Here is a 115343-nt window from a genome sequence, read left to right on the forward strand (position 1 = left end):
CGAAAAACAAAGCGGGGAGGCCTGTCGGCCTCCCCGCTTCCTTATATAGAGAACGCTAAACCGTCACTCTGCTTTAAGGGTAACCCGCGCGAAGGACTTTTTGCCCGCCTGGCACACATGAGTGGCCCCCACGACAAACATGAAGTCACGCTCGACCACAGCACCATCAACCTTGACCGCACCACCGGCGAGCAAATCACGCGCCTGCGCCGAGTTTTTTACCAGGCCTGCCCGGTTCAACACGGCAGCAATCGGCAAGTCTTCAGCCGCAACAACCTCAACCTCCGGCAAATCCTCAGGCAGCTCGCCATCCTTCATGCGGTTACCCGCAGCACGATGGGCATTGGCTGCCGCCTCCTGACCATGGAAGCGCGCCACGATCTCTTCGGCTAGCTTGATCTTGATGTCACGCGGATTCGCGCCATTGGCTACATCAGCACGGAACTGCTCGATCTCCTCCATCGAACGGAAGCTCAGCAGCTCGAAGTAGCGCCACATCAGCGTGTCCGGAATCGACACCAACTTGCTGTACATCACACCAGGAGCTTCCTGGATACCGACATAATTGCCCAGCGACTTCGACATCTTCTTCACGCCATCGAGCCCTTCGAGCAACGGCATGGTGACGATGTTCTGCGCTTCTTGGCCGTAAGCACGCTGCAGCTCGCGCCCCATCAGCAGGTTGAACTTCTGATCGGTACCGCCGAGCTCGACATCCGCTTTCAGCGCCACGGAGTCATACCCCTGCACCAGCGGGTACAGGAACTCATGGATGGCGATTGGCTGATTGGTGGTGTAGCGCTTATCGAAGTCGTCGCGCTCGAGCATGCGCGCAACCGTATACTGCGAAGCCAGGCGAATGAAGTCGGCCGGAGATAGCGAGTCCATCCAGGTGGAGTTGAACGCGACCTCGGTCTTGGCCGGGTCGAGAATCTTGAACACCTGCTGTTTATAAGTCTCGGCGTTCTCCAACACCTGCTCGCGGGTCAGCGGCGGACGCGTGGCGCTTTTGCCGCTCGGATCACCGATCATGCCGGTGAAGTCACCGATCAAGAAGATAACCTGGTGACCCAGCTCCTGGAACTGGCGCAGCTTGTTGATCAGCACCGTATGCCCCAGGTGCAGGTCAGGCGCGGTAGGGTCGAAGCCCGCCTTGATGCGCAGTGGTTGGCCGCGCTTGAGCTTCTCCACCAGTTCAGACTCGACCAATACCTCTTCCGCACCGCGCTTGATAAGCGCCAGCTGCTCTTCAACCGACTTCATAGACAGACCCGCAAGGCTCAGATTCAAGGGGAGCCAACCATACAAGATCGGCCATCAAATACAAGTTTCGCAACGGAATGTGACCCGAACGGCGTGACGCAACGTCTACGCGCCCTTGCGTGAGATTGGATTTGGTTATATTTTATACAGTTATTTCATCTTCATCATGTCATTCATCTTTTCCATTTCACCTTTTTCAAAGTCACCTCACCTATGACCAACGAAACGCCTAAAGCGCCGCCGCTTTATCCGAAAAGCCATCTGTTGGCCGCCAGCGGAATCGCCGCGCTTCTCAGCCTGGCCTTGCTGGTGTTCCCTTCCAGCGAAGTGGAAGCCAAGAAAACCACCCTGAGCCTCGAACTGGAAAGCCCGGCCGACCAGCTCAAGGACGAATCTCGCACGGCACCCTTGGTGCAATCCGGCCAGGACAACGATTCCCCCTTCGCCCAGATCGAAGGCGATCCATCCGAGGCAGCCGGATCCGACAACCAGCCTACCGCCGTCGCCAAGCAGGACGACAAAGCCCCCGGCCACCGCGAGGTCGTCGTGGCCCGGGGTGATACGCTCTCGACCCTGTTCAATAAGGTCGGGCTGCCGGCCAACGTCGTTCACGACGTCCTGGCTAGTAACAAGCAAGCCAAGCAGTTCAGCCAGCTCAAGCATGGCCAGGTCCTTCAGTTCGAGCTGGACAAGGACGGCCAACTGGCCAGCCTGCACAGCAAAGTCAGCAACCTCGAAACCATCCGCCTGACCCGCACCGACAAAGGCTACAACTTCGATCGCGAAGTCAGTAAGCCGGTGGTGCGTACTGCATACGCACACGGCGTCATCAAGAGCTCGCTGTCGGCCTCCGCCCAGCGCGCTGGCCTGTCCCATAGCATGACCATGGAGATGGCACGCATCCTGGGCTACGACATCGACTTCGCCCAGGACATCCGCCCAGGCGATGAATTCGATGTGGTGTACGAGCAGAAGATCATGGACGGCAAGGTGGTCGGCACCGGCAGCATTCTCTCCGCACGCTTTACCAATCGCGGCAAGACTTACACCGCCGTGCGTTACACCAACAAGCAAGGCAACACCAATTACTACACCGCAGACGGCAACAGCCTGCGCAAGGCCTTCATCCGCACCCCGGTGGACTTTGCCCGCATCAGCTCGCGCTTCTCGGCTGGCCGCAAGCACCCGATCCTCAACAAGATCCGCGCCCATAAAGGCGTCGACTACGCCGCCCCACGCGGCACGCCCATCAAGGCAGCAGGCGATGGCCGAATCGAACTGGCCGGCCGTCGCGGTGGCTACGGTAATACCGTGATCATTGCCCACGGCAACTCATACAAGACCCTCTACGGCCACATGCAGGGCTTCGCCAAGGGCATCAAGACCGGCAGCATGGTCAAGCAGGGCCAGGTGATCGGCTATATCGGCACCACCGGCCTGTCTACCGGGCCACACCTGCACTACGAGTTCCAGGTCAATGGCGTGCATGTCGACCCCCTGAGCCAGAAGGTGCCGATGGCAGATCCAATCGCCAAGGCCGAGCGCGTACGCTTCAACCAGCAGAGCCAACCACTGATCGCACGCATGGATCAGGAAAAGGCCAGCCTGCTCGCCGCGAACAAGCGCTGACCCCATGGCGTACTACCTGGGGGTGATGTCCGGTACCAGCCTCGACGGCCTGGACATCGCCCTGATCGAACAACGCGAGCAGCCCCACCTGCTCGCCACCCACTACATCCCCATGCCCGCCGACCTGCGCCAGGACCTGCTCGCCCTGTGCGCCAGTGGCCCTGACGAGATCGCCCGCGCAGCCTTGGCCGAGAACCGCTGGGCCAGCCTTGCGGCGCAAGGTATCCATCACCTGTTGACAAACCACGGCCTCGCGGCAGACGCGGTGCGTGCCATCGGCAGCCATGGCCAGACCATTCGCCACGAACCGGCTCGCGGCTTCACGGTACAGATCGGCAACCCGGCCCTGCTGGCAGAGCTGACCGGGATTAGCGTGGTGGCTGATTTTCGCCGCCGCGACGTGGCTGCCGGCGGCCAGGGCGCCCCTTTGGTCCCGGCCTTCCACGAAGCGTTGTTCGGGCATCTAGGGCAACGCCTGGCGATCTTGAACGTGGGCGGTTTCAGCAACCTCAGCCTGATCGAACGCCATCGCCCGGTACACGGCTTCGACTGTGGGCCAGGCAACGTGCTGCTCGACGCCTGGATCGAGCGCAAGCGCGGCCAGGTATACGATGCCGACGGCGCCTGGGCGGCCAGCGGCTCGGTGCAAGCACCGCTGCTCAGCGCACTGCTGAGCGACCCATTCTTCGCAGGCTCAGGCCCCAAAAGCACAGGCCGTGAAGTGTTCAACCTGACCTGGCTGGACGCTCACCTCACCCGCCTGCCGTGCTACCGCGACGAAGATGTGCAAGCCACCCTGCTGGAACTGACCGCACGCAGCATCGTCGAGTCGTTGTGTCAGGCCCAGCGTGACACCGAAGCACTACTGGTATGCGGTGGCGGCGCGCGCAACGGTGCGCTGATGAATCGCCTTGGGCAGCTGCTACCAACTGCCAAGGTCGCCAGCACTGCCGCCCACGGCATTGATCCAGACTGGGTGGAAGCCATGGCCTTCGCGTGGCTGGCGCACTGCTGCCTTGAGGGGGTACCCGCCAACCGTCCGAGCGTGACTGCCGCCAAAGGCCTGCGCGTGCTGGGCGCCATCTACCCGGCGTAGTCAATCCACAGAATGCAAAACGCCGCGCAATAGCGCGGCGTTTTGCATTGCCCGACAGCGATCAGATCGAGAACGAAGAGCCGCACCCGCAGGTGGTGGTGGCGTTCGGGTTCTTGATCACGAAGCGCGAGCCTTCCAAGCCTTCCTGGTAGTCCACCTCGGCACCGGCCAAGTACTGGAAGCTCATCGGATCGACCACCAGCGCCACGCCTTCGCGCTCGACGATGGTGTCGTCTTCAGCGACGTCTTCATCGAAAGTGAAGCCGTACTGAAAGCCCGAGCAACCGCCGCCGGTCACGAATACACGCAGCTTCAGACGATCGTTACCCTCTTCGCTGACCAGGGTCTTCACCTTGTTTGCAGCGCCAGGTGTGAACTCCAAAGCCGTGGGGGTGAAGGTTTCGACGCTCATGTTGACTCTCCCGGCGCACTGCCGCCATAAAACTCGATGGGGCGTATTATCCGCTTGTCCGAGAAAATCGGTCAACAATATGAAAGCGGCAAGTGACCAGCTACAAGCTGCAAGCCAAACGCGTCATGCTTGCTTGCCGCTTGTAGCGTGCAGCGAGTCGCTGCTTCAGGGCAGAAGGCCGGCGTGGCTCAGCCCCATGCGTTCGTCCAGACCAAACAGGATGTTCAGGTTCTGTACTGCCTGGCCCGACGCGCCCTTGACCAGGTTGTCGATAACCGACAGCACCACCACCAAGTCACCGCCCTGTGGCCGGTGAACGGCGATACGGCAAACGTTGGCGCCACGCACGCTACGGGTTTCCGGGTGACTACCAGCTGGCATCACGTCGACGAACGGTTCATTGGCGTAGCGCTTCTCGAACAGCGCCTGTAGGTCGACCGATGTATCGGCGACGGTGGCGTACAGCGTGGCGTGGATGCCACGGATCATCGGCGTGAGGTGCGGCACGAAAGTCAGGCCAACATCCTTGCCGGCAGCCTGGCGCAGGCCTTGGCTGATCTCCGGCAGGTGGCGGTGGCCTTTGACCGCATAGGCCTTCATGCTTTCTCCCGCTTCACAGAACAGCGACCCCACCGCAGCGCCACGGCCTGCGCCGCTCACACCTGACTTGCAGTCGGCGATCAGGCGCGCTGGGTCGGCCAGCCCAGCCTCCAGCAGAGGCAGGAAGCCCAGTTGAGTCGCGGTCGGATAGCAACCCGGCACGGCGATCAGACGCGCCTGGCGAATTTTCTCGCGGTTCACTTCGGGCAAGCCATAGACTGCATCGGCCAGCAGCTCCGGCGCACCATGCGGCTGACCGTACCACTTGCCCCACTCCACCGCGTCCTGCAAGCGGAAGTCGGCAGACAAGTCGATAACCTTGGTACCGGCGGCCAGCAGCTCTCCGGCCAAGGCATGGGCGACACCGTGCGGAGTGGCAAAGAACACCACGTCACAGGCGCCCAGGGTCTTGCTGTCCGGCACGCTGAAGCACAGGCCGTCATAGTGGCCGCGCAGGTTCGGGTACATGTCGGCAACCGCCACGCCCGCTTCAGAACGCGAGGTGATGACCGCCACTTCGGCCTGTGGGTGCTGCGCCAACAGACGCAACAGTTCGACACCGGTGTACCCCGTGCCGCCGACGATACCGACCTTGATCATAACGCTTGCCCCTTATCAACGAGCCGACTGGAAAGCGCACGATAATAGGGGCGCGAGACGCCTGTAACAACTCTTCGCATGACCCTTCGGCGCTTGGCCACTACTATTCGGACGACCGTGAAAACCTGAAGGAACCGTTCATGCTTTATCTATGGATCAAGGCGCTGCACATCGTCAGCGTGGTGTGCTGGTTCGCCGGCCTCTTCTACTTGCCTCGCCTGTTCGTTTATCACGCCCAGAGCCAGGACAGCATCAGCCAGGAGCGCTTCATCACCATGGAGCGCAAGCTCTACCGCGGCATCATGAACCCGGCGATGATCGCCACCTACGTGTTCGGCGGCTGGATGCTCTACCTCAATCCCGGCTGGTTGAGCCAAGGCTGGCTGCACGCCAAGCTCACCCTGGTGGTGCTGCTGACCGGTTACCATCACATCTGCGGCGCCCAGCGCAAGCGCTTCGCCGCTGGCACCAATACCCGCAGCCACGTCTACTACCGCTGGTTCAACGAAGTACCGGTACTTTTGTTGCTGGGCATTGCGATTCTGGTGGTGGTCAAACCATTCTGAGGTCGCCCGGCCACTCAGAGGCGTTACGCCATGCCCTTGCCTGCCGCGTTCAAGCAACGTCGCAGGCCGGGCTGTTCGAACGCCATGGCCTGGCGTACGAAACGCGCTGAATGACGCCAGCCCGCTGCGCTGTAACGCCTTGTAGCAAAACCGCCAGCCTGTACACTAGGCGCCCCTCTCGCAGCCTGGAGCCCTGCATGACCCGTTACGCCATGATCACTGGAGCTTCCAGCGGCCTGGGCCTGGCCCTGGCGGAAGCCCTGGCACGGCGCGGGCGCAACCTGATCCTGGTGGCACGCCAGCGGGAGACGCTGGAGCCAGTGGCCATCGAACTCACCCAGCGCTTTGGCGTTGAGGTGCTGTTGCGTGCCTGCGACCTCAGCCAGCCGCTACGTCTGTCAGGCTTCGTACTCGAACTCGAAGAGGGCGAGCGGCGCATCGACCTGCTGGTCAACTGCGCCGGTCAACGCACCTACGGCCCTTTCCTGGCCCACGAGTGGGCCGACGAGCAGGACCTGCTTGAGGTCAACATCCTGGCAATGAGCCGGCTGTGCCACGCCATCGGCAACCTGATGGCCGTGCAAGGCGGTGGGCAAATCCTCAATGTCGCAGGCCTCGCGGGGGTCGCGCCAGGTCCGTGGATGGCAGCCTACGCCGCCAGCAAGGCATACGTGCTCAGCTTCAGCGAGGCCCTGCGCGAAGAGCTGCGACGCACTGGGATCAAGGTCTCGGTACTGTGCCCAGGACCGGTACGCTCCTCGCGCCGTCGCATCCCACGCCTGGACAACAGCAGCCCAAGCCCCGAAGAGATCGCGCTGTATACCGTGCGCGCGCTGGACAAGAACCAGACACTGATCCTGCCCGGTCGCCGCAACCGCTGGCTGGCCTTCGCGCCGCGCCTGTTGCCGCGCTGGCTCGCGCGCAAACTGGCGGGTGTAATCCACCGCCGCTACTGCCCGGTTGACGTGCAATAGCACTGGGCGAGCGGCACCCGGCTCAGTACACTCGGGGCCACACTCACCCTGGAGCACGTGCTGTGGACGATCTATTCCTGAAAATCATCAACCGGGAAATCCCGGCGGATATCCTCTACGAAGACGACCAGATCCTGGCCTTCAAGGATATCGCCCCAGCGGCGCCGGTTCATTTCCTGGTCATCCCCAAGAAGCACATCCCGACCCTCAACGACTTGACCGAAGCCGACAAGGCCCTGGCCGGCCACATCTTGTTCACCGCACAGCGCCTGGCCGTGGAACAGGGCTGCGAAGAAGGCTTCCGCGTGGTCATGAACTGCAACCCCAAGGGCGGCCAGACCGTCTACCACATCCATATGCACGTGCTTGGCCAACGCCAGATGAACTGGCCACCGGGCTGACCCAAGGCAAGCCCTCCCCTGGGCTTTGAGGTAGACTGTCGGGCATCACTTCAGCGGAGGTGCCCGATGGCTACCGAACGTCACTACTCGCCGCTCGACCGCTTGTTGCTGCAGGCCGATACCGCCATGCGCACCTTGCTGCCTTTCAGCGGCCAACCGTCTCGCCCGTCGCCGGCGATCATCCAGCCCGAAGCCGCGCTCGACGAACAGCAGACCCGCCATATTGCCGGCCTGATGCGCATCAACCATACCGGTGAAGTCTGTGCTCAGGCGCTGTACCAAGGTCAAGCCCTGACCGCCAAGTTGCCCCAGGTGCGCAAGGCCATGGAGCACGCGGCCGAAGAAGAAATCGACCACCTCGCCTGGTGCGAGCAGCGCATTCGCCAACTCAACAGCCACCCCAGCGTACTCAACCCGCTGTTCTACGGCATGTCGTTCGGCATTGGCGCGCTCGCCGGCCTGGTCAGCGACAAGGTCAGCCTGGGCTTCGTCGCCGCCACTGAGCATCAGGTGTGCAAGCACCTGGACGAACACCTGGAGCAGATCCCCGAGAACGACAGCAAGTCGCGGGCAATTCTCGAACAGATGCGCGTGGACGAAGAACACCACGCCGAATCCGCCCTCGAAGCTGGCGGCTACCGCTTCCCCGCCCCAGTACGCTTCGGCATGAGCCTGCTGGCCAAGGTCATGACCAAGAGCACCTACCGTATCTGAGGCGCCCGGCATGCAACGCTTCGATGCCAAGGACCTGGCACGCGCGGTAAGCGCCGGTGTACTGCAACCGGGCCAAGACCGCGCACTACTGGAGTTCCTGGGCCAGCAACCGCAAGCAGGCGGCAGCTTCCAGCTTGCCCATGTGGCCTTTTACTTCGGTGCTCTGCTGATCATGGGCGCCATGGGCTGGCTGCTGACCCTGGCCTGGATGAGCATCGGCGATATCGCCTTGCTGGCCGTTGCCCTGCTCTACATCGTAGGTATAACCCTCTACGCCAAGTCCCTGCACCGGCGCCAGCAGCCGGTTGCCGCCGGTGTACTGGCCGCTGTGGCGGTAAGCATCGTTCCGCTGGCAGTGTTCGCCGTGCAACGCCTGGTCGGCTGGTGGCCGCAGGAAGATGCTCAAAACGATTATCACCGGTACTACACTTATGTGCAGGGCGGCTGGCTGCTCATGGAAGCTGCCACCGTGGTGGCCGGCTTGCTGATGCTGCGCCTGATCCCCTTCCCGTTCATCGTGATGCCCATTGCCGTGGCCCTGTGGTTCATGTCCATGGACCTCAGCGAATGGATCTACGGAGACCTGCTCAGTTGGACGCAGCGACGCACGGTATCGCTGTGGTTCGGCCTGGGCCTGCTGCTGGTGTTCATAGCCGTGGATGGCCGAACCGAACGCGACTATGCATTCTGGGGCTACGTCGCCGGACTGGCCGCCTTTTGGGGCGGGCTGACCCTGATAGACAGCGCCAGCCAATGGAACAAGTTGTTCTACTGCCTGATCAACCTGGGCCTGATGGCCTTGGCCGTGCTCTTGCGCCGACCGCTGTTCATGGTGTTCGGCGCCATGGGGGTAGCCGCCTACCTAGGGTATCTGTCCTACGAGGTATTCGCCGACTCCCTACTGTTCCCACTGCTAGTGACGCTGAGCGGGCTGGGAGTGATCGGGCTGGGGTTGCTGTACCAGAAACGACGTGAGCAGTTCAGCCAGTCAATGCGTAGGAAGTTGCCGCAATGGTTGCAGCAAGCCTTGCCGGCATTGCGCCATTAAGGCCGCCCTCACGTCAGCGCGGGGCGGGCCCGCGCTGACGGATGCTGTCTCAACTCAGCTCGACGATCTCGTAACCGTGGGTGATTTCAACCCCGGCGCGCTCGAGCATGATCGACGCCGAGCAGTACTTCTCGGCCGATAGCTCCACCGCCCGCTTCACCTGAGCCTCTTTCAAGGCGCGGCCTTTGACCACGAAATTCATGTGGATCTTGGTGAACACCTTGGGGTCTTCACTGGCGCGCTCAGCCTCCAGGAACGCTTCGCAGCTTTCCACCGCTTGGCGGGACTTCTTCAGGATGCTGACCACGTCGAAGCTGCTGCAGCCACCCAGGCCGAGCAGGAGCATTTCCATCGGACGCACGCCAAGGTTGCGGCCCCCGGCTTCGGGCGGCCCATCCATGACCACCACGTGGCCGCTCCCCGACTCGCCGAGGAACATCGCTTCACCGGCCCACTGGATGCGTGCCTTCATCTATCTGGACTCCAAATTTCGTAAAAGGGTGTCAGCTTAGACCTTGCGAGGCCGTCGGAAAAGCTCAAGAGGATGCGCTTTTATGCCGATACCGTGGGAACTGTCTGATAAGCTGGCGCCAAACGACTGGCACATGTCGCCAGACAGCCTCAATCAAGCCCATGCGTGGCATCGAACAGGATTTCGTGATGGTGTCCCCAGTCCTTCTCCCCGCCAAGATCAAGAACATCGACAAGCTCTTGGCCCACTGCCAACGCCGTCGCTATGCCGCCAAACACAACATCATCTGCGCCGGCGACCGGGCGGAGACGTTGTCGTTCATCCTCAAGGGCTCGGTAACCATCCTGATCGAAGACGACGAAGGCCATGAAATGATCATCGCCTACCTCAACAGCGGCGACTTCTTCGGCGAACTGGCCCTGTTCGAGCCGGCAGGCCAGGACAATCAGCGCAGCGCCTGGGTGCGTGCCAAAACCGAATGCGAAGTGGCCGAGATCAGCTACGACAAGTTCCGCGAACTCAGCCGCCAGGACCCAGACATCCTATACGCCCTGGGCAGCCAGATGGCCCAGCGCCTGCGCAATACTACCCGCAAGGTAGGCGACTTGGCCTTTTTCGATGTGACCGGGCGTGTCGCTCGCTGCCTGCTCGACCTGTGCAAGCAGCCGGATGCCATGACCCACCCTGACGGCATGCAGATCAAGATCACCCGCCAAGAGATCGGGCGCATCGTCGGTTGTTCACGCGAGATGGTCGGCCGCGTCCTCAAGGACCTCGAAGAACGCAGCCTGGTGCACGTCAAGGGCAAGACCATGGTGGTCTACGGTACCCGTTAATCGCTCGGCAGAGCCGCGATCACCTGTGCATACGCCTGCGACAGGCGCTCGAACCAAGGTACCTCAGGGGCCACTTCATGCAGCGCGATATGGCTGTCGGCCCGGCAGCGTTGCTCCAGCCCACAGCACACGTTGAAATGATTAACCGCTGCCACCATTGACTCGCGTTCGTTGTCCAACAGCAGCGCGCCATGCACCAACACGACCGGACGCTTGCCCCCCAGACCTTGGCGCCAGCGCTGGGCCGTGCCGACCAGCTTGCGGCCATTGAGGTTGACGTTGTAGCGACCATCGCAGAAGGCGCCGTCGATTTCCCCCACCGACGCCACCCCGCCCCACTCGCGCAGCACGTCGCACAAAGGTAGGCACAGCCGCTCGTAGGCATTCTCGATACGCCCGTGATCGCCCTCGCTGCGCGGTGCGACATACACCAGCGCCACGTTCACCGTCGAATGCGATTGTGGCACCGGCTCACCGCCAGTTTCGCGCAACAGCACCGGCCAACCGGCGATGGCCAGTTCCGCGCAAGCGGCCTCGAAGTTCTCCAACCGGCTCATGCGCCGGGGCATGACCAGCGCATGGTCGGTGGGCCGCCAGAACAACACGCCGGCTTCGCGCTCGCCGCGACACACGGCAGCCAGCAGTTCCTGTTCGGCATGCAGGCCCTGTTCGACGGTCAGGGACAGGGGTTGATCGGTCATTGATCCACCTTTGATGTAATGCTTGACGGCCCGTTCGCGGGCAAGCCCGCTCCCACAGAGGCCGCGCAGACATGAAAAAGCCGGCAACGCCGGCTTCGGTTCGATCAGTCCAGTGCCTGAACAGTCTTCTTCACCTGTTCAGGAAAGAACAACCGCTGCAACTCCAGGCCCGGTTGCTCGGCACGCATGAACGCCTCGCCGACCAGGAACGAGTAGACCTCGTTGATTTCCATCAGCTCGACGTCGGCACGGTTGAGGATGCCACTCTCCGTAATCGCCAACCGATCGCGAGGGATGCGCGGCAGCAGGTCGAGGGTGGTTTCCAGACTGACGTCGAACGTGTGCAGGTTGCGGTTGTTGACACCGACCAACGGCGTATCGAGGGTCTTGAGCGCACGCTCCAGCTCGTCGCCGTCGTGTACTTCCACCAGCACGTCGAGGCCGACGTCCTTGGCAGTAGCGGCCAGTTCGGCCATTTTCACGTCATCCAGCGCCGAGACGATCAGCAACACACAGTCGGCGCCCAAGGCACGGGCCTCGACGATTTGGTAGGGGTCGACCATAAAGTCCTTGCGGATCACCGGCAACGAGACCGCACTGCGAGCCTGCTGCAAGTACTCGTCGGCACCCTGGAAGTAGTCGACATCGGTGAGCACCGACAGGCACGTGGCACCGCCTTTCTCGTAGCTGACCGCGATCTCGGCCGGCACGAAGTTCTCACGGATCACGCCCTTGCTCGGCGAGGCCTTCTTGATTTCAGCGATCACCGCCGGTTTCTTGCGCTTGGCCTGCTCGATCAGCGCGTTGGCAAAACCACGCGGGGCGTCGGCGGCCTTGGCCAGACCCTCGAGTTCGGCGAGGCTGACACGCGCGCTTCGCTCGGCCACTTCCTGGAACTTGCGGGCAATGATCCTTTCCAGCACCGTCGGGACACTCATGCTTCGTTCTCCACCTTGAATACCGCAGTAAAGGCGCCAAGCTCCTGCAGTTTTTCCCAGGCGAGCCCGGTGTGCAGCACATCATGGGCCAGTTCTACACCCTGGGCCAGGGTCATGGCATGGTCAGCAGCATAAAGCGCCGCGCCGGCATTGAGCACGATCATTTCGGCGGCCTTCTGACCATTCTCGGTCTTGCGCCGGCCCAAGGCATCGCGGATCAACTCCAGCGAAGCCTGTGGACCTTCCACCGCCAGGCCATGCAGGCTCTGGCTCTTCATACCGAGGTCTTCGGGCTCGACCCAGTATTCAGTGATCTGGTCATTCTTCAGCTCGGCGACGAAGGTCGGCGCCGCCAGGCTGAATTCGTCCAGGCCATCCTTGGAATGCACCACCAGCACATGCTTGCTGCCCAGGCGTTGCAGCACCTCGGCCAACGGACGGCACAGAGCCTGGGTGAAAACGCCGACGACCTGGTGTTTCACGCCTGCCGGATTCGTAAGCGGGCCGAGCATGTTGAACAAGGTACGCAAGCTCAGGTCGCGACGGGGGCCTGCGGCATGCTTCATGGCACTGTGGTGGGTCTGGGCGAACATGAAACCGATTCCCAGGCTGTCGATGCAGCGAGCCACTTGCACCGGAGTCAGGTTCAGGTAGATACCGGCCGCTTCCAACAGATCGGCGCTGCCACTCTTGCCCGACACCGCGCGGTTGCCATGCTTGGCCACGGTGCAGCCCGCAGCGGCCAGCACGAAGGACGAGGCGGTGGAGACGTTGAAGATGTTGGCGCCATCACCACCAGTGCCGACGATGTCGACCACACCATCCAGGCTCTTGAGTTCGACCTTGTCAGCCAGCTCACGCATCACCGACACCGCACCGACAATCTCATCGATGCTCTCGCTCTTCATGCGCATGCCCATGAGGAAAGCGCCGATCTGCGCTTCGCTGCATTGGCCGGTCATGATCTGGCGCATCACATCGCGCATTTCCTCGGTGGTCAGGTCCAAGTGGCCGACGATACGGCTTAACGCAGTTTTGATATCCATGATCATTCCTTAACGGCGGCCGCCGGTCTGCTTGAGGAAATTGGCGAACAGCTCGTGGCCCTGCTCGGTAAGGATGGACTCGGGGTGGAACTGCACCCCTTCGATGTTCAGGGTCTTGTGACGCAGGCCCATGATCTCGTCGACCGAGCCATCGGCATGCGCGGTCCAGGCGGTCACTTCCAGGCAGTCTGGAAGGGTGTCGCGCTTGACCACCAGCGAGTGGTAGCGGGTCACGGTCAGCGGATTGTTCAGGCCTTCGAACACGCCCAGGTCGCGATGCACGACCGGACTGGTCTTGCCGTGCATCACCTGGCGGGCTCGCACCACATCACCGCCGAAAGCCTGGCCGATGGACTGATGCCCCAGGCACACGCCAAGAATCGGCAGCTTGCCGGCAAAGTGCAGAATCGCCTCGATGGACACACCGGCTTCGCTGGGTGTGCAAGGGCCAGGGGAGACCACGATGCGCTCGGGGTTGAGAGCTTCGATCTGGGCGATGGTCATCTCGTCGTTGCGGATGACCTTGACCTCTGCACCCAGCTCGCCGAGGTACTGCACGACGTTGTAGGTGAAGGAATCGTAGTTGTCGATCATCAGTAGCATGTGGAACGAACCTCTTGAATACGGGGGACTCCGGGGGCGTCTTGGCTCCCGGGCTCATTGACCACAGCCTGATCAGCCCTTGGACGTCTGCTCGGCAAGGGCCACCGCGCGGAACATCGCACGGCGCTTGTTGATGGTTTCTTCCCACTCCAGTGCCGGCACCGAGTCGGCAACGATGCCACCGCCCGCCTGCACATGCAGCTCGCCGTCCTTGATCACGGCGGTGCGAATGGCAATGGCCGTATCCATGTTGCCGTTCCAGGCGAAGTACCCAACGGCCCCGCCGTAGACACCACGCTTTACCGGTTCCAGTTCATCGATGATTTCCATCGCGCGGATCTTCGGCGCCCCCGACAGGGTCCCGGCCGGCAGGATCGCCCGCAAAGCGTCCATCGCGGTCAGCCCTTCGCGTAGCTGGCCGGTAACGTTGGAGACGATGTGCATCACGTTGGAATAGCGTTCGATCACCATCTTCTCAGTCAGGCGTACGCTGCCGGTAGCCGAGACCCGGCCAACGTCGTTGCGGCCCAGGTCGATCAGCATCAGGTGCTCGGCGATTTCCTTGTCATCGGACAGCAGGTCGTCTTCCAAGGCGCGGTCGGCCTCTTCGCTGGCTCCGCGTGGACGGGTACCGGCAATGGGGCGCACGGTGACCAGATTGTCCTCGACCCGCACCAGCACTTCCGGCGAGCTGCCGACCACGTGGAAGTCACCGAAGTTGAAGAAGTACATGTAAGGCGTCGGATTGAAGCAGCGCAAGGCGCGGTACAGGTCGATGGGCGCCGCCGAGAAGTCGATGGACATACGCTGCGACGGCACGACCTGCATGCAGTCGCCGGCCAGGATGTATTCCTTGATGCGCCCGACGGCGTTTTCGTAATCCTCGCGGGTGTAGCTGGAGCGGAACGCAGGCTCAGCCGCTGGCGGGCCGCCGAGGTCCAGGCCGCGACGTGGGGTGATCGGCTGGCGCAGTTTCTCCAGCAGCCCCTGCAACTGCGCCTGCCCCTGCTCGAAGGCCTGCGCGTCGCTCGGGTCGACCAGCACGATGGCGTGCATCTTGCCGGCCAGGTTGTCGAACACCACCACCGCATCAGACACCATCAGCAGGATGTCAGGCACCCCCAGCGGATCCGGGTTGGGGCTCGCGCCCAGGCGCTTTTCCACATACCGCACGCAGTCATAGCCGAAGTAGCCGACCAGGCCACCGTTGAAACGCGGCAGCCCCGGAATATCGGCGACCTTGTAGCGATCCTTGAACGCCTCGACGAAAGCCAGCGGATCCTCGACCTCGAGGCTTTCCACCTCGACGCCGTCTTGCAGAATGCTGACGTGGTAACCGTGCACCCGCAGCACGGTGCGCGACGGTAGGCCGATCATCGAATAACGGCCCCACTTCTCGCCGCCCTGCACGGATTCAAGCAGGTACGAGTTGGGCTGGTCGGCAAGCTTGAGGTAGATCGACAACGGCGTGTCGAAGTCGGCCAGGGTTTCACAGGCCAGGGGAATGCGGTTATAGCCGGCAGCGGCCAGGCGCAGGAATTCTTCGCGGGTCATGGGTAGCCTCGTGGCAAGCAGCAATGGGGTCGGGCAAGCGGACGGTCCGGCAGGCGCCGGCGAGCAAAAGTCAGGCGCGCCAGCGCCAACGGGCCAGAGCCTTGATGACTTTCATCCAGAATTTGCCGGTAACCACCACGTCGTTGTCTCTGCTGTGCGGGGCTTGAAGGTCCGCCAACGTTATCCCAGTGTCGGTGACTAAGCAACCAGGCAGCAGCAGGCGCAGGTCACTGAGCACGAGGTTAGGATCTTCTTCATCGATCGGACGGCCATGGTTGTAGCCATAGCTCAGGCCAACGCACTGCACCCCGGCAGCCTTGGCCGCCAGCACATCGCTGCGCGAGTCGCCAACAAACAGCGCCTGCGAGGGCAAAACGCCTGCCATCTTCATCACGAACAGCAGCGCGGCTGGGTCGGGCTTTTTCTGTGGAAGGGTGTCGCCGCCGATGATCCAGCGGAAGTAACGGCCGATTTTCATCTGGTCGAGCAATGGCGCCACGAAGCGCTCGGGCTTGTTGGTGATCAACGCCATCTCCACGCCCTGCTTGCTCAGCCAGCGCAGGGTGTCGCGTACACCTGGGTAGACCACCGTCAGCTCATGGCTTTCGGCGTAGGCCTCCATGAACAGCGCCAGCGCGTGTTCCGCCAGCGCGTCATCCACCGCTTCGTGCTCGATGCCGCCAGCCAGCGCCCGGCGCACAAGCACCTGGGCGCCATTACCGACCCATTGGCGCACGGCTTCGAGCCCGGCAGGCGGGCGCCCGAGTTCGAGCAGCATGCGGTCGACAGCAGCAGCCAGGTCGGGAACAGAGTCGATCAACGTGCCATCCAGATCGAACATCACCAACTTGGGCAGCGTCCCCGGGAACAGCTGCTCGAAGCCGCTCATGGGCGTGCCAGGGCCAATTCGGCACGCATCTTGTCGATCACCTGCTTGTAGTCCGGGGCGTTGAAGATCGCCGAGCCGGCCACGAAGGTATCGGCACCGGCGGCAGCGATCTCGCGGATGTTGTTGACGTTGACCCCGCCGTCGATTTCCAGACGGATGTCACGGCCGCTGGCATCGATCAGCGCGCGGGCTTCGCGCAGCTTGTCGAGGGTGCCAGGGATGAATTTCTGGCCGCCAAAGCCTGGGTTGACGCTCATCAACAGCACCATGTCGATCTTGTCCATCACATACTTCAGTGCGTCCAGGCTGGTGGCCGGGTTGAACACTAGGCCGGCCTTGCAGCCGCCGTCCTTGATCAGTTGCAGCGAGCGGTCGATGTGCTGCGACGCTTCCGGGTGGAAGGTGATGTAGGTGGCGCCGGCTTCGATGAAGTCGCCGATGATGCGGTCGACCGGGCTGACCATCAGGTGCACGTCGATCGCGGCGGTCACGCCGTACTTGCGCAGCGCGCTGCAAACCATCGGGCCGATGGTCAGGTTGGGCACGTAATGGTTGTCCATGACATCGAAGTGGACGATGTCGGCCCCGGCGGCCAGAACCTTGTCGACGTCCTCGCCCAGGCGAGCGAAATCGGCGGAGAGAATGGAGGGGGCAATAGCGTAGGGCTGCATGGCGCACCTGTTGGCAGAATCACGGTGGCGCGCATTGTAACTCAGGGAAGCGGATCGGGGCTGATTGGTATCAAGGCTGTGCGGCAGCGCCCAGAATCTTTATGTTCGACCGGTGTTTGCCTCTTCGCGGGCAAGCCCGCTCCCACAGGTACAGCGCTCGCAGATCCTGTGGGAGCGGGCTTGCCCGCGAAGAGGCCAGCGTAGACAACCGAAGATCAGGCGGGCTGCTGGGTGCGCAGTTTCTCGCTGCGCCCACGCAGCCACTCCAGGGTCAGCAGCAGCACCACCGAGAATGCGATCAGCAAGGTAGCCGCCGCCGCGATGGTCGGGCTCAGGTTCTCGCGGATACCACTGAACATCTGGCGTGGCAGCGTGGCTTGCTCGGGGCCGGCGAGGAACAGGGTCACGACCACTTCATCGAACGACGTGGCGAAGGCGAACAGCGCCCCGGAGATCACCCCAGGCGCAATCAACGGCAGGGTCACCCGACGGAAGGTCAGCAACGGCGACGCGCCCAGGCTGGCGGCAGCGCGCACCAGATTGTGGTTGAAACCCTGCAAGGTGGCCGACACCGTGATGATGACAAATGGCACACCAAGCACCGCATGCACCAGGATCAGCGACAGGAAGCTATTGCCCAGCCCCAGCGGAGCGAAGAACAGGTAGCTGGCCACGCCAATGATCACCACCGGCACCACCATGGGCGAAATCACCAGCGCCATCACCAGCGACTTGCCGGGGAAATCGCCCCGGGTCAGGCCAATCGAGGCCAAGGTGCCAAACACCATGGCCAGCACCGTGGCCGCCGGGGCGACGATGATGCTGTTCTTCAGCGCTCGCATCCACTCGGCCGAGGCGAAGAAATCGTGGTACCACTGCAACGAGAAGCCTTGCAGCGGGTATACCAGGAAACTCCCGCTGTTGAAGGAGAGCGGCACGATCACCAGCACCGGCAGCACCAGGAACAGCAGGATCAGGCCGCAGAGGATGCGCAGGGTGTAGAACCACACCCGTTCTACGGGCGACATGTAGGGGCTCAGCATGACAAGGCTCCTCAGCTCAGGCGCAGGCGGCTGGCGCCGACCAGCCAGCTATAGATCAGGTACAACAGCACGGTCGCCAGCAGCAACAGCCCGCCCAGTGCGGTGGCCATGCCCCAGTTGATGCTGGTATTGGTGTAGAAGGCAACGAAGTAGCTGACCATCTGGTCGTTCGGGCTGCCCAGCAGTGCTGGGGTGATGTAGTAGCCGATGGCCAGGATGAACACCAGCAGGCAGCCGGCGCCCACGCCTGCGTATGTCTGCGGGAAGTACACCCGCCAGAAGCTCGCGAACGGGTGGCAGCCCAGGGAGATCGCCGCACGCATGTAGCTGGGCGAGATCCCCTTCATCACGCTGTACAGCGGCAGGATCATGAATGGCAGCAGGATGTGCACCATCGAGATGTACACCCCGGTGCGGTTGAACACCAACTCCAGAGGCTGATCGATGATGCCCATCGCCAGCAGTGCGCTGTTGATCAGCCCGCCAGACTGCAACAGCACGATCCACGCCGCCACCCGCACCAGGATCGAGGTCCAGAACGGCAACAGCACCAGGATCATCAGCAGGTTGCTCTGCCGGGTCGGCAGGTTGGCCAGCAGGTACGCCAGGGGGTAGGCCAGCACCAGGCAGATCACGGTAATCACCACCCCCATCCACAAGGTACGGGCGAAGATGTCAAGGTAGATGGCCTGGTCGGGCGTAGTCTTGGCCAGCTCACCGAGATCGTCGATGCGGTGATCGACGGCCGCCAACAGGTAGAACGGCGTGACGCTGCTGGTGTTGCGGCGAATCGCCTGCCAGTAGGCCGGATCGCCCCAACGCTCATCGAGGGTCTGCAAGGCATCTTTATAAGAAGCGGGCTGCTCTTTGAATGGCAGTGCCCGCGCGGTCTTGGCCAGCAGGCTGCGATAGCCGGCCAGCTCCATGTTCAGGCGCTTGGACAGGTCGCCCAGGGTCTGGTTCTTGCGCGATTCGGCCAGGTCCTCGCTCAAGGCCTTGTAGACCTCCTCGCCAGGCAGGCTCTTGCCATCCCACTGTGTCACCGCCTCGACAGTGCGCGGCAGGCCGGCGACCACCTCGGGGTTGCCGACGCTCTTGTACAGCAGCGCCGCGATCGGCACCAGGAACACCAGCAACAGGAACAGCGCCAACGGCGCGATCAACGCCTGGGCCTTCCAGCGGTTGACCCGCTCGGCATGCTTGAGGCGCTGCTTGAGGCTTTTACCTGCGCCGTCGTTGAGGGGCACTGCGATAGCCATGGCGTACTCCGGGAAAACAGGGGTGGGGCGGTCGCCGGCAAGCCGGCTTTCGTGGAACAGATCACAACGCTTGGATACAACTCGGACGTGTAGGAGCGGCCTTGTGCCGCGATAGGGCCGCATGGCGGCCCCGGGGATCTTGCATGAAGCCGAAATCCTGGGGCCGCTGCGCGCCCCGAACGCGGCACAAGGCCGCTCCTACATGACACGCGACCAACCCGCGCTGGCGTGCCAGCGCATGGTCCGCCGCAAACCGCTTACTTCTTCGCCGCCCAGGCGTTGAAGCGTTGCTCCAGCTGTTCGCTGTTATCGGACCAGAAGGCCACGTCGATCTGCACCTGGTTGGCGATGTTTTCAGGCGTGGTCGGCATGTCCTTCTTCACAGCATCGGACAGCAGCGAGATAGCCTTGGAGTTGGCCGGACCGTAAGCGATGTTCTCGGAGTAGATCTTCTGCTGCTCGGGCTGCACGGTGTAGGCGATGAACTTCTTCGCCTCATCGGCATTCTTCGCGCCTTTCGGGATGGCCCAGGCGTCGAAGTCGTAGATGCCACCGTTCCACACCACCTTGAGGTTGCTCTCTTTCTGCACTGCGGCGATGCGGCCGTTGTAGGCCGAACTCATGACCACGTCACCCGAGGCCAGGTACTGCGGCGGCTGGGCGCCGGCTTCCCACCACTGGATGTTCGGCTTGAGTTCGTCGAGCTTCTTGAAGGCGCGGTCCACACCTTTCTTGGTACTCAGCACCTGGTACACATCCTTCGGCGCCACGCCGTCGGCCATCAGGGCGAATTCCAGGGTGTACTTGGCGCCCTTGCGCAGGCCGCGCTTGCCTGGGAATTTCTTGGTGTCCCAGAAATCAGCCCAGCTGGTAGGCGCGGTCTTGAGCTTGTCGGCGTTGTAGGCCAGCACCGTGGACCACACGAAGAAGCCCACGCCGCACGGCTGGATGGCGCCCTTGACGTAGTCGCCCGGATTGCCGAACTGGGCCGGGTCAAGCTCCTCGAACATGCCCTCGTCACAGCCGCGTGCCAGCTCTGGCGATTCGACTTCCACCAGGTTCCAGGACACGCTGTTGGTGTCGACCATGGCCTTGACCTTGGCCATTTCACCGTTGTACTCACCGGCCACGATCTTGCCTTTGCCGGCCTTCTCCCATGGCTCGTAGAACGCCTTGACCTGGGCTGCCTTGTTGGCACCACCGAACGACACCACGGTGAGGTCTGCTGCCAGGGTCTGGCCTGCGGCGAAGATGCCGAGGGCCAGGGCGGTCAGTTTCAACTGCTTGCGCATTATTATTCTCTCCACAGTACAGGGTTGGTGAAGCAATCGATCAATGGGCTTCGGCAATCGGATCGAGCGCGCGGGCGTGCTCCACCTCCCAGCCCAGCGGTACCACATCGCCCACGGCCAGGGCCGGGTCGAGCTCGGCGATCGGCTGTTTCACGAAGAAATCAGCCTTGCCGCAGACTTCCAGGCGCACCCGCACGTGGTCGCCCAGGTAAATGAATTCGGCCACCCGGCCCGAGAAACGATTGACGCAATTTTCGCTGTGCCCGTTCAGGCGTACCCGCTCAGGGCGAATCGACAGGGTCACCGCCTCGCCGGCCTGACCGACGTTCACCGCCAGCGCCTCGACCCGCTCGCCACGCGCCAGTTGCACCTGGCAACGCTTGCCGTCGCTGGCCAGCAGGGTGCCATTGAGGCGGTTGTTCTCACCGATGAAGTTGGCGACGAAGGTGTTGCAGGGCTCTTCGTAGAGGGTGCGCGGATCGGCGATCTGCTGGATCTGGCCTTGGTGGAACACCGCCACCCGGTCGGACATGGTCAGCGCCTCACCCTGATCGTGGGTCACGTACACCACGGTCACCCCGAGGCGCTGGTGGATGTGCTTGATCTCCATCTGCATGTGTTCGCGCAGTTGCTTGTCGAGCGCACCGAGCGGCTCGTCCATCAGCACCAGTTGCGGCTCGAACACCAGTGCCCGCGCCAGCGCCACGCGCTGTTGCTGGCCACCGGAGAGCTGGCCGGGGTAGCGCTTGGCGAAGCTGTCGAGCTGGACCATGTTGAGCACGCGCTTGACCCGCTCGCTGATGTCGGTCTTGCTCAGGTTACGCACGGTCAAGGGAAAGGCGAGGTTCTCGGCAACGGTCATGTGCGGGAACAACGCATAGTTCTGGAACACCATGCCGATGTCGCGCTTGTGCGGCGGCACGTTGTTGATCGAGCGCCCAGCCAGCTGGATTTCGCCGGCGGTGGGGGTTTCGAAGCCGGCCAGCATCATCAGGCTGGTGGTCTTGCCCGAGCCGGAGGGGCCGAGCAGGGTGAGAAACTCGCCCTTGCGAATGTCCAGGTTGAGGTCTTTGACGATCAGCGATTCGCCGTCGTAGCTCTTCTGCACACCACGGAAGCTGACCAGCGTCTCGTTCGAATTCGCCTCGCTCATGCCCTGCACCTTCTTGTTGGAATGACTGCGTAGGCAACAGCGTAGAAGAGTGGCAAGGGAACGGAAATCGGCGGTACTGAGAGAATGCCATCATCCGGTTGGAAGAGTCGCTGTAGGGCAATCCCTATACGAGTGGCGTTTTCAGAACGGACGCCGATTCCTGTGGGAGCGGGCTTGCCCGCGAATAGGCCGGTGCAGCCACCGAGATCAGCAGGTCAGGCCCTTTCGCGGGCAAGCCCGCTCCCACAGGGGCCTCGCAGTGCATGGTCGCAACCAGAACACTCACACCAGCTTGTGCTCCATGGCGTACTTCACCAGCTCGGCCAGCGAGTTCACCTTGAGCTTCTGCATCAGCCGCGCCTTGTGGGTGCTGATGGTCTTGTTCGACAGCGCCAATTGCTGGGCGATGTCGTTGACATTAGCGCCCTGGGCCAGGCGCTCGAACACCGAAAACTCCCGCTCCGACAGCAGGGTGTGCAGAGGGCGGGTCTCGGTCAGGCCCACCTCGAAGACCATGCGATCGGCCAGGGCCGGATCGATGTAGCGCCCGCCCCCGGCCACCCGACGGATAGCCGTGAGCAGCAGCGCAGGGTCGCTGTCCTTGGTGGCATAGCCTGCCGCGCCGGCCTTCAGCGCCCGTGCGGCCATCTGCGCCTCGTCGTGCATCGACAGCATCAGGATCGCCGGCGGGTTGCTCAGCGCACGAATACGGGGGATCGCCTCCAGGCCATTGACCCCCGGCATGGAGATATCCAGCAGCACCACTTCGCACGGGGTATGGCGCAATGTATCGAGCAACTGCTCACCATTGCCGGCCTCCCCCGCCACCTGCATGTCCTTGGCCAGGCCGATCAATTGCTTGATACCTTCACGGACGATGGTGTGGTCTTCGGCCACCAACACTCGAATCACGCTTGTCTCTCCTGGGTCAATGGAATCGCCACGCTCAAACTCGTGCCCTCGCCCGGCTCGCTGTCCAACGTCATGCAGCCACCCAGCATCAATACCCGCTCGCGCATGCCCACCAGGCCGAAGGATGCAGGCCGCGCTGCATCGACAGCAAAACCTGCGCCATCGTCAATAACCGTCATGCGCAATTGCCGGCCCTCATGCACCAGCTCGATTTGCACCGTATGCGCCTGGGCGTGGCGCATGACGTTGGTCAGTGCCTCCTGAAGAATGCGGAACAGCCCCGTGGCCTTGGCATCGCTCAAGGGTGGCAGATTCTCGGGCACCTGCACCAGACACGGAATCTGCGTACGCGCCTCGAAACGCCGTGCCTGCCACTCGATAGCCGAGGCGATACCCGCGTCGAGGATAGGCGGACGCAACGCCGTGGCCACATCGCGCACCAGTTGGAACAGTTGGCCAATCAGGCGCTTCATGCTGGCCAGGCGTTCGTTGAGCCCGACATCGAGTTCGGCATAGGCCAGCTCGCACATCGACACTTCAAGCTTGAGCACGGTCAGCATCTGCCCCAACTCATCGTGCACTTCACGGGCAATGCGCGCCTTTTCTTCCTCGCGCACGCTTTCAAGGTGCGCCGACAGCTCGCGCAACTGCTCTTGGGAAGCAGCCAGAGCCAACTCGGCCTGCTTGCCTTGGGTGATGTCCCACACCACACCGTCCCACACCACGCGGCCATCGGCCAAGCGGCGGGTGGTCGCCTTGATGTCGGCCCAGCGCTGCTCGCCTTCGCGGGTGAGGATGCGCCCTTGCCACGCCCAGTCCTGCTCAGCGGCCAGAGCGATGTCCTGCACCCGATGGTAATCGGCGCGATCCTGCGGGTGAACCACGTTACGCAGGCCCATGTCCGGGTGTTGCAACGCCGCCGGGCTATACCCTACCAGCGCTTCGCTGCCTTCGCTGATATAGGGAAATTCCAGCTCACCCGCACGGGGATCGCGCTCCAGGCGGAACACCAATCCCGGCACGTTGCCGGCAATCCCTTTGAGCCGCGCCTCGCTCTCGCGCAGCGCAGCCAAGGCGCGGCGGCGTTCGGTGACATCGGTGAGGAACACCACCAGGTACTCGGCATCGCGAAAGCGCAGGAACGACAGCGACAGGTCCACCGGCAACACGCTGCCATCGGCGCAGCGGCACTGGCTTTCAAACTGTAGATCTCCCCCTTCACCGGAGCGGGCGCGCTTCCACAGCTCAAGCCAGCGGTCCATGCTCAGGCTCGGTTCGATGTCGATCAGCGGCCGTTCGAGCAAGGCGCGGTCGGCGAACCCAAGCATGCGTTCGGCCGCATGGTTGGCGTAGCGCACATGGCTGTCCCAATTGACCCAGAGAATACCGACAGTGCTCTGGTCGATGGAAAATTGGCTCAAGCGCAGCGCCTCTTCACGCACCTGCCGCTCGACCAGACTCTCGCGCGCCGCCAGTAGCGCGCGCTCGAGTACACGCTGCTGGCGGCGCTGCCACACCCAGGCGGCCAAGGCGCAGAGCAGCAGCAAGCCGAACAGCAGGGCCAGGTTCTGCCAGAACCCGGGCGACTCGGAAAACCGTGGGTACTTGGGCTGCAACCAGCGGTGGTGCAACTGCTCCAGGGTTTTCGCCGGCATCGCTTGCAACCCGCGCTCGAGGACCTCGGCCAGTTGCGGCCAATCGCGGCGTGAGCCGACCCGCAGCAACTGCGGCAAGCCAATGTCGCCCACCACCGCCAGATCGCCGAACTCGCTTTCGCGGGACAGGCGGCCGAGCTGCGCCTCATCCAGCACGGCAAAGCTGGCCTGGCCGCCGAGCACCAGTTGCAGTGCCTCACGCTCGTTCGGCACCCCCTGCACATTCAGGTTGCTGTAGTTACCGAGCAGGTATTCGGCCAATCGGGACGGCATGCGCACGGCTACGCGGTCAGCAGCGGTGAGCTTTTCCAGCTCGACCGCCACCGCCCCGCTGCGCATCCCCACCACCAACTGCGGAACCCGCATGTACGGGTCGCTGAACAGCCAGTAGCGCAGGCTGGCCGGGGTCTGCGCAAGGCCTGGGGCAAAGTCGATCTGGCCGGCTTGCAGCGCCTGCTCAAGGGCGGCCTCGTCGGCAAAACCGCGCCAGGTCAGGTCGAGCCGCAGGCGTTGGGCCAAGTCATTGACCAACTCCACGTTGGCGCCGTAGAACTGCTGCAGGCGGCGGTCGAACTGGGCATACGGCGCCTGCAAAACCAGCCCCACACGCAGGTTGCGGTGGCCATCAAGCCACTGCTGCTGCGCCGGCTCCAGCACCACGCCGACCGGTACCTGCGCACTCGCCAAGGCGATCAAGGGCAGGCACAACCAGCCGATAACCCACAGGCAACGCACTCGCTTCATCTCGACCCTCGTCTTGGCAAGGATGGCCGCGTGGCGTGGCCGTCGCGGACAAATACTATTAGGCTGCCGGTATCTCTATGGCCCTGGACCGATCCATGTTCACACTTTATCGCACGACGCTGGCAATGATCTGCCTCGCCTCGCTCCTACCCCTGGCCTCCCAGGCAGCCGACGCCTCAGCCCCCGATGCCGCCACCCAGGCACCAGCGCCGGTCGCTCGTGCGCCGCTGCCCGAGCGCAGCCAGGACGATGCTGCGGCCCTGGAGCGGCGCGTGCCAAAGGCCGAACAGCAAATGCTCGAAGCTGCTGGCGAAGCTTTCCTGGCCTTGTGGAAGCCGGCCAATGACAGCGACCCCAAGGGCGCTGTGATTATCGTCCCCGGCGCCGGCGAGAATGCCGACTGGCCGACCACCGTCGGCCCGTTGCGCCGCGGCTTCCCGGATGCTGGCTGGCACACCCTGAGCGTGAGCCTGCCGGATCTGCTGGCCGAGCGCCCACAGGCGCGAGTCGACGCCACACCCGCCGCTGCCGCTGAAGCGCCGAAGGGCGAGTCGGCCCCGGCCAAGGATACGCCAGCAGACGCCAACGCGAATGTCGCCCAGGCCACCGCGCCCGACGCCGACGCCGCCGAGGCCACCGACGCGGTCGAGGCTGACGCGCACAACGACGAAGCCGACGCCGAGCGCATCTTCGCCCGCCTGGATGCGGCGGTGGCGTACGCCCAGCAACAGAAAGCGCGCAGCATCGTGCTGCTGGGCAACGGCAGTGGCGCCTACTGGGCCGCTCGCTACCTCAGCGACAAGCGGCCACCGCAAGTACAAAAGCTGGTGATGGTCGCCGCCCAGACCCCGGCGCGGGTAGAACATGACCTGCTAAGCCTGACCCCGACCCTGAAAGTCCCCACCGCCGACTTCTACTACGCCAGCCGTGTACAGGACAGCCAGGCCGCCCAACAGCGCCTGCAGGCCAGCAAGCGGCAGAAGGACAGCCAGTATCGCCAAGTGGCGCTGATTGCCATGCCGGGCAACAAGCCAGCCGAGCAGGAACAGTTGCTGCGCCGGGTGCGCGGGTGGTTGTCGCCGCAGCCAGAGTAAACCCCGGCCACCGCAACGCTGGCGCGTTTGTCGATCAGTGTGCCGGGGCGCACGCCAGTGGGCGTGCGAAACCCGCGATGGCGATCAAAGCCCGCGCCGTTTACGCACCATCGCATAGGCCTGGTGCAACTCGCGGGTCAGCTCGGTCGCCTCGCGCACCCTTGCCTCGCTGGCGCCGCTGCCCACCAGCTTGTCTGGATGGTGCTTGCTGATAAGCCGCCGATAGGCTTGCTTGACCTGGCCGGCTTCGCTGTCCGGCTCCAGCCCCAACAACCGTAGTGCCGCGGCGTAGGTCATGTTGCCGCCCTCGGACGCAGCCTTGCGCGGCTCATACTCCAACGACAAGGCTTGTACCTGGTTGCGACTGAGCCCCAACTGCTCGCCCCATCCCAACAGCAGGTCACGCTCATGCCGCCCGGCCTTGCCATCGGCCCAGACCATCCGCCAGCAAGCACGCAAGGTGCCCTCGGCGGCATGCGGCTGTTGGCTGATACGCCGCAGGTGCGAACCCAAGCGGTCCTTGCCCGCCTTGCCACGGTTGAACGCCGCAATCGCCCGCCGACGCGCAGGCTCGGTCAGGTCCAGACGCGTCATTTCAAGACGCGCCTGCTGAATGTGCCCCTCGAGCACCCGGCCATCGCTCTTGGCCAGACGCCCAAGCAGCACGAACAGCAATTCATCGTCACGCAACGCCGGGCGCCCACCCAGACGCTCGCGCAGGTCATCCCAGCCCTGCAAACGCAAGCGCCGGTCCATCGCCTGGCCCAGCAACGCCCCGAGCAACGCGCCGGGGATGCTGGCCACCGCGAAACCGGCACCGGCGCCAATCACTGTGCTCGGCCACCACATATCAGGCACGCTCGCCGATCAGGCGCTCGACATCCGCCAGACGCTCCAGCGTACCGACATCGACCCACTGGCCAGCAAAGCGCTCGCCACTGACCCGGCCTTCGGCCATGGCCTTGCGCAACAGCGGCGCCAGCTTGAAGGCGCCAGCCTCGCAGCCTTCGAACAGCGCCGGATGCAGCACGGAGATACCACTGAACGTCAGGGTGCCCGGTGCATCATCGCCATCCACCACGCGCTCGCCCAGCAGGCGGAAGTCACCCCGGCCGTGGTGGCCAGGATTGTCCACCAGCACCACATGCGCCAGGCCTTGCAGCGGCTTGCGCAGGGCCGCGAAATCGTAGTCGGTCCAGATATCGCCGTTGACCAACAAGAAAGGTGCATCGCCCAGCAACGGCAACGCCTTGAAGATGCCGCCGCCGGTTTCCAAAGGCTCGCCTTCCGGCGAATAGCAGATGCTCAGGCCAAAGCGCTGGCCATCGCCCAGGTGCGCCTCGATCTGCTGCCCGAGCCAGGCGTGGTTGATCACCACCTCGGTGAAGCCGGCCTTGGCCAGGGCCTGCAGGTGGTACTCGATCAACGGTTTGCCGGCAGCAGGCACCAGTGGTTTAGGCGTATGCAGCGTCAGCGGACGCATGCGCTCGCCCTTGCCGGCAGCCAGAATCATCGCCTTCATGGGCGCGCCTCGGCAGTGAGCTGGGCGATCAGCTCGCCCAGTTCGGCAAGCTCGGGGCGCCGACCGATCACTTCATCTATATAGGCGAAGAAACGCGGCACATCGGCCAGGTAGCGCGGCTTGCCATCGCGATGGCAAATCCGCGCGAAGATACCGATCACCTTCAAGTGACGCTGCACACCCATCAGGTCGCTAGCGCGGTGGAATGCCTCGAAGTCAGCCTGCACCGGGATGCCGGCAGCCTTGGCCTTGTGCCAATAGTCGCGCAACCAGCCCTCCACCCGGGGTTGCGGCCAGCTAAGGAACGCGTCCTTGAACAGGCAGGTGATGTCGTAGGTGACCGGACCATAGACCGCATCCTGGAAATCCAGTACGCCTGGGTTGGGCGCGCTCTGCATCAGGTTGCGTGGCATGTAGTCGCGGTGCACCAGGACCTTGGGCTGAGCCAGGGCGCTGTCGATCAGCACTTGGCTGACGCGCTGCCAGCTGGCCTTCTGCGCCTCGCTCAGGCTCAGCCCCAGCTCGCGCCCCACATACCACTCCGGGAACAGCTCGACCTCGCGGCGCAGCAACGCGTCATCGTAGCTCGGCAGCGGTGCGCGCATGGGCAGGCGCTGGAACTTGATCAAGGCGTCGATGGCATCGGCGAACAGCCCATCGGCGTTGCCTACGTCGATCACATCGAGGTAGGTCTGGCGCCCCATGTCGCTCAGCAACAGGAAGCCGCGCTCCAGGTCTTGGGCATGGATCAACGGTACGTGCACCGCGGCCCCAGCCAGCAGATGATCGATCTCGACGAACGGACGGCAGTTTTCCTGCGGCGGTGGCGCGTCCATGATCACGAAGCTATGGCCGGCGCCCTCCCAGCGGAAGTAGCGGCGGAAACTGGCATCGCTGCTGGCGGCGGTCAGGCTGCCCTCTGGCACTTCGCCCCAGCCGTGGGTGCGGAACAGGTTCGCGAGCTGCTCGGCGAGCCAGGCGGTCAGTTGTTGCAGACGTACATCGTGGTCAGGCATTACAAGGGTCTCCGACGGCCCTAGCCGTCAAGCGGGTCATGCTTTATTATCCAGCATCTTTTTCAGACCATCGAGAGGCGTGCGGCCCCCACACGCGGGCAGATGGCACGCAGGAAGCCCGGACTAATAAGATGGCATTGAATTCCCCCGCGTTTCGTAGAAAGTTTCCATTGCTGGTGACTGGCGGCCTGCTGGCGCTGCAACCGCTGGCCTCGTCGTATGTGGTCGCAGCCGAGCAGTTCGACTGCCAAGTGTCCGCCGCCGGCGGCTGGGACTGCAAGCCCAAGACCGCCAACAACCTGCCGCCACGCCCGGTGCACGCCGGTGCAGCCGCGCCCAGCGCCGATGCGCCAGTGGCGCAGGGCGAGGCCGCCGAGGCTACAGCCGACAAGCCGGTGCTGGTCACCGAGAGCAAAGGCCGTGGCCTGAAGTCGCGCAGCGAAGACTACAGCCACCTCGACTGGGTCCCGCGCGACAAGCTCACCCCTGCACAGCTGGCCGAGACGGGCCCGTACTGCGGCGGTGCCTACATCGAGCCGGCGCGCCCAGGCATGAACGACTCCACCCCCAAGGACGAGTCGCCGACCTACATCAACGCCAAGGTGTCCAAGTACCAGCAAGAGCAGCAGATCGCTACGCTCGCCGGTGACGTGGTCATGCGCCAGGGCAGCCTGCAGGCCGAAGCCGACGAGGCGAACCTCTACCAGACCGAAAACCGCGGTGAGCTCAAGGGCAACGTCAAGATCCGCGACAACGGCACGCTGGTGGTCGGTGACCAGGCACAGCTGCAGCTCGACACCGGCGAAGCCCGAGTCGACAACGCCGAATACGTGATGCACAAGTCGCACATCCGCGGCAACGCGCTGTACGCCAAACGTAGCGAAAACGCCATCATCCGCCTCAAGGACGGTACCTATACCACCTGTGAGCCGGGCAGCAACGCATGGCAGCTCAAGGGCAACAACATCACCCTGAACCCGGCCACCGGGTTCGGCACGGCGACCAACGTCACCCTGCGGGTCAAGGATATTCCGGTGCTGTACACGCCGTATATCTACTTCCCCATCGACGATCGTCGCCAGTCCGGCTTCCTGCCGCCGTCGTTCAGCTCCAGCAGCGACACCGGCTTCATGCTGGTCACCCCGTACTACTTCAACCTGGCACCGAACTACGATGCCACGTTGTATCCCCGCTACATGGCCAAGCGCGGCATGTTGATGGAAGGCGAGTTCCGCTACCTGACCAAGTCCAGTGAAGGTCAGTTCGGCGGCGCGTTCCTCAACGACGAAAACAAGGATCGTGAACTCCAGACGGACTACAAGAAAGACCGCTGGATGATCAACTGGCAGCACAAAGGCGGCCTGGACGAGCGCCTGACGACTGAGGTCGACTACACCGACATCAGCGACCCGTTCTACTTCCAGGACCTCGAAACCGACCAGATCGGCGTAGAGTCGACCACCGTGGTCAACCAACAGGGCGCGCTCACCTACCGTGGCGACAGCTACACCGCTCGCCTGAACGTACACGCGTACGAAATGGCGACCCTGTCGCAGATCACACCGTACGATCGACTGCCGCAGATTACCTTCAACGGTACGCTGCCCTATAACCCGAACGGTTTCAAATTCGACTATGAAACTGAGGCCGTGCGTTTCGAGCGTAACCTTAAGAACGACTTCGTTCTCAATGAGGACGGCCTACCCGACACCACCGCTGGTGCTGCCGGTCGCCGCCTCGATGAAAACGTCAGGGGCCTGGCACGCGCCAACGGCACCCGCTTGAACTTCGAACCGGCCATCAGCCTGCCAATGCAGGCCAGTTATGGCTACGTTACCCCCAAACTGAAGTACGCCTACACCCACTACGACCTCGACCTGGACAGCCAGGGCAAGGCCCAGGCACTGGTGCAATCGGCCAACCCTGCCTATGGCAACTACAACGGTTCGATCAACCGCGACATCCCGATCTTCAGCGTCGACAGCGGCCTGTATTTCGACCGCAACACCCAGCTGTTCGGCAAGAACATGCGCCAGACCCTCGAACCGCGACTGTTCTACCTCTATGTCCCGTACGAGGACCAGAAGGACATCCCGGTGTTCGACACCGGCGAATCGCTGTTCAACTACAACTCGCTGTTCCGCGACAACCGCTTCAGCGGCTCCGACCGGATTGGCGACGAAAACAAGCTGTCGCTGGGCGTAACCACCCGCTGGCTTGAAGATGACGGTTTCCAGCGCCAGCGCTTCAGCATCGGCCAGGCCTACTACTTCAAGGATCGCAAGGTCCAACTGCCAGGCATCAATTATCGCGACCGGTCGGACAGTCAGTCGGATGTCTCGCCGTATGCGATGGAATACGAGTACGCCTTCAACCGCGACTGGCGCTTCAATTCGGACTTCAACTGGGACCCGGACAGCAGCAGCACGCGCTCGGCGAGCGCGATGTTCCACTACCAGCCTGAAGACAACCCGAACAAGGTGGTCAACCTCGGTTATCGCTACCGCAACGACACCATCAACTATGACTCGTTGACCGGTACCTGGCGTGTAGGCGGCGGCGACTATGGCACGCCGGGCAGCGCCAACTACATCAAGGACTACTACAAGATCCAGCAGCATGACTTCTCGGTCATCTGGCCGATCGTCCCACAATGGAACGCCATCGCCCGCTGGCAGCACGACTACAACCGCAACCGTACCCTGGAAGCCTTCGGTGGCTTCGAGTACGACAACTGCTGCTGGAAGCTGCGCCTGATCAACCGCTATTGGATCGACTACGACGACTTCAGCCAGTCCGCCGCCGCCAACGAAAAAGGCGACCACGGCATCTTCCTGCAAATCGTGCTCAAAGGCCTCGGCGGCGTTGTGGGCAACAAGGTCGAGTCGTTCCTGGACCAAGGCATTCAAGGTTATCGTACACGTGAAGACCAAGCTTATTGATCGTCTGCGCCCGCTGATGCTGGGCGCTGTACTCCTGAGTGGCGCGGCGCATGCTGCGGTACAACCCCTGGACCGCGTCGCGGCCATCGTCGACAACGACGTGGTCATGCAAAGCCAACTGGACCAGCGTATCCGCGAAGTCCAGCAGACCATCGCCAAGCGCGGTGGTGGCGTACCTCCGGCCAGCGCGCTCGAGCAACAAGTGCTCGAGCGCCTGATCGTCGAGAACCTGCAATTGCAGATCGGCGAACGTTCCGGTATTCGCATCACCGACGAAGAGCTGAACCAGGCCATCGGCACCATCGCCCAGCGCAATGGCATGTCGCTTGAGCAGTTCCGCGCGGCCTTGGCCCATGACGGCCTGTCGTTCAACGACGCCCGTGAACAGGTCAAGCGCGAGATGATCATCAGCCGCGTGCGCCAGCGCCGCGTGGCCGAGCGCATCCAGGTGTCGGAACAGGAAGTGAAGAACTTCCTCAACTCCGACCTGGGCAAGATGCAGATGTCGGAAGAGTACCGCTTGGCCAACATTCTCATCCCGACCCCGGAAGCAGCCAGCTCGGACGACATTCAGAAGGCAGCCCGCCAGGTCGGCGACGTCTACCAGCAGCTCAAGCAGGGTGCGGACTTCGGCCAATTGGCCATTGCCCGCTCGGCCAGCGAGAACGCCCTGGAAGGCGGCGAGATGGGCTGGCGTAAAGCCGGCCAACTGCCACCTGACTTCGCCAAGATGCTCAGCAGCATGGCCGTCGGCGACATCACCCAGCCAATTCGCATCCCCAACGGCTTCATCATCCTCAAGCTCGAGGAGAAGCGCGGTGGCAGCGAGAGCGTACTGCGCGACGAAGTACACGTGCGCCACATCCTGATCAAACCCAGCGAAGTGCGCAGCGAAGCCGCCACCCGGCAACTGGCCGAGAAGATCTACGAGCGGATCAACGACGGCGAAGACTTTGCCACCTTGGCGAAAAGTTTCTCCGAAGATCCAGGCTCGGCCCTCAACGGTGGCGATCTCAACTGGGTCGACCCGAACAGCCTGGTACCGGAGTTCCGCGAGCAGATGGCCAACGCCCAGCAAGGCGTGGTGACCAAGCCGTTCCAGACCCAGTACGGCTGGCACGTGCTCGAAGTGCTGGGCCGCCGCGCCACCGACAGCACCGAGCAAGCGCGTGAACAGCAAGCCATGAGCGTGCTGCGCAACCGCAAGTACGACGAAGAGCTACAGACCTGGCTGCGCCAGATCCGTGACGAAGCGTACGTTGAAATCAAGCTGCCTGGCGCCGCCCAGGCCGCCCAGTGAAGCCCCTGCGCTTCGCCGTCACACCCGGCGAACCGGCCGGCATAGGCCCTGACCTGTGCCTGCTGCTCGCCGCCGAGGCCCAGCCCCACCCCTTGATCGCCATCACCAGCCGTGACCTGCTCGCCGAGCGGGCCACCCAGCTGGGGCTGGCTGTCGAGCTGCTCAGCGTCACCCCGGATACCCTACCCACGCAGCCGGCACAGGCCGGACAGCTGTATGTCTGGGATACCCCGCTGGCAACCCCAGTGCAGGCCGGGCAGCTGGACAAGGCCAACGCCGCGTTCGTCCTCGAGACGCTCACCCGCGCGGGCAACGGCTGCCTGAACGGCGACTTCGCCGGGATGATCACCGCCCCCGTGCACAAGGGTGTGATCAACGAGAGCGGTATCGCCTTCTCCGGGCATACCGAGTTTCTCGCCGACCTCACCCACACCGCGCAGGTGGTGATGATGCTGGCCACCCGCGGCCTGCGCGTGGCCTTGGTCACCACTCACCTGCCACTGCGCGATATCGCCGACGCCATCACGCCGGAGCGCCTGGAACGGGTCACCCGTATCCTGCACGCCGACATGCGCGACAAGTTCGGCATCGCACACCCTCGCATCCTGGTCTGCGGGCTCAACCCGCATGCCGGAGAAGGCGGCCACCTGGGCCGCGAAGAAATCGACATCATCGAGCCAGCACTGCAACGCTTGCGCGCCGAAGGCATGGACCTGCGCGGCCCATTGCCGGCCGATACCTTGTTTACCCCCAAATATCTGGAGCACTGCGACGCGGTGCTGGCGATGTACCATGACCAAGGTCTGCCCGTCCTCAAGTACAAGGGCTTTGGCGCTGCGGTCAACGTGACGCTGGGCCTGCCGATCATCCGCACCTCGGTCGACCACGGCACCGCCCTGGACCTGGCCGGGACCGGCAAGGTCGATACAGGCAGCCTGCGCGTCGCCCTGGAAACCGCCTACCAGATGGCCGAGAACCGACCATGACCGAGCACTACCAACACCGGGCGCGCAAGCGCTTCGGCCAGAACTTCCTGCACGACGCCGGGATCATCGACCGCATCCTGCGGGCCATCCACGCCAAGGCCGGCGAACACCTGCTGGAAATCGGTCCGGGCCAAGGCGCCCTGACCGAAGGCCTGTTAGGCAGTGGCGCACAATTGGACGTGGTAGAGCTGGACAAAGACCTGGTGCCGATCCTGCAGCACAAGTTCGCCGGGCGCGATAACTTCCGCCTGCACCAGGGCGACGCCCTGAAGTTCGACTTCAACCAGTTGGGCGTGCCGCAGCGCAGCCTCAAGGTGGTCGGCAACCTGCCTTACAACATCTCCACGCCGCTGATCTTCCACCTGCTCGATCACGCCAACCTGATCCGCGACATGCACTTCATGCTGCAAAAGGAAGTGGTCGAGCGCATGGCCGCAGGCCCAGGCGGCGGCGACTGGGGTCGCCTGTCGATCATGGTCCAGTACCACTGCCGCGTGGAGCACCTGTTCAATGTCGGCCCGGGAGCCTTCAACCCACCGCCGAAGGTCGACTCGGCCATCGTGCGTCTGGTGCCGCATGAGGTGCTGCCGTACCCGGCGAAAAACCCGAAGCTGCTCGAGCATGTGGTACGCGAAGCGTTCAACCAGCGTCGCAAGACCCTGCGCAACACCCTCAAAGGCCTGCTCGACAGCCAGGCTATCGAAGCAGCTGGAGTCGACGGCAGCCTGCGCCCCGAACAGCTCGACCTGGCCGCCTTCGTGCGCCTGGCCGACCAACTGGCCGATCAGCAAGCCTGACCCGCACCGCGCAGCGCAAGCCCACCGCCGTGGGTGGGTTGCCCTGCGATCAGCCATGACTGGCCCTCCCCCCCGCCAATGGCCTAGACTGCGTTATTGCGTCAGTTCGCCCAAGGCCCTTGCATGTCCGACCCCCGCTACCAAATCGACGTCAGCGTCGTGACCCGTTATCTCAAAGACCAGTCCGACCCCGAAAGCAACCGTTTCGCCTTCGCCTACACCATCACGGTGCAGAACAATGGCACCCTCAAAGCCAAACTGATGTCGCGCCACTGGCGCATCACCAATGGCGACGGTGAGGTCGAAGAGGTGCGTGGGGCCGGCGTGATCGGCCAGCAGCCGCTGATCGAGCCTGGCCAAAGCCACACCTACAGCAGCGGCGCGGTCATCAGTACCCGCGTCGGCACCATGCAGGGCAGTTACCAAATGTTCGCCGAGGACGGCAAGCGCTTCGACGCGACCATCGCACCGTTTCGTCTAGCCGTGCCTGGGGCGCTGCACTGATGGCTACCTACGCGGTCGGCGACCTGCAAGGCTGCCTGCAGCCGCTCAAGTGCCTGCTCGAACGCGTGCGCTTCGACCCCGCCGTCGATCGCCTGTGGCTGGTGGGCGACTTGGTCAACCGGGGCCCCGAGTCGCTCGAAACCCTGCGTTACCTGTATTCCATTCGCCAGTCCTTGGTGTGCGTACTGGGCAACCACGACCTGCACCTGCTGGCGGCCTGGCACAATATCGAGCGCCTTAAGAAAAGCGACACCCTGCGCGAGATCATCGAAGCCCCGGATGCCGACCAGCTGTTCGATTGGCTGCGCCAGCAAAAGCTGCTGCATTACGACGAGACCCGTGGAATCGCCATGGCGCATGCCGGCATTCCGCCGCAATGGACCCTCGGCAAAGCCTTGGAGCTGGCGGCGGAAGTCGAGCAGGTGCTGCGCGACGACAACCGCCTCAAGCCCTACCTCGACGGCATGTATGGCAACGAGCCAAACAAGTGGAGCAAGGACCTTACCGGCGTGGAACGCCTGCGGGTGATCACCAACTACTTCACCCGCATGCGCTTCTGCACTGCCACCGGCAAGCTCGACCTCAAGAGTAAGGAAGGCCTGGACAGCGCACCGAAAGGCTACAAGCCCTGGTTCGAACACCCCGAGCGCCGCTCGCGGCATGTGAAGATCATCTTCGGCCACTGGGCCGCCCTCGAAGGCCGCGTCCAGGTGCCCGGGGTGATCGCCCTCGACACCGGCTGCGTGTGGGGCGGTGCGATGACCCTGTACAACGTCGACAGCGGCCAATACCACCGCTGCGACTGCACCCGCGAGGGCACCCCTCGCCCCCCGGCACAACCGACTGGCCCACTGACCAGCCCTGAAGGAACCGCACCATGAGCGAATTCAAGCGCATTTCCCCCGAGCAGGCCCTGGACCTGCGTGCAAAAGGCGCGGTGGTGGTCGATATTCGCGACCCGCAAGCCTATGCCGCCGGCCACATCACCGGCTCCACTCACCTGGACAACCACTCGGTAGCCGACTTCATCCGCGGCGCGGACCTCGATGCGCCGACGCTGGTGGTCTGTTACCACGGCAATTCCAGCCAGAGCGCAGCGGCCTACCTCGCCGGCCAGGGCTTCTCCGACGTCTACAGCGTCGATGGCGGCTTCGAGCTGTGGCGCGCCACCTACCCGGCCGAAACCGCCCAAGGCCAAGCCGAATAAATTTTTCATTTTCACTGCAGCCCGCGTTCCGCGCGGGCTCGCGACCAACCAGACGAACGGTCGCAAGGGTCTTCTTTCCCTCCCTACCCTTGACCTTGCTCAGAACCAACTACTCTTAAGTTCAGGCCATCCAAAAAGGGGAGAGCCGGTACACCGGCGTGCGGGTCATCGGTAGCGCTTCAGGGTGTTCTGGGGGGTATACAGCAATCGGGCCATCCCGCTTGCATGCCAGCATCAGCTGACTGATCCGGCGTCGTCTCCACGTATCGAGCGAGGTGACGTCATGAGCATTTTTAGCCACTTCCAACAACGCTTCGAGTCCACGCGTCAGGAAGAACTTTCGCTGCAGGAGTACCTCGAGCTGTGCAAAGAGGATCGCAGTGCCTATGCCTCGGCGGCCGAACGGCTGTTGCTGGCCATCGGCGAACCAGAGCTGATCGACACCTCTACCAACTCCAGGCTGTCGCGAATCTTCTCCAACAAGGTGATTCGTCGCTACCCGGCCTTTGCCGACTTCCACGGGATGGAAGAGTGCATCGACCAAATCGTGTCCTACTTCCGCCATGCAGCCCAAGGCCTGGAAGAAAAGAAACAGATCCTCTATCTGCTGGGCCCGGTCGGCGGCGGCAAGTCGTCGTTGGCCGAAAAACTCAAGCAATTGATGGAAAGGGTGCCCTTCTACGCCATCAAGGGCTCCCCAGTCTTCGAATCACCACTCGGGCTGTTCAACGCCACTGAAGACGGGGCGATCCTCGAAGAGGAATACGGCATCTCGCGGCGCTACCTCAACACCATCATGTCGCCCTGGGCGACCAAGCGTCTGCAAGAGTTCGGCGGCGATATCAGCAAGTTCCGGGTGGTCAAGCTCTACCCCTCCATCCTCAACCAGATCGCCATTGCCAAGACCGAGCCGGGCGATGAGAACAACCAAGACATCTCGGCCCTGGTGGGCAAGGTGGATATCCGCAAGCTCGAGGAGTTCCCACAGAACGACGCCGATGCCTACAGCTATTCGGGCGCACTGTGCCGGGCCAACCAGGGCCTGATGGAATTCGTCGAGATGTTCAAGGCACCGATCAAGGTACTGCACCCGCTGCTCACCGCCACGCAGGAAGGCAACTACAACAGCACCGAAGGCCTGGGCGCGATTCCTTATTCAGGCATTCTGCTGGCCCACTCCAACGAATCGGAATGGCACACCTTCCGCAACAACAAGAACAACGAAGCGTTCATCGATCGGATCTACATCGTCAAGGTACCGTACTGCCTGCGTGTCAGCGACGAGATCAAGATTTACGACAAGCTGCTGATCAACAGCTCCCTGGCCAAGGCCCATTGCGCCCCTGACACCCTCAAGATGCTCGCCCAGTTCACCGTACTGTCGCGCTTGAAAGAGCCGGACAACTCGAACATCTACTCGAAGATGCGGGTGTATGACGGCGAGAACCTCAAGGACACCGACCCGAAAGCCAAGTCGATCCAGGAGTACCGCGATGCGGCTGGCGTCGACGAAGGCATGAATGGCCTGTCGACTCGCTTCGCCTTCAAGATCCTCTCCAAGGTGTTCAACTTCGACCCGCACGAAGTAGCGGCCAACCCGGTGCACCTGCTGTACGTGCTGGAGCAGCAGATCGAGCAGGAGCAGTTCCCCGCCGAGGTGCGCGAGCGTTACCTGCGCTACCTGAAAGAGTACCTGGCACCGCGTTACATCGAGTTCATCGGCAAGGAGATTCAGACCGCGTACCTGGAGTCCTACAGCGAGTACGGCCAGAACATCTTCGACCGCTACGTGCTGTACGCCGACTTCTGGATCCAGGACCAGGAATACCGCGACCCGGAAACCGGCGAAATCCTCAACCGCATCGCCCTCAACGAGGAGCTGGAGAAGATCGAGAAACCGGCCGGCATCAGCAATCCGAAGGATTTCCGCAACGAGATCGTCAACTTCGTGCTGCGCGCCCGGGCCAACAACAACGGCAAGAACCCCAGCTGGCTGAGTTACGAGAAGCTGCGGGTGGTGATCGAGAAGAAAATGTTCTCCAACACCGAGGACCTGCTGCCGGTCATCAGCTTCAACGCCAAGGCCAGCAAGGAGGATCAACAGAAGCACAACGACTTCGTCACCCGGATGGTCGAGCGTGGCTACACCGACAAGCAGGTGCGCCTGCTCTCGGAATGGTACCTGCGAGTCAGGAAATCGCAATAAAGCGGCAAGCGACAAGCCGCACGCTGCAAGCTGCACAGCGCCGCGCGCGAGCCCGGCGCCACAGCTTGCAGCGGCGCTGGTTGCTCTTTCTTGCAGCTTGAAGCTTGTGGCTTGCAGCTGTACCCAGCTACCGGAGGGCCCATGAGCTACGTTATCGACCGACGCCTGAACGGCAAGAACAAGAGCACGGTCAATCGCCAGCGCTTCCTGCGGCGGTACCGTGAGCACATCAAGAAAGCTGTCGAAGAAGCCGTGAGCCGGCGCTCGATCATGGACATGGAGCACGGCGAACAGATCAGCATTCCGGGTCGCGACATCGACGAGCCGGTGCTGCACCATGGCCGTGGCGGCAAGCAGACCATCGTGCACCCCGGCAACAAGGAGTTCACTGCCGGCGAACACATCGCCCGCCCACAAGGCGGCGGCGGAGGTGGCGGACGCGGCAAAGCCGGCAACTCCGGCGAAGGCATGGACGACTTCGTGTTCCAGATCACCCAGGAAGAATTCCTCGAGTTCATGTTCGAGGACCTGGAGCTGCCCAACCTGGTCAAGCGCCACCTGACCGGCGCCGACACCTTCAAGACCGTTCGTGCCGGCATCGCCAACGAGGGCAACCCCTCGCGCATCAACATCGTGCGCACGCTGCGCTCAGCCCATGCCCGGCGCATTGCCCTGACCGGCAGCAGCCGCGCCCTGCTGCGCGAAGCGCAAAAGGAACTGGAGCGCCTGCGCGTCGAAGAGCCGGACAACTTCACCGATATCCAGGACACCGAAGCCGAGATCGAACGTCTCAAGGCGCGCATCAATCGCCTGCCGTTCCTCGACACCTTCGACCTCAAGTACAACCTGCTGGTCAAGCAGCCCAACCCCAGTTCCAAGGCGGTGATGTTCTGCCTGATGGACGTGTCTGGCTCGATGACCCAGGCCACCAAGGACATCGCCAAGCGCTTTTTCATCCTGCTGTACCTGTTCCTCAAGCGGAACTACGACCGCATCGAGGTGGTGTTCATTCGCCACCACACCAGCGCCCGCGAAGTGGACGAGGAGGAGTTCTTCTACTCCCGCGAAACCGGCGGCACCATCGTCTCCAGCGCGCTCAAGCTGATGCAGGAGATCATGGCCGAGCGCTACCCGGCCAGCGACTGGAACATCTACGCCGCCCAGGCTTCCGACGGCGACAACTGGAACGACGACTCGCCCATCTGCCGCGACATCCTCGCCAAGCAGATCATGCCGCACGTGCAGTACTACACTTACGTCGAGATCACCCCGCGCGAACACCAGGCGCTGTGGTACGAGTACGAACGCATCGGCGAAGCCTTCCCCGACACCTTCGCCCAGCAGCAGTTGGTATCGGCCGGTGATATCTATCCGGTCTTCCGTGAACTCTTCCAGCGCAGGTTAGCCACATGACCGCCAGGACACAGAGACGCCAACCTATTTCCGTGGGCTCGGAATGGACGTTCGAGCTGATCCAGACCTACGACCGCGAAATCAGCCGGCTGGCTGCGCGCTACGCGCTGGATACCTATCCCAACCAGATCGAGGTGATCACCGCCGAGCAAATGATGGACGCATATGCCTCGGTGGGCATGCCGCTGGGCTATCACCACTGGTCCTACGGCAAGCAGTTCCTCAGCACCGAGAAATCCTACAGCCGCGGCCAGATGGGCCTGGCCTACGAGATCGTGATCAACTCCGATCCGTGCATCGCCTACCTGATGGAAGAAAATACCATGTGCATGCAGGCACTGGTGATTGCCCACGCCTGCTATGGCCACAACAGCTTTTTCAAGGGCAACTACCTGTTCCGCACCTGGACCGACGCCAGCTCGATCATCGACTACCTGGTGTTCGCCAAGCAGTACATCGCCCAGTGCGAGGAACGCCACGGCATCGACGCCGTCGAGGATCTGATCGACTCCTGCCACGCCCTGATGAACTACGGCGTGGACCGCTACAAGCGTCCTTACCCGATTTCCGCCGAGGAGGAACGCCGGCGCCAGAAAGAACGCGAGGAACACCTGCAACGGCAGATCAACGACCTGTGGCGCACCATCCCCAAGGGTGCGGAAAAGGCCGGCGAGAAAGACGACGCGCGCTTCCCGGCCGAACCACAGGAAAACATCCTGTACTTCATCGAAAAGCACGCTCCGCTTCTGGAACCCTGGCAGCGCGAGGTGGTGCGTATCGTGCGCAAGATTGCGCAGTACTTCTATCCACAGCGCCAGACCCAGGTCATGAACGAAGGCTGGGCCACCTTCTGGCACTACACCCTGATGAACGACCTGTATGACGAAGGCCTGATCACCGACGGCTTCATGATGGAGTTTCTCCAGTCACACACCAGCGTGGTGTTCCAGCCGGGCTTCGACAGCCCTTACTACAGCGGCATCAACCCCTATGCGCTGGGGTTCGCCATGTATACCGACATCCGCCGCATGTGCGAAAACCCAACCGATGAGGATCGCCACTGGTTCCCCGAGATTGCTGGCAGCGATTGGCTTTCTACCATCAAGTTCGCCATGAGTAGCTTCAAGGACGAGAGTTTCATCCTGCAGTACCTGTCGCCCAAGGTGATGCGCGACCTGAAGCTGTTCAGCATCCTAGACGACGATCAGCGCGACGACCTGCTGGTGCCCGCGATCCACGACGAAGATGGCTACCGTACCATTCGCGAACAACTGGCCGCCCAGTACAACCTGGGCAACCGTGAACCCAACGTACAGATCTGGAGCATCGACCGGCGCGGCGACCGCTCCCTCACCCTTCGCCACCAACAGCACAACCGCAAGCCGCTGGGCGACTCGACCGAGGAGGTGCTCAAGCACCTGCACCGTCTGTGGGGCTTCGACATCCACCTGGAAACCGTACAAGGCGATCAGGTGGTCAAGACCCATCACATGCCACCGCGCAGCGAGCATGGCGAGGCCAGCGACTACGGGCGTATGGACTTGGCCGTAGTGCATCACCTCTAGGGCAAGCCTTCTCCATTACTGCCGACAAGGTATCCTGTCGGCAGTAATGGAGGTTCAACATGCAGATCTACAAGGTTGGCGGCGCCGTGCGCGACCGCCTGCTCGGCCGCGCGGTCAGCGATATCGACTGGCTAGTGGTCGGCGCCACCGTCGAGCAGATGCAGGCCAAGGGCTTTCGCCCGGTGGGCGCTGATTTTCCGGTTTTTCTCCACCCGCGTACGGGCGAGGAATACGCCCTCGCCCGTACCGAACGCAAAAGCGGGCGCGGGTACGGCGGTTTCACGTTCCATGCCAGCCCTGATGTCACCCTCGAACAAGACCTTATCCGCCGCGACCTGACCATCAATGCCATGGCCGAGGACGAGCACGGCCAGCTGTACGATCCCTATCAGGGCAAGGCCGACCTGGAAAGCCGCATTCTGCGCCACGTTTCACCGGCGTTCGCCGAAGATCCCTTGCGTGTACTGCGCGTCGCCCGCTTCGCCGCACGCTACGCCCCGCTGGGTTTCCACGTGGCTGACGACACCCTCGCCCTCATGCGCCAGATCAGTGAATCAGGCGAGTTGCAGGCACTGACCGCCGAACGCAGTTGGAAGGAGATCGAGCGGGCACTGCTGGAAAGCGAGCCCCAGGTCTTTTTCGAGGTGCTGGAGCGCTGCGGCGCCTTGCACGAACTCATGCCCGAACTGGAGCACAGCCTCGAATCACTGGCGACGCTACAACAGGCCGCCCAGCAACAGCAGCCGCTGGCAGTACGCTGGGCGTGCTTGCTGCGCGAGCTGGAACCTGCGGCGATCAAGGCGCTCAACCAGCGTTTCAAGGCGCCGCGCGAATGCCAGGAGCTGGCGGTGCTGGTGGGTGAGTTTGCCGAGAAGGCTGACAGTGCACTGTCACTGACACCTGTTGAGCTACTGGAGATGCTGCAGAAATTCGATGTGTATCGGCGGCCGCAGCGCTTTGAGGACTTTATCGCCGCATGCGAGGCGGCAGCGCTGGGGCATGGCCAACCCGGTTATCCACAGGCTGAGTACCTGCGCGGGGCTTCGGCAGCGGCGCGCAACGTGGATGTGCAGCCGTTGGTACGGGCCGGGCTCACCGGCCAAGCCCTGGGTGAGGCGCTCAAAGGTGAGCGACTGAGCGCGCTCAAGGCTTACAGAATAGGCTGACGCTACCAGCCTCTTCGCGGGCTTGCCCGCGAATAGGCTGGTACAGGCTCACATCGGGGTCAGTTGCAACCCACGCCATTCGAACGGCACCGGCGCCAGCACCTGCTCGATGCGCGCCTCTTGCCACAACTGCGCCATCGACTTGCCCACCTCCGGGTGCACCAGCTCGGGCGCCAGCAGCGACAGCGGCCAGAGTACGAAGGCGTTCTTCAGTATCTCGGCGCGTGGCAACACCAGCCCGTTGAATGTGCCATGTAGCTCGTCATACATCAGCACGTCGATATCCAATGGCAAGCCTTTGCGCTCAGGCGCATAGCGACCATTGTCAGCCTCGATGAACTTGAGCCGGCGATCGAGTTCCAGCAAGGGCAAGTCGGTCTTGCCACACACCACCAGGTTGAGGAACGGCCCACTCTTGATCCCCACCGGCTGGCTTTCGAATACCGTGGAACAGTGCATGTCGCTCAACATGCCCGCCAGGGCATCGAGGCCCGCGCACAGGTGCCGCTCGCGGTCGATATTGCTGCCCAGCCCGAGGTAAACCGTACTCAGAGACATCCGCGCTCGATCTCCACGCCTACACCACCACGGGCCGCCGGCACAGCGCCCGGCTTGGTCAGCTTCAAGCGCACCCAAGGAATGTCGAACTCGGCCATCAGCACGGCCACCAAACGCTCGGCGAAGGTCTCGACCAACTCGAAGCGGGCCTGCTCGGCAAAGGCCTGGATCCGCGCCGACACGCTGGCATAGTCCAGCGCCAGGGCCAGGTCGTCACCGGCCGCTGCCGGGCGGTTGTCCCAGGCGAAACTCAGGTCCAGGCGCAGGCACTGGCGAATATCCCGCTCCCAGTCATAGGCACCGATGACGGTATCGACTTCCAGGCCTTCGATGAACACTCTGTCCAAGCACTTCTCTCCACAGCACGACAAGGGCGACGGGCGCCGTTAGAATCAGGGCGTCCTCGCCCGGAATAGTTAGCATGTTTTGGTCACTGGCGCTGCTTGCCTACCTGCTTGGCTCTGTGTCCTTCGCCATCGTCCTGAGCCGCCTCAATGGCAGCCCCGACCCACGCTCCTGTGGCTCGGGCAACGCGGGCGCGACCAACATGCTGCGTCTGGCAGGCCGCAAACTGGCGATCCTCACCCTGCTCGGCGATCTGTGCAAGGGCCTGTTGCCCGTGCTGCTGGCACGCCTGGCCGGGCTCGACCTGCAAGCGCAAGCCTGGGTCGGGGTTTGCGCGGTACTGGGCCACCTGTTCCCGCTGTACTTCCGCTTCCAGGGCGGCAAGGGCGTCGCCACCGCCGCCGGCATGCTCATGGCGTTGTATTTCCCGGCAGCGCTGCTGGCCATCGGCGCATGGCTGCTGACCTTCTGGCTGACCCGCACCAGCTCGCTGGCGGCGCTGATCGCCACGCCCCTGATCCTGCCTCTGCTGGCCTGGCGCGAGCCTGCGGCCCTGCTGCCGATGAGCGTACTGACGGTCATGATCGTCTGGCGTCACCGCAGCAACCTACGTGACCTGTTCGCCGGGCGCGAACGGCATTTCTGACACGCCGCGCCTGCACCCACTGACTTTCAGACCGGCGGCAACTGCTCCATCGGCCAGCGTGCCTGCACGCTGATTGCCAAGTCTTGTTGCTGTCCGGCCAACAGGCGCTGGCAGCCGGCATAAGCGATCATCGCGCCGTTGTCGGTGCAAAAACGCGGGCGGGCGTAATAAACATTGCCCTTGATACTGTCCAGCATCGCCTCGAGCGAGGTACGCAGGGCCTGATTGGCACTCACCCCACCGGCAATGACCAAGCGCTTGAGGCCGGTCTGCTTGAGGGCGCGCTTGCACTTGAAGGTGAGAGTCTCCACCACGGCCTGTTGGAAGGCCAGCGACACGTCGCAACGGGTTTGTTCGTTGTCGTCTCCGGCATCGCGGCACTGCTGCCAGGTGTTCAAGGCAAAGGTCTTGAGACCACTGAAGCTGAACTGCAAACCTGGACGGTCGCACATCGGACGTGGGAACACGAAGCGCCCCGGCGTACCCTGCTCGGCCAAACGGGCGATCTCGGGGCCGCCCGGATAATTGAGCCCGATCAGCTTGGCGGTCTTGTCGAAGGCCTCGCCAGCGGCATCGTCCAGGCTCTCGCCGAGCAACTCATAGCGACCGATACCATCGACACGCACCAGCTGGGTGTGCCCACCGGAGACCAACAAAGCGACGAACGGAAACGCTGGCGGCTGCTCTTCGAGCATCGGTGCCAGCAAATGGCCTTCCATATGGTGCACGCCAATGGCCGGAATATCCCAGGCGAACGCCAGGGCCTGGGCGCACGAGGCCCCCACCAGCAGCGCACCGACCAGGCCAGGACCTGCGGTGTAGGCGATGGCGTCGATATCGGCAGCGACGCGGTCGGCCTCCTGCAACACCTGGCGGATCAGCGGCAGCATGCGCTTGACGTGATCGCGCGAGGCAAGCTCCGGCACCACGCCGCCATAGACGCGGTGCAGGTCGATTTGACTGAACAGCGCATCGGCCAACAGGCCGCGTTCACTGTCGTATAATGCGACACCGGTTTCGTCGCAGGATGTTTCTAATCCCAGTACTAGCATGGGTCCGTGCCTTGTGGAGGCTGAATTCGAAGGCGCGCATGATAGTCCCCGTACCCTGTGCCGACCAGCGGTTTTCGATCAGAGGCTTTGCATTCCGGCCAGCTAAGGGTTAACATCCGCAACCCTTGAAAACCGACGTTCTCCAGCACACCTTATGTTTTGCCAGGAGCACGTCTACCCCGGTAATGAATTAAGGTAGCCCTGGATGCCAGCCGTCAAAGTTAAAGAGAACGAACCCTTCGACGTAGCTCTGCGTCGTTTCAAGCGCTCCTGCGAAAAAGCCGGTGTACTGGCTGAAGTTCGTAGCCGCGAGTTTTACGAGAAGCCGACCGCCGAGCGTAAGCGCAAAGCCGCTGCCGCTGTTAAGCGTCACGCCAAGAAAGTTCAGCGCGAACAGCGCCGCGCCGTTCGTCTGTACTAATACAGACGTTCTTCGCAAAGCTTCTGCCAAGCCCGGCCTCGTGCCGGGTTGATGGTAGCGGTTGCTTCAAGCCCTAGGCCATGCGCCTTGGGTGCCCCGGCAAAAGCCATGGGCAATCTGCAACAACGCGTCAGAACTGGTCTTTGACCAGGCGTGCACGTCCTTTCTGACGAGCCATTCGTGGCTGGTGACGAGCACACACCCTCTCCTGCAAAACCCCACGCCAAACCCGCGCACAAGCGTTTAGACTTGCCAGTTGCCAGATGACGAGGCTGCCATGGCCGGGCTGATTCCCCAAAGTTTCATCGATGATCTTCTGAACCGCACCGACATCGTCGATGTGGTGAGTTCGCGCGTCCAACTCAAGAAGACCGGCAAGAATCTCTCCGCCTGCTGCCCGTTCCACAAGGAAAAATCCCCTTCCTTCACCGTCAGCCCCGACAAGCAGTTCTACTACTGCTTCGGTTGCGGTGCCGGTGGCAACGCACTCGGCTTCATCATGGACCACGACAACCTGGATTTTCCCCAGGCCGTCGAGGAACTGGCCCGAGCCGCCGGCATGGAAGTGCCCCGCGAGGAGGGCAGGCGTGGACAAAAGCCCCGACAGCCGGTCGATTCGCCCCTATACCCGCTGCTCGAAGCCGCCACTGAGTTCTACCGCCAGGCCCTGCGCAGCCATCCGACCCGCAAAGCCGCGGTGGCGTACCTCAAGGGCCGCGGGCTGTCGGGGGAAATCGCCCGCGACTTCAGCCTGGGTTTCGCCCCACCCGGCTGGGACAACCTGCTCAAGCACCTGGGCGCCGATAGCCTGCAACAGAAGGTGATGATCGACGCCGGACTGCTGATCGAGAACGCCGAAAGCGGCAAGCGCTATGACCGCTTCCGCGACCGGGTGATGTTCCCTATCCGCGACAGCCGCGGCCGGGTGATCGCCTTCGGCGGTCGGGTACTGGGCGACGACAAGCCCAAGTACCTGAACTCCCCGGAAACCCCGGTATTCCACAAAGGCCAGGAGCTGTACGGCCTGTACGAGGCGCGCAAGCACAACCGCAACCTCGACGAGATCATCGTGGTCGAGGGCTACATGGACGTGATCGCCCTGGCCCAACAGGGCCTGCGCAATGCCGTGGCCACCCTCGGCACGGCCACCAGCGAGGAGCACCTCAAGCGACTGTTTCGCGTGGTGCCCAGCGTGCTGTTCTGTTTCGACGGCGACCAGGCCGGCCGCAAGGCCGCCTGGCGCGCCCTGGAATCGACGCTGTCGAGCCTGCAAGACGGACGCCGCGCGCGCTTTCTGTTCCTGCCCGAAGGCGAGGACCCGGACAGCCTCGTACGCGCCGAAGGCACCGACGCCTTCCTGGCACGCATCAACCAGCACGCACAGCCCCTGGCGGACTACTTCTTCGAGCAACTGAGCAGCGAGGCCGATCCGCGCTCGCTCGAAGGCAAGGCACACATGGCAACCCTCGCGGCGCCGCTGATCGAGCAAGTACCTGGCGCCAATCTGCGCCAGTTGATGCGCAACCGCCTGCGAGAAATTACCGGGCTCGATCCACAGCAGGTGGAGCAACTGGCGCAAAAGGCGCCAGCCAGCAACAGCGTACCGAACTACGACCCTGGCTACGACTATGACGCCATGGCCAGCTACGCGCCAGACTACGGCGATATGCAGCACATGCCCGACTACGCCCCGGCGAGCCAGGAGCAACCGGCCTGGACACCCCACAAAGGCGGCGGCAAGAAGTCGTGGGATGGCAAGCCGTGGGACAAGAAAGGCGGTAAGCCCTGGCGCCGCGATGGCCAGCGCGACGAAGTCCCACCGCGGGTGCCGGCGCCGGTGGAGCCGCCGACCCTGTCAGCGCTGCGCACCCTGCTGCACCACCCGCTGCTGGCCGGCAAGGTCGACGACGCAAGTCATTTTGCCGACGAAGAGCAGCTCTACAGCCAGTTGCTGGTGGCCCTGATCGAGGCCGCACAGAAGAATCCTAAGCTAAGCTCAATGCAGCTGATCGCACGCTGGCACGGAACCGAGCAAGGCCGCTTGCTGCGGGCGCTGGCCGAAAAGGAATGGCTGATCGATGCCGACAACCTTGAACAACAGTTTTTCGACACTATAACTAGCTTGACCGCCCGCCAGCGCGAGCGAAGCCTGGAACAATTGCTGAGGAAATCGCGTCAAAGCGAGTTGAGCACAGAGGAAAAATCCCAGCTGCTCGCCCTACTCAGTCGGAATGTTCCCGCACAAAACCCGACCTCATCTGGCGCGTGAGGTCCATGCTCGGGTATAATCCTCGGCTTGTTTTTTGCCCGCCAAGACCTTCAGTGGATAGGGTGTTATGTCCGGAAAAGCGCAACAGCAATCTCGTATCAAAGAGTTGATCACCCGCGGTCGTGAGCAGGGCTACCTGACTTACGCGGAGGTCAACGACCACCTGCCTGAGGATATTTCAGATCCGGAACAGGTGGAAGACATCATCCGCATGATCAACGACATGGGGATCAACGTATTCGAGAGTGCTCCGGATGCGGATGCCCTGTTGTTGGCGGAAGCCGACACCGACGAAGCCGCAGCCGAAGAAGCCGCAGCCGCGTTGGCTGCAGTCGAAACCGATATCGGCCGCACGACCGACCCTGTGCGCATGTACATGCGCGAAATGGGTACCGTCGAGCTGCTGACCCGCGAAGGCGAAATCGAAATCGCCAAGCGTATCGAGGAAGGCATTCGTGAAGTCATGGGCGCTATCGCCCACTTCCCGGGCACCGTCGACCACATCCTCGGCGAATACGACCGCGTCACCACCGAAGGTGGCCGCCTCTCCGACGTCCTCAGCGGTTACATCGATCCTGACGACAACATCGCCGCGCCGACCGAAGAGGTGCCGATCCCAGGCGCCAAGGCCGCTGCCGCGAAGGAAGAAGAGGACGAGGAAGAAGAGAGCGAAGAGAGCAGCGACGACGAGGAAGAGACCGAGAGCGGTCCGGACCCGGAAGTTGCCCGTCAGCGCTTCGGCGCCGTCGCCGACCAGCTCGCGATTACCCTCAAGGTATTGAAGAAGCACGGTCGCAGCCACGCCGACAGCATCGCAGCGATGCAGGCACTGGCCGACCTGTTCATGCCGATCAAGCTGGTACCCAAGCAGTTCGATGCGCTGGTAGAGCGCGTGCGCGGTGCTCTGGACCGCCTGCGCCAGCAAGAGCGTGCGATCATGCAGCTGTGCGTGCGTGACGCGCGTATGCCGCGTGCCGACTTCCTGCGCCTGTTCCCGAGCAACGAGACCGACCAGACCTGGTCCGGCGACCTCGCCAAGCGCAACACCAAATGGGCTGCCGCCCTGGGTGAGAAAGACGCCGCGATCGTCGCATGCCAGCAGAAACTGATCGACCTTGAGACCGAAACCGGCCTGACCGTCGCCGAGATCAAGGAAATCAACCGTCGCATGTCGATCGGCGAGGCCAAGGCCCGCCGCGCCAAGAAAGAAATGGTCGAGGCGAACCTGCGTCTGGTGATTTCCATCGCCAAGAAGTACACCAACCGTGGCCTGCAGTTCCTCGACCTGATTCAGGAAGGCAACATCGGTCTGATGAAGGCGGTGGACAAGTTCGAATACCGTCGTGGCTACAAGTTCTCGACCTACGCTACCTGGTGGATTCGCCAGGCGATAACCCGCTCGATTGCCGACCAGGCGCGCACCATCCGAATTCCGGTGCACATGATCGAGACCATCAACAAGCTCAACCGCATTTCCCGCCAGATGTTGCAGGAAATGGGTCGTGAACCGACCCCGGAAGAGCTGGGTGAGCGCATGGAGATGCCTGAGGACAAGATCCGCAAGGTCCTGAAGATCGCCAAAGAGCCGATCTCCATGGAAACCCCGATCGGTGACGACGAAGATTCGCACCTGGGCGACTTCATCGAGGACTCCACCATGCAGTCCCCTATCGATGTGGCCACGGTCGAAAGCCTCAAGGAAGCGACCCGTGACGTGCTCTCGGGCCTGACCGCACGCGAAGCCAAAGTGCTGCGCATGCGTTTCGGTATCGACATGAACACCGACCACACCCTCGAAGAGGTCGGCAAGCAGTTCGACGTGACCCGCGAGCGGATCCGTCAGATCGAAGCCAAGGCGCTGCGCAAGCTGCGCCACCCGACGCGAAGCGAGCACCTACGCTCGTTCCTCGACGAGTGATGAACAACCCCGGCACACGCCGGGGTTTTTTTATCCGCAAAAAGGTCGCGTACAGGGCCTACCCGGCCCGCCTGCCCGTCTACACTCGACGTCAGACCCCCTGATTCGAGAGGCCGTTATGCCCCTGATGCCGGCCCTTCTGTTGGTGTTCCTGTGCCTGTGGAACACAACGGCCGGCGCGCTTGCCCTGACTGACGAGGAAAAAGCCTGGCTCGGTGCCCATCCGCAGCTGCGCCTTGGCGTAGATGCGTCCTGGCCACCGTTCGAGTTTCGCGACCAGGAAGGTCGCTACCAGGGATTGGCCGCCGATTACATCGCATTGATTCAGGAGCGTTTGGGCATCACGCTCAAGCCTGTCGAGCCGAGCAGTTGGACAGAAGTGCTCGAACAGGCGCGCAGCAACCAGATCGACCTGCTGCCCGGCATCATGTCCACGCCTGAGAGGCAGAATTACCTGGCCTTCACGCGCCCCTACCTGGACTTTCCGATCGTCATTCTCGCCCACTCCGGCGCAGCCCAGCCACGCAACCTCAAGGACCTGTATGGCTTGAAGATCGCGGTGGTCGAGAACTACGCACCCCACGAGCTGCTGCGCACCCACCACCCCGACCTCAACCTAGTGGCCATGCCCAACGTCAGCTCCGCGCTGCAAGCCTTGGCCACCGATGAAGTGGACGCAGTGGTGGGCGACCTGGCCTCGAGCATCTGGAGCCTGCGCCAGCTCAAGCTCGACGGCCTGTATGTCAGCGGCGAGACGCCCTACCGCTACCAGCTGGCCATGGCCGCACCACGCGAGCAAAAGATCCTGGTGGGCATCCTCGACAAAGTCATGGCCGACATGAGCAGTGCCGAGGTCAGCCAGATCCAGCAACGCTGGGTGGGCAATGTGGTCGACCAGCGCAGCTTCTGGAACGACATGCTGATATACGGCCTACCAACGGCCGTGCTGTTGATGAGCGTGCTGATCGTGGTGATCCGCATCAACCGCAGGCTCAGCTCCGAGATTTCACGGCGCATCGCTCTGGAGCAGGAGCTGCGCAGCAGCGAGTATCACTACCGGGGCCTGATCGAAAGCCTCTCCGCCATCGCCTGGGAAGCCGACGCCAACGACTTCACCTACAGCTATGTCTCGCCGCATGCCGAGGACCTGCTCGGCTACCCGCTGGCCGAATGGCTCAAGCCCGGTTTCTGGCGCAGCATCCTGCACCCTGAAGATGCGTTGTGGGCCCAGGCGTTCTGCGACAGCGAGACCGCCGCTGGCCGCGACCACAGCCTTGACTATCGGGTGATCCGCGCCGATGGCCACGCCCTGTGGGTACGAAACATCGTCAGCATGATCCAGCACGGCCCCAAACCGCTGATGCGCGGCCTGATGATCGACATCAGCGAAACCAAGAAGACCGAGGATGCCCTGCGCCTGTCGGAACAGAAGTTCGCCTCGGTATTCCAGCAATGCCCCGACATCCTGGTGATTGCCCGGCACAGCGACGGCTGTCTGCTCGAAGTGAACGAAGCCTTCGAGGAGCAAATCGGCCTGAGCCCCGGTCAGGTTCTCGGGCGCACGGCCACCGAGCTGGACCTGTGGGGCGAGAACGGTACTGGCCCACTGTTGCTCGAACGCCTGCAACGCGGTGGTATCCGCAACATGGAAATGACCTTCCGGCGCAGCAATGGGCAACTGTTCACCGGCCTGACCTCGGCCGAAACCTTCGACTTGGATGGCAACCAGGCCTTCGTGGTCGCGGTGCGCGACATCAGCCAGCTCAAGGAAACCCAGGAGCAGTTGCAGATTTCCGAAGAAAAATTCGCCAAGGCCTTCCACGCCTCTCCAGACGGCTTGCTGTTGTCGCGCCAGAGCGACGGCTTGCTGCTGGAGGTGAACGAAGGCTTCTGCCGCCTGACCGGCTACAACATCACACCCACGGTCGACCAGACCTCGCTCGACCTTGGGATCTGGGTCGACCTGAACGAACGCCAGCGCTTAGTCGACGGCCTTCAGCGCGAGGGCTTCGTGCGCGACTTCAGTTGCCACATTCGCCGCAGCGACGGCCAGATCCGCCTGTGCGAGCTGTCCGCCCGCCCCCTGCCAATTGGCGGCGTCGACTGCATGCTGACCATCGCCCGCGACATTACCGAGCGCCACCTGATGCAGGAGAAACTGCAACTGGCCGCCACGGTGTTCGAAAACACCGCCGAAGGCGTGCTGATCACAGACCCCGACCAACGCATCAGCGCGGTCAACCGCGCGTTCAGCGAAATCACCGGCTACAGCGAGATCGAAGCCCTCGGCCAGACCCCGCGCCTGCTCGCCTCCGGCCAGCACGACAGCGCATTCTACGCCGCCATGTGGCATCAGCTGAATGCCGAAGGTCACTGGCAAGGCGAGATCTACAACAAGCGCAAGAACGGTGAGCTGTACCCCGGCTGGCTGACCATCAGCGCGGTGCGCAATCACGAGCGCGAGACCACCCACTTCGTTGCCGTGTTCGCGGATATCTCCAGCCTCAAGCACGCCCAGGCCAAGCTCGACTACCAGGCCCACCACGACCCACTGACCGGCCTGCCCAACCGCACCTTGTTCGAAAACCGCCTACAGGCCGCCTTGGCCTGTGCGCAGGCGTCCAACCGTCAGGGCGCGGTGCTGTTCCTCGACCTCGACCGTTTCAAGCACATCAACGACAGCCTCGGCCATCCGGTCGGCGACCTGCTGCTCAAGGGCATCGCCCAGCGCCTCAAGGAACAGGTGCGCGACGTCGACACCGTGGCCCGTCTGGGCGGCGACGAGTTCATCATCCTGCTGCCCGGCCTGCACAAGCCCAGTGACGCCAGCGCCATCGCCAACAAGCTGCTGGCCTGCTTCCACGCCCCGTTCCAGGCAGGCGAGCACGAGTTCTTCACCAGCGCCAGTATCGGGATCAGCCTGTATCCACAGGACGGCGCCGACACCGCCGAGCTGATCCGCAATGCCGATGCCGCGATGTACCGCTCCAAAGCTAAGGGCCGCAACCGAGTCGAGGCCTACACCCGCGACCTCACCGCCCAGGCCAGCGAGCGCATAGCCCTGGAACACGAACTGCGCCGCGCCATCGAGCGCAACGAGATGAGCCTGAGCTTCCAGCCCAAGTTCAGCCTCAAGACCCAATCCCTGGTCGGCGCCGAAGCGCTCGTGCGCTGGACCCACCCGACCTTCGGCGAAGTGCCACCCGAGCAGTTCATTCACCTGGCCGAAGAGAACGGCACCATCCTGCAACTCGGCGACTGGGTGCTCGAGCAGGCCGGCCGGCAGATGCACACCTGGAAACGCACCTACTGCCCCTTCGGCCCGCTGTCGATTAACCTGGCCGGTGCCCAGTTGCGCCAACCCAACCTGGCCAAGCGCATAGAACAGTTGCTCAAGACCTATCAACTCAAGGCCGGCGACCTGCAACTGGAGATCACCGAAAACTTCATCATGAGCCAGGCCGAGGAAGCGCTGAGCGTGCTGTATCAGCTCAAGCAGCTTGGCGTACAGCTGGCCATCGACGATTTCGGCACTGGTTATTCTTCGCTCAGTTACCTCAAGCGCCTGCCGCTGGATATCCTGAAGATCGACCAATCGTTCATTCGCGGCCTACCCGACGACCCCCACGACGCCGCCATCGCCCGCGCGATCATTGCCCTGGGCCGCAGCATGCAGCTGACCATCATCGCCGAGGGCGTGGAGAACCAGGCCCAGCAACGTTTCCTCGCCGCCGAAGGCTGCGCACAGATCCAGGGCTACATCGTCAGCTTGCCGCTCCCCCCCGAGGAGTTTGCCGCGACCTTCCTGCGCATAGCACTATCGGATCTTTCAGATGGCACACGATCGAAACCGTCGTTATAATCCGGCGCTCCTACTGAGGGCCTATAGCTCAGTCGGTTAGAGCAGAGGACTCATAATCCTTTGGTCCACGGTTCGAGTCCGTGTGGGCCCACCAAACGACCGAAGCCGCGCTACTGCGCGGCTTTTGCGTTTCTGAAGCTGCCTCGACAGCCACCTAAGGCAATGTGCCTTTAGCACACTCGTTCTATTTTCTCCCTCGATACCCCGCTACAGAATCCCGTGCAGCGCTTGGGTACTGGATCGAGGGCCTGACCGGGAGCAGCTATTCGCCCTGCTCCGCAACTGCCGCGCCGACCAGCGCCGCACGTTGAACAGGACACCTTGCTCAACTGACAGCGCCCGCTGACTACCGCCAGCCCCCACGACAACAGCGAGTGCTGGCGACAGCCGTCGATTGCGATAGGCTAGCGGTCCGAATTCAGGGACCTACCATGCCGGCCACTTCCACCATCACCCTCGACGAGATCGACCGTCAGCTGATCGCGCTGCTGCAAATCAACGCACGCGAAAGCGTCGCTACCCTCGCCCGTCACCTCGGTATCGCACGCACCACGGTGAACTCGCGACTGGAGCGCCTCGAACGGCACAAGGTCATCACCGGTTATGGCGTGCGCCTGGGCCAGCGCCTGGTCGGGGGTGGGCTGCAAGCCTACGTCGGCATCAAGGTGCAACCGCGCTCGGGCAAGGACATCGTCCGCCACCTCAGCGCCATGGGCCAAGTCCAGCAGCTCTGCGCGGTCAGTGGCGAGTTCGACTACGTGGCCTGGCTGCACAGCGATTCGCCCGAGCAACTGGACCAATTGCTCGATCAGATCGGCAGCCTCGACGGCGTGGAGAAAACCACCACGTCGATCATCCTCAGCAGCAAGGTGGACCGTGGGCAGCCGAGCTGACGATTTGCCATAAAAGTCATTCATAACGACGAAACAATCAACATATCGACAGCACTCTGCCTCTTATTTACGAACACCCCGCTGCCTAAAATGACCTCCAGGCATTTTCTATACTCAGGCTCCGCCCCCCCTGCGCAGCCCTCTGGCAAGGTCATTTCATGAACAAGAACAACCGCCACCCCGCCGACGGTAAGAAGCCCATCACGATCTTCGGCCCGGACTTTCCGTTCGCCTTCGACGACTGGCTGGAACACCCGGTCGGGCTGGGCAGCATCCCGCCCGAGCGGCACGGGGAAGAGGTGGCGATCGTTGGCGGCGGGATTGCTGGGCTGGTGGCGGCTTACGAATTGATGAAGCTGGGCCTCAAGCCTGTGGTGTACGAGGCCTCGAAACTCGGTGGCCGGCTGCGCTCGCAAGTATTCAACGGCACCGATGGCATCGTCGCCGAGTTGGGGGGCATGCGTTTCCCGGTGTCTTCGACGGCCTTCTATCACTACGTCGACAAACTGGGGCTTGAGACCAAGCCATTCCCCAACCCGCTCACCCCCGCCTCGGGCAGCACGGTGATCGACCTGGAAGGCCAGACCTATTACGCCGAAAAAGCCGCCGACCTGCCGGCGCTGTTCCATGAAGTGGCCGATGCCTGGGCCGACGCACTGGAGAGCGGCGCGCAGTTCAGCGAGATCCAGCAGGCCATCCGCGAGCGCGACGTACCGCGCCTCAAGGCCCTGTGGAACACACTGGTGCCGCTGTGGGACGACCGCACCTTCTATGACTTCGTCGCCACCTCGCGTTCGTTCGCCAAGCTGAGCTTCCAGCACCGCGAGGTGTTCGGCCAGGTCGGCTTTGGCACCGGGGGCTGGGATTCGGATTTCCCCAACTCGATGCTGGAGATCTTCCGCGTGGTCATGACCAACTGCGACGATCACCAGCATCTGGTGGTGGGCGGGGTCGAGCAAGTGCCCCAAGGCATCTGGCGCCATGTGCCACAGCGCTGCGCTCACTGGCCGGCCGGCACCAGCCTCAGCGGGCTGCACGGCGGCGCGCCGCGTACCGGGGTCAAGCGCATCGCACGCGCCAGTGACGGTCGCCTGGCGGTCACCGACAACTATGGCGACGTGCGTCACTACGCCGCCGTGCTCATCACCTGCCAGAGCTGGTTGCTGACCACACAGATCGACTGCGAGGAGTCGCTGTTCTCGCAGAAGATGTGGATGGCCCTGGACCGTACCCGCTACATGCAGGCGTCGAAGACCTTCGTGATGGTGGATCGGCCATTCTGGAAGGACAAGGACCCGCAGACCGGGCGCGACCTGATGAGCATGACCCTCACCGATCGCCTCACCCGCGGCACCTACCTGTTCGACAACGGCGACGACAAACCGGGGGTGATCTGCCTGTCCTACGCCTGGATGAGCGATGCCCTGAAGATGCTGCCGCACCCCACCGAAAAGCGCGTGCAACTGGCCCTCGATGCACTGAAAAAGATCTACCCCAAGACCGACATCGCCGGGCATATCATCGGTGACCCGATCACCATCTCGTGGGAGGCCGACCCCTACTTCCTGGGCGCTTTCAAGGGTGCACTGCCGGGCCACTACCGCTACAACCAGCGCATGTATGCGCACTTCATGCAGCAGGACATGCCGGCCGAGCAGCGTGGCATGTTCATCGCTGGTGACGATGTGTCATGGACACCGGCTTGGGTGGAAGGCGCAGTGCAGACATCGTTGAATGCGGTGTGGGGTATCATGACCCACTTCGGTGGCCGGACCCACCCGGACAACCCAGGACCGGGCGATGTGTTCGACGACATCGGGCCAATCGCTCTGGCCGACTGAACCCAAGGAGTCGTCGCATGCGCATCGCCCTGTACCAGGGCCACCCCGGCCCGCTGGACGTTCCCGGCAACCTCGTACGCCTGCGCCAGCAGGCCGAATATGCCGCCGCGCGTGGTGCCCAGTTGCTGGTGTGCCCGGAGATGTTCCTGAGCGGCTACAACATCGGCCTGGCACAGGTGAGCCGCCTGGCTGAGCCTGCCGACGGTCGGTCGGCACTGGCGGTGGCGGAGATCGCCCAGGCCCAGCGCATCGCCATCGTTTACGGCTACCCCGAGCAAGCCGGCGACGGCGCGCTGTACAACAGCGTGCAACTGATCGACGCCCAGGGGCGCAGCCTGTGCAACTACCGCAAGACCCACCTGTTCGGCACGCTCGACCGGGCCATGTTCAGTCCTGGCGCCGATCACTTCCCAGTGGTCGAGCTAGACGGCTGGAAGGTCGGCATGCTGATCTGCTACGACATCGAGTTCCCGGAGAACGCCCGGCGCCTGGCCTTGGCCGGTGCCGAGCTGATCTTGGTCCCAACGGCGAACATGGCGCCTTACGATTTCGTCTGCCAGGTGACCGTGCGCTCGCGGGCGCAGGAAAACCAGTGCTACCTGGTGTACGCCAACTATTGCGGCGCAGAGGGCGACATCCACTATTGCGGCCAGAGCAGCATCGTCGGCCCAGACGGCAGTCAGCTGGCGCTGGCCGCGCAAGAACCAGGCCTGCTGCTGGCAGACATTGAGCGTGAGCGCGTGGCACGTGGGCGCGAGGCATTCCCGTATCTGGCTGACCTGCGCCAGGATCTGCATTGGCGCCAGCGCTGAAAAGCTCGTCGCCGGATACGCTGCGCACTGGTTCCAGACACGGCCGCGCGCTAGCATTCGCCCATGCCCGATGCCATTCGCCACATCACTCTGCCCAACGGCTTGCAGCTCACCCTGCGGCATGCCCCGCGCCTCAAGCGCGCGGCCGCGGCGTTGCGGGTCCACGCGGGCAGCCATGACGCCCCGCGTCGCTGGCCGGGCCTGGCGCACTTTCTCGAACACCTGTTCTTTCTAGGCACGCCACGCTTTCCACTGGAAGACGGCTTGATGCGTTACGTCCAAGGCCTGGGCGGCCAGGTGAACGCCAGCACCCGCGAGCGCACCACCGACTACTTTTTCGAAGTTCCACCCAACGCCCTGGGCGGCGGGCTGGAGCGTCTGTGCCAAATGCTTGCCGAGCCGGACCTGTCGCTCGCCCGCCAGCGTCGCGAGCGCGAGGTGATTCACGCCGAATTCATCGCCTGGTCGCGCAACCCCGAAGCGCAGCGCCAGTTCGCCCTGTTGCAGGCAGTCTCGCCCCGTCATCCGCTATGCGCCTTCCACGCTGGCAACCGCTACACCCTGGCGTTGGGTGACGCCGCCTTTCAGCAGGCGCTGGCGCGGTTCCATCACGACTTCTACCAAGGCGGGCAACTCGTCCTCAGCCTGGCCGGCCCGCAAGCCCTGGATGAATTGGAACAACTTGGCAGACAGTACGCAGTGCTCTTCAGAGCAGGGCGACGGGCTGTGCAAAAAAGCCCGCCGCCGCTGCTCGACGGGCCGCTGCGCAGCGACGCGCTGCTGTTCGCCCACGATCACCTGCCACCCGGCGCACAGCACGCACTCGACCTGCTGCTGAGCCACCTCACCGACACCCGCGCCGGCGGCTGGCTGGCCGAACTGGACCTGCGTGGCTGGCTGCGCGAGTGCACGGCGCACACACTGCATGCGCATGCTGGGCAACTGCTGTGGCACATCGCGCTGCAACTGACCGAGCAGGCCTCGCATACCCAGGCACAAGCCCTGCTACACGGCTGGCTGGGCTTTCTCCAGCGACAGGATCTCCTACACCTCAATCACGCCTACGCACAAGTGCAACAGCGCCGTGCCCAGGCCGCCGAGGCCCTGGAGCTGGCGCGCAGAGACAGTGAAGGGCGGCCGTTCGCCGGATTGGATGCGCATGGCCTGAAGGCCCTCGAAGCCCTGCTAAGCGACCTGCCCCAAGGCACTGACGGCCACTGGCGGCTGCCAGGCGAAGAACCGTTGCTGGACACCGCCCACCTGGCTGCCAGCGCGCCACTCCCGGCGAGCCTGAGCCTCAGTGACGGTTTGCCGTGTACGCGTCAGTTCGCAGCGCTGTACCTGCGTTGGCAGATCCCCTCGCCGCTGCGCGCGCGCCTGCTGTTGATCCTGCAAAGCGCCCTACGACCGCTGCAGACGCGTGCCGAGCGTGCCTCACTGCAACTGAACCTGAGCGCCGCTGGCGAGCACTGGGAGTTACGCATCGCTGGGGATCCGCTGTCTGTGATCCGGGCGACGGCTGAAGCACTGGCGCTGTTGCGCGCTCCGGCTGCCGAGCACTGGCACCGCGAAGCGGCGGCCGAACCTGCGCTGATTCCACTGCGGGCGCTGCTCAAAGCCTTGCCCGATGCACTACATGCCTACGATCCACCCACACCGCCAGCCTGCCAGCCGACACAAGCATCGCTGGACGGCCTCTGGCAGCAGGCCCGCTGGCACGGCCTGGCCATAGGCTTCGACAACGCCCAGCTCGGCGCCCTGGGGGCCGCACTGAAAGGCGTCATGGGCCAGCCGGGCGAGCCCTGCGCGGTTCGTTCGCCTGCAGGTCGGCGCTGGCAGCAAGTGCACGTGCCGGGCAGTGAAGCGGCGCTGTTGCTGTTCTGTCCGTTGCCAGAGGCACTCCAAGCCGCCGGACGCCTGCTCGCGCAGTTGCTGCAAGGCCCGGTTTACCAACGTCTACGGGTTGAGTTGCAATTGGGCTATGCGGTGTTCAGCACCTTTCGTCAGATCGACGGCGTCGGCGGGTTGCTGTTCGGGGTGCAGTCGCCCCGCGGCAGTCACGCGCAAATCCTCGATCACCTGTTGACGCTGCTGGGTGAGGGCATCCACCTGAACGCTGCGGCCCGCGAGCAACTGGCCAAGCAATTCGACGAGGCCGCCATGCCTAACGCGGAGGTGGCGCAATGGGCCTGGCAAGCGCACATTGGGAAACACAATTCAGACCTCTCCTGCATCAGCACGTCTATCCTGAAGCTTGAGCAGCCCTCGCTGGACGCGTTGTTGCAGCAACTGATCAGTGCCCGCCACGGCTGGCTCTGTCTAGCCAATGCCCACGCACCGGACGCTCGCTGGCAGTAAGAGCCTCACGGATTGTTACCTGAAATGTAACGGCGCTTTTCGAAGAATTAACCTTTCAGTACATTCAATTCTTGTAAGATAGCGCAATCTTGTTTTTTGGACCCTTCTGCTAAACGCGGTGTCCATAGACAGTCATTCAACCCAAACCCATCCCGAAGGAGACATCCCATGTGGACCAAACCTGCGTACACCGACCTGCGTATCGGCTTCGAAGTCACCATGTACTTCGCCAACCGCTAAGCAGCGCTGCGGTTCGACGCCTCGGCCTGCCGGGGCGTTTTCGTTTTCGGATTGGGTTTTTCGGATAGAGAGTGGCCATGTACATCCAGATTCTCGGCTCAGCAGCCGGTGGTGGGTTCCCGCAGTGGAACTGCAACTGCGTCAACTGCAAGGGTTACCGCGAGGGCAGCTTGCGCGCCACGGCGCGCACCCAATCGTCCATCGCCCTGTCCGATGATGGCGAGCATTGGATCCTGTGCAACGCCTCCCCCGATATCCGCGCCCAGCTCCAGGCCTTCGCTCCGCTGCAGCCGGCCCGTGCGCTGCGCGATACCGGCATCGACGCCATCGTCCTGCTGGACAGCCAGATCGACCACACCACTGGCCTGCTCAGCCTGCGCGAGGGCTGCCCACACAAGGTCTGGTGCACCGACATGGTCCACCAGGACCTGACCACCGGTTTCCCCCTGTTCAACATGCTCAGCCACTGGAACGGTGGCCTGCAATGGAACCGCATCGAGCTGCACGGCAGCTTCGTCATCGACGCCTGTCCGAACCTGCGCTTCACGCCCTTCCCGCTGCGCAGTGCCGCACCGCCCTACTCGCCGCACCGCTTCGACCCGCACCCAGGCGACAACCTTGGCCTGCTGGTCGAGGACACCCGCACAGGCGGCAAGCTGTTCTATGCGCCGGGCCTGGGCCAGGTCGACGACTCGCTGCTGCAAATGATGCACGGCGCCGACTGCCTGCTGGTGGACGGTACGCTCTGGGAGGATGATGAAATGCAGCGGCGAGGCGTGGGCACCCGCACCGGCCGCGAGATGGGCCACCTGGCGCAGAACGGCCCGGGCGGCATGCTCGAAGTGCTGGACGGTTTCCCGCGCCAGCGCAAGGTGCTCATTCACATCAACAACACCAACCCGATCCTCGATGAAGACTCGCCAGAGCGCGCCGAAGTCGAGCGCCGTGGCGTGGAAGTCGCGTTCGACGGCATGAGCATCGCGCTATAAGGAGGCCCTGTGAGCGACGCAACACCGATGTCCCCGGCCGAGTTCGAGCAGGCCCTGCGCGCCAAGGGCGCCTACTACCACATCCACCACCCGTACCATGTGGCGATGTACCAAGGCCGCGCCACCCGTGAGCAAATTCAGGGCTGGGTGGCCAACCGCTTCTATTACCAAGTCAACATTCCCATGAAGGACGCGGCGATCCTGGCTAACTGCCCGGACCGCGAAGTACGCCGGGAGTGGATCCAGCGCCTGCTCGACCACGACGGCGCCCCTGGCGAGGACGGCGGCATCGAGGCATGGCTACGCCTGGGGCAGGCCGTGGGTCTGGACCCAGACCAGTTGCGCAGCCAGGAACTGGTGCTGCCCGGCGTGCGCTTCGCGGTCGATGCCTACGTCAACTTCGCCCGCCGCGCCAGCTGGCAAGAGGCCGCCAGCAGCTCGCTTACCGAGCTGTTCGCCCCGCAGATCCATCAGTCGCGCCTGGACAGCTGGCCGCAGCACTACCCCTGGATCGACCCGGCCGGCTACGCCTACTTCCGTACCCGCCTGGGCCAAGCCCGACGCGACGTGGAGCATGGCCTGGCAATCACCCTGCAGCACTACACCACTTATGCAGGCCAGCAGCGCATGCTGGAGATCCTGCAATTCAAGCTGGATATCCTGTGGAGCATGCTCGATGCCATGAGCATGGCCTATGAACTGAACCGCCCGCCGTACCACAGCGTCACCCACGAGCGGGTCTGGCACAAGGGAATCGCCCTATGAGTCTTGACCGTCAACAAGTGCCTAGCTGGCGCCCGGGCTATCGTTTCCAGTACGAACCGGCGCAGAAAGGCCACGTGCTGCTGTACCCCGAAGGCATGATCAAGCTCAACGACAGCGCCGGATTGATCGGCGGCCTGATCGATGGCCAGCGCAGCGTCGCGGCAATCATCAGCGAGCTGGAACAGCAATTCCCCGGTGTGCCCGAAGTCGCTGACGATATCGAGCAATTCATGGAGGTGGCGCGTGCCGAACACTGGATCACCCTCGCCTGAGGCCAGCGTGCCCCGCGATCAGATCGGCCTGCCGTTGTGGTTGCTGGCCGAGCTTACCTACCGCTGCCCACTGCAGTGCCCGTACTGCTCCAACCCGCTGGACTTCGCCCAGCAGGGCCAGGAGCTGAGCACCGAGCAGTGGTTCAAGGTCATGGCCGAAGCCCGCGAGATGGGCGCGGCGCAGATCGGTTTCTCCGGCGGCGAGCCGTTGGTGCGCCAGGACCTTGTCGAGCTGATCGGCGAAGCGCGGCGCCTGGGCTACTACACCAACCTGATCACCTCGGGCATCGGCCTGACCGAACAGAAGATCGGCGCCTTCAAAGAGGCCGGGCTGGACCACATCCAGATCAGCTTCCAGGCCAGTGATGAGCAGGTGAACAACCTGCTGGCAGGCTCGAAGAAAGCCTTCGCGCAAAAGCTGGAGATGGCCCGGGCGGTGAAAGCCCACGGCTATCCGATGGTGCTCAACTTCGTCACCCACCGGCACAACATCGACAAGATCGACCGCATCATCGAGCTGTGCATCGCACTGGAGGCGGACTTCGTCGAGTTGGCCACCTGCCAGTTCTACGGCTGGGCGCACCTCAACCGCCTCGGGCTGCTGCCGACCCGCGAGCAACTGCAACGTGCCGAACGCATCACCAACGAGTACCGCGAGAAGCTCAAGGCAGACGGTCATCCGTGCAAGCTGATCTTCGTCACCCCGGACTACTACGAAGAACGCCCCAAGGCGTGCATGAACGGCTGGGGCAGCCTGTTCCTGACCATCACCCCCGACGGCACCGCCCTGCCCTGTCACGGCGCGCGTCAGCTACCAGTGCAGTTCCCCAACGTACGTGAGCATGACTTGCAGCACATCTGGTACGACTCGTTCGGTTTCAACCGCTTCCGTGGCTACGATTGGATGCCCGAACCGTGCCGCTCGTGCGACGAGAAAGAGAAGGACTTCGGCGGCTGCCGCTGCCAGGCATTCATGCTCACCGACGATGCCAGCAAGGCGGACCCGGTGTGCGGCAAGTCGCCAGACCATGGCATCATCCTCAAGGCCCGCGAAGAAGCCGAGCACGCCACCTTGGAGATCGAACAGATGATTTTCCGTAATGAACGAAACGCCAATGTCATCGCCCGAGGCTGAATTCAGTGCCGCCCAGGCGGTGGCTGCCGGCACCGATTTCGCTGAACTCAAGGTCAGCATCGACGGGTTGTTCTGGCTCGAATTCCGCCCCGCCGACGGCGCTTGCCGCGTCTGGCACTGGCTCTACCACCAGGCCCGCTGCCTGACCCCGGACGGCTTCAGCGTGCGCAGCCGGGTGTATGAATATGGCGGCGGCAGCTTCTGCCTGGGCGCTGACGGACTGGTGTTCGTCAACGAGAAGGACCAGCAGCTCTACACCCAGAACCTGGACGGCTCGGCGCCACGTGCACTAACCGCCGCCAGCGACTGCCGCTACGGCGATGTACAGTGGCACGCCGGACAAGTGCTGGCAGTCGAGGAACGGCATGCCGAACAGGTGGAACACCGCCTGGTAGCACTGGCCGAGGGCACGCGCGTGATCGTAGCCGAAGGGGCCGACTTCTATGCAGCCCCCACGCTGAGCGAGGATGGCAGCCGGCTGGCCTGGATCGAATGGGACCGCCCCGCCCAACCCTGGACCTTCACCCGCCTGATGTGCAGCACGCGCGATAGCGCTGGCCACTGGGGCCCTGCGCGCTGCGTTGCCGGGCACCAAGAGTCACTGCAACAGCCCCGCTTCGATGCCGCTGGACGGCTGTATTGTCTGTCTGATCGCAACGGTTTCTGGCAACCCTGGGGTGAAGTCGATGGGCACTGGCAAGCGCTACCTGCCGCCGCTGCCGACCATGCGGGCGCGCCGTGGCAACTGGGCGCCAGCACTTGGATCGCTTTGGGGCCAGAGCACTACCTGGCCAGTTGGTTCGAGGCGGGCTTCGGGCAACTCGGCCTGCGCCAGCCCGATGGCCACACCCAGCGCTATGCCAGCGCCTACACCCGTTTCCGTAGCCTGGCCATGGATGGCGAGCAGCTCTACGCCATCGCCGCCTCCCCGATCAGTCCACCTGCGGTGATCGCCATCGACCGGCGCAGCCATGCGGTGAGCATCCTGGCTGGCGGCGCCGAAGTGCTGCCAGCCTCACGTATCAGCCAACCACAGCCGATCCACTACCCCAGCGGCGATAGCCAGGCCCACGGGTTCTTCTATCCGGCAATGACCGGCCAGGGACCATCGCCGCTGGTACTGTTCATACACGGCGGGCCCACGTCGGCCTGCTACCCGGTCCTCGACCCGCGCATCCAGTACTGGACCCAGCGCGGCTTCGCCGTGGCCGACCTCAATTACCGCGGCAGCAGTGGCTATGGTCGAGCCTATCGCCAGGCCCTGCACCTGCGCTGGGGCGAAGCCGATGTGCAGGATGCCTGCGCGGCAGTCACGCACCTGGCAGGCCTTGGCCTGATCGATCCGCAGCAAGCCTTCATCCGTGGCGGTAGCGCAGGCGGCTACACCACCCTCTGCGCCCTGGCCTTCCATACGGTGTTCCGCGCCGGCGCCAGCCTGTATGGGGTCAGTGACCCGTTGGCACTGAACCGTACCACGCACAAGTTCGAAGGCGACTATCTGGACTGGCTGATCGGCGACCCCGAGCACGACGCTGCGCGCTACCGCCAGCGCACGCCGCTGCTGCATGCTCAGCGCATCAGCGCGCCGGTGATCTTCTTTCAGGGGGAACTGGATGCGGTGGTGGTGCCCGAACAGACCCGCAGCATGCTGGCGGCGCTCAAAGCCAATGGCATCCGCGCCGAGGGACATTTCTACGCGCACGAGCGCCATGGCTTTCGCCAGGCGGCCAACCTGGCCCATGCGCTGGAAGAGGAGTGGAAGTTCTATTGCAAGGTGCTGGCTGACCCCGTGTAGGAGATTACCCAGCCCTTTGGGCTGCGCTGTCGCGCAGAGAACTGACTTCGCAAGCGCGCCGCGCCCCCTGTGGGAGCGGCGGTTCGGCGCCCCGACTTGCCCGCGAACACCGGCGAAGCCGGTGCCATACACTGAGTCGCCTGCTTCGCGGGCAAGCCCGCTCCCACAGAGCCTTGCTAAATCGACAAGTTATGTGCAGCTCCATGAGCGGCCTTGTGTCGCGAAGGGCTGCGAAGCAGCCCCGGCGATGTCACATGATGCTTAAGTCCTAGGGCTGCTGCGACCCTCTTTCCGATCGGTCCGGCAAGGCCGCTCCACACGTGATGTGTCAAGTCACCGTTTGGCGATGATGTACACCGCATGCACGATCCCCGGGATGTATCCCAGCAAGGTCAGCAGAATGTTCAGCCAGAAGGCCCCGCCGAAGCCGACCTGGAGAAACACACCCAGCGGCGGCAAGAGGATGGCGATGATGATGCGAATGAAGTCCATGCGTTACGCTCCTTGAAGGGTTACTTCACAGACCCGCCGTACAGCCCAGAGGTTCCACCCTTGCACAACGCGCAAAAAAAACGCCCCGGGCCAACCACTACAGGCCAAGGGCGATGCGCAGAAACGCGAGACGGTTCGTTGAAATTCGTTGATCAGGCTAGTCTTTCGCGGTGTTTGCGCGGGTGGGCATGTAGGCGTGCGAATGCACGCGCCAGGCGCAGCAGCATTTCGTCGATGTTGCCCTTGCTCACCGTCAGCGCCGGGGAGAAGCGCACCACGTCGGCCTGCGGCGCATCGAGCAGCAGCCCTTCCTCCAAGGCCGCCGCGACCAACGCCTGAGCATCGTCCTCACGCAACTGCAAGGCCCACAGCAAGCCCTGGCCACGTACCTCGCCCTGGGCATAACGGCCTGCCAGGCGACTCAAGCCCTCGCGCAGGTGACGGCCGGTGTCCTGGACCTGCTCGAAGAAACCCGGGGCCAGCAGCGTCTCCAACACCGCTAAACCCGCTGCGCACATCAGCGCATTACCGTGGTGGCTGCCCTGCAGTTCGCCAGGCTCGGCGCAGCAAGCGCTGCCCCGCGCCAGCAGCGCGGCTAGCGGCACGCCGCCACCCAGCCCCTTGCCCAGGGTGATGATGTCGGCCCGAACGCCATAGGTCTGCTCTGCCAACAGGGCGCCACAGCGTCCTGCGCCGGTTTGCACCTCATCGAGGATCAGCAAAATGCCTAGCTCACGGCACAACCGCTCGACCCCTTGCAGGTATTCACGCGTGGCCGGGATCACGCCTGCTTCGCCCTGGATCGGTTCGAGCATGATCGCCACCGTGCGCGAGTCGACCTCGGCATGCAGCGCGGCAAGGTCGTTGAACGGCACTTTGCTGAAACCGGGCAAGCCCGGCTCGCAGCGGTTGCACGGCAGTGGATCGGATGCCGACAGTGCCCCCAGGCTGCGACCGTGGCAGGCCTGGCTGGCGGTGATGATGTGATAAGCCCCGTTGCGATGCCGTTGGCCCCACTTGCGCGCCAGCTTGATCGCGCCTTCGCAGGCCTCGGCACCACTGTTGAGCAGATAGGCCTGGTCACTGCCGGTGCTCTGGCATAGCTGCTCGGCCAAGCTCAGCAAGCTGTGGCTATGAAAACCAGCCCCCGGCGTGATCAGCGCTTGGGCCTGGTTACCCAACGCCTTCACCAGCACGCTCGGGCTATGCCCTAGGCTGTTGACCGCACCGCCTTGGGTGAAATCCAGATAGGCGACCCCGGCGTTGTCCCACAGCCAGGAGCCCTGGCCGCGTACGAACACCTGGGGCGCGCGCTTGCTGCCAGGCATCAGGCGCTCAGCGCCAGGCTGCACGGCAGCAACCGCCAGGGCACGGATGGGCTCGGCAGCGGCGGGCGCCGGACGGCGCAGCTTGAACAGGTTCATCAGGGCTCCAGCCAGTCACGGTAATCAGCGGTCAAGGCAGCCGGTCGAGCGCCGGATAGATATTTTGCCTTGCCTATCAAAAATGTTTTTCATTCGGGGTAACAATCACGCTCTTGATCGCTGTAACCCGCTGTAATACGGCGATAGACTAAGTGTCAGCAGGCCGCTCGGCCATTTCGTTTTAGCAGCTTTTTCAATAAGTAATACTTATGGATTTTCGCCAACTGCGTTATTTCGTCGCGGTGTATGAAGAGGGCCACGTGGGGCGCGCCGCCGAGCGCCTGTCCCTCTCGCAGCCGGCCCTGTCGCAGCAGATCCGCCAACTTGAGCACAGCCTCGACCTGAACCTGTTCGAGCGCAGCAACAAGCGCCTGCTGCCCACCTTGGCTGCCCATACGCTGTACAACCACGCCCTGCCGCTGCTCGACGGGCTGCAACGGGCGCACGAGGCGATGCGCAACTTCAAGGGCCAATCACTGCGGACCCTGGCCATCGGCGTGCTGCAAACCGTACGCCCAAGCCTGGTACCCCAATTGCTGGAACGGGTACGCAAGGCTCAGCCGCATCTGGTGGTGCAGATCTATGAATTGTCTGGCCTGGAGATCGAACGGCGCCTGCTCAACGGCCACCTGGACATCGGCATCAGCTACCTGCCGCCACGCCAACCGGGCCTGCATGGTTTGCTGCTGTACGAAGATGAGTTGCAACTGGTCATCCCCAACACCCACCCGCTGAAAGATTTCAAGAAGGTGTCCATTCGCCAGGCAGCGGAACTGCCGATGCTGATGCTCGGCGAGGAGTTCCAGGTCCGTCAGATCTGGAAAGCGCAGTTGGCCAATCAGGGACGCAGGCCGCAGGTGCAGGCCGAGATGAACAACATGGCGGGGATTCTCGACAGCCTGGCCCACACCTCACTGGCGACCATTCTGCCAGGCCGGGCCAAGGATGCCGCCGAAGACGACCAGGCGTTGCTGTGGAAACCGTTGAGCGAGCCACGGGTGCCGCTGAAGGTAGGGCTGGTGTTTCGCGATGCACAACGTCAGCAGGCGTCAGTGGAGCTGCTACGTACCTTGCTCGAAGAAGAAACCGACGCGCGCCACTTGAGTGGATCGCCCCTGGACGTTCTGGGCTAAATCACGCGCACAAAGAAAACCCCGCCGAAGCGGGGTTTTCCAGACTGTTTCCCTTTTTGACTTCCTTTTCTTCCCGCCGTCCTGGCGAGACATCCTTCGTGTGTCCCTGTTCTGTCCATTGCGCTTCCTGCGCTCCGTCCATGTAAGAAAGATTAACTGTGGATCCAATTTTAGGAAAGTGGAGAAAAGCCGCCACGTCACGTAAGAGAAAGCTTACAAGCGCCCTACATTCGCCTATGGCACCCACCGCGCCCCGTCGGCACACGGCTCAGCGTGTGCCGCGAAGGCGGCCAGGCTGAATCAGAACTGTGCCGCGTCGAGCAGGTAAAGCGACTCACTGCCCGCCTTGACCGACGCCACCAGCGACTGCACCCGTGGCAACAGACGCGCGAAGTAGAATCGTGCGGTTCCCAGCTTGGCTGCATAGAAGTCCGCATCGCCTTGCCCAGCCTTGGCCGCACGAGCCATCAAGGCCCACATATAGGCGTAGGCCACATAGCCGAACGCGTGCAGGTACTCCACCGAGGCCGCGCCGATCTCGTCAGGGTTGCCCTTGGCCTTGTCGAGTACCCAGGCGGTCAGTTCGTCGAGCTGGCCCAGAGCGGCCGCCAGTGGGCGGGTGAACTCGCCGTGCTCGCCCTCGGCGCTGGCGATGAACTGGCGGATTTCGTCGGCGAACAGCGTGTAGTAGGCGCCGCCGCTGCCCACCACCTTGCGCCCCATCAGGTCGAGGGCCTGGATACCGTTGGTGCCTTCGTAGATCTGGGTAATGCGCACGTCGCGAACCAACTGTTCCTGGCCCCACTCGCGGATATAGCCGTGCCCACCGAATACCTGCTGGCCATGCACGGTGCACTCCAGGCCCAGGTCGGTGAGGAAGGCCTTGGCCACCGGGGTCAGCAACGCGACCAGGGCGTCGCTGCGCTCGCGGGTGGCCTTGTCCTCACTGAACTTGGCGCTGTCCAGCTGCATTGCCACGTAGGTAGAAAACGCCCGGCCGCCCTCGATCAGCGCCTTCATGGTCAGCAGCATGCGCCGCACATCCGGGTGCACGATGATCGGGTCGGCGACCTTGTCCTTGGCCTGCGGGCCGGTCGGGGCGCGGCTTTGCAGGCGATCACGGGCGTACTCGACGGCATTCTGATAGGAACGCTCAGCCGAGGCCAGGCCCTGGATGCCGACCCCGAGGCGCTCGTAGTTCATCATGGTGAACATCGCCGCCAGGCCTTTGTTCGGCTCGCCCACGAGATAACCGACGGCTTGGTCGAAGTTCATCACACAGGTGGCCGAGGCCTGAATGCCCATCTTGTGCTCGATCGAGCCGCAGGTGACCGGGTTGCGTGCACCCAGGCTACCGTCATCGTTGACCATGAACTTAGGCACCAGGAACAGCGAAATGCCCTTGGGCCCCGCCGGGGCGTCCGGCAGCTTGGCCAGCACCAGATGAATGATGTTCTCAGTCAGGTCGTGCTCCCCCCCGGTGATGAAGATCTTGGTGCCACTGATCCTATAGCTGCCATCGGCCTGGGGGTCGGCCTTGGTGCGGATGATGCCCAGGTCAGTACCGGCGTGGGGCTCGGTCAGGCACATGGAACCGGCCCAGACGCCGGCGTACATGTTCGGCAGGTACTTTGCCTTCAACGCCTCGCTGGCATGGGCATTGATCGACAGGCAGGCGCCAGCGGTCAGCATCGGGTACAAACCAAAGGCCAGGCTGGAGGCGTTGATCATCTCCTCGACCTGGGCCGAAATGGCCTTGGGCATGCCCATGCCACCAAACAGCGGATCACCACCCACGCCTACCCAGCCACCTTCGGCGTAGGTGGCATAAGCCTGAATGAAGCCTGCGGGGGTTCTGACCGCGCCGTTATCCCAGTGGCAGCCCTCTTCGTCAGCGGCGCGGCTGAGCGGGGCGATGGTCTTGCTGGTAACCTTGCCGGCCTCCTCCAGCACGGCCATGGCCGTGTCGGCATCGACCACATCGGCCAGGCCAGGGAGTTGCGACCAGAGCGTGGCCACGTCGAAGACTTCATTGAGAACGAAGCGCATATCGCGCAGGGGCGCTTTATAGTCAGCCATGACAACCTCTCGCTATAAGGGTCGGAGCGGTCCTATGGGACCGCGGCACTGGGTTGGAAGCAGTGTAACCGAACAACTTTTACGAGACATAGGGTCATCATGCGACTGTATAGTCAGCCACGGTCACGCCATGCGAATGGCGCCTCGCCGTGATTGCTGACCGAACGTCATCACACAGTTACGCCCGGCACCTTTGGCGCTATACAGCGCCTGGTCGGCAGACTTGAGCACTTCCTCGGGGTTGCGGTGCTCCACCTGGCGCTCGGCCACACCGATACTGATGGTCACCGAAACCGTCTGGCTGCCATTGCCGCTGCGGCGTTGGCGACCCGCAGAGTCGTCCTGCGGGCGGTTGCTCTGGTCACGCAGCTGGATCGCGTAGTTGGCGATCATCTCGCGTACCGCCTCCAGGTGCGGCAGGCACTCCTCGGCGGTCTTGCCGGCGAACACCAGGGCGAACTCCTCGCCCCCATAACGGTAGGCACGCCCGCCACCGGTAACCTTGGACAGGCGACTGGCGACCAGGCGCAGGACCTGGTCGCCAACATCGTGACCATGGGTATCGTTGAATTTTTTGAAGTGATCGACGTCGGTCATGGCGATCACATAGTTGCGCCCCAGGCGCTGCATGCGCTCGTTCAGCGCGCGGCGCCCCGGCAGCCCGGTCAGCTCGTCGCGGAAGGCCATCTGGTAGGCCTCGTGGGACACCGCTGCGGCGATCATCAGCATCACCTGGCTGCACATGATGTTGAGCGTGAACGGCAGGATGAAAGTCTTGGGCAGCATCCAGAAAATACCCAGCAGCCCAATGATCTGCGCCGCATGCAGCGGGCGCGGCTCACGCAGGTACTGCACCACCAGCAGGATGAATACCCCCAGGAACAGTGGGTAGGCCAACTGGATCAAGCTCATCCACTGGCCATGCAGCGAAGGCCAGCGGATCTCCGCCAGCCAACTGAGCAGCGCCTGCGGGAAACTCTGCTCCAGCGCCACCGCCACACTCCCTACCGCGAACAACACGGCAAAGCGCGCGAGCATATCCTGGGCCAGGTGGGTACGCTCCTGCCACGCGGCGTACAAGCCGAACAATGCTGGTAGCAACAGGCAGACCAGGTGGAAGATCACCGCAGCGTCTTCACGGACCCGGCCGTTGTCTCGGTAGTAGTCGGTCTGGGTGTCGAGGAGGAAATAGGCGATGTATACCGTGACCATCAGGAACAACTCGCGCTGACGACGGTACACCGCGCAGTAGGCACCGCCGAGCAGCAGCACCAAGGTTGGCAGCACGTTGAACAACGAAGTGAAGAAGACGCTCAGGTCCCTGACATAAGCTGCCGCCAGCCCCGCCAACAACAGCACCAGCGACGGCAGGAAATGACTTGCGCGTACAGCGGATAAACGAAACAAGGGTAATCTCCGACCCGGCAGATCGATAATGGCATTGTGCCTTTAGTTCATCGGCAGTGCACATGAATAGATAAAGATTGACGTCGGTTTAACGGCGGTTGGCTGGGATGCTTGAGGGGTGTTCGTAACTGGATGCGTCGATTTGTCGGAAACCGCCTGTGCTGTACCGTCCAAGCTTTGCAAAAAAAAACGCCTGCCGGTAAGGGCAGGCGTTTTTCGAACAGCCTTCAGGTTCAGCAGGACAGACCGAAGTCTTCTTCCTTCATGGCCATCAGGTTGTTGGCGCCGGACAGGATCGCCGCCACGTGGCTACGGGTGCGCGGCAAGATGCGCTGGAAATAGAAGCGCGCAGTTTGCAGCTTAGCGGTGTAGAACGCCTCTTCGTGGGTACCGGCAGCCAGTTTTTCGGCCGCCAGGCGCGCGATGTCAGCCCAGAAGTAGGCCAGGCACGCGTAGCCGGAGTACATCAGGTAGTCCACGCTAGCCGCGCCCACCTCCTCGCGGTCCTTCATCGCGGCCATGCCGATCTTCATGGTCAGCTCGCCCCACTCCTTATTGAGGGCCGCCAGCGGCTCGACGAATTCGCGAGTCGCGTCGTTGCCTTCCTGGCCCTGGCAGAATTTGTGGACGATCTTGGTGAAGCCTTTGAGCGCTTCACCTTGGGTCATCAAGACCTTACGCCCGAGCAGGTCGAGGGCCTGAATGCCGGTGGTGCCTTCGTACAGCATCGAGATGCGGCTGTCGCGCACGTTCTGCTCCATGCCCCACTCGGCGATGAAACCGTGGCCACCGTAGATCTGAACGCCGTGGTTGGCAGCCTCGAAGCCGACTTCGGTCATGAACGCCTTGGCGATCGGGGTGAGGAACGCCAGCAGCGCATCGGCCTGCTTGCGCGCTTCTTCGTCCTGGCTGTACTTGGCGATATCCACTTGCTTGGCGGTGAAGTAGACCATCGCACGGTTGCCTTCGGCGAAGGCTTTCATGGTCAGCAGCATGCGCCGCACGTCGGGGTGGACGATGATCGGGTCAGCCGCCTTATCAGGCGCTTTCGGGCCGGTCAGCGAACGCATTTGCAGGCGGTCACGGGCGTACTTCAGGCCGCCCTGGAACGCCACCTCGGCGTGCGCCAGGCCTTGCAGCGCGGTGCCCAGGCGAGCGGTGTTCATGAAGGTGAACATGCAGTTCAGGCCTTTGTTGGCCGGGCCGATCAGGTAGCCGGTAGCGCCATCGAAGTTCATCACGCAGGTAGCGTTGCCGTGGATACCCATCTTGTGCTCGAGGGAGCCGCAGCTCACGCCGTTGCGTTCACCCACACCACCTTGGGCGTCGGGCAGGAACTTCGGCACGATGAACAGCGAGATACCCTTGGTGCCAGCCGGCGCATCGGGCAGGCGAGCCAGGACGATATGGACGATGTTGGCGGCCATGTCGTGTTCACCGGCCGAGATGAAAATCTTGGTGCCGGTCACTTTGTAGCTGCCGTCGGCCTGGGGTTCGGCCTTGGTGCGCAGCATGCCCAGATCGGTACCGCAGTGCGGCTCGGTCAGACACATAGTCCCGGTCCACTCACCAGATACCAGCTTAGTCAGGTAGGTGTGCTGCTGTTCGGGGGTGCCATGCGCGGAAATGGTATTCATAGCACCATGCGACAGGCCTGGGTACATGCCCCACGACCAGTTGGCCTCACCGACCATCTCGCTCAGGGCCAGGCCCAGCGACTCAGGCAAGCCTTGGCCGCCGTGGGCGACGTCGTGCGCCAGACTCGGCCAGCCACCTTCGACGAACTGCGCATAGGCTTCCTTGAAGCCGGTCGGGGTCTTAACACCCGACTCACTCCAGGTGCAGCCTTCCTGGTCACCGACACGGTTCAGCGGGGCCAGCACCTGCTCACAGAATTTCGCGCCTTCTTCGAGGATCGCGTCGACCATGTCGGGCGTGGCGTCCTGGCAACCCGGCAGGCTCTGATAATGCGCCTCATAGCCGAGCAGCTCGTCGCGGACGAAGCGGATATCACGCAAGGGGGCTTTGTAATCAGGCATTGCGATGAACCTCTGTGATGAGTTCGGTGGGGTGACCGCGGATACCGACCAGCTCTTGGTGGCTTTCGGTCAAACAGTTGTTTGAAACTTACGTTTAGGTGGGGCCATTGTCAAGGAGACGCAATAGCGACATTTACGCCGCCGAACATGACATTTACGCCACACCTCCCCAAAACATCACGGGGCAAGCCCGCCCCCACGCGCTCAGGCGCAGGAGCGGGCTTGCCCCGCGAGGAATGCCGGATGAACCGAGCGATCAGGCGTAGGTGTCGATCAATCGACCGAGCATTTCGTCGGAGGCCTTGGCCACCTTCACGCCCAGCTCGACTTCCTGCTTGCCCAGCGCCAACTGCACGGTGCTGGTAGCAAGGTCCATCTGCTGGCTGCGGTCCACGCCGCGCAGGCGCTCGGCCTGGTAGTCGCTGGACTGGCTGGTGTTGCTGGCAATCTGTTGAGCGGCTTGGTCGACGCGGGTCTGCCCGGTCTGAATGGCACCAAGGCCCGCATAGAAGGCGGAACCGGTGTTGATGTCCATGTCAGTACTCCGTGGACGCTGAATGAATGGATCTGCTGCAATTAAAGCAGGCCTGGCACGAAAAGGCCCGTTTAAATCCCTAATAGCCTAGTGCCAGCCCATAGAGATGAATGATGCTGCGCCCGTGACGTCAGCACTCATCCAGCAAATCCAGGTGCAAATGCGCCGCCACCGCCTCGGCGCTGGCCTGCTTCAGCCAGGGTACGCGCCCCAGGCAGGGGGCCGGCAGGCGCTCGGCGAGGCTGGCCAGGTTTTCTTCGAGCCGCGAGGTCTTCGGTTCGACGATGTTGGCGACCCACCCGGCCAACTGCAACCCGTCGGCGGCAATGGCCTCGGCACTGAGCAGCGCATGGTTGATACACCCCAGGCGCACGCCCACCACCAGGATCACCGGCAGATTCAAGGCAATCGCTAGGTCCGACAAGTTGGCATGATCCGACAACGGCACGCGCCAGCCACCGGCGCCCTCGACCAGGGTGAAATCAGCCTGCTGGTCGAGCACCTGACGCATGGCCTTGAGCAAGGTCGGCACCTCGAGCGCCACACCCGCCTCACGTGCTGCGACATGCGGCGCGATGGCAGGTTCGAAAGCGAACGGATTGACCTGTCGGTATGGCAGCTTGATCGAGCTTTCGTCGATCAGCGCCAGCGCATCGCTGTTGCGCAACCCTTTAGGGGTCACCACGCACCCCGAGGCCACCGGCTTGGCGGCCAAGGTACTGAGGTTTTGCGCACGCGCCGCACGCAGCAAGCCGGCTGCGATGGTGGTCTTGCCCACGTCGGTATCGGTTCCGGCAATGAAATACGCCTGGCTCATCTTATTGCCCCTGCTGCCTGGATTTACGCAATACCCCATAGACCACCTGGTAGGTGGTCGGCAGGCCCTGGGGCTGGCGGAACCGTTCGTAGGCTTGCAACAGCGCCTGCATGCGCGCGCGGCCGGTCAACCCGGAGGGCCGCCCGGGGTTGAGGTTGTGCGCGCCGAGGGCCTTGAGTTCATGGGTGAGGCTACGCACATCGGGGTAATACAACACCTGGGGGCGGCGTTGCAGTTCGATCACCTCCAGGGGGCTGTCATCGCACAATCGCTGGTAGTCCTCGAAGCGGCGAAAACGGTTGACGTGCACCATGCCATCCACCGCCTGCCAACTGGCGCGCAGCTCGTCCAGGGTGCCCACGCACAGGCTGCTGAACGCCATGACGCCACCAGGTCGCAGCACCCGTCGGGCCTCCTCGAGCACGCCAGCGAAGCCATCGCACCATTGCAGCGCCAGGCTACTGAACAGCAGGTCGATCGTCCCATCGCCCAGCGGTAGGCGCTCTGCATCGCCCGCCACGTGATGGCATGCCCCGCCGCGTTCACGGGCATGGCGCAACATGCCCTCGGCGATATCCACAGCCAGGCCTTGCGCATCGCTGAAACGCTCGGCCAGCAACCGGCTGAAATGCCCAGTGCCGCTGCCCAGGTCAAGCCAGCGCTGCGGCGTCAGCCCTTCGTCGAGCCTGCCCAGCAACGCCACCCCCACCGCACGCTGCAAGGCGGCCACGCTGTCGTAGCTGGCCGCTGCGCGGGAGAAGGAAGCCGCCACCTGGCGCTTGTCCGGGAGGTGGCCGGGCAGGTTGGGCTGGGAAAGGTCAGTCATCGCCACTCTCATGCAGGAAACTCTTGATGCCCGCGGCCAACTCCTGTGGATACTCCAGCAAGAAGGCGTGGGAACTGTCTTCGACCAGCCCGACTTCGACGTCAGGCAACAGGTCGCTGAGGGCCTTGGCCGCACTCGCCGGGACCAGCGCATCGCTACCGGCGAACACGTGCAACTGCGGGCCGCTGTAGTGCTCCAGAGCATGACGGGTGTCGAGTTTCTCCAGCACCTCAAGGCCAGTGGCCAGGTACAGCGGATCGGTATCTGGCACGCCAACCCCTAACTGGCGCAGCAACGTGCGCGGTTGCTGGGCACCGTCGCTGCATAGCGTACGAAAACGCTTGAGGGTGACCTGGGTGTGGCTGCGACAGCCATCCAAGAAGGTGCCGAAGGTGTCCGCTGGCATGCCATGCGGCCAGTCCGCCCGGGCCACGAAGCTGGGGTTGCTGCCCAAGGTCAACAGACCACAGCAATGATCGCCACGCCGGTGCGCCAGGGCACTGGCGAGCATGCCCCCCAATGACCATCCCCCCAGCCACACATCGGTGGGCAAGGTACGGTCCAGGTGCGCGAGCCACGCCTCGGGGTCGCTGTCGGCCAACTCCGGCAGCGGCATCAGTTCGACGTGCAGGCGCAGGTCCTGGGCGCGCAGGCTGGCGGCCAAAGGCTCCAGCGCGGCGCAGCCCAGGCCCCAGCCAGGCAATAGGATGAGTCGGTTACGCATCGGCGGACTCCAACGGTGAATAGCACTCGGCCAATGCGTTCAACAATAGCTGTACCTGAGCCTCGCTGTGCGCCGCGCTCAACGTGACCCTCAGGCGCGCGCTGCCCGCTGGCACCGTCGGTGGGCGAATGGCAGTCACCAACAGGCCACGTTCGCGCAGGCGCTGCGACAGCGCCATGGCGCGCGCGGCATCACCGATCAGGATCGGCTGGATCGCGGTGTGGCTATCCATCAAGGTCAGGCCAATCTGCTCAGCGCCCTCGCGGAACTGGCGAATCAACCCGGCCAGGTGCTCACGCCGCCAGACTTGCTCACGCAGCAGTGTCAGCGCCTTCAACGTGGCGCACGCGAGCGCCGGAGGCTGGCTAGTGGTGTAGATGTAGGGGCGGGCGAACTGTACCAACGCTTCGATCAGTTCTTCGCTACCGGCGACGAACGCACCGGAGGTGCCACAGGCCTTGCCCAGGGTGCCAATCAGCACCGGTACATCCTCGATACCCAGGCCATGCTGCTCCACCAGACCACCGCCGTTGGCGCCAAGGGTGCCGAACCCGTGGGCATCATCGACCATCAGCCAGGCGCCGCGCGCCTTCGCCACCTTGGCCAGGGCCGGTAGGTCGGCGCAGTCGCCGTCCATGCTGAACACACCGTCAGTGACCACCAGGGTGTTACCAGAGGCCTTGTCCAGACGGCTGGCCAGGCTGGCAGGATCGTTGTGCAAGTAGCGACTGAAGCGCGCACCGCTGAGCAACCCGCCGTCGAGCAACGAGGCATGGTTGAGGCGGTCTTGCAGCACGGTATCGCCCTGCCCCACCAGCGCGGTGATCGCCCCGAGGTTGGCCATGTAGCCGGTAGAAAACAGCAACGCGCGCGGGCGCCCGGTCAGTTCGGCAAGCGCCTCTTCTACCTGGTGATGCGGGGTGCTGTGGCCAATCACCAGATGCGAGGCCCCACCGCCGACGCCCCAGCGCGCGGCCCCGTCGCGCCACGCCTCGATCACCTCGGGGTGATTGGCCAGGCCCAGGTAATCGTTGCTGCAAAAGGCCAGCAGCGGCTGGCCGTCGACCACCACCTGCGGCCCCTGCGGGCTTTGCAGCAGGGGGCGTTGGCGGTACAGGTCTGCGGCGCGCCGTTCGGCCAGCCGCGCGGCGAGGTCGAAGGCCATGCTCAGGCCGTGGCTGCGTCGTAGAACAGCTCGCTGCTGCGCTGCTCGACCAGCGCCTGCTCGATGGCCGCCTGGTGCACTTCGTCGGCGTGTTCTTCACGGGCCTCGGGCTGGATGCCAAGGCGCGCGAACAGCTGCATGTCCTTATCGGCCTGCGGGTTGGCGGTGGTCAGCAGTTTCTCGCCATAGAAGATCGAGTTGGCACCGGCCATGAACGCCAGGGCCTGCATCTGTTCGTTCATCTGCTCACGGCCAGCGGACAGGCGCACGTGGGACTTGGGCATGAGCACACGGGCCACGGCCAACATGCGGATGAAGTCGAACGGGTCGACGTCTTCTTCTTCGGCCAACGGGGTGCCGGCGACTTTGACCAGCATGTTGATGGGCACCGACTCCGGGTGTTCGGGCAGGTTGGCCAGCTGGATCAACAGGCCTGCGCGGTCGTCCAGCGATTCGCCCATGCCGAGAATACCGCCGGAGCAGATCTTCATGCCGGCCTCGCGCACGTAAGCCAGGGTCTGCAAGCGCTCGCTGTAGGTGCGGGTAGTGATGATGCTGCCGTAGAACTCCGGCGAGGTGTCGAGGTTGTGGTTGTAGTAGTCCAGGCCGGCCTTGGCCAGGGCCTCGGTCTGCTCCTGGTCGAGCTTGCCGAGGGTCATGCAGGTTTCCAGGCCCATGGCCTTGACCCCTTTGACCATCTCCAGCACGTAGGGCATGTCTTTGGCCGAGGGGTGCTTCCAGGCAGCCCCCATGCAGAAGCGGGTCGAGCCGATGGCCTTGGCCCGGGCCGCCTCCTCCAGCACTTTCTGCACTTCCATCAGTTTCTGCTTTTCCAGCCCGGTGTTGTAGTGGCCGGACTGCGGACAATATTTGCAATCTTCCGGGCAGGCGCCGGTCTTGATCGACAGCAGGGTCGAGACCTGTACGCGGTTGGGGTCGAAGTGCGCGCGGTGGACGGTCTGGGCCTGGAACAGCAGGTCGTTGAACGGTTGCTGGAACAGCGCCTTGACCTCGGCCAGGGACCAGTCGTGACGTGTGGTTGCAATTGGGCTGGCGCTCATCGGCGTTTCCTTATCTAGGGTCTGACTGACGCCTGGACAACAACCGTCCACGCGCGCATCACGGATAGCACGAATACTCACGGAAGGCCCATGAACTGTCAACTGAATGCAAAAGCCCTAGTCAACATCTGTATAAATAATAACCACACCTGTTTACTCTGCGACGACCCTGCCGCGCAGCCCTGGCCGCTGTGCGCCGCCTGCGAACGCGAACTACCCTGGCTGACCGAGCAATGCCGTTGCTGCGCCCTGCCGCTTGCCCTTGACGGCCTCCTGTGCGCGCCGTGCACGCGGCGCAAACCGGCGTTCAGCCGGGTGATCGCCGCCTGGCACTACCGCTTCCCGGTCGACACCTTGGTCAGCCGTTTCAAGCACAACCGTCAGTGGCCGCTGGGTTGCCTGCTGGCCGAACTGCTCGTCCAGGCGCTGGAACACCGCTACGGGGAAGGTTTGCCACGCCCAGACCTGTTGTTGCCTGTCCCCCTGGCAAAGGCTCGACTGCGCCAGCGCGGCTACAACCAGGCCGCGATGCTCGCCCGCTGGCTGGCCAAGCCGCTGCGCCTGCCGTGCGACGAGCGGCTGCTCGAACGCACCCGCGACACCCGCGCGCAGCAGGCCTTGGATGCCAGGGCCCGGCAAGGCAACCTGCGCCAGGCCTTCGCCGTGCGCAATGCCGATAGCCTCAAAGGCCTGCACCTGGCAGTGGTGGATGATGTATTGACCACTGGCGCCACTGCCCAAGCCATCGCGCAGCTGCTGCGCCAACACGGCGCGCGCCGGGTCGATGTGTATTGCCTGGCCCGCACACCGCGGCCCGGCCAGGCTTGACTTGAGCCGGTACGGGCGGCACCGTCGCACGACGCTCACTGCCCGATGCTCGCCCATGTCTTTGCCCGTCCTGCTCACCCAACACATCGCCCGCCGCCCGCAGCGCATCGCCCTGTTGCAGCATGTCGCCGAGCAAGGCTCAATCACGCGCGCCGCCAAGGCCGCCGGTATCAGTTACAAAGCGGCCTGGGATGCCATCGACGAACTCAACAACCTGGCCGAGCTGCCGCTGGTCGTGCGCAGCACCGGGGGGCGTGGTGGCGGCGGTGCACGGTTGTCGGAGGCCGGCGAACGGGTCCTGCGGCTTTACCAGCGCCTGCACGCTTTGCAGGCAGAATTTCTTGAGGCCGCCGAGCACAGCGGCGACCTCGACCTGTTGGGCCGCCTGATGTTGCGCACCAGTGCGCGCAACCAGTTGCAGGGACAGATCTGCGGCCTGCGCCGAGAGGGCCGCTATGACCGCATCAGCCTGACACTGAGCGGCGGGCTGGAGATCGCCGCACTGATCACCGAGGACAGCACCGAGCGCCTGGGATTGACCTTGGGCGCCACGGTGGTGGCCCTGCTCAAGGCAGGCTGGGTCCAACTGCTTGCCGCAGACGCTGCGCCAGACCCTCAGAGCAATTGCCTGGAGGCGACGATCGAGGCGCTTCTGGCAGCCAGCCAAGGCCCCACCGAAGTGAAGCTGCTGTTGGGCAATCGTCAGACCCTCTGCGCCTTCGCCGAGGCCGACTGGCTGCACGCGCAAGGCCTGCAAGCCGGCAGCACGGTGCGGGTGCAGTTCCACCCCTCGTTGGTGCTGCTTGGCGTGCCAGCCTAGCCGAGGCTTGCGCGATGAGGGGGATTGGGTAACGCTGCCGCACCTGAGCATCGCGCACCTGCCGCCGCGATGCCGCTGTTCACCGGAGTCCGCATGTCCCACCCGTTCGACGCCCTCACCCCTGACCTCGTCCTAGATGCCGTGGAAAGCCTCGGCTTTTTGAGCGATGCCCGCGTCCTGGCGCTCAATAGCTACGAGAACCGGGTCTACCAGGTGGGCATCGAGGACGCCCAACCGCTGGTCGCCAAGTTCTACCGCCCTGGACGCTGGAGCGATGCCGCGATCCTCGAAGAGCACGCCTTCAGCGCCGAATTGGCCGACTGCGAGGTGCCGGTGGTGGCGCCGTTGCAACATGAAGGGCGCTCGCTTTTCGAGCATCAGGGCTATCGCTTTGCCTTGTTCCCGCGCCGAGGTGGTCATGCACCGGAGCCAGGTAACCTCGATCAGCTCTATCGCCTTGGCCAATTGCTCGGTCGCCTGCATGCCGTCAGCGCCACCCGTGCCTTCGCGCATCGCGAAGCGCTGGCGGTGGACAACTTCGGCCACGCCTCGCTGCGCACCCTGCTCGACGGCAATTTCGTGCCCCGTGAACTGCTGCCCGCCTACGAGTCGGTCGCCCGCGACCTGCTCAAGCGCGTCGAGGACATCTATGCGCGCACCCCATACCAAACGATCCGCCTGCATGGCGACCTGCACCCTGGCAACCTGATGCACCGCGACGAGGTCTATCACGTGGTCGACCTCGACGACTGCCGCATGGGTCCGGCCGTGCAAGACCTGTGGATGATGCTCGCCGGCAACCGCGAAGAACGCCTGGGCCAACTGGCCGAGCTGATCGACGGCTACAACGAATTCCACGATTTCGACCCCCGCGAGCTGGCGCTGATCGAACCCCTGCGCGCGTTGCGTCAGTTGCACTACAGCGCCTGGCTGGCGCGGCGCTGGGACGACCCGGCATTTCCTCCGAGCTTCCCGTGGTTCGGCCAACCACGCTACTGGGGCGACCAGATCCTTGCCCTGCGTGAGCAAATCGCGGCGCTGGACGAGGAACCGCTCAAATTGTTCTAGGGGCTGGCTACACTACGCATCGCGCTTTTCAGCACCATCACGCAAGGATTCTGCATGCACGCCGCAAACCCGCGCCGCGGGTACTTACTGGGCCTCGGCGCCTACATCATCTGGGGGCTATTCCCTCTGTACTTCAAAGCGCTCCAGAGCGTCCCGGCGTTGGAAATCATCGTCCATCGGGTGCTCTGGTCGGCGCTGTTCGGCTCGCTCCTGCTGCTGGTGTGGAAACACCCCGGCTGGTGGCGCGAACTGCGCGACAACCCCAAGCGCCTGGCGATTCTGGCGCTCAGCGGCGCACTGATCGCCGCTAACTGGCTGACCTATGTGTGGGCGGTGAATAACGGGCGCATGCTCGAGGCCAGCCTGGGTTACTACATCAACCCACTGATCAACGTACTACTGGGCATGTTGCTGCTTGGCGAACGCTTGCGCCGCCTGCAATGGCTGGCAGTGGCGCTGGCAGCCCTGGGCGTGGCCCAGCAGGTGTGGCAGGTGGGCAGCCTGCCTTGGGTATCGCTGGCCCTGGCGGTGACGTTCGGCTTCTACGGGCTGATTCGCAAGCAAGCGCCGGTGGCAGCGCTGCCGGGGCTGGTGGTGGAAACCTGGATGCTGGTGCCGCTGGCCATCGGCTGGTTGCTGCTGCACCCCGCCTCCAACAGCGCCAACCTGGCGTTCTTCAGCAGCAGCGAGGCGCTGTGGTTAATGGCGGCAGGCCCAGTGACCCTGGTGCCGCTGGTGTGCTTCAACGCCGCTGCCCGGCACCTGCCCTATACCACGCTGGGCTTCTTGCAGTACCTGGCGCCGACCTTGGTGCTGCTGCAAGCGGTGCTGTTGTTCGACGAGCACCTGACGGCGAGCAACGTGCTGGCGTTCGCGTGTATCTGGGCAGGATTGGCGGTTTACAGCGTCGATGCCTGGCTATCGCTGCGCAAGCGTGCCTGATCATTTATTGATCAAACCTTTGCAGGCCGCGTACTGCGTGGCCTGCAGCAATGTCTCCAAAGGTTATCCACACCCTCGTCCCCGCCGTTTGTGCACAAGCCATTGATTGATGGACGTTTTTTGATCGAATCTCTGTAGCCCTCAGAACCACTGGCCTGTAGCGCTGAACCCCCAGGTTATCCACAGGGGCTTCCCCGTTAAATCGGGATAACCGTCGGGGGCGCTTCGCGCCCCAACGGCTAGCGATCAATCCTCAGGCCGTAACCTCAGTTCCACCATCAAGTCGTCCGCCAGACTCTCCAAGCGCTGTTGCAAGTCCTCCAGCGCCAAGGTCAATGGCAGCGCCAGCAACGCATCGGCATGGAACAGCGGCTCACTACTCATCGGCGCCGGACGTACCTCGGTGGTAAAACGCTCAAGGTTCACCCCTTGCTCAGCCAGCAGCCGGGTAATATCACGCACGATGCCAGGCCGATCATTGCCCACCAGCTCCATGGCGATGGGCTTGCTGGTGCATGCGGGTTCGCTGCCGCTCTCGGCGATCAACACGCGGATGTCATGGCTCGACAGGGTTTGCAGTGCGATCACCAGATCGTCGTAATGCTCCGCCGGCACCGCCACGCGCAAGATCCCGGCGAACTGCCCGGCCATGCGCGACATACGGCTCTCCAGCCAATTGCCGTTGTGATCGGCGATGCACTGTGCGATACGCTCGACCTGCCCGGCTTTGTCGGGGGCAATCACGGTGAGTACCAGATGGTCCACAAGCCACTCCTCCTGCAAGTCGAAAATCGGCAACCGAGTCAGTATAGGCAAGCCGCGGCAACCTGCCGCAGGACAGTCCAGCCAATCAATCGTGTACCGTTTCAAGATTTATCTGGAACAATCCACCTGTTTTTTGCGAACATACTCTCTCCCAGCGTGACCCCATGCGACCGAACGGTCGCAGAACGACGCTTTTAGTCTGATGTTCACTGGCCTGCTGCTTCATGTAGTATGCGTCGGCGCGGACTACAAAATGTCGTTTGGATGTCTGCCAAGGCGCCTGTGAAAATACGCCAACTGCCCGTCAGCATGTCTGCCAGGCCGCACCCAGCCGCCCTTGCGGGTATGTACTGGTGCCGTGTTTAAAGAAGCGCTACAGGCTTAATACGATGCGCGAAAGCGAAATAGCTGAGCAGAGGTGAGGCAAGCAATGACTGGATACGTTCAAGTCGGTGGCCTTCAGGTCGCCAAGGCCCTGTATGACTTCGTCAATCACGAAGCGATCCCTGGAACCGGCATCGACGCCGCTGCATTCTGGGCCGGGGCAGAAAAAATCATCGACGACCTCGCTCCCAAGAACAAAGCCCTGCTCGCCAAGCGCGACGAGCTGCAAGCCAAGATCGATGCCTGGCACCAGGCGCGCAAAGGCCAGGCCCACGACGCCGCAACCTATAAAGCTTTCCTCCAGGAAATCGGCTACCTGCTGCCACAAGCGGACGATTTCCAGGCCACGACGCAAAACGTCGACGAAGAAATCGCACGCATGGCCGGGCCACAGTTGGTCGTCCCGGTGATGAACGCGCGCTTCGCCCTGAACGCTGCCAACGCCCGCTGGGGCTCGCTGTATGACGCGTTGTACGGCACTGATGCGATCAGCGAGGCAGGCGGCGCCGAAAAAGGCCAGGGCTACAACAAGGTCCGTGGCGACAAGGTCATCGCCTTCGCGCGTGCCTTCCTCGACGAAGCCGCGCCCTTGGCCGCAGGTTCTCACGTCGACTCCACCGGCTACCGTATCGAAAACGGCAAGCTGGTGGTTTCGCTCAAAGGCGGCAGTAACAGCGGCCTGCGTGACGATGCGCAACTGATCGGCTTCCAGGGCGACGCCAGCGCACCGACTGCCGTGCTGCTCAAGCACCACGGCCTGCACTTCGAGATCCAGGTCGACGCCAGCACACCGGTCGGCAGCACCGACGCCGCCGGCGTGAAAGACATCCTGATGGAGTCGGCACTGACCACCATCATGGACTGCGAAGACTCCGTCGCTGCCGTCGATGCCGACGACAAGGTCATCGTCTACCGCAACTGGCTGGGCCTGATGAAAGGCGACCTGGCCGAAGAGGTGAGTAAAGGCGGCAAGACCTTCACCCGCACCATGAACCCGGACCGCGAGTACATCGCCCCGAACGGTGGCAGCGTCACCCTGCACGGCCGTTCGCTGCTGTTCGTGCGCAACGTCGGTCACCTGATGACCAACCCGGCGATTCTCGACGCCCAGGGCAACGAAATCCCCGAGGGCATCCAGGACGGTCTGTTCACCAACCTGATCGCCCTGCACAATCTCAACGGCAACACCCAGCGCAAGAACACCCGTACCGGCAGCGTGTACATCGTCAAACCGAAGATGCACGGCCCTGAAGAAGTGGCGTTCGCCGCCGAAATCTTCAGCCGCGTCGAAGACCTGCTGGGCATGCCGCGCAACACCGTCAAGGTCGGCATCATGGACGAGGAGCGTCGTACCACGGTGAACCTCAAGTCATGCATCAAGGCCGCCGCCGAGCGTGTGGCGTTCATCAACACCGGTTTCCTCGACCGTACCGGCGACGAAATCCACACCTCCATGGAAGCCGGCGCCGTTGTGCGCAAGGGCGCCATGAAGAACGAAAAGTGGATCGGCGCCTACGAGAACAACAACGTCGACGTGGGCTTGGCCACCGGCCTGCAAGGCCGTGCGCAGATCGGCAAAGGCATGTGGGCCATGCCCGACCTGATGGCCGCGATGCTCGAACAGAAGATCGCCCACCCACTGGCCGGCGCCAACACCGCCTGGGTACCGTCGCCGACCGCCGCCACCCTGCATGCCCTGCACTACCACAAGGTCGACGTGCAGGCCCGCCAGCGCGAGCTGGCTTCGCGCACCCCAGCGTCGGTGGACGACATCCTGAGCATCCCGCTGGCGGCCAATACCAATTGGTCGGCTGACGAGCTGCGCAACGAGCTGGACAACAACGCCCAGGGCATCCTCGGCTATGTGGTGCGCTGGATCGACCAGGGCGTAGGTTGCTCGAAGGTGCCAGACATCAACGATGTCGGCCTGATGGAAGACCGCGCCACCCTGCGCATCTCGGCCCAGTTGCTGGCCAACTGGCTGCGCCATGGCGTGGTCAGCCAGGAACAGGTGCTGGAAAGCCTCAAGCGCATGGCCGCTGTGGTCGACAAGCAGAATGCCGGCGACGCCCAGTACCGCCCGATGGCGCCGAACTTCGATGACAACATCGCGTTCCAGGCGGCCGTAGAGTTGGTAATCGAAGGCGCCAAACAACCGAACGGCTACACCGAGCCGGTGCTGCACCGTCGCCGCCGCGAGTTCAAGGCGCGCAACGGGCTGTAAGAGCCAGTCGCGGGGTCCGGTACGCCGGACCACCGCGACGCCTCCAGCACCGCTATTCGATGCGTAACTCTCGTTTCACCAACTCCAGCAGTTTCCCCAGATCCACCGGTTTAAGCAGAAAATCCACCACCCCCAGGTGCATCACGTCCACCGCCTCCTTCACATCGGTGTCGCCCGACACCACGATGATCGACAGCGCCGCGCGCTCGGACTCGCGAATCTGCCGAATAAGCTCCAGCCCATCAGCAGGCTGCATGCGCAGGTCGGTAATCATCAAGGCTATGCGCGGCTCGTAATACAGCTTGAGCATCGCCTCCTGGGCGCCATCGGCCTGCATACTCTCGATACCCCGGCTTTTCAGGTAGAGGCACAACGCATCCCTGTTCACTGGGTTGTCATCCACCACCAGCACCACCGGCCTGGGTGCCACGGGCGCACTCAATACGGCCAACGCCTCGCGCTCGGCGTCACTCAGGATTTCGTCATGCTCAGCCATGGCCATCTCGTCAGGAATCTCTAGCTCACGCGGTTGGACCGCAACGGCCGGTCACCCAGCCAACCTTTCGTCGGATCGTCGACAGCCCACGCTCTAGACTTACGTCCAATGGGCACCACAAGGCCACCAGCCGACCATGAAGGTCAAGAACAACAAAGCCGAGCCCTATACATAGATATATATAGTTCGGCGTAGCGATACGGTCAGCTTCATGAGCAAAAAGGACGCCTACACCCAGGCCGGCAGGACTGCGGTGCTGCAAAACATCCAGGGTACGTTGCAGTTCCTGCAGCGTTTCCCGCCGTTCAACCAGATGGAGCAGGGTCACCTGGCGTATCTGGTGGAACAGTGCCAGCTGCGCTTTTATGCAACCGGCGAAAGCATCATCAAGCCTGCTGACGGCCCTGTGGAACACTTCTACATCGTCAAGCAAGGCCGAGTGGTCGGCGAGCGCCAGCACGTCACCCGTGCCGGCACCGAGACCACCTTCGAGATCGCCGGCGGCGAGTGCTTCCCCCTGGCCGCACTGCTGGGCGAGCGTGCTACCCGCACCGAGCACCTGGCTGGCGAGGATACGTTCTGCCTGCAACTGGACAAGGCTGCGTTCATCCGCGTGTTTTCCATGTCCGAGGTGTTCCGCGACTTTGCCCTGCGCGGGGTGAGCAGCCTGCTTGAGCAGGTCAACCAGCAGGTACGCCAGAAGGCAGTGCAGACCCTCGGCACCCAGTATTCGCTCAATACCCCGCTCGGAGAGCTGGCGTTACGCCACCCGGTCGTCTGCAACCCAGACACCGCCCTGCGCGAAGCCGTGCGCCTGATGCACGAGCAGCAAGTCGGCAGCATCGTCATCGTCGATGCCCAGCGCACGCCGTTGGGCATCTTCACCCTGCGTGACCTGCGCCAGGTAGTGGCCGACGCCAGCGCCGAGCTGACCGCGCCGATCGAACGCTACATGACCGCCAGGCCGTTCCACCTGAGCCCCAGCGCCAGCGCCTTCGACGCGGCCATGGCGATGACCGAGCGCCACATCGCCCACGTCTGCCTGGTCGACAACCAGCGCCTGTGCGGGGTGATTTCCGAACGCGACCTGTTCTCCTTGCAACGGGTCGACCTGGTGCACCTGGCCCGCACCATCCGCCATGCCCCCAGGCTCGACAGCCTGGTGTCGCTGCGCGGCGAGATCGGCCAGTTGGTCGAACGCATGCTCGCCCACGGCGCCTCCTCGACCCAGATCACCCAGATCATCACCCTGCTCAACGACCATACCGTATGCCGGGTGATCGAACTGGCCATCGCCGAGCGCGGCGATCCGGGCGTGCCGTTCAGTTGGCTGTGTTTCGGCAGCGAAGGCCGTCGCGAGCAAACCCTGCACACCGACCAGGACAACGGCATCCTCTTCGAAGCGCAAAGCCACGCCGAGGCTGAGGCCATCCGCGCCAAGTTGCTGCCACTGGCCCAGCACATCAACCACCAGCTCGCCCAGTGCGGCTTTACCCTGTGCAAGGGCAACGTGATGGCGGGCAACCCCGAGTTGTGCCTGTCGCGCAGCGAGTGGGCGCGACGCTTCGCAGGCTTCGTGCGTGAAGCCAGCCCCGAGAACCTGCTGGGTTCAAGCATCTACTTCGACTTGCGGGTGGTCTGGGGCGATGAACGCGGCTGCGAGCAACTGCGCCAGGGGCTGCTCGACCAGGTGGCCGACAATCGCTTGTTCCAGCGCATGCTGGCCGACAATGCCCTGCGCCAGCGCCCGCCAGTCGGGCGCCTGCGCGAATTCGTGCTGACCCGCCAGGGCGATGACAAGGCCGCCACCCTCGACCTCAAGGTCCAAGGCCTGACACCATTCGTCGATGGCGCGCGGCTGCTGGCCCTGGCCAATGGCGTGAAGGCCTGCAACACCGTGGAACGGCTGCGCGAGCTGATCGCCAAAGGGGTTATCGATACCCTCGACGGGGCGGCCTATGAAGAGGCCTACCACTTCATCCAGCAGACCCGCATGCAGCAGCACCAACGCCAGAGCCGCGACAACCTGGCCTACACCAACCGCCTGGACCCGGACAGCCTCAACCACCTGGACCGGCGCATCCTGCGCGAATCGCTGCGCCAGGCCCAGCGCCTGCAAGCAAGCCTGGCCTTGCGGTACCAACTATGAGTTTGTTCGCCTGGCTGCGCCCAACCGCCCCGATGCTGGACGATGCCCTGCGCCAACGCCTGGCCCACCTGCCCGCGCCAGCACCGCTGGGCGTGTGCTCGCTGCGTGAGCAGCGCTGGGTGGTCCTGGACCTGGAAACCAGCGGCCTGAACCTGAACCGCGACCAAGTGCTGTCGATCGGCGCGGTGGCCATCGAAGACGGCGCCATCGACCTGGGCCGGCCCTTCGAACGTACCCTGCACCGCCCGGAACAGAAGACCAACCCCAGCGTACTGATTCACGGCCTGGGCCCCAGCGCCCTGGCCGCTGGCGTCGAGCCAGCCGAAGCGCTGCTGGACCTGATGGCGTTCATCGGCGACAGTCCGGTACTGGCCTTCCACGCGCCCTTCGACCAGCGCATGCTGGCCCGCGCGCTCAAGGACAGCCTGGGCCTGCGCCTGCAACACACGTTCATCGACGTGGCCGAGCTAGCCCCGCTGCTCAACCCCGACACGGTGCTGCGCGAAGCCGGGCTGGATGACTGGATCGCGCGTTTCGGCCTGCAAGTGCAGGCACGCCACCATGCCAGCGCCGACGCCCAGGTCACCGCCGAGCTGGCCCTGATCCTGTTCAGCCAGGCACGTCGCCAGCAAATGGACAGCCCCTTGCAGTTGGAGCAGCGGCTCAAACAGTGGCGCCGACGCAAGATCCAGAGCCATGGTTTGTAAGGGTCACCCAGCCCTTGGGCAGACAGCCGATTTCACAAGCGCGCAGCAGCCCCAGGTCTGAGCACCCTGCGCAATCGCCGGGGCTGCTGTGCAGCCCTTCCCGGCCGGTCCACACACAACTGCGACATGCAACTTACATAGTGGCAATCCGATAAGCGTCAATTGCAACCCCATCCCCGCCTCTGCCAGAATCGCGAATAATTATCGTTAGTTAACGCATTCTTTCTTGGGGACCGTTCCTTGACGTCAGCGCAAAGCCCACACACCGATCTGGTCGGCGCGCTCTATCGCGACCATCGCGGCTGGCTGCTAGCCTGGTTGCAGCGCAGCACTGCCTGCCGCCAGCGTGCCGAGGATCTGAGCCAGGACACCTTCGTGCGCCTGCTAGGCCGCGCTCACCTGGACACCCCGCGTGAGCCCCGGGCCTTTCTGGTCGCCGTGGCCAAGGGCCTGTTGTTCGATCACTTTCGCCGCGCCGCCCTGGAACAGGCCTACCTGTCGGAGCTGGCACGACTGCCCGAGGCCGAACACCCCTCGCCAGAAGTGCTGCTCCTGATCCTCGAAGACCTCAAAGCCATTGATCGCCTGCTCGGCAAGCTGTCGAGCAAAGCCCGCGCCGCATTTCTGCACAACCGCCTGGATGGCATGGGGCACACCGAGATCGCCGAGAAACTGGGCGTGTCGGTGTCTCGCGTGCGCCAGTACATCGCCCAGGGCATGCGCCAGTGCTACATCGCCCTGTACGGCCAGCCGACATGAACGACGCCCCGGTTTCCAGCCAGGTGCTGGAAGCGGCCATCGCCTGGAAGCTGTGCCTGGACCAGAACAGCGGCACACCTGACGAGCGCAACGCGTTCATGCGTTGGCATGCCGCCAGCGAAGAACACGCACGTGCCTGGCTGCAACTGGGCCTGCTCGACCAACGCTTCAACGCCGCTGCCGGCCCCGCCCGCCAGGCGCTGTTGCAGTCGCGCGCGGGTATGCGCCAGCGCCTGGGTGGACTGGCCGGCATGCTGGTGCTCGGCGGTTTGCTGGCCTGGGCCGGGCTACCGAGCCTGTCGGCCAGCTACTGGCTGGCCGACCAGCGCACCCGCACCGGTGAAGTACGCACCCTGCGCCTGGAAGACGGTACGTTGCTCAGCCTGAACACCCAGACCGCAGTGGATATCGACTTCCAGGGCAGCGCACGGGTGATCGTGTTGCACCAGGGCGAGATTTCGGTCGAGACCGGTCACGAGGACAGCCGTCCGTTGCTGGTACGCACCGACGACGGTCGTCTGCGTCCGCTGGGCACGCGCTTTTTGGTCAAGCGCGAAGACGCCGGCACCCGCCTGGAAGTGCTGCAATCGCAGGTGGCGGCCAAACCGCTCAACAGCGGCGACGAGCAGGTGCTCGGCGAAGGCCGGCAAGTGCTGATGAACGCCGACGGCCTGGGCCCGGTACAAGCCGTGCCGGTGGGGGCAGATGCCTGGACCCGGGGCATGCTGGTGGTGGACAACGTACGCCTGGCCGACTTGATCGCCACCCTGGGTGAGTACCGCAGCGGCTACTTGGGCGTGGCCGACGAGGTCGCCGACCTGCGGGTCAGCGGCAGCTTCCCGCTGCATGATTCCGACCTGGCCCTGGCCTCGCTGCTACCGGCGCTGCCGGTGAAGATCGAGCGGCATACGCCGTGGTGGGTGACCGTGAGCGCCCGCTGAAGGCGGGCAAGCGGCAAGCTTGAAGCTAAAGCAGATCACCGCTCCGCTTGCAGCTTGCAGCTTGCAGCTCGCAACTTGCAGCTTTCCCCCTCCTCCCCCTGTCACTTTTTGAATCTCGCTCGGCAAGGAAGCAGTTAGCACTTATCCGTCGAGGAGCCGCTGCATGTCCCGCGCTGTTGATGCCTTGCTTCGCCCCAGCCTGTTGGCCTTGGCCATCGGCCTGTCCACCCCGTTGGCCAGCCCCGCCCTGTTCGCCGCCGAACCATCGGCGCTACACAGCTATGACCTGCCCAGCGCACCGCTGGCCAGCACCCTGAACCACATCGCCAGCCAGGCCGGAGTTACCCTGGCACTGGATCCGGCGCTGGCCAGCGGACGCACGTCAGCGCCGGTACAAGGTCAGTACAACGCAGTCGGGGCACTTCAAGCGGCGCTGCGGGGGACCGGGTTGCAGCTGCAGCAAAGCAGTGCCGGCAGCTACAGCCTGGTGTTGGTCGAAGAAAATGCCATCGCCCTGCCCACTACCGACATCAACGCGACGCTGGCCAACGCCGACGGTAGCGCCGCTTCCGGCTATCGCGCCGAGACCGTGAGGAACGTCGGCGCCCTCGGCGCCATGACGTTGCAGGACACACCCTACTCGATGAGCGTGGCGTCCCAGGACTATCTGAAGAACACCCTCACCACCAGCCTGGACGACGTATTCAAGCGCAATCCAGCCACGCAGATCTCCAGCCCACGCGCTGCCGGGTATGCCAGCGCCGTGGCGATTCGTGGCTTTAGCGGCTCAGGCAACATGAATATCGCCAACGACGGCCTGCGCTTCAGCAATGGTGCCGATGCCGGCAACTTCATCGAAGACACCGAACAGCTGGAAATCATCACCGGCCTAACCGGCTTTCTCTATGGCCCGGCGACCCCAGGCGGGCTGGTCAACTATGTGCTCAAGCGCCCGACCTACCATCGCTACAACAGCGTCACACTGGGCAATGCTGGCGGTGAGAACTACTACCTGCATGGCGACTTTGGCGGCAAGATCGACGACGCCGGGGTATTTGCCTATCGGCTGAACCTGCTGACGCAGGATGGCGAGACCGCCATCGACCTGCAAAAACGCCGCCGCCAGATGATCAGCGCAGCGCTGGACTGGAACGTCAGCGACGACCTGCAAATCCAGTTCGACGCGTCCCACCGCAAAACCCAGATGCGCGGCCTGAGCAGCTACTGGTACGTCCCTGCCGGCATCGAGCGCCCGGACGCCTCGTCGCTAAAGAACGACAAACTCTACAGCCAGAAATGGTCGTTCTCGGACAACGAAACCGACAAGGCCGGCGTGCGCGCCAACTGGCGCATGAACGACACCTTCACCCTGCGCGCGGCAGTCGCGGCGCAACAGTACACCGACGAATACACCTACACTGGACCGACGCTGACCAGCGCGACCACCTATAGCCAGCCGATTTACGCCTTTGCGCCGATGCAAACCAAGGAGCAATCCGCCTCGTTGTTCCTCGACGCCGCCTTCAGTACCGGGTCGCTCGGGCACAAGCTGACCCTTGGCTATCAGGGCAATACCAGCCGGATCAAGAAGTACGACGACAACTTCCCCACGGCCTGGCAGTACCAATCGCCTGTCGGCACACTGCCGATCGGCGAGCAGCCACAGGTCGACAAGCCGGACTGGTCTATCGGCCATGGCAACAAACGCCTGGCCAGCACAGCCACCAACAACAATTTCCTGCTCGGCGACATCATCACGATCAACGAGCAGTGGTCCACCATCCTTGGCGTAACCCAGACCCAGATCAAGAGCTACAGCAACGACTTCATCTACTCCAACCCGGAGAAGAAGACGCGCTACGACAAGAGCAAAACCTCGCCGAACGTCTCGATCATCTATAAGCCAGTGCCATGGCTGACCACCTACGCCACCTACATTGAAGGCCTGCAATCGGGCAGTACCGCGCCCAGCAATGCCGTGAACGCAGGCCAGGCAATGGCGCCACAGGTCAGCGAGCAGTACGAGATCGGCGTCAAGGCGACCGTGGGCGAAACGTTGTTCACCCTGGCGCTGTTCAACATCGACAAGCCGAACAACTACACCAATGGCCAAAGGGTCTACGTTCAGGATGGCCGCCAGGAAAACAACGGCATGGAATTCAGCGTCACCGGCAAGCTCGCGCCGGAGCTGACCGTAGTCGGTGGCATCACCGTGCTCGACCCAAAAATCAAGAAAGGCGCCACTGCCGCCAACGACGGCAACGCCCCCGTCAACGTTGCCAAACAGATGGCCAAGGTCTACGCCGAGTACGACATCAATGCCATACCCGGCCTAGCCCTGACCGGTGGCGCCTACTACACCGGCAAGCAGTACGCTGATGAAGCCAATACCGTCAGCCTGCCATCGTTCACCACCTTCGATGCCGGCGCCCGCTACAAAATCCACCTGGCAGACGCTAACGACGTAACCCTGCGCCTCAACGTAGCCAACCTGGCCGATAAGGCGTATTGGCTGAACAGTTCCTACTTGGGCGATCCGCGTACCGTGCAGTTCTCCGCTCAGTTGGAATTCTGACTGCCATGCAATGGCCCCATGAAAACAGTCAGATCAAGACCCGATGAAAAGCCAAACCCTCCGCCGCTGGTCCTTCGTCCATACCTGGAGCAGCCTGGTCTGCACCGTATTCCTGCTGCTGCTCGCGCTCACAGGCCTGCCGCTGATCTTCCACCACGAACTCGAGCACCTGCTGGGCGATGCCCCGCAGTTGCGCGCGTTGCCGGCAGATACCCCGCATCTGGACCTGCAGCAGCTGGTGCTCAAGGCCGAGCAGCATCGCCCGGGCGAAGTGCTGCAATACTTCGGCTACGACGAAGACGCCCCCAACGGCGTGGTGGCGATCATGGCCGCCAGCGCGGGCACCGAACCCAACGCCTCCCACACGTTCATGCTCGATGCCCGCACCGGCGAGGCGCTGGCCATGCCGGCAGCCAATGGCGGCTTCATGATGGTCATGCTGCGCCTGCACGTGGACCTGTTCGCAGGACTGCCCGGCAAGCTGCTGCTGGCCTTCATGGGCGTGCTGTTCGTCGTGGCGATCGTCTCGGGCAGCGTGCTGTATGCGCCTTTCATGCGCCGGCTGCGGTTCGCCACGGTACGCCACGACAAGTCGCGCCGGCTGCGCTGGCTCGACCGGCACAACCTGATCGGCGTGGTCACCCTCAGCTGGGCGCTGGTGGTGGGCGTCACCGGGGTGATCAGCGCGCTGTCCGACCTGGTCATCGCGGCTTGGCGCAACGACAGCCTGGCCGCGATGGTCGCGCCCTACCGCGATGCCCCGCCGCTCACCGAACGCGCACCGGCCACGCAACTGCTGGACATCGCCGAGCGCGCCGCCCCCGGCATGCGCCCGGATTTCATCGCCTTCCCCGGCACGCGCTTTTCCAGCGAGCACCACTATGCGGTGTTCATGAAAGGCGCCAGCCACCTGACCTCGCACCTGCTCACCCCGGTGCTGATCGACGCCCGCTCGCTGGCGGTGACCGCCGTGGGCGAGCGCCCCTGGTACATGGACGCCATGGGCCTGTCGCAGCCACTGCATTTCGGCGACTACGGCGCACGCCCGATGCAGATCCTCTGGGCGCTGCTCGACGTGCTGAGCATCGTCGTGCTCGGCAGTGGGCTGTATCTATGGTGGGGCAAGCAGCGCAAAACCAGAGAGGTATCGGTGTGAACCGCAGGCCGCAAAGTACCGGGCGGATCCTCGCTTGGCCCGCCTTGGTGGCAGCATTGACGCTGACCGGACTGTTCGCTGCCCTGCTGGGCGACGGGGCTTGGGACGCGTTGGCCTGGCTAGGCCTGGGGCTGACGACAGGCCTTGGCCTGAGCGGATTTTGCCGTAGGGGCTAACCGGCTACCGCGTGGCGCCAGCGGGCAAGGGGCAGGCTTGCATTCCCGCCCAAGGAGCCCTGCCCATGACCCCGCTACAACATCTGGAACACCTCGACGGTCGTATCCGCGAGCTACAGGCGCAGTTGCCATCTCTGCAAACCGAGTTACCCCTGGCGCACATGCGCCAGCAGCTGTTCGGCGACCTGAGTCACTTCTGGGCCGAAGTCAGCCCTACCGGTAGCTCGCGTCGACAACAACTACAGCGCATCCGCCTCGAGCAACTGCGAGCCGAACTAGACCTGCGCGTGGCTGACCACACCTTGTCCGTCGAGCACGCCGCGCAGGTGCGCACCTGTCTCGACCTGCCGCTGCCTTGGCAACGCCAGCATTTGCCCGTCGAACAGCAGCCTCAACTGTATCGCCCAGTGTTCAGTACCCTCAGCCCCAATCGCCGGGTGCCTCTGCCCGGCGTACTGGTGCTCGTCGCAGGCGCCGTCCAAGGTGCCGAGGCACTGCCGCAGGCCACCAACGGCGCAGCCGTGCTGTGCAGTATCAGCCATGGGATCGAGGCCTTCGACAGCCTAGCGCTGTTGCACACCGAATTATGCGAGCGCCTCGACGACCCGTGGCAAAGCCTGCCGCTGCTTAGCCTGCTCAGTCCTCATCACCCGGTCGAAGGGATCTTGCTAGCGGACCGATTGCGCTACGAATGGTGTGCCGAGGCCCTGACAGAACAGCAAACCGACAGCCTGATCGAACGCCAGCACGCGTGCACCCTGCATGCCTGGCAAACGGCCTGGCAAGGCGTCAGCCCCCCGCCACTGCCAACCTTGGAGCACACACTGCGTAACGCCATGGACCTGCTCGGTCCGATGGGTAGCCGTCACGCCTTGGCCACGCGCTACAGTCTGCTACTCGAAAAACATCTCCCGAGCTGGCTGCGCCAGGCACCGCCGCAAGCCCTCAGCCACGTCATGCAAACCCTTCAGGAACTGGCGGTGGCGATCGAGCAAGGCGCAGCGCCGGGAATTCTCGACCTCCAGCAATTCAACCAGCGCGAAAACCTGATTTCCTGGACCCGTAGCCGCTTGCGCGAACGGCTGCGGCGCGACCCTGGTCTGGACCTGGCGCCCGAGCGCATTCAGATCAGCGTCACCCTGGCGCGACAGGTCGGTGCGCTGCTCAATCCGCTGCAACCCTCAAGCTACGTAGCCGTGGCCAATACTCAACGCCATGGTGGCAGCATCGAGTTGGTCAAGCGCACCTACCCACTGGACGAGCTGGCCTTGATGAACATCGCATGGTTCGACACCGACTACTGGCTAACCGCCCGCGTGCACGACGCTGAAGGTAACGCGCTGCCCAGTCTCAGCGCCGCCAGGGTCAAGGACATGGTGCGCGAGCTGGACGTGGGCACCGGCTATACACGCTTCGTACGCAAACACCTGCTTGATTCGTTGGAGGGGGGCTGGCGCGAGCGCGCCCACGGCCGGATCAACAAGGCACGCATGCACGCCGAGCTGGTCAAGGCGCACTATGCCCGGCACTTGCTCGAAGACCCGTTCCAACGCGGCTACCACTGGGCCCGGGCGGTGCTCGAACAGCCCAACAGCGAAACCCGCAGCGCGCCCGGCCTGCCTCGGCTGAGCGTGCGGCAGCTGCTGATCCTCACGCATACCGTTACCGGGGTGCTGTTGATCAACGCCGAAGCCTCGCACCTGACCTCGCTGCTGGTCTACGCACCGGATGCACCAGACCGCCGCCCATGGCGCGAGTACCGCAATGCCCGTGCCCTGCTGCGCGACCTGCGCGAGAACCCGGCACTGCGCGCCTATGTGATTGCACGTACGCCCTTGGCCAACGCGCAACAGCTCGAGAAGCTGCTGAGCAAGGGCCGACTCGGGCCACACGTGCAGCGCCCAACGATCAAAGGTGACCTGCTGCGCGCCTGCTACCGCGCCGAAGTGCAGGACCTGCTCGCCCGAGCCGATGCACAAACCCGCAGCAATCGCGAACTGCTGGGGCACGTCGCGATCGACAGCTTGCACCTGCTGCTCGATCTGGTCAGCTTGGTGCTGCCGTATCCGGCGTTGTCAGCCTTGGCATTCGCGCGTGCTGCCGTATCGGTCATAGAAGGCCTCGAAGCGCTCGAACGCACGGACCGTGAGGCCGCGCTGCACCACGCGCTGGGTGCTTTCAGTCATACGATCGACGCGATCCACGGTTTCGCCGGCTCCGCCGTGATGCGCCGGGCGCTGCGTGGCCTGCCGCCGCGCCCACCGATCCCCATCCCCGATCACTACGTTGCCAAGCCGGACGTGGCGAAGCTGCGCTATCGTACCGACGGTATACACGGCGAGGGGATCTACGAGTGGGTATCCGGGGAGCCAGGCCCAACCCGCTACTTCATTCGCGACGAGCAGGGCCGCCATTACAACGTGAGTTTCGATGGCTACCGCTGGCGTGCAGTCGAACCGGGGTACCCCGAGGCGTATCTGCAACTGCCCGTGCGCCGTGACACCCAAGGCCAGTGGGTACTGGACTCAGCGCTGCACTGGCACGACGGTCTGCCGGACCTGGGGCAGTTGTTCGACGACTGTCACCTGGGACTCGCCGCCCCCGGCACTGCGCTCGACGACAGCCTTTTCGACGCCGATGGGCAGTTGTACCTGCGTATCGCGAACTGGCAACTGCCAGTGCGTCGCCACCTGCTGCCGGGGCACCTGCACCTGCAAGTACCGACCAGTCGCGTGCCGGTGTGGGCGGTGCTGCGCAACGTGGACGGGCAATGGCGCATCCGCGTGCGCCAGGCCGGCCGCAGCAGTGACTGGCTGGCGATGCCCACCTGACGCTCGGCAAGACCAGCCCCTGGCTACTCAGGCAGACGCGGCAGCACTTGATCCAACCGCTGGTGCAACGCGCTGCTGCTCGGCCAGTTGCGCAGCAAGCGCGCCCGGTCGCGGGCGAAGGCCGGGGCGAAGCTGAGCTGGGTCGCGTGCTGGCACGTAGCGTCGAGGTCGATCAGCGACCACTGGCCGTCGACCCAGAACAGGTTGTGGCCCTTGAAGTCACCGTGGCTGATACGCTCGCGAATCAGCTGCTGCATCAGGTGGACCAAGGCCTCGACCTGTTCGTCTGGGGCCTCGCCAGTGTCCACGAACGGAGCGAAGCACGCGACCAGGTCGGGGCCATCGATATGCTCGGTCACCAGGTAGGCACGGCTACGCAGCCCCAAGGTGCGGGTTTCCAGCACCGCCAACGGGCGCGGGGTGGCGATATCGAGGAATGCCAGGCGATTGCCTTCGATCCACGCATGCCAGGCCCGGCTCGGACGCCAGAAGCGCTTGAACCAATGGGCGGTACTTTTGATGTTGTAGCGTTTGAGCAACAGCGCACGCCCGTTCACTTCGACCCGCGCCACGCTGGCGGCGCCGCCAGTCTTGTACAACTGCCCCCGGTCGATCAGCGCATCGGCCTGCTCCAGCACCGGTAGCAATGCCTCACGCTCTTCACGGCGGATCGCACGCAACCCCGACAGACTGCGCTCGACGCTGAACAGCGTGCATTCGCGCCCGGCTTTCTCCAGATAGTCCTTCAGGCGCCAGGCGCGCACCTTGTCCACCTGCTTGAGCAAGGCTTCAAGGGGCAATGCGTGTTCGGCGTTGGCCAACAGATAGTGCACCAGCGCCTCTTCGATGAACGGCTCCAGACGCTTGGGCAATTGCGCGAAGAACACCCCGAGGTTTTCCAGCACCCGCTGACGCGAAAGCTGCTGGCCTGGGGTCTCGGCCTTGATCCCGGCACCATCGATCAGGTACAGCCGACCGTCCTGGCGCAGCAGGTTGTCCAGGTGCAGGTCGTCTTGCCACAGCCCCTTGGCGTGCATCTGCGCCACAGCCGTCAACGCCTCACCGAGCACCTCATGCTGCGCGTCGGCCAGCATCGGCAAGTGTTCCACCTCGGCCCACGCATCCCCCAGGCTCTGGGCGTGGTCGAGGAACTCGAACAGCAACCAGCCACCCTCGCCGTCCTGCAGGCCGTCAGCTAACAGGCGGGGCGTGCTCAGACCCTGATCGGCCATCAGCCGGGCACCGTCCCGTTCGCGCTGGAAGTGCCGTGCGGCACTGCCGCCGACCAACAGCTTGGCCAGCACCTTGGTGCCGCGCCAGATACCTGCGCCCACATAACGCTGGCCAGGCAGCACCCGCAGCAGGCTGAGCAGTTGCAGGTCGGCAGGCCCTGCCGCATCGGCGAGGGTGATGGTCAGCGGCAGGGTCGGGCTGCGCCCGGCGGCCTTGAGTTCGGACAGGCGCATCAGCGGCCCTCTTTGTGGCGACGGCGTTGTGTCAGGCGTTGCATCCAGGTGCCGACCAACGCGCTGTCGAGCGGCTGTTCAAGGTAGGCAGACAACAGGACGCGCACGTCGGCCTCGGTCCAGGTATCGGCGCGGCGCAACAGCGGCTCCAGATCCTTGAGCCGATCACGCATGCCGAACAGCAGCGGGCGGGTCTTCTCCAAGTCGATCAACTGCGCCTGCCAGTCTTCGCGGCGCTCACGCAGGAAGATGTGCTTAGGGTAGAAGCAGCCGTGTACCTGGCCGGCCCGGTGCAGCGTCCGGGCCAACTGGCCACAGGCGCGCAGGATGCCATCGCGCTGCGGCTCGGCCAGTTGTGGCCATTGGCCGAGCAACTGATCCAGGTCGCGCCAGTCGTCCAGGGCGCGGGTCATGAGCATGGCGCGGTGCTGTCCGCCTTGCTTGCGCTCGCCGTAGAACACCGCCTGCAACGCCGGGATGCCTAGCTTTTGGTAGCGGCTGATGTTGCGAAACTCGCGGGCCAGGGTCGGCTCGCCGAAGGGACGGTGCAGGGTCCGCGTGAGGTAATCGCTCTGGCGCTTGAGGTAGTAGCCCTTGCCCTCCAGCTCCAGGCGGAACACGCTGCTCCAACCGCCGCGCCCGGTATTGGGTTCGTCCACCGCGTCGAGCTGCAATGCCCACAGCGTCTCGAAATCGCTCAGGCCGTGGCGTTTGAGCAGCGCCTGGTCGGTGCTGGCCAGGTAATCGGTCATTCCCTTCCCTCGAAAAAGCTCAACACCTGACGCACACGCCGCTTGTCACGGGGGGTCAGGCGATCATGGCGACGGTACTGCAAGTAGAAACGCAGGCGCTGGGTCGCCGACAAGTGATACTTGGCGACCTTGTCCAGGCAGGCCAGGTCCTTGATCAGGCGATGGCGCAACATGAAACCGCGCCAGAAGTCCCCCGTCGGACAGTCGATGAAGAACACCGTACCCTGATCGTCCACCAGCAGGTTGCGCCACTTCAGGTCGTTGTGGGCAAAGTGGTGGTCGTGCATCTGGCGGGTGTGCCGCGCCAGTTGCCGGCTCACGTGATCGACCCAGGCGCGGTCGTGCAGGCGCGGGTCGTTACGCTCGGCCAATACCGAGAGGTCTTCGGTGCGCGGCAACTCGCGGGTGACCATCGCCCCACGGCCAAACGACAGCCCGTTGCGCTCGAGCCCCCAGGCCACCACGTCAGCGGTGGGAATACCCCACTTGGCGAACTGCTTGAGGTTCTGCCACTCGGCCTTGATCCGCGGGCGTCCGAGGAAGCGGCGCATGTGTTTACCGGCGCCGGTGTAGCGCTTGACGTAGTAGTTGACCCCGTCACGCTCGATACGAATGACCTCGCTCAACGGGTCACGGGTCAGGTGTTCGCCCTGCAAGGCGAACACCGCTTCGAGACTGCCAAAGTCCGCCGCCAGCGGCTGATAGCCTGGCGCCAGTGTCCAACCCGCCATCAGAGTGCATCCCCATAGCGTTGCTTGCGATCGTAGAGTTTTTGCGCCTTGCGTTCGAGCCAGGCGAGCAGCGCGGCTTCTTCCTTGAGTACCTGGCGCAGCGGACGCTGGAAGTATCCGCGTAGAAAGCGCAGCTTGTCGCGCCGGGTCAGGCCGATGTCCAGCGCCGAGAAGTACAGCGCAGCCAGGTCCTTGTCACGCCAGCGCCGGGTGATTGTCGCGCGGGTCTGCGCGCGATGCAGGTCGATCACCGACAGTTTGAAGTCATCCGCCGTCACCGGACGGTCGGTGTGCAGCAAAAAGTGACAGATGTAGCAGTCACGATGGTTGACCCCTGCGCGGTGCATGCCACCGGTCATTTTCGCCACTTCAGCGATCAGCGCGCGCTTGAGGCGCGGCTCAGGCGGCTGCTTGACCCAGTCGAGGCTGAAGTCTTCCAGGCTCACGGTGGGCGCCAGTTCTTCGGTGACGATGAACGAGTGCTGGGTCGCCGGGTTGCTGCCGCGCTCGCCGTAGGCCACGGCAGTCATGGTCGGTACGCCGACCTCATGCAGGCGCTGGATGGCTTTCCACTCCTGGCCTGCGCCGAGCACCGGCAGCTTGGCGCTGAACAGGTTCTTGAAGATCTCGCCCCAGCCAATGCCGCGGTGGATCTTGACGAAGAACCCCTCGCCGTCGACTTCGGTACGCAGCGTCCGCCGGCCTTCCAGCTCGCGGTACACCTCGCCCTGCAATTGCTCGACCGCATCGAACGCGTCGCGCCCGGCCCACAGGCGCTTGAAGGGTTCGGCCAGCATCAGTTTCATGCCTGTCCCTCGCCCAGGATCACATCGGCGGCATGCTGCGGCATGCTGTACAGATCGGCGCTGCCGGCGAAGGTCACGCCATTGCGCGACCAGGCGGCACGCGCCGGGCCGTCTTCAAGCATGCGTTGCAGGTACTGGTTGAGCTGCTCCTGCGCGAACGGATCGTCCAGCACCAGGCCACTGTCGGCCTCGGCGATGTAGTGGGCATAGCCGCAGACTTTCGAGACCAGCACCGGCAACCCGGCGACCAGTGCTTCGAGCAGCACGGTGCCGGTGTTCTCGTTGTAGGCCGGGTGGATCAGCAGGTCGGCGCCCAGCAGGAAGCGCGGGATATCGCTGCGCCCCTTGAGAAACTGCACCTGCTCACCCAAGCCCAGCGCGGTGCTCTGCACCTGGAACAGCTTGGGGTCGTCCTGGCCGATGACCATCAACCGGGTACGCTTGCGCAAGCTTGCAGGCAGCGCGGCCAGGGCCTTGAGGCTGCGGTCTACGCCCTTGGTCTTGAAGCCCGAGCCGATCTGCACCAGCAGCAGTTGGTCGTCTGACAAGCCGAATTCACGACGGAACTCGGCACGAATCGCATCGGCGTCAGCCGGGCGCCGGCGGTCCTGGGAAATCCCCGGTGGCAGCAGGTGGAAACGCGCCTGCGGCGTGCCGTAGTGCTTGATGAACAGCGGTTGCTGCACCTCGGAGATCATCAGGATCTCGGTACGCGCATCCTGGGCGAACACCGCACGCTCGTACTCGGCGAAATGCCGGTAGCGACCCCAGCGACGGTACAGGCCGCCGCGCAGGGTCTGGGCCTTGTCCTCGAAGCAGCCATCGGCGGCGTAGTAAACGTCCAGGCCGGGCATTTTGTTGAAGCCGATCAGCCGGTCCACTGGGCGCTTGGCCAGGTCGGCGTCCATCCAGGCGCTGAGCTTCTCGTTGCGGCGGTGGTTGAACAACGCCTTGACCGGCGCCACCAGCACCTCGAAGCCAGGCGGAATGTCACCTTCCCAGATCAGCGTGTAGACGCGGATCTGGTGACCACGCTTCTGGCATTCGAGTGCGATGCGCATGAAATCGCGTTGCAGCCCGCCGAAAGGGAAGTATTTGTAGAGCACGAAAGCCAGTTGCATCAACGAACATCCTCAGCCAGCAGCAGCGCGCTCAAGCGGCCCGCCACATGCTCGGGATTCAGGCGAGTGAAGCACAACGGCCACTCGCGTTTGAGATCGAACCGGCGCAGATCCTCTGCGCTCGGCTTGTAGGTGCACTTCTTCTGCAGGCACGGGGCGCAGGCAAAGTTGCTCGCCTGGTGGATCTGGGCGCGTCCGTAGGCACCGGTCAGACCAGGGTTGGTGGGGCCGAACAGCGAGATGGTCGGCACATCCAGCGCGGCCGCCAGGTGGCCAAGTCCGGTGTCCACGGCCACGCAGGCCTTGGCAGCGGCCAACACGCGGGCAACCCCTGCAAGGTTCAATTTGGGGAGCACCTGGCAGTTGTTCAAGCCTTGCGCAATCCGCTCGGCCCTGGCCTTTTCCGCAGGGTTGCCCCAAGGCAGCAGCACCTGCAACTTGCGCCGGCCCATACGCTCGGCCAGCTCGCGCCAATAGGCTTCGGGCCAGTGTTTGGTGGCCCAGGTGGTGCCGTGCAGGAACACCACGTAGGGTGCGACCGGTGGCAGTTGCAGACGGTTCAGGTCAAGGCCGTAATCGCCGACGCCTTCGGGAATGTCGTAGGCCAGGGCCAGGGCGAACAGCTGGCGTACCCGTTCGACCGCGTGCTGGCCGAGGGCGACCGACAGACGCCGGTCATAGAACCTGCTGGCCAGACCTTCGCGTGCCGAATAGCGGTCGAGCCCGGCCACCGGAGCCTTGACGTAGCGTGTCAGCCAAGCCGACTTGAGCAGCCCCTGGGCATCGATCACCAGGTCGTACTTACGCGCCCGCAGGCGCTGTTTGAACGCCTTCCACTCGCCACTCTTGAGGGTCTGCCAGAGGTTCTTGCGCCAGCGGCGAATCGCCACCGGGATCACCTGGTCGACCGCCGGATGCCAGGTGGGGATCTCGGCGAAGCCTTCCTCGACCACCCAGTCGAAGCGGATGCCGGGAATCGCATGGGCCGCATCGGTGAGCGCCGGGAGGGTGTGAATGACGTCGCCCAGCGACGACGTCTTGATGATCAGTACCCGCACTCAGTCGACCTCGGCCAAGCTATCGATCAGGTTCGGACCACCCAGGCTGTGCAGGGCAGCAATGACTTTTCCAGGCTCCAGCAGACGCAGGCAATTGTAATGGCCGAAACGGCAGGTGCGCTCGAAGCACGGGCTGCATTCGATGCCGGTACGCACCACCTCGACCTGGTCGGCCAGCGGCGGCGTGAAGCCCGGCGAGGTCGAGCCGTACACGGCCACCAACGGGCGGTTCAGTGCCGCCGCCACGTGCATCAGGCCGGAATCGTTGGACACCACAGCATCGGCGCAGGACATCAGATCGATAGCCTCGGCCAGTGAGGTCTCGCCCGCCAGGTTGTAGGACTCTTCGCGCAGGCCCGGAATCAGTCGGTCGCGGATCTGCTCGCCGACAGGGTGGTCCTTCTTCGAGCCGAACAACCACACTTGCCAGCCCTGGCGGATCATCGCCTCGGCCACGGCAGCGTAATGCTCGCTCGGCCAACGCTTGGCCTCGCCGAACTCGGCGCCGGGGCACAACACCAGCAGCGGGCGGTCCAGCGCCAGACCGAATTTGGCCAGTGCGGCATCGCGGCTGGCGGCCTCAATGCGCAAGCTCGGGCGTGGGTAGGGTTGCGGCAGCGGCGCATCAGGCGCATAGGCCAGGGCCATGAAACGCTCGATCATCAGCGGGTAGCGCGCCTTGTCCAGCTTGCGCACGTCGTTAAGCAGCAAGTAACGCATTTCGCCGCGCCAGCCGGTGCGCACGGGGATGTCGGCGAAGTACGGCACCAGCGCCGACTTGAGCGAGTTGGGCAACAAAATGGCCTGGTCATACTGACCCGCCAGCGACTTGCCGATGCGCCGACGCGTGGCCAACGCCAGCGCACCATGGCCGAGCGGGAAGCTCAAGGCCTGGCGCACTTCGGGCATGCGTTCGAGGATTGGCCGGCTCCATTCGGGGGCCAGCACGTCAATCACGCTGTCGGGGTGCTGTTGTTTCAGGCACTGGAACAAAGTTTGCGCCATCACCATGTCGCCGACCCAGCTGGGGCCAATGATCAGTATTCTCATGGGTTATCCAGAAACATTCGGGGAGGCTGCAGGCTGATCTGCAACCTGGCCTCCCCTCTTTATATTCAGGCTATGTGGCGCACAGTGTACCACTGCGGGCTGAGAGAGGTTTTCTGGGGCTGCTGCGCAGCCCTTTCGCGGCGCAAGGCCGCTCCTACAGCAAAGGCGTTCCCCCTGTAGGAGCGGCCTTGTGCCGCGAAAGGGCCGCAAAGCGGCCCCAAAAACGCTCACGTCAACCCCAACTGACCCCAGATCCGCCGCACCTGGCGGCGTTCATCGACGAACTGCGCGGCATCGATCACCCCCGCCTGTTTCTGCAACGCCTGGCGGTGCGAGGCCGAACGGAACGCCTTGTACACCTCGCGCAGCAGCACGGCATCGGCGGCGGGCATCAGTCCGGCCTGCTCAAGCTCTTCGAGCAGGCGGATGTTATCGGTCCAGCGCAGCAGGCTCGGGTGGTCATGGGACCAGGCCAAAGCGGCGTATTGCACCATAAATTCGATATCGACGATACCGCCCGCATCCTGCTTGATGTCGAACGGCTGACCGGCCTCGAAGGCATTGCCAGCAGTGCCTGCGGCAGTCCCCTTAGATCCCAGGTTGTCGCGCATCTTGGCGCGCATTTCGCTCACTTCGACGCGCAGCGTGTCGAGTTCGCGGGGCTTGCCCAGTACCCGCGCGCGTACGCCCTCGAAGGCCTGTGCCACCTGCCCGCAGCCCACCAGCACCCGCGCCCGTACCAGCGCCTGATGCTCCCAGGTCCAGGCCTCGGCTTGCTGGTAGCGCTCGAAAGCGCCCAGCGAGCTGACCAACAACCCCGATGCACCCGAGGGGCGCAGGCGCATGTCCACGTCGTAGAGTTGGCCGGAGTTGGTCTGGGTGGTCAGCAGGTGAATGATGCGCTGGCCCAGGCGGGTGAAGAACTGCGCGCCATCGATGGGTTTGGCGCCATCGGTCTCGGCATTCGGGTCGCCGTCATGGATGAACACCAGGTCCAGGTCCGAGCCATGGCCCAGCTCGATCCCACCGACCTTGCCATAGCCGACGATGATGAAGCCTGGGTCGCACAGGCTGCCGTCGCTACGCTGCGGCTGGCCGTAGCGGGCTACGGTGTGCCGCCAGGCCAGGGCCAGGACCTGGTCGAGGATCGCCTCGGCCAGCCAGGTCAGGTAGTCGCTGACCTTCATCAACGGCAAGTTGCCGGTGATCTCCGAGGCCGCCACCCGCAGGCTGTGGGCCAGCTTGAAGTGGCGCAGCGCCTCCATCTGCTGCTCCAGATCATCCTCGGGAATCCGCGTCAGACGCTCGCGCAGCTCGGCGGCCAGTTCCGGCGCCAGGGGCGGGCTGAACAGACGGCCTTCGTTGAGCAACTCGTCGAGCAGCAACGGGTATCGTGCGATCTGCTCGGCGATCCACGGGCTGGCGGCGCACAGGGTCAGCAGGCGCCGCAGGGCGCCGGGGTTTTCGGTGAGCAGCACCAGGTACGCGGAGCGGCGGGCCACGGCCTCAACCAGCGGCAATACCCGCTCCAGCACCAAGTCCGGGTTGTCGTGCTCGACGGCCTGGGCCAGCAAGCGTGGAATAAAGGCATCCAGGCGCTCACGACCAATGCGCTGCATCGAACGCAGCGCGGGGCTTGCGCGTAGGGCAGCAAGACGCCGCAACGCTTCGGCGGGCACCTTGAACCCGGCCTCTTCCAGCTGACGGCAAGCGGCCTCTTCGTCCTGGGCCTGCTCCCACAGCGGCGACCACTCGCCGCCGACCACCAGTTCGCCTTCGACCTCATCTTCATCGGGGTCGGCGATCACTTGGCGGAAGTGCCAGTCAATACGTCTGCGCCAGTGCATCAACTGCTCATGGAAGCAGCTCCAGTCGCTAAAACCGAGCATGTAGGCGATGCGCTCACGATCCTGACTGTCGTCTGGCAGCATCTGGGTCTGACGGTCGGCAATGGCCTGGATGGCGTGCTCGGTATAGCGCAGGAACGCGTAGCCCTCGTGCAGCTCGGCGACCACCGCTGGCGGCAGGTAGCCCTGGCCTTCGAGGGTGGCGAGCACCTTGAGCAGCGGGCGCTGTTGCAGGCTCAGGTCGCGCCCGCCGTGAATCAGCTGGAAGGCCTGGGCGATGAACTCCACTTCGCGGATGCCGCCAGCGCCGAGCTTGATGTTGTCGGCCATGCCCTTGCGCCGCACCTCCTGCTGGATCAGCTGCTTCATGCTGCGCAGCGCTTCGATCGCCGAAAAGTCCAGGTAACGCCGATAGACGAACGGACGCAGCATTTCCTGCAACTGCGCACCCGCGACCTGATCGCCCGCCACCACTCGCGCCTTGATCATCGCGTAGCGTTCCCAGTCACGGCCCTGATCCTGGTAATACTGCTCCAGCGCGTTGAAGCTCAGCACCAACGCACCCGCCGAGCCGTAAGGGCGCAGGCGCATGTCAACGCGGAACACGAAGCCGTCGACGGTCACCGGGTCCAGCGCCTTGATCAGGCGCTGGCCGAGGCGGGTGAAGAATTCCTGGTTGTCCAGCGAGCGCTTGACCCCTTCGGTCTCGCCGCCCTCGGGGAAGGCGAAGATCAGGTCGATGTCCGAGGACAGGTTCAGCTCCCCTGCGCCCAGCTTGCCCATGCCCAGCACCACCATCGCCTGCGGCTGGCCACTGCGCCGGCCAATGGGCGTGCCGAACTGCTGGCAGTGGCGCGGGTACAGCCACAGATACGCTTCGTCGATAGCGGCATCGGCCAGGTCCGACAGGTCGCGACAGGTCTCGCCCAGCGCCGCCTGGCGGGTAATGTCACGCCAGATGATGCGCAACTGCTGGCGGTTGCGTTCGCGGCGCAGGTTGCGCGCCAGTTCATCCTCGCTCTGCGCAGCCTGGGCCACGGCATTGACCTGCCCGCGCAGCTCGCCGGGGGCGAACGGGCGGTCCATCTGGCCGCTTGCCAGCAGCTCGAACAGCACCGCAGGCTCACGCTGGAGCTGGCCGAGCACGAAATCGCTGGCGGCGCACACCTGGTCGAACTGCTGTTGATGGGCGGCGCTCCACGTGTCCGGGTTCAGTGCAGGTTGCGCGGCGACGGCCTCGCGCAGGAACTGACGGTTACGAGCGACCAGCGGTTGGAGGGCGGCAGGCAGATCGAGCGGCAAAGGCAGGCGCATGGTCTATCCTTGATCGGCGTGAAAGTGAGGGGTTGAATGGGGTAAAACACCGCCGAATGACGGTTGGACTGTCATACAAAAGTTGTAAATAGCTGAAAAAGTCGAATCATTGGCTGAAACCATCAAGAATCACCCGATCACGACACAGCACCAACCAACATGAACGTTTTTCTCCACAACCCGGAGTGCGACCAAACGTCGCATTTGTGTAGTTTTACTACTACCCATGGCGTGTAAAAGCATGAAATGCGAATCCATTTGTAGTAAAACTACACCGCGCCGGATGACTGTCCGGTAATCCAAGAATTCACGACGTCTGCCCATAAGGCCAGTCGCAAACTCAGGCCACCGATTCTGGTGGCCTTTCCGCCCTGGAGCAAGCCATGCAAGACCTCGATCCAATCGAAACCCAGGAATGGCTGGATGCCCTGGAGTCGGTCCTCGACAAAGAAGGCGAAGACCGCGCTCATTACCTGATGACCCGCATGGGCGAGCTGGCCACCCGCAGTGGCTCTCAGCTGCCCTACGCCATCACCACGCCATACCGCAACACGATCCCTGTCACCCACGAAGCACGCATGCCTGGCGACCTGTTCATGGAACGCCGCATTCGCTCGATGGTGCGTTGGAACGCCCTGGCCATGGTCATGCGTACCAACCTGAAAGACTCGGACCTGGGTGGCCACATCTCGAGCTTCGCCTCCAGCGCCACGCTGTACGACATCGGCTTCAACTACTTCTTCCAGGCCCCGACCGAAGAGCACGGCGGCGATCTGATCTTCTTCCAGGGCCACGCCTCGCCAGGCGTCTACGCCCGCGCCTTCATGGAAGGCCGCATCAACGAAGAGCAGATGAACAACTTCCGTCAGGAAGTGGACGGCAATGGCCTGTCCTCGTACCCGCATCCATGGCTGATGCCTGACTTCTGGCAGTTCCCGACCGTTTCGATGGGTCTGGGTCCGATCCAGGCCATCTACCAGGCACGCTTCATGAAGTACCTGGAAGCTCGCGGCTTCATCCCGGCCGGCAAGCAGAAGGTCTGGTGCTTCATGGGCGACGGCGAGTGCGACGAGCCGGAATCCCTGGGCGCAATCGCCCTGGCCGGCCGCGAGAAGCTGGACAACCTGATCTTCGTCATCAACTGCAACCTGCAGCGCCTGGACGGCCCGGTTCGCGGCAACGGCAAGATCATCCAGGAACTCGAAGGCGTGTTCCGTGGCGGTGGCTGGAACGTCAACAAAGTCGTCTGGGGCCGCTTCTGGGACCCACTGCTGGCCAAGGACACCAACGGTGCCCTGCAGCGCCGCATGGACGAAGTCATCGACGGCGAGTACCAGAACTACAAAGCCAAAGACGGCGCGTACGTGCGTGAACACTTCTTCAACACCCCAGAACTCAAGGCCATGGTCGAAGACCTGTCCGACGACGAGATCTGGAAGCTCAACCGTGGCGGTCACGACCCGTACAAGGTGTACGCGGCGTACCACCAGGCGGTGAACCACAAAGAGCAGCCTACCGTCATCCTGGCCAAGACCATCAAGGGTTACGGCACCGGTGCTGGCGAAGCCAAGAACACCGCGCACAACACCAAGAAGGTCGACGTCGACAGCCTGCGTCACTTCCGTGACCGCTTCGATATCCCGGTCAAGGATGCCGACCTCGAGAACCTGCCGTTCTTCAAACCAGAAGAAGGCTCCGCCGAGGCCAAGTACCTGGCCGAGCGCCGCGCTGCCCTGGGCGGTTTCGTGCCTCAGCGCCGTGCCAAGAGCTTCAGCGTGCCGACCCCGCCGCTGGAAACCCTCAAGGCGATCCTCGACGGCTCGGGCGACCGCGAAATTTCCACCACCATGGCCTTCGTGCGCATCCTGGCGCAACTGGTCAAGGACAAGGAAATCGGCCAGCGCATCGTGCCGATCATCCCGGACGAAGCACGTACCTTCGGTATGGAAGGCATGTTCCGTCAGCTGGGCATCTACTCCTCGGTCGGCCAGCTCTACGAGCCAGTCGATAAAGACCAGGTGATGTTCTACCGCGAAGACAAGAAGGGCCAGATCCTCGAAGAAGGCATCAACGAAGCCGGCGCCATGTCGTCGTTCATCGCTGCCGGTACTTCGTACAGCTGCCACAACCAGCCGATGTTGCCGTTCTACATCTTCTACTCGATGTTCGGCTTCCAGCGTATCGGCGACCTGGCCTGGGCCGCTGGCGACAGCCGCACCCGTGGTTTCCTGATCGGCGGTACCGCCGGCCGTACCACCCTGAACGGTGAAGGCCTGCAGCACGAAGACGGTCACAGCCACATGATGGCGGGCACCATCCCGAACTGCCGCACCTACGATCCGACCTACGGCTACGAGCTGGCGGTGATCATTCAGGACGGCATGAAGAAGATGACCGAAGAGCAACAGGACATCTTCTACTACATCACCGTGATGAACGAATCCTACCAGCAGCCAGCCATGCCTGCCGGTGTCGAGGAAGGCATCATCAAGGGCATGTACCTGCTCGAAGAAGACACCCGCGATGCCGCGCACCACGTTCAGCTGATGGGCTCGGGCACCATCCTGCGTGAAGTCCGCGAAGCGGCGAAGATCCTGCGTGAAGAGTTCAACGTCGGTGCCGACGTGTGGAGCGTCACCAGCTTCAACGAACTGCGTCGCGACGGCCTGGCCGTGGAACGCGCCAACCGCCTCAAGCCTGGCCAGAAGCCACAGCAGACCTACGTCGAGCAGTGCCTGAACGGTCGCAAAGGCCCGGTCATCGCCTCCACCGACTACATGAAGCTGTTCGCCGAGCAGATTCGCCAGTGGGTGCCGAGCAAAGAGTTCAAAGTCCTGGGTACCGACGGTTACGGTCGCAGCGACAGCCGCAAGAAGCTGCGTCACTTCTTCGAAGTCGACCGCCACTTCGTCGTGCTGGCTGCCCTGGAAGCCCTGGCTGACCGTGGCGAGATCGAACCCAAGGTTGTGGCTGACGCCATCGTCAAGTTCGGCATCGACCCGGACAAGCGCAACCCACTGGACTGCTGAGGAGTATTTTTAAGTGAGCGAACTCATTCGCGTACCTGACATCGGCAGCGGTGAAGGTGAAATCATCGAGCTGTTCGTCAAGGTCGGTGACCGTATCGAGGCTGACCAAAGCCTGCTGACCCTGGAGTCCGACAAGGCCTCCATGGAGATCCCGGCTCCGAAGGCCGGCGTCATCAAGGAACTGAAGGTCAAGCTGGGCGACCGCCTGAAAGAAGGCGACGAGCTGCTGGTCCTGGAAGCCGAGGGCGCCGCTGCTGCGGCCCCCGAGGCTCCGGCCGCTGCCCCTGCCCCGGCTGCTGCACCGGCACCCGCCGCTGAAGCCGCCGCGGCTCCTGCGCCGGCCGCCGCCCCAGCTGCCGCCGCCGTGCAAGACATCCACGTGCCGGACATCGGCTCGTCGGGCAAGGCCAAGATCATCGAAGTGCTGGTCAAGGTCGGCGATACCGTCGAAGCCGACCAGTCGCTGATCACCCTGGAGTCCGACAAGGCCTCCATGGAGATCCCGTCGCCGGCTGCTGGCGTAGTCGAGGAAGTGCTGTGCAAGCTCGAAGACGAAGTCGGCACTGGCGACCTGATCTTCAAGCTGAAAGTCGCTGGCGCCGCGCCGGCTGCCGCACCGGCTCCGGCCGCTGCTGCCCCAGCTGCTGCACCTGCTCCGGCTGCCGCGCCAGCCGCTGCCCCGGCTCCTGCAGCCGCTGCGCCGGTCGCTACCGCACCGGCAGCCGGCAGCAACGCCAAGGTTCACGCAGGCCCAGCCGTGCGTCAGCTGGCCCGTGAATTCGGTGTCGACCTGGGCGCGGTCGCGGCCACTGGCCCGCACGGCCGTATCCTGAAGGAAGACGTGCAGGTTTACGTCAAGGCCATGATGCAGAAGGCCAAGGAAGCCCCGGCAGCTGCCGGTGCGACCGGCGGCGCCGGTATTCCGCCGATCCCTGCCGTGGACTTCAGCAAGTTCGGTGAAGTCGAAGAAGTCGCCCTGACCCGCCTGATGCAGGTCGGTGCCGCCAACCTGCACCGCAGCTGGCTGAACGTGCCGCACGTGACCCAGTTCGACTCCGCCGACATCACCGAGCTGGAAGCCTTCCGCGTCGCGCAGAAGGCGGTGGCGGAAAAGGCTGGCGTCAAGCTGACCGTGCTGCCACTGCTGCTCAAGGCCTGCGCATTCCTGCTCAAGGAACTGCCGGACTTCAACAGCTCGCTGGCGCCAAGCGGCAAGGCTGTGATCCGCAAGAAGTACGTGCACATCGGCTTCGCCGTAGACACCCCGGACGGCCTGCTGGTCCCTGTGATCAAGAACGTCGACCAGAAGAGCCTGCTGCAACTGGCTGCCGAAGCTGCGGCGCTGGCCGAAAAAGCCCGCACCAAGAAGCTCTCGGCAGACGACATGCAGGGCGCTTGCTTCACCATCTCCAGCCTCGGCCACATTGGCGGCACCGGCTTCACGCCGATCGTCAACGCGCCTGAGGTGGCTATCCTGGGCGTCTCCAAGGCGACCATGCAGCCGGTCTGGGATGGCAAGGCCTTCCAGCCCAAGCTGATGCTGCCGCTGTCGCTGTCCTACGATCACCGTGTCATCAACGGTGCTGCCGCCGCGCGCTTCACCAAGCGCCTGGGCGACGTGCTGGGCGACATCCGCACCATGCTGCTGTAACGCAGCACAAGCCGCCCCTACCAGCAGGGGCGGCACTGTTTTCGAGCTGCCACGCTCGTACCTCAACCCCGCCCCTTGGCGGGGCTTTTTTTGCCTCAAGGTTTTATGTGTCCTTGTAGGAGATCACCCAGCCCTTTGGGCTGCGCTGTCGCGCAGAGAACTGATTTCGCAAGCGCTCCGCGTACCCTGTGGGAGCGGCGGTTCGGCGCCCCGACTTGCCCGCGAAGCAGGCGACTCGGTGGATGGCACCGGCTTTGCCGGTGTTCGCGGTGGTCCGGCACTCCGGCAAGCCCGCCCCCACAAATTCCTTATAAATCAACAAGTTATGTGTATCTCTATGAGAGCGGCCTTGTGCCGCGAAAGGGCTGCGAAGCAGCCCCAACGATGCTGCATGAGGCTATGGTCCTGGGGCCGCTGCGCGCCCCTTTCCGGCCGGTCCGGCGCCCCGGCAAGGCCGCTCCTACAAAAGGCGCGTAATCCTATGCAGGACCTACAGATTTCACCCTGCGAGCCGACAACCTGTTCACAGCATCCTTCATGGCCGCTTGCCAGCCTTCGGGACATGATGCAACCTTGCCCAACGCGCCGCGATCCGCCGCGCACCTGCCTTGTTCAAGCGAGTCTTCGATGAAAAGCCAACCCGATGCCGCCAGCCGTGTGGCGGCCGAGGTCGTCACGCAGCTCCCCGTGCCTTCGCGGCTCGGCATGCTGCGCTTCGAACGGCTGAACGAAGCCTGCTGGACCCTGCTCTACCTGGACCCGGCCTGCGAGCGCCAATTCGGCCTGCCCGCTGCCGACCTGTGCGCCCTGATCGACGCACCCTTCGCCAGCCTGATGGAACCCGAGGCACGCTATCGGCTGCACGACGAAATCCAGCAGCAACTCGCCCAACGCAGTCATTACCGGGTGCGCTATACCCTGCACTGCGGCCCGGAGCCAGTCCGCCTGCTCGAAGTCGGCGAAAGCTACAAGCAGCACAACCGCCAACTGCTGCGCGGCTACCTGACGGTGCTGGACGACCAGCCCCTGGACAGCAACGACCCCGACGCCAACGATCTGGAGTCGCGCAACAATCGCCTGCAACTGGCCCTGCAACTGAACCAGCGCGCCCAGCAGGAACAGTTCGAGCACCTCGAGCGCGTACGTGCCCAGCAGGACCTGATTCTGCGCCTGGCTCGCCAACGCTACAGCGTGAACAACTCGCTGCTCGAAGCCGCCGAACTGATCACCCAGAGCGCTTGTGAGATCTACAGCGTCGACTGCGCCAGCATCTGGTACCTGCACGACCAGCGGCTCGAACCGATCAGCGCCTGGTATCGCCTCGAACAGCAGCACCGCTTGCCCCAGGCCATCGACGCCAGCCGCTTCCCCAGCTATCTCGAAGCCCTGCACGCCAGCCGCGCCATCGACGCCCACAACGCCAGCCACGATCCGCGCACCCGCGAAATGGCCGAGCTGCTGCACGGCGACAACGAAAGCGCCATGCTCGACGCCAGTATCCGCATCGACGGCCAGGTCGTCGGCGTGCTGTGCCTGGAACAAAACGGCATGCCACGGGCCTGGCAGTCCGACGAGATCGCCTTTGCCGGCGAGTTGGCCGACCAGTTCGCCCAGGTCATCAACAACCACAACCGGCGCACCGCAGCCAGCGCCCTGCACCTGTTCCAACGTGCCGTGGAGCAGAGTGCCAGCGCCTTTTTGCTGGTAAATCGCGACGGCGTGGTGGAGTACGTCAACCCAAGCTTCACCGCGATCACCCAATACAGCACCGACGAAGTCCAAGGCCATCACTTGGCCGAGCTGCCAGCGCTGGCGAACCTCAGCGAGCTGCTGTTCGACTCGCCGTCGAGCCTGGCCATGGGCAACAGCTGGCAAGGCGAGTTCAAGAGCCGACGCAAGAACCTCGAACCCTATTGGGGGCAGCTGTCGATCTCCAAGGTGTACGGCGATAACCGCGAGCTGACGCATTACATCGGCATCTACGAAGACATCACCCAGACCAAGCTCGCACAACAGCGCATCGAACGCCTGGCCTACACCGACAACCTGACCAACCTGGGCAACCGCCCTGCGTTCATCCGCAGCCTCGACGAACGCTTCGCCCGCGATGACGCAAGCCCGATTTGCCTGCTGCTGGTGGACATCGACAACTTCAAGCGGATCAACGACAGCCTCGGCCACCAAACCGGTGACAAGCTGTTGATCAGCTTGGCCCGGCGCCTGCGCAACAGCCTCAACAGCAGCGGTAGCCTGGCACGCTTTGCCAGCAACGAGTTCGCCGTGCTGCTGGATGACACCCACCTCGAAGACGGCCAGGACATCGCCCACCAGTTGTTGCGCACCCTCGACAAACCCATGTTCGTCGACAACCAGCTGATCAACGTCACCGCCTCCGTGGGCCTGGCCTACGCGCCGCTGCACGGCAGCGACCCGGCCACCCTGATGAAGAACGCAGGCCTGGCCCTGCACAAGGCCAAGGCCAATGGCAAGCATCAGGTACAGGTGTTCACCGAGGTGCTCAACGCCGAAGCCAGCTACAAGCTGTTCGTCGAGAACAACCTGCGCCGCGCCCTGACCCAGAACGAACTGGAAGTCTTCTACCAGCCCAAGCTGTGCCTGCGCAGCGGTCGCCTGCTGGGCCTTGAAGCGCTGCTGCGCTGGAACCACCCCGAGCGCGGCATGATCCGCCCCGACCAGTTCATCAGCGTGGCCGAAGAGACCGGCCTGATCATCCCCATCGGCAAGTGGGTGGTGCGCCAAGCCTGCCGCATGAGCCAACAGCTGCGCGAGGACGGCCTGGGCAACCTGCACGTGGCCATCAACCTGTCGCCCAAGCAGTTCTCCGACCCCGAGCTGGTTGGCTCGATCGGCAGCATCCTCAAGGAGGAAGCGCTGCCGCCACACCTGCTGGAACTGGAGCTGACCGAGGGCCTGCTACTCGAAGCCCGCGAGGACACCCATCGCCAGCTCGACGAACTCAAGGCCCTGGGCCTGACCCTGGCGATGGACGACTTCGGCACCGGTTACTCATCGCT

At 63.5% G+C, this 115343-nt stretch carries 96 protein-coding genes and 1 tRNA gene (1 of these 97 running past the window's edge); 53 read left to right on the top strand and 44 right to left on the bottom strand.

Annotated elements, in window-relative coordinates; genetic code table 11:
• Positions 1–63: 63 nt before the first annotated feature.
• Positions 64–1263 carry a tyrosine--tRNA ligase gene (tyrS, locus tag FEM01_RS15255; RefSeq protein WP_138220323.1) on the bottom strand — a complete coding sequence of 400 codons (1200 nt, stop codon included), beginning with the start codon at positions 1261–1263 and terminating at the stop codon, positions 64–66.
• A gap of 213 nt (positions 1264–1476) precedes the next feature.
• On the opposite strand from tyrS, the gene FEM01_RS15265 reads away from it, so the two are divergent.
• Together FEM01_RS15265 and FEM01_RS15270 are read left to right on the top strand one after the other, a co-directional pair.
• Positions 1477–2892 carry a peptidoglycan DD-metalloendopeptidase family protein gene (locus tag FEM01_RS15265; RefSeq protein WP_138220325.1) on the top strand — a complete coding sequence of 472 codons (1416 nt, stop codon included), beginning with the start codon at positions 1477–1479 and terminating at the stop codon, positions 2890–2892.
• Positions 2893–2896: 4 nt separating this feature from the next.
• Positions 2897–3988, top strand: coding sequence for an anhydro-N-acetylmuramic acid kinase (locus tag FEM01_RS15270; protein ID WP_138220326.1), 1092 nt, complete (start codon positions 2897–2899; stop codon positions 3986–3988).
• A 61-nt stretch (positions 3989–4049) separates the two neighbouring features.
• On the opposite strand, the gene erpA is transcribed toward FEM01_RS15270, so the two are convergent.
• Positions 4050–4400, bottom strand: a complete 351-nt coding sequence (gene erpA, locus FEM01_RS15275; protein WP_138220327.1) for an iron-sulfur cluster insertion protein ErpA — start codon at positions 4398–4400, stop codon at positions 4050–4052.
• A 165-nt stretch (positions 4401–4565) separates the two neighbouring features.
• A complete protein-coding gene (gene argC, locus FEM01_RS15280) occupies positions 4566–5600 on the bottom strand; it encodes an N-acetyl-gamma-glutamyl-phosphate reductase (protein WP_138220328.1) in 1035 nt (344 codons plus the stop codon).
• A gap of 140 nt (positions 5601–5740) precedes the next feature.
• On the opposite strand from argC, the gene hemJ reads away from it, so the two are divergent.
• The 5 genes from hemJ to FEM01_RS15305 all read left to right on the top strand — a co-directional run bounded on the left by hemJ (position 5741) and on the right by FEM01_RS15305 (position 9303).
• Positions 5741–6166: a protoporphyrinogen oxidase HemJ gene (gene hemJ, locus FEM01_RS15285; protein ID WP_138220329.1), complete on the top strand. Its 426-nt coding sequence runs from the start codon at positions 5741–5743 to the stop codon at positions 6164–6166.
• 197 nt (positions 6167–6363) lie between these two features.
• Positions 6364–7140, top strand: coding sequence for an SDR family NAD(P)-dependent oxidoreductase (locus FEM01_RS15290; RefSeq protein WP_138220330.1), 777 nt, complete (start codon positions 6364–6366; stop codon positions 7138–7140).
• A 62-nt stretch (positions 7141–7202) separates the two neighbouring features.
• Positions 7203–7541, top strand: a complete 339-nt coding sequence (locus tag FEM01_RS15295; protein WP_138220331.1) for a histidine triad nucleotide-binding protein — start codon at positions 7203–7205, stop codon at positions 7539–7541.
• Between the two features lie 66 nt (positions 7542–7607).
• On the top strand, positions 7608–8255 hold the full coding sequence (gene coq7 / locus FEM01_RS15300; protein ID WP_138220332.1) for a 2-polyprenyl-3-methyl-6-methoxy-1,4-benzoquinone monooxygenase: 648 nt from the start codon (positions 7608–7610) through the stop codon (positions 8253–8255).
• A 10-nt stretch (positions 8256–8265) separates the two neighbouring features.
• Entirely contained in the window at positions 8266–9303 is a 1038-nt protein-coding gene (locus FEM01_RS15305) for a DUF2157 domain-containing protein (RefSeq protein WP_138220333.1), read from the top strand.
• Positions 9304–9352: 49 nt separating this feature from the next.
• Here FEM01_RS15305 and FEM01_RS15310 read toward each other — a convergent pair whose 3' ends face one another.
• Entirely contained in the window at positions 9353–9775 is a 423-nt protein-coding gene (locus FEM01_RS15310) for an OsmC family protein (RefSeq protein WP_138220334.1), read from the bottom strand.
• A 188-nt stretch (positions 9776–9963) separates the two neighbouring features.
• Here FEM01_RS15310 and crp point away from each other — a divergent pair, with 188 nt between their 5' ends.
• Positions 9964–10611, top strand: a complete 648-nt coding sequence (gene crp / locus FEM01_RS15315; RefSeq protein ID WP_138220335.1) for a cAMP-activated global transcriptional regulator CRP — start codon at positions 9964–9966, stop codon at positions 10609–10611.
• On the opposite strand, the gene FEM01_RS15320 is transcribed toward crp, so the two are convergent.
• From FEM01_RS15320 to FEM01_RS15385, 13 genes are all read right to left on the bottom strand, one after another.
• The gene (locus FEM01_RS15320; protein ID WP_138220336.1) at positions 10608–11312 is read right to left on the bottom strand and encodes a lipoate--protein ligase family protein; all 705 of its coding nucleotides are present in this window, start codon (positions 11310–11312) and stop codon (positions 10608–10610) included. The two genes, crp and FEM01_RS15320, sit on opposite strands and share 4 nt — an antisense overlap.
• A 104-nt stretch (positions 11313–11416) precedes the next feature.
• A complete protein-coding gene (trpC, locus tag FEM01_RS15325; RefSeq protein WP_138220337.1) occupies positions 11417–12250 on the bottom strand; it encodes an indole-3-glycerol phosphate synthase TrpC in 834 nt (277 codons plus the stop codon).
• On the bottom strand, positions 12247–13296 hold the full coding sequence (gene trpD / locus FEM01_RS15330; protein ID WP_138220338.1) for an anthranilate phosphoribosyltransferase: 1050 nt from the start codon (positions 13294–13296) through the stop codon (positions 12247–12249). Before trpD ends, trpC begins: the two co-directional genes overlap by 4 nt.
• 9 nt (positions 13297–13305) lie before the next feature.
• Positions 13306–13899 (bottom strand): aminodeoxychorismate/anthranilate synthase component II, encoded by a 594-nt coding sequence (locus FEM01_RS15335; RefSeq protein WP_138220339.1) that lies wholly within the window; start codon positions 13897–13899, stop codon positions 13306–13308.
• Between the two features lie 72 nt (positions 13900–13971).
• Positions 13972–15453 carry an anthranilate synthase component I gene (gene trpE, locus FEM01_RS15340; RefSeq protein WP_138220340.1) on the bottom strand — a complete coding sequence of 494 codons (1482 nt, stop codon included), beginning with the start codon at positions 15451–15453 and terminating at the stop codon, positions 13972–13974.
• A gap of 70 nt (positions 15454–15523) precedes the next feature.
• Positions 15524–16342, bottom strand: coding sequence for a phosphoglycolate phosphatase (locus FEM01_RS15345; RefSeq protein WP_138220341.1), 819 nt, complete (start codon positions 16340–16342; stop codon positions 15524–15526).
• Complete coding sequence (gene rpe / locus FEM01_RS15350; RefSeq protein ID WP_138220342.1) at positions 16339–17013, bottom strand: ribulose-phosphate 3-epimerase; 675 nt, start codon at positions 17011–17013, stop codon at positions 16339–16341. Before rpe ends, FEM01_RS15345 begins: the two co-directional genes overlap by 4 nt.
• Before the next feature lie 215 nt (positions 17014–17228).
• On the bottom strand, positions 17229–18056 hold the full coding sequence (locus FEM01_RS15360) for an ABC transporter permease (RefSeq protein WP_138220343.1): 828 nt from the start codon (positions 18054–18056) through the stop codon (positions 17229–17231).
• An 11-nt stretch (positions 18057–18067) separates the two neighbouring features.
• Positions 18068–19315, bottom strand: coding sequence for an ABC transporter permease (locus FEM01_RS15365; RefSeq protein ID WP_138220344.1), 1248 nt, complete (start codon positions 19313–19315; stop codon positions 18068–18070).
• A gap of 257 nt (positions 19316–19572) precedes the next feature.
• A complete protein-coding gene (locus tag FEM01_RS15370; RefSeq protein ID WP_138220345.1) occupies positions 19573–20607 on the bottom strand; it encodes an ABC transporter substrate-binding protein in 1035 nt (344 codons plus the stop codon).
• A gap of 40 nt (positions 20608–20647) precedes the next feature.
• Entirely contained in the window at positions 20648–21760 is a 1113-nt protein-coding gene (locus tag FEM01_RS15375) for an ABC transporter ATP-binding protein (protein ID WP_138220346.1), read from the bottom strand.
• A 282-nt stretch (positions 21761–22042) separates the two neighbouring features.
• Positions 22043–22672 (bottom strand): response regulator, encoded by a 630-nt coding sequence (locus FEM01_RS15380; RefSeq protein WP_138220347.1) that lies wholly within the window; start codon positions 22670–22672, stop codon positions 22043–22045.
• Positions 22669–25071 (bottom strand): PAS domain-containing sensor histidine kinase, encoded by a 2403-nt coding sequence (locus tag FEM01_RS15385; protein WP_138220348.1) that lies wholly within the window; start codon positions 25069–25071, stop codon positions 22669–22671. The genes FEM01_RS15380 and FEM01_RS15385 overlap by 4 nt, the downstream gene beginning before the upstream one ends.
• A 95-nt stretch (positions 25072–25166) precedes the next feature.
• Between FEM01_RS15385 and FEM01_RS15390 the strand changes: the two genes are divergently transcribed.
• Entirely contained in the window at positions 25167–26165 is a 999-nt protein-coding gene (locus FEM01_RS15390; RefSeq protein ID WP_138220349.1) for an alpha/beta hydrolase family protein, read from the top strand.
• A gap of 84 nt (positions 26166–26249) precedes the next feature.
• On the opposite strand, the gene FEM01_RS15395 is transcribed toward FEM01_RS15390, so the two are convergent.
• From FEM01_RS15395 to FEM01_RS15405, 3 genes are read right to left on the bottom strand one after another with little or no spacing between them, the layout of a single operon-like run.
• Positions 26250–27014, bottom strand: a complete 765-nt coding sequence (locus FEM01_RS15395; protein WP_138220576.1) for a TerB family tellurite resistance protein — start codon at positions 27012–27014, stop codon at positions 26250–26252.
• 1 nt (position 27015) lies between these two features.
• Entirely contained in the window at positions 27016–27687 is a 672-nt protein-coding gene (gene murU, locus FEM01_RS15400) for an N-acetylmuramate alpha-1-phosphate uridylyltransferase MurU (RefSeq protein ID WP_138220350.1), read from the bottom strand.
• The gene (locus FEM01_RS15405; RefSeq protein WP_138220351.1) at positions 27684–28703 is read right to left on the bottom strand and encodes an aminoglycoside phosphotransferase family protein; all 1020 of its coding nucleotides are present in this window, start codon (positions 28701–28703) and stop codon (positions 27684–27686) included. Before FEM01_RS15405 ends, murU begins: the two co-directional genes overlap by 4 nt.
• Positions 28704–28834: 131 nt before the next feature.
• Here FEM01_RS15405 and FEM01_RS15410 point away from each other — a divergent pair, with 131 nt between their 5' ends.
• From FEM01_RS15410 to FEM01_RS15460, 11 genes are all read left to right on the top strand, one after another.
• Entirely contained in the window at positions 28835–31645 is a 2811-nt protein-coding gene (locus FEM01_RS15410) for an LPS-assembly protein LptD (RefSeq protein ID WP_138220352.1), read from the top strand.
• Positions 31626–32945: a peptidylprolyl isomerase SurA gene (gene surA, locus FEM01_RS15415; protein ID WP_171030973.1), complete on the top strand. Its 1320-nt coding sequence runs from the start codon at positions 31626–31628 to the stop codon at positions 32943–32945. Before FEM01_RS15410 ends, surA begins: the two co-directional genes overlap by 20 nt.
• Positions 32942–33931, top strand: coding sequence for a 4-hydroxythreonine-4-phosphate dehydrogenase PdxA (gene pdxA / locus FEM01_RS15420; protein ID WP_138220353.1), 990 nt, complete (start codon positions 32942–32944; stop codon positions 33929–33931). The genes surA and pdxA overlap by 4 nt, the downstream gene beginning before the upstream one ends.
• Complete coding sequence (gene rsmA / locus FEM01_RS15425; protein WP_138220354.1) at positions 33928–34728, top strand: 16S rRNA (adenine(1518)-N(6)/adenine(1519)-N(6))-dimethyltransferase RsmA; 801 nt, start codon at positions 33928–33930, stop codon at positions 34726–34728. The genes pdxA and rsmA overlap by 4 nt, the downstream gene beginning before the upstream one ends.
• Positions 34729–34851: 123 nt before the next feature.
• Positions 34852–35232, top strand: coding sequence for a Co2+/Mg2+ efflux protein ApaG (gene apaG / locus FEM01_RS15430; RefSeq protein ID WP_138220355.1), 381 nt, complete (start codon positions 34852–34854; stop codon positions 35230–35232).
• The gene (locus FEM01_RS15435) at positions 35232–36113 is read left to right on the top strand and encodes a symmetrical bis(5'-nucleosyl)-tetraphosphatase (RefSeq protein WP_138220356.1); all 882 of its coding nucleotides are present in this window, start codon (positions 35232–35234) and stop codon (positions 36111–36113) included. The genes apaG and FEM01_RS15435 overlap by 1 nt, the downstream gene beginning before the upstream one ends.
• On the top strand, positions 36110–36439 hold the full coding sequence (gene glpE, locus FEM01_RS15440; protein WP_138220357.1) for a thiosulfate sulfurtransferase GlpE: 330 nt from the start codon (positions 36110–36112) through the stop codon (positions 36437–36439). The genes FEM01_RS15435 and glpE overlap by 4 nt, the downstream gene beginning before the upstream one ends.
• Positions 36440–36722: 283 nt before the next feature.
• Complete coding sequence (locus FEM01_RS15445) at positions 36723–38645, top strand: PrkA family serine protein kinase (RefSeq protein ID WP_138220358.1); 1923 nt, start codon at positions 36723–36725, stop codon at positions 38643–38645.
• A 141-nt stretch (positions 38646–38786) separates the two neighbouring features.
• On the top strand, positions 38787–40058 hold the full coding sequence (locus FEM01_RS15450) for a YeaH/YhbH family protein (protein WP_138220359.1): 1272 nt from the start codon (positions 38787–38789) through the stop codon (positions 40056–40058).
• Positions 40055–41623 carry a SpoVR family protein gene (locus tag FEM01_RS15455; protein WP_138220360.1) on the top strand — a complete coding sequence of 523 codons (1569 nt, stop codon included), beginning with the start codon at positions 40055–40057 and terminating at the stop codon, positions 41621–41623. The genes FEM01_RS15450 and FEM01_RS15455 overlap by 4 nt, the downstream gene beginning before the upstream one ends.
• Before the next feature lie 59 nt (positions 41624–41682).
• Complete coding sequence (locus tag FEM01_RS15460) at positions 41683–42789, top strand: multifunctional CCA tRNA nucleotidyl transferase/2'3'-cyclic phosphodiesterase/2'nucleotidase/phosphatase (RefSeq protein WP_138220361.1); 1107 nt, start codon at positions 41683–41685, stop codon at positions 42787–42789.
• A gap of 48 nt (positions 42790–42837) precedes the next feature.
• Here the strand turns inward: FEM01_RS15460 and folK are convergent, their stop codons facing one another.
• Together folK and folB are read right to left on the bottom strand one after the other, a co-directional pair.
• Positions 42838–43347: a 2-amino-4-hydroxy-6-hydroxymethyldihydropteridine diphosphokinase gene (gene folK / locus FEM01_RS15465; RefSeq protein WP_138220362.1), complete on the bottom strand. Its 510-nt coding sequence runs from the start codon at positions 43345–43347 to the stop codon at positions 42838–42840.
• Positions 43338–43694: a dihydroneopterin aldolase gene (gene folB / locus FEM01_RS15470; protein WP_138220363.1), complete on the bottom strand. Its 357-nt coding sequence runs from the start codon at positions 43692–43694 to the stop codon at positions 43338–43340. The genes folK and folB overlap by 10 nt, the downstream gene beginning before the upstream one ends.
• Before the next feature lie 74 nt (positions 43695–43768).
• On the opposite strand from folB, the gene plsY reads away from it, so the two are divergent.
• A complete protein-coding gene (gene plsY, locus FEM01_RS15475) occupies positions 43769–44338 on the top strand; it encodes a glycerol-3-phosphate 1-O-acyltransferase PlsY (protein ID WP_138220364.1) in 570 nt (189 codons plus the stop codon).
• Between the two features lie 26 nt (positions 44339–44364).
• On the opposite strand, the gene tsaD is transcribed toward plsY, so the two are convergent.
• A complete protein-coding gene (gene tsaD, locus FEM01_RS15480; RefSeq protein ID WP_138220365.1) occupies positions 44365–45390 on the bottom strand; it encodes a tRNA (adenosine(37)-N6)-threonylcarbamoyltransferase complex transferase subunit TsaD in 1026 nt (341 codons plus the stop codon).
• Between the two features lie 205 nt (positions 45391–45595).
• On the opposite strand from tsaD, the gene rpsU reads away from it, so the two are divergent.
• The 15 genes from rpsU (at position 45596) to FEM01_RS15555 (ending at position 64960) form a co-directional block, all read left to right on the top strand.
• Positions 45596–45811, top strand: a complete 216-nt coding sequence (gene rpsU / locus FEM01_RS15485) for a 30S ribosomal protein S21 (protein ID WP_003255575.1) — start codon at positions 45596–45598, stop codon at positions 45809–45811.
• A 277-nt stretch (positions 45812–46088) separates the two neighbouring features.
• The gene (dnaG, locus tag FEM01_RS15490) at positions 46089–48080 is read left to right on the top strand and encodes a DNA primase (RefSeq protein ID WP_138220366.1); all 1992 of its coding nucleotides are present in this window, start codon (positions 46089–46091) and stop codon (positions 48078–48080) included.
• Between the two features lie 67 nt (positions 48081–48147).
• Positions 48148–49998: an RNA polymerase sigma factor RpoD gene (gene rpoD, locus FEM01_RS15495; protein ID WP_138220367.1), complete on the top strand. Its 1851-nt coding sequence runs from the start codon at positions 48148–48150 to the stop codon at positions 49996–49998.
• A 118-nt stretch (positions 49999–50116) separates the two neighbouring features.
• Entirely contained in the window at positions 50117–53860 is a 3744-nt protein-coding gene (locus FEM01_RS15500; RefSeq protein WP_138220368.1) for a bifunctional diguanylate cyclase/phosphodiesterase, read from the top strand.
• Between the two features lie 17 nt (positions 53861–53877).
• Positions 53878–53954 (top strand) — tRNA-Ile (locus FEM01_RS15505).
• Positions 53955–54291: 337 nt separating this feature from the next.
• Positions 54292–54753 (top strand): Lrp/AsnC family transcriptional regulator, encoded by a 462-nt coding sequence (locus FEM01_RS15510; RefSeq protein ID WP_138220369.1) that lies wholly within the window; start codon positions 54292–54294, stop codon positions 54751–54753.
• Positions 54754–54911: 158 nt separating this feature from the next.
• Positions 54912–56594: a flavin monoamine oxidase family protein gene (locus FEM01_RS15515; RefSeq protein WP_138220370.1), complete on the top strand. Its 1683-nt coding sequence runs from the start codon at positions 54912–54914 to the stop codon at positions 56592–56594.
• 17 nt (positions 56595–56611) lie between these two features.
• Positions 56612–57406 carry a carbon-nitrogen hydrolase family protein gene (locus FEM01_RS15520; protein WP_138220371.1) on the top strand — a complete coding sequence of 265 codons (795 nt, stop codon included), beginning with the start codon at positions 56612–56614 and terminating at the stop codon, positions 57404–57406.
• Positions 57407–57469: 63 nt separating this feature from the next.
• Positions 57470–59764 carry a pyrroloquinoline quinone biosynthesis protein PqqF gene (gene pqqF / locus FEM01_RS15525; protein ID WP_138220372.1) on the top strand — a complete coding sequence of 765 codons (2295 nt, stop codon included), beginning with the start codon at positions 57470–57472 and terminating at the stop codon, positions 59762–59764.
• A gap of 168 nt (positions 59765–59932) precedes the next feature.
• On the top strand, positions 59933–60004 hold the full coding sequence (gene pqqA, locus FEM01_RS15530; RefSeq protein WP_003243383.1) for a pyrroloquinoline quinone precursor peptide PqqA: 72 nt from the start codon (positions 59933–59935) through the stop codon (positions 60002–60004).
• Positions 60005–60081: 77 nt separating this feature from the next.
• The gene (pqqB, locus tag FEM01_RS15535) at positions 60082–60993 is read left to right on the top strand and encodes a pyrroloquinoline quinone biosynthesis protein PqqB (protein WP_138220373.1); all 912 of its coding nucleotides are present in this window, start codon (positions 60082–60084) and stop codon (positions 60991–60993) included.
• A gap of 27 nt (positions 60994–61020) precedes the next feature.
• On the top strand, positions 61021–61758 hold the full coding sequence (gene pqqC / locus FEM01_RS15540; protein WP_171030979.1) for a pyrroloquinoline-quinone synthase PqqC: 738 nt from the start codon (positions 61021–61023) through the stop codon (positions 61756–61758).
• The gene (gene pqqD, locus FEM01_RS15545; protein WP_138220375.1) at positions 61755–62030 is read left to right on the top strand and encodes a pyrroloquinoline quinone biosynthesis peptide chaperone PqqD; all 276 of its coding nucleotides are present in this window, start codon (positions 61755–61757) and stop codon (positions 62028–62030) included. The genes pqqC and pqqD overlap by 4 nt, the downstream gene beginning before the upstream one ends.
• Positions 62002–63165 (top strand): pyrroloquinoline quinone biosynthesis protein PqqE, encoded by a 1164-nt coding sequence (gene pqqE, locus FEM01_RS15550; protein ID WP_138220376.1) that lies wholly within the window; start codon positions 62002–62004, stop codon positions 63163–63165. The genes pqqD and pqqE overlap by 29 nt, the downstream gene beginning before the upstream one ends.
• Positions 63131–64960, top strand: coding sequence for a S9 family peptidase (locus FEM01_RS15555; protein ID WP_138220377.1), 1830 nt, complete (start codon positions 63131–63133; stop codon positions 64958–64960). The genes pqqE and FEM01_RS15555 overlap by 35 nt, the downstream gene beginning before the upstream one ends.
• A 333-nt stretch (positions 64961–65293) precedes the next feature.
• Here FEM01_RS15555 and FEM01_RS15560 read toward each other — a convergent pair whose 3' ends face one another.
• The gene (locus tag FEM01_RS15560; protein WP_003177654.1) at positions 65294–65452 is read right to left on the bottom strand and encodes a YqaE/Pmp3 family membrane protein; all 159 of its coding nucleotides are present in this window, start codon (positions 65450–65452) and stop codon (positions 65294–65296) included.
• Positions 65453–65604: 152 nt separating this feature from the next.
• Positions 65605–66876 carry an aspartate aminotransferase family protein gene (locus FEM01_RS15565; protein WP_138220378.1) on the bottom strand — a complete coding sequence of 424 codons (1272 nt, stop codon included), beginning with the start codon at positions 66874–66876 and terminating at the stop codon, positions 65605–65607.
• Between the two features lie 209 nt (positions 66877–67085).
• Here FEM01_RS15565 and FEM01_RS15570 point away from each other — a divergent pair, with 209 nt between their 5' ends.
• Positions 67086–68009: a LysR family transcriptional regulator gene (locus tag FEM01_RS15570; protein WP_138220379.1), complete on the top strand. Its 924-nt coding sequence runs from the start codon at positions 67086–67088 to the stop codon at positions 68007–68009.
• Positions 68010–68309: 300 nt separating this feature from the next.
• On the opposite strand, the gene FEM01_RS15575 is transcribed toward FEM01_RS15570, so the two are convergent.
• From FEM01_RS15575 to bioB, 9 genes are all read right to left on the bottom strand, one after another.
• A complete protein-coding gene (locus FEM01_RS15575; RefSeq protein WP_138220380.1) occupies positions 68310–70088 on the bottom strand; it encodes an acyl-CoA dehydrogenase C-terminal domain-containing protein in 1779 nt (592 codons plus the stop codon).
• Between the two features lie 123 nt (positions 70089–70211).
• Positions 70212–71495: a GGDEF domain-containing protein gene (locus tag FEM01_RS15580; protein ID WP_138220381.1), complete on the bottom strand. Its 1284-nt coding sequence runs from the start codon at positions 71493–71495 to the stop codon at positions 70212–70214.
• 233 nt (positions 71496–71728) lie between these two features.
• Entirely contained in the window at positions 71729–73534 is a 1806-nt protein-coding gene (locus FEM01_RS15585) for a phenylacyl-CoA dehydrogenase (protein ID WP_138220382.1), read from the bottom strand.
• A gap of 256 nt (positions 73535–73790) precedes the next feature.
• Positions 73791–74069 (bottom strand): pyrroloquinoline quinone biosynthesis protein PqqE, encoded by a 279-nt coding sequence (locus FEM01_RS15590; RefSeq protein WP_138220383.1) that lies wholly within the window; start codon positions 74067–74069, stop codon positions 73791–73793.
• Between the two features lie 130 nt (positions 74070–74199).
• On the bottom strand, positions 74200–74886 hold the full coding sequence (bioD, locus tag FEM01_RS15595) for a dethiobiotin synthase (RefSeq protein WP_138220384.1): 687 nt from the start codon (positions 74884–74886) through the stop codon (positions 74200–74202).
• Between the two features lies 1 nt (position 74887).
• Positions 74888–75712 carry a malonyl-ACP O-methyltransferase BioC gene (gene bioC, locus FEM01_RS15600; protein ID WP_171030974.1) on the bottom strand — a complete coding sequence of 275 codons (825 nt, stop codon included), beginning with the start codon at positions 75710–75712 and terminating at the stop codon, positions 74888–74890.
• Complete coding sequence (locus FEM01_RS15605; protein WP_138220386.1) at positions 75705–76436, bottom strand: alpha/beta fold hydrolase; 732 nt, start codon at positions 76434–76436, stop codon at positions 75705–75707. The genes bioC and FEM01_RS15605 overlap by 8 nt, the downstream gene beginning before the upstream one ends.
• Entirely contained in the window at positions 76429–77601 is a 1173-nt protein-coding gene (gene bioF / locus FEM01_RS15610; protein ID WP_138220387.1) for an 8-amino-7-oxononanoate synthase, read from the bottom strand. The genes FEM01_RS15605 and bioF overlap by 8 nt, the downstream gene beginning before the upstream one ends.
• Positions 77602–77603: 2 nt before the next feature.
• Positions 77604–78662, bottom strand: coding sequence for a biotin synthase BioB (gene bioB, locus FEM01_RS15615; RefSeq protein WP_138220388.1), 1059 nt, complete (start codon positions 78660–78662; stop codon positions 77604–77606).
• A gap of 90 nt (positions 78663–78752) precedes the next feature.
• On the opposite strand from bioB, the gene FEM01_RS15620 reads away from it, so the two are divergent.
• From FEM01_RS15620 to rarD, 4 genes are all read left to right on the top strand, one after another.
• Positions 78753–79490 (top strand): ComF family protein, encoded by a 738-nt coding sequence (locus FEM01_RS15620; protein WP_138220389.1) that lies wholly within the window; start codon positions 78753–78755, stop codon positions 79488–79490.
• Between the two features lie 55 nt (positions 79491–79545).
• Positions 79546–80310 (top strand): TOBE domain-containing protein, encoded by a 765-nt coding sequence (locus tag FEM01_RS15625; protein WP_138220390.1) that lies wholly within the window; start codon positions 79546–79548, stop codon positions 80308–80310.
• 93 nt (positions 80311–80403) lie between these two features.
• On the top strand, positions 80404–81378 hold the full coding sequence (locus FEM01_RS15630; protein ID WP_138220391.1) for a serine/threonine protein kinase: 975 nt from the start codon (positions 80404–80406) through the stop codon (positions 81376–81378).
• A 54-nt stretch (positions 81379–81432) separates the two neighbouring features.
• Entirely contained in the window at positions 81433–82320 is an 888-nt protein-coding gene (rarD, locus tag FEM01_RS15635) for an EamA family transporter RarD (protein WP_138220392.1), read from the top strand.
• 246 nt (positions 82321–82566) lie between these two features.
• On the opposite strand, the gene FEM01_RS15640 is transcribed toward rarD, so the two are convergent.
• Complete coding sequence (locus FEM01_RS15640) at positions 82567–83085, bottom strand: glycine cleavage system protein R (protein WP_138220393.1); 519 nt, start codon at positions 83083–83085, stop codon at positions 82567–82569.
• A 430-nt stretch (positions 83086–83515) separates the two neighbouring features.
• On the opposite strand from FEM01_RS15640, the gene FEM01_RS15645 reads away from it, so the two are divergent.
• Positions 83516–85693, top strand: a complete 2178-nt coding sequence (locus FEM01_RS15645; protein WP_138220394.1) for a malate synthase G — start codon at positions 83516–83518, stop codon at positions 85691–85693.
• 52 nt (positions 85694–85745) lie between these two features.
• On the opposite strand, the gene FEM01_RS15650 is transcribed toward FEM01_RS15645, so the two are convergent.
• The gene (locus FEM01_RS15650; RefSeq protein WP_138220395.1) at positions 85746–86189 is read right to left on the bottom strand and encodes a response regulator; all 444 of its coding nucleotides are present in this window, start codon (positions 86187–86189) and stop codon (positions 85746–85748) included.
• A 211-nt stretch (positions 86190–86400) separates the two neighbouring features.
• Here FEM01_RS15650 and FEM01_RS15655 point away from each other — a divergent pair, with 211 nt between their 5' ends.
• From FEM01_RS15655 to FEM01_RS15690, 8 genes are all read left to right on the top strand, one after another.
• Complete coding sequence (locus FEM01_RS15655; protein ID WP_138220396.1) at positions 86401–88338, top strand: DUF294 nucleotidyltransferase-like domain-containing protein; 1938 nt, start codon at positions 86401–86403, stop codon at positions 88336–88338.
• Entirely contained in the window at positions 88335–89045 is a 711-nt protein-coding gene (locus FEM01_RS15660) for a 3'-5' exonuclease (RefSeq protein ID WP_138220397.1), read from the top strand. The genes FEM01_RS15655 and FEM01_RS15660 overlap by 4 nt, the downstream gene beginning before the upstream one ends.
• A 240-nt stretch (positions 89046–89285) precedes the next feature.
• On the top strand, positions 89286–89804 hold the full coding sequence (locus tag FEM01_RS15665) for an RNA polymerase sigma factor (protein WP_138220398.1): 519 nt from the start codon (positions 89286–89288) through the stop codon (positions 89802–89804).
• Positions 89801–90745 (top strand): FecR domain-containing protein, encoded by a 945-nt coding sequence (locus tag FEM01_RS15670; RefSeq protein WP_138220399.1) that lies wholly within the window; start codon positions 89801–89803, stop codon positions 90743–90745. The genes FEM01_RS15665 and FEM01_RS15670 overlap by 4 nt, the downstream gene beginning before the upstream one ends.
• 163 nt (positions 90746–90908) lie before the next feature.
• Positions 90909–93320, top strand: a complete 2412-nt coding sequence (locus FEM01_RS15675) for a TonB-dependent receptor (RefSeq protein WP_138220400.1) — start codon at positions 90909–90911, stop codon at positions 93318–93320.
• A 43-nt stretch (positions 93321–93363) separates the two neighbouring features.
• The gene (locus tag FEM01_RS15680; RefSeq protein ID WP_138220401.1) at positions 93364–94476 is read left to right on the top strand and encodes a PepSY-associated TM helix domain-containing protein; all 1113 of its coding nucleotides are present in this window, start codon (positions 93364–93366) and stop codon (positions 94474–94476) included.
• Positions 94473–94652, top strand: a complete 180-nt coding sequence (locus FEM01_RS24415; RefSeq protein ID WP_138220402.1) for a hypothetical protein — start codon at positions 94473–94475, stop codon at positions 94650–94652. Before FEM01_RS15680 ends, FEM01_RS24415 begins: the two co-directional genes overlap by 4 nt.
• Positions 94653–94717: 65 nt before the next feature.
• A complete protein-coding gene (locus FEM01_RS15690) occupies positions 94718–97483 on the top strand; it encodes a dermonecrotic toxin domain-containing protein (protein WP_138220403.1) in 2766 nt (921 codons plus the stop codon).
• A 23-nt stretch (positions 97484–97506) separates the two neighbouring features.
• Here FEM01_RS15690 and FEM01_RS15695 read toward each other — a convergent pair whose 3' ends face one another.
• From FEM01_RS15695 to glnE, 8 genes are all read right to left on the bottom strand, one after another.
• Positions 97507–98949 carry a lipopolysaccharide kinase InaA family protein gene (locus FEM01_RS15695; protein WP_138220404.1) on the bottom strand — a complete coding sequence of 481 codons (1443 nt, stop codon included), beginning with the start codon at positions 98947–98949 and terminating at the stop codon, positions 97507–97509.
• A complete protein-coding gene (locus tag FEM01_RS15700; protein ID WP_138220405.1) occupies positions 98949–99701 on the bottom strand; it encodes a lipopolysaccharide kinase InaA family protein in 753 nt (250 codons plus the stop codon). Before FEM01_RS15700 ends, FEM01_RS15695 begins: the two co-directional genes overlap by 1 nt.
• Positions 99698–100432, bottom strand: coding sequence for a lipopolysaccharide kinase InaA family protein (locus FEM01_RS15705; RefSeq protein WP_138220406.1), 735 nt, complete (start codon positions 100430–100432; stop codon positions 99698–99700). Before FEM01_RS15705 ends, FEM01_RS15700 begins: the two co-directional genes overlap by 4 nt.
• Positions 100432–101238 carry a lipopolysaccharide core heptose(I) kinase RfaP gene (gene rfaP / locus FEM01_RS15710; protein WP_138220407.1) on the bottom strand — a complete coding sequence of 269 codons (807 nt, stop codon included), beginning with the start codon at positions 101236–101238 and terminating at the stop codon, positions 100432–100434. The genes FEM01_RS15705 and rfaP overlap by 1 nt, the downstream gene beginning before the upstream one ends.
• A complete protein-coding gene (locus FEM01_RS15715) occupies positions 101235–102359 on the bottom strand; it encodes a glycosyltransferase family 4 protein (RefSeq protein ID WP_138220408.1) in 1125 nt (374 codons plus the stop codon). Before FEM01_RS15715 ends, rfaP begins: the two co-directional genes overlap by 4 nt.
• Positions 102359–103417 (bottom strand): lipopolysaccharide heptosyltransferase I, encoded by a 1059-nt coding sequence (gene waaC, locus FEM01_RS15720; RefSeq protein WP_138220409.1) that lies wholly within the window; start codon positions 103415–103417, stop codon positions 102359–102361. The genes FEM01_RS15715 and waaC overlap by 1 nt, the downstream gene beginning before the upstream one ends.
• Complete coding sequence (waaF, locus tag FEM01_RS15725; RefSeq protein ID WP_138220410.1) at positions 103418–104467, bottom strand: lipopolysaccharide heptosyltransferase II; 1050 nt, start codon at positions 104465–104467, stop codon at positions 103418–103420. It abuts the gene before it with no gap.
• Between the two features lie 227 nt (positions 104468–104694).
• A complete protein-coding gene (gene glnE / locus FEM01_RS15730; RefSeq protein ID WP_138220411.1) occupies positions 104695–107628 on the bottom strand; it encodes a bifunctional [glutamate--ammonia ligase]-adenylyl-L-tyrosine phosphorylase/[glutamate--ammonia-ligase] adenylyltransferase in 2934 nt (977 codons plus the stop codon).
• A 383-nt stretch (positions 107629–108011) separates the two neighbouring features.
• Between glnE and aceE the strand changes: the two genes are divergently transcribed.
• The 3 genes from aceE to FEM01_RS15745 form a co-directional block, all read left to right on the top strand.
• Complete coding sequence (gene aceE, locus FEM01_RS15735; RefSeq protein WP_138220412.1) at positions 108012–110657, top strand: pyruvate dehydrogenase (acetyl-transferring), homodimeric type; 2646 nt, start codon at positions 108012–108014, stop codon at positions 110655–110657.
• A gap of 13 nt (positions 110658–110670) precedes the next feature.
• The gene (aceF, locus tag FEM01_RS15740; protein ID WP_138220413.1) at positions 110671–112308 is read left to right on the top strand and encodes a dihydrolipoyllysine-residue acetyltransferase; all 1638 of its coding nucleotides are present in this window, start codon (positions 110671–110673) and stop codon (positions 112306–112308) included.
• Between the two features lie 627 nt (positions 112309–112935).
• Positions 112936–115343 carry the 5' portion of a putative bifunctional diguanylate cyclase/phosphodiesterase gene (locus FEM01_RS15745; RefSeq protein WP_138220414.1) on the top strand. 286 nt of this gene lie beyond the right edge of the window, so the window shows 2408 of its 2694 coding nt (coding positions 1–2408); it begins with the start codon at positions 112936–112938; its stop codon lies beyond the right edge, outside the window.

The sequence above is a fragment of the Pseudomonas mosselii genome (genome assembly GCF_005796105.1).
Taxonomy (GTDB): domain Bacteria; phylum Pseudomonadota; class Gammaproteobacteria; order Pseudomonadales; family Pseudomonadaceae; genus Aquipseudomonas; species Aquipseudomonas mosselii_C.

Coding starts and splice junctions, on each gene's coding strand:
- tyrS (WP_138220323.1), bottom strand. CDS start 1,263: ATGAAGTCGGTTGAAGAGCAGCTGGCGCTTATCAAGCGCGGTGCGGAA.
- FEM01_RS15265 (WP_138220325.1), top strand. CDS start 1,477: ATGACCAACGAAACGCCTAAAGCGCCGCCGCTTTATCCGAAAAGCCAT.
- FEM01_RS15270 (WP_138220326.1), top strand. CDS start 2,897: ATGGCGTACTACCTGGGGGTGATGTCCGGTACCAGCCTCGACGGCCTG.
- erpA (WP_138220327.1), bottom strand. CDS start 4,400: ATGAGCGTCGAAACCTTCACCCCCACGGCTTTGGAGTTCACACCTGGC.
- argC (WP_138220328.1), bottom strand. CDS start 5,600: ATGATCAAGGTCGGTATCGTCGGCGGCACGGGGTACACCGGTGTCGAA.
- hemJ (WP_138220329.1), top strand. CDS start 5,741: ATGCTTTATCTATGGATCAAGGCGCTGCACATCGTCAGCGTGGTGTGC.
- FEM01_RS15290 (WP_138220330.1), top strand. CDS start 6,364: ATGACCCGTTACGCCATGATCACTGGAGCTTCCAGCGGCCTGGGCCTG.
- coq7 (WP_138220332.1), top strand. CDS start 7,608: ATGGCTACCGAACGTCACTACTCGCCGCTCGACCGCTTGTTGCTGCAG.
- FEM01_RS15305 (WP_138220333.1), top strand. CDS start 8,266: ATGCAACGCTTCGATGCCAAGGACCTGGCACGCGCGGTAAGCGCCGGT.
- FEM01_RS15310 (WP_138220334.1), bottom strand. CDS start 9,775: ATGAAGGCACGCATCCAGTGGGCCGGTGAAGCGATGTTCCTCGGCGAG.
- crp (WP_138220335.1), top strand. CDS start 9,964: ATGGTGTCCCCAGTCCTTCTCCCCGCCAAGATCAAGAACATCGACAAG.
- FEM01_RS15320 (WP_138220336.1), bottom strand. CDS start 11,312: ATGACCGATCAACCCCTGTCCCTGACCGTCGAACAGGGCCTGCATGCC.
- trpC (WP_138220337.1), bottom strand. CDS start 12,250: ATGAGTGTCCCGACGGTGCTGGAAAGGATCATTGCCCGCAAGTTCCAG.
- trpD (WP_138220338.1), bottom strand. CDS start 13,296: ATGGATATCAAAACTGCGTTAAGCCGTATCGTCGGCCACTTGGACCTG.
- FEM01_RS15335 (WP_138220339.1), bottom strand. CDS start 13,899: ATGCTACTGATGATCGACAACTACGATTCCTTCACCTACAACGTCGTG.
- trpE (WP_138220340.1), bottom strand. CDS start 15,453: ATGACCCGCGAAGAATTCCTGCGCCTGGCCGCTGCCGGCTATAACCGC.
- FEM01_RS15345 (WP_138220341.1), bottom strand. CDS start 16,342: ATGAGCGGCTTCGAGCAGCTGTTCCCGGGGACGCTGCCCAAGTTGGTG.
- rpe (WP_138220342.1), bottom strand. CDS start 17,013: ATGCAGCCCTACGCTATTGCCCCCTCCATTCTCTCCGCCGATTTCGCT.
- FEM01_RS15360 (WP_138220343.1), bottom strand. CDS start 18,056: ATGCTGAGCCCCTACATGTCGCCCGTAGAACGGGTGTGGTTCTACACC.
- FEM01_RS15365 (WP_138220344.1), bottom strand. CDS start 19,315: ATGGCTATCGCAGTGCCCCTCAACGACGGCGCAGGTAAAAGCCTCAAG.
- FEM01_RS15370 (WP_138220345.1), bottom strand. CDS start 20,607: ATGCGCAAGCAGTTGAAACTGACCGCCCTGGCCCTCGGCATCTTCGCC.
- FEM01_RS15375 (WP_138220346.1), bottom strand. CDS start 21,760: ATGAGCGAGGCGAATTCGAACGAGACGCTGGTCAGCTTCCGTGGTGTG.
- FEM01_RS15385 (WP_138220348.1), bottom strand. CDS start 25,071: ATGAAGCGAGTGCGTTGCCTGTGGGTTATCGGCTGGTTGTGCCTGCCC.
- FEM01_RS15390 (WP_138220349.1), top strand. CDS start 25,167: ATGTTCACACTTTATCGCACGACGCTGGCAATGATCTGCCTCGCCTCG.
- FEM01_RS15395 (WP_138220576.1), bottom strand. CDS start 27,014: ATGTGGTGGCCGAGCACAGTGATTGGCGCCGGTGCCGGTTTCGCGGTG.
- murU (WP_138220350.1), bottom strand. CDS start 27,687: ATGAAGGCGATGATTCTGGCTGCCGGCAAGGGCGAGCGCATGCGTCCG.
- FEM01_RS15405 (WP_138220351.1), bottom strand. CDS start 28,703: ATGCCTGACCACGATGTACGTCTGCAACAACTGACCGCCTGGCTCGCC.
- FEM01_RS15410 (WP_138220352.1), top strand. CDS start 28,835: ATGGCATTGAATTCCCCCGCGTTTCGTAGAAAGTTTCCATTGCTGGTG.
- rsmA (WP_138220354.1), top strand. CDS start 33,928: ATGACCGAGCACTACCAACACCGGGCGCGCAAGCGCTTCGGCCAGAAC.
- apaG (WP_138220355.1), top strand. CDS start 34,852: ATGTCCGACCCCCGCTACCAAATCGACGTCAGCGTCGTGACCCGTTAT.
- FEM01_RS15435 (WP_138220356.1), top strand. CDS start 35,232: ATGGCTACCTACGCGGTCGGCGACCTGCAAGGCTGCCTGCAGCCGCTC.
- glpE (WP_138220357.1), top strand. CDS start 36,110: ATGAGCGAATTCAAGCGCATTTCCCCCGAGCAGGCCCTGGACCTGCGT.
- FEM01_RS15445 (WP_138220358.1), top strand. CDS start 36,723: ATGAGCATTTTTAGCCACTTCCAACAACGCTTCGAGTCCACGCGTCAG.
- FEM01_RS15450 (WP_138220359.1), top strand. CDS start 38,787: ATGAGCTACGTTATCGACCGACGCCTGAACGGCAAGAACAAGAGCACG.
- FEM01_RS15455 (WP_138220360.1), top strand. CDS start 40,055: ATGACCGCCAGGACACAGAGACGCCAACCTATTTCCGTGGGCTCGGAA.
- FEM01_RS15460 (WP_138220361.1), top strand. CDS start 41,683: ATGCAGATCTACAAGGTTGGCGGCGCCGTGCGCGACCGCCTGCTCGGC.
- folK (WP_138220362.1), bottom strand. CDS start 43,347: ATGTCTCTGAGTACGGTTTACCTCGGGCTGGGCAGCAATATCGACCGC.
- plsY (WP_138220364.1), top strand. CDS start 43,769: ATGTTTTGGTCACTGGCGCTGCTTGCCTACCTGCTTGGCTCTGTGTCC.
- tsaD (WP_138220365.1), bottom strand. CDS start 45,390: ATGCTAGTACTGGGATTAGAAACATCCTGCGACGAAACCGGTGTCGCA.
- rpsU (WP_003255575.1), top strand. CDS start 45,596: ATGCCAGCCGTCAAAGTTAAAGAGAACGAACCCTTCGACGTAGCTCTG.
- dnaG (WP_138220366.1), top strand. CDS start 46,089: ATGGCCGGGCTGATTCCCCAAAGTTTCATCGATGATCTTCTGAACCGC.
- rpoD (WP_138220367.1), top strand. CDS start 48,148: ATGTCCGGAAAAGCGCAACAGCAATCTCGTATCAAAGAGTTGATCACC.
- FEM01_RS15500 (WP_138220368.1), top strand. CDS start 50,117: ATGCCCCTGATGCCGGCCCTTCTGTTGGTGTTCCTGTGCCTGTGGAAC.
- FEM01_RS15510 (WP_138220369.1), top strand. CDS start 54,292: ATGCCGGCCACTTCCACCATCACCCTCGACGAGATCGACCGTCAGCTG.
- FEM01_RS15515 (WP_138220370.1), top strand. CDS start 54,912: ATGAACAAGAACAACCGCCACCCCGCCGACGGTAAGAAGCCCATCACG.
- FEM01_RS15520 (WP_138220371.1), top strand. CDS start 56,612: ATGCGCATCGCCCTGTACCAGGGCCACCCCGGCCCGCTGGACGTTCCC.
- pqqF (WP_138220372.1), top strand. CDS start 57,470: ATGCCCGATGCCATTCGCCACATCACTCTGCCCAACGGCTTGCAGCTC.
- pqqB (WP_138220373.1), top strand. CDS start 60,082: ATGTACATCCAGATTCTCGGCTCAGCAGCCGGTGGTGGGTTCCCGCAG.
- pqqC (WP_171030979.1), top strand. CDS start 61,021: ATGTCCCCGGCCGAGTTCGAGCAGGCCCTGCGCGCCAAGGGCGCCTAC.
- pqqD (WP_138220375.1), top strand. CDS start 61,755: ATGAGTCTTGACCGTCAACAAGTGCCTAGCTGGCGCCCGGGCTATCGT.
- FEM01_RS15555 (WP_138220377.1), top strand. CDS start 63,131: ATGAACGAAACGCCAATGTCATCGCCCGAGGCTGAATTCAGTGCCGCC.
- FEM01_RS15560 (WP_003177654.1), bottom strand. CDS start 65,452: ATGGACTTCATTCGCATCATCATCGCCATCCTCTTGCCGCCGCTGGGT.
- FEM01_RS15565 (WP_138220378.1), bottom strand. CDS start 66,876: ATGAACCTGTTCAAGCTGCGCCGTCCGGCGCCCGCCGCTGCCGAGCCC.
- FEM01_RS15570 (WP_138220379.1), top strand. CDS start 67,086: ATGGATTTTCGCCAACTGCGTTATTTCGTCGCGGTGTATGAAGAGGGC.
- FEM01_RS15575 (WP_138220380.1), bottom strand. CDS start 70,088: ATGGCTGACTATAAAGCGCCCCTGCGCGATATGCGCTTCGTTCTCAAT.
- FEM01_RS15585 (WP_138220382.1), bottom strand. CDS start 73,534: ATGCCTGATTACAAAGCCCCCTTGCGTGATATCCGCTTCGTCCGCGAC.
- FEM01_RS15590 (WP_138220383.1), bottom strand. CDS start 74,069: ATGGACATCAACACCGGTTCCGCCTTCTATGCGGGCCTTGGTGCCATT.
- bioD (WP_138220384.1), bottom strand. CDS start 74,886: ATGAGCCAGGCGTATTTCATTGCCGGAACCGATACCGACGTGGGCAAG.
- bioC (WP_171030974.1), bottom strand. CDS start 75,712: ATGACTGACCTTTCCCAGCCCAACCTGCCCGGCCACCTCCCGGACAAG.
- FEM01_RS15605 (WP_138220386.1), bottom strand. CDS start 76,436: ATGCGTAACCGACTCATCCTATTGCCTGGCTGGGGCCTGGGCTGCGCC.
- bioF (WP_138220387.1), bottom strand. CDS start 77,601: ATGGCCTTCGACCTCGCCGCGCGGCTGGCCGAACGGCGCGCCGCAGAC.
- bioB (WP_138220388.1), bottom strand. CDS start 78,662: ATGAGCGCCAGCCCAATTGCAACCACACGTCACGACTGGTCCCTGGCC.
- FEM01_RS15620 (WP_138220389.1), top strand. CDS start 78,753: ATGAACTGTCAACTGAATGCAAAAGCCCTAGTCAACATCTGTATAAAT.
- FEM01_RS15625 (WP_138220390.1), top strand. CDS start 79,546: ATGTCTTTGCCCGTCCTGCTCACCCAACACATCGCCCGCCGCCCGCAG.
- FEM01_RS15630 (WP_138220391.1), top strand. CDS start 80,404: ATGTCCCACCCGTTCGACGCCCTCACCCCTGACCTCGTCCTAGATGCC.
- rarD (WP_138220392.1), top strand. CDS start 81,433: ATGCACGCCGCAAACCCGCGCCGCGGGTACTTACTGGGCCTCGGCGCC.
- FEM01_RS15645 (WP_138220394.1), top strand. CDS start 83,516: ATGACTGGATACGTTCAAGTCGGTGGCCTTCAGGTCGCCAAGGCCCTG.
- FEM01_RS15650 (WP_138220395.1), bottom strand. CDS start 86,189: ATGGCTGAGCATGACGAAATCCTGAGTGACGCCGAGCGCGAGGCGTTG.
- FEM01_RS15655 (WP_138220396.1), top strand. CDS start 86,401: ATGAGCAAAAAGGACGCCTACACCCAGGCCGGCAGGACTGCGGTGCTG.
- FEM01_RS15660 (WP_138220397.1), top strand. CDS start 88,335: ATGAGTTTGTTCGCCTGGCTGCGCCCAACCGCCCCGATGCTGGACGAT.
- FEM01_RS15670 (WP_138220399.1), top strand. CDS start 89,801: ATGAACGACGCCCCGGTTTCCAGCCAGGTGCTGGAAGCGGCCATCGCC.
- FEM01_RS15675 (WP_138220400.1), top strand. CDS start 90,909: ATGTCCCGCGCTGTTGATGCCTTGCTTCGCCCCAGCCTGTTGGCCTTG.
- FEM01_RS15680 (WP_138220401.1), top strand. CDS start 93,364: ATGAAAAGCCAAACCCTCCGCCGCTGGTCCTTCGTCCATACCTGGAGC.
- FEM01_RS15690 (WP_138220403.1), top strand. CDS start 94,718: ATGACCCCGCTACAACATCTGGAACACCTCGACGGTCGTATCCGCGAG.
- FEM01_RS15695 (WP_138220404.1), bottom strand. CDS start 98,949: ATGCGCCTGTCCGAACTCAAGGCCGCCGGGCGCAGCCCGACCCTGCCG.
- FEM01_RS15700 (WP_138220405.1), bottom strand. CDS start 99,701: ATGACCGATTACCTGGCCAGCACCGACCAGGCGCTGCTCAAACGCCAC.
- FEM01_RS15705 (WP_138220406.1), bottom strand. CDS start 100,432: ATGGCGGGTTGGACACTGGCGCCAGGCTATCAGCCGCTGGCGGCGGAC.
- rfaP (WP_138220407.1), bottom strand. CDS start 101,238: ATGAAACTGATGCTGGCCGAACCCTTCAAGCGCCTGTGGGCCGGGCGC.
- FEM01_RS15715 (WP_138220408.1), bottom strand. CDS start 102,359: ATGCAACTGGCTTTCGTGCTCTACAAATACTTCCCTTTCGGCGGGCTG.
- waaF (WP_138220410.1), bottom strand. CDS start 104,467: ATGAGAATACTGATCATTGGCCCCAGCTGGGTCGGCGACATGGTGATG.
- glnE (WP_138220411.1), bottom strand. CDS start 107,628: ATGCGCCTGCCTTTGCCGCTCGATCTGCCTGCCGCCCTCCAACCGCTG.
- aceE (WP_138220412.1), top strand. CDS start 108,012: ATGCAAGACCTCGATCCAATCGAAACCCAGGAATGGCTGGATGCCCTG.